The organism is Bacillus sp. MBGLi79 (assembly GCF_002953915.1).
In genome coordinates, this window is record NZ_CP026521.1 from 1,533,668 (window position 1) to 1,647,328 (window position 113,661).

Annotated in this window: 124 protein-coding genes, 3 pseudogenes and 8 riboswitches (2 of these 135 only partly in view); of the genes and pseudogenes, 91 read left to right on the forward strand and 36 right to left on the reverse strand. The window is 44.1% G+C overall.

The window, feature by feature from the left end; all coding sequences use genetic code 11:
- From C1T29_RS07755 to C1T29_RS07890, 29 genes and pseudogenes are all read left to right on the forward strand, one after another.
- Nucleotides 1-1,255, forward strand: partial view of a PBSX family phage terminase large subunit gene (locus C1T29_RS07755; RefSeq protein ID WP_040083375.1) — the 3' portion only. 47 nt of this gene lie to the left of the window's left edge; only the last 1,255 of its 1,302 coding nucleotides appear in the window; its start codon lies off the left edge, out of view; it ends in the stop codon at nt 1,253-1,255.
- Nucleotides 1,256-1,258: 3 nt separating this feature from the next.
- A complete protein-coding gene (locus C1T29_RS07760) occupies nt 1,259-2,746 on the forward strand; it encodes a phage portal protein (protein WP_069149437.1) in 1,488 nt (495 codons plus the stop codon).
- Between the two features lie 19 nt (nt 2,747-2,765).
- Nucleotides 2,766-3,593: an XkdF-like putative serine protease domain-containing protein gene (locus tag C1T29_RS07765; RefSeq protein ID WP_069838934.1), complete on the forward strand. Its 828-nt coding sequence runs from the start codon at nt 2,766-2,768 to the stop codon at nt 3,591-3,593.
- A 25-nt stretch (nt 3,594-3,618) separates the two neighbouring features.
- Nucleotides 3,619-4,554 carry a phage major capsid protein gene (locus tag C1T29_RS07770; RefSeq protein WP_003232690.1) on the forward strand — a complete coding sequence of 312 codons (936 nt, stop codon included), beginning with the start codon at nt 3,619-3,621 and terminating at the stop codon, nt 4,552-4,554.
- Between the two features lie 21 nt (nt 4,555-4,575).
- On the forward strand, nt 4,576-4,959 hold the full coding sequence (locus tag C1T29_RS07775) for a protein YqbG (protein WP_103748878.1): 384 nt from the start codon (nt 4,576-4,578) through the stop codon (nt 4,957-4,959).
- A complete protein-coding gene (locus tag C1T29_RS07780; protein ID WP_014663647.1) occupies nt 4,956-5,312 on the forward strand; it encodes a YqbH/XkdH family protein in 357 nt (118 codons plus the stop codon). Before C1T29_RS07775 ends, C1T29_RS07780 begins: the two co-directional genes overlap by 4 nt.
- Complete coding sequence (locus tag C1T29_RS07785; RefSeq protein ID WP_103748877.1) at nt 5,309-5,794, forward strand: HK97 gp10 family phage protein; 486 nt, start codon at nt 5,309-5,311, stop codon at nt 5,792-5,794. Before C1T29_RS07780 ends, C1T29_RS07785 begins: the two co-directional genes overlap by 4 nt.
- 12 nt (nt 5,795-5,806) lie before the next feature.
- Nucleotides 5,807-6,247 carry a phage tail terminator family protein gene (locus C1T29_RS07790; protein WP_040083370.1) on the forward strand — a complete coding sequence of 147 codons (441 nt, stop codon included), beginning with the start codon at nt 5,807-5,809 and terminating at the stop codon, nt 6,245-6,247.
- 3 nt (nt 6,248-6,250) lie between these two features.
- Nucleotides 6,251-6,469 (forward strand): YqzN/YkzM domain-containing protein, encoded by a 219-nt coding sequence (locus C1T29_RS07795; RefSeq protein ID WP_003220589.1) that lies wholly within the window; start codon nt 6,251-6,253, stop codon nt 6,467-6,469.
- On the forward strand, nt 6,466-7,866 hold the full coding sequence (locus C1T29_RS07800) for a phage tail sheath family protein (RefSeq protein WP_095432558.1): 1,401 nt from the start codon (nt 6,466-6,468) through the stop codon (nt 7,864-7,866). Before C1T29_RS07795 ends, C1T29_RS07800 begins: the two co-directional genes overlap by 4 nt.
- 1 nt (nt 7,867) lies before the next feature.
- Complete coding sequence (locus C1T29_RS07805) at nt 7,868-8,311, forward strand: phage tail tube protein (protein WP_003232677.1); 444 nt, start codon at nt 7,868-7,870, stop codon at nt 8,309-8,311.
- Between the two features lie 85 nt (nt 8,312-8,396).
- The gene (locus tag C1T29_RS07810; protein WP_003232676.1) at nt 8,397-8,843 is read left to right on the forward strand and encodes a phage tail assembly chaperone; all 447 of its coding nucleotides are present in this window, start codon (nt 8,397-8,399) and stop codon (nt 8,841-8,843) included.
- Between the two features lie 29 nt (nt 8,844-8,872).
- Nucleotides 8,873-9,022, forward strand: a complete 150-nt coding sequence (locus C1T29_RS07815; RefSeq protein ID WP_080478211.1) for a hypothetical protein — start codon at nt 8,873-8,875, stop codon at nt 9,020-9,022.
- Between the two features lies 1 nt (nt 9,023).
- A complete protein-coding gene (locus C1T29_RS07820; protein WP_103748876.1) occupies nt 9,024-12,902 on the forward strand; it encodes a transglycosylase SLT domain-containing protein in 3,879 nt (1,292 codons plus the stop codon).
- Nucleotides 12,895-13,554 (forward strand): LysM peptidoglycan-binding domain-containing protein, encoded by a 660-nt coding sequence (locus tag C1T29_RS07825; RefSeq protein ID WP_103748875.1) that lies wholly within the window; start codon nt 12,895-12,897, stop codon nt 13,552-13,554. Before C1T29_RS07820 ends, C1T29_RS07825 begins: the two co-directional genes overlap by 8 nt.
- A gap of 15 nt (nt 13,555-13,569) precedes the next feature.
- Nucleotides 13,570-14,547, forward strand: coding sequence for an XkdQ/YqbQ family protein (locus C1T29_RS07830; RefSeq protein WP_103748874.1), 978 nt, complete (start codon nt 13,570-13,572; stop codon nt 14,545-14,547).
- A complete protein-coding gene (locus C1T29_RS07835; RefSeq protein WP_103748873.1) occupies nt 14,547-14,813 on the forward strand; it encodes a DUF2577 family protein in 267 nt (88 codons plus the stop codon). Before C1T29_RS07830 ends, C1T29_RS07835 begins: the two co-directional genes overlap by 1 nt.
- Before the next feature lie 57 nt (nt 14,814-14,870).
- Nucleotides 14,871-15,296: a DUF2634 domain-containing protein gene (locus C1T29_RS07840; RefSeq protein WP_103748872.1), complete on the forward strand. Its 426-nt coding sequence runs from the start codon at nt 14,871-14,873 to the stop codon at nt 15,294-15,296.
- Nucleotides 15,289-16,335 (forward strand): baseplate J/gp47 family protein, encoded by a 1,047-nt coding sequence (locus tag C1T29_RS07845; RefSeq protein ID WP_069149448.1) that lies wholly within the window; start codon nt 15,289-15,291, stop codon nt 16,333-16,335. The genes C1T29_RS07840 and C1T29_RS07845 overlap by 8 nt, the downstream gene beginning before the upstream one ends.
- Complete coding sequence (locus C1T29_RS07850; RefSeq protein WP_069838922.1) at nt 16,319-16,897, forward strand: YmfQ family protein; 579 nt, start codon at nt 16,319-16,321, stop codon at nt 16,895-16,897. Before C1T29_RS07845 ends, C1T29_RS07850 begins: the two co-directional genes overlap by 17 nt.
- A complete protein-coding gene (locus C1T29_RS07855; RefSeq protein WP_103748871.1) occupies nt 16,894-17,166 on the forward strand; it encodes a hypothetical protein in 273 nt (90 codons plus the stop codon). The genes C1T29_RS07850 and C1T29_RS07855 overlap by 4 nt, the downstream gene beginning before the upstream one ends.
- 2 nt (nt 17,167-17,168) lie before the next feature.
- Nucleotides 17,169-17,441, forward strand: a pseudogene (locus tag C1T29_RS24740) (terminase); the annotation flags it as partial.
- Nucleotides 17,442-17,525: 84 nt separating this feature from the next.
- On the forward strand, nt 17,526-19,253 hold the full coding sequence (locus tag C1T29_RS07860; RefSeq protein ID WP_231516573.1) for a terminase: 1,728 nt from the start codon (nt 17,526-17,528) through the stop codon (nt 19,251-19,253).
- 12 nt (nt 19,254-19,265) lie between these two features.
- Nucleotides 19,266-19,595, forward strand: coding sequence for an XkdW family protein (locus tag C1T29_RS07865; protein ID WP_103748869.1), 330 nt, complete (start codon nt 19,266-19,268; stop codon nt 19,593-19,595).
- A complete protein-coding gene (locus tag C1T29_RS07870; RefSeq protein ID WP_103748868.1) occupies nt 19,592-19,756 on the forward strand; it encodes an XkdX family protein in 165 nt (54 codons plus the stop codon). The genes C1T29_RS07865 and C1T29_RS07870 overlap by 4 nt, the downstream gene beginning before the upstream one ends.
- Nucleotides 19,757-19,800: 44 nt before the next feature.
- Complete coding sequence (locus C1T29_RS07875) at nt 19,801-20,640, forward strand: phage-like element PBSX protein XepA (protein WP_103748867.1); 840 nt, start codon at nt 19,801-19,803, stop codon at nt 20,638-20,640.
- A 52-nt stretch (nt 20,641-20,692) separates the two neighbouring features.
- Entirely contained in the window at nt 20,693-20,962 is a 270-nt protein-coding gene (locus C1T29_RS07880) for a hemolysin XhlA family protein (RefSeq protein WP_003232655.1), read from the forward strand.
- Between the two features lie 12 nt (nt 20,963-20,974).
- A complete protein-coding gene (locus C1T29_RS07885) occupies nt 20,975-21,238 on the forward strand; it encodes a phage holin (protein WP_003232653.1) in 264 nt (87 codons plus the stop codon).
- A gap of 12 nt (nt 21,239-21,250) precedes the next feature.
- Nucleotides 21,251-22,144, forward strand: coding sequence for an N-acetylmuramoyl-L-alanine amidase (locus C1T29_RS07890; protein WP_095431470.1), 894 nt, complete (start codon nt 21,251-21,253; stop codon nt 22,142-22,144).
- Nucleotides 22,145-22,181: 37 nt separating this feature from the next.
- Here C1T29_RS07890 and spoIISC read toward each other — a convergent pair whose 3' ends face one another.
- The 6 genes from spoIISC to steT form a co-directional block, all read right to left on the reverse strand.
- Nucleotides 22,182-22,319 (reverse strand): three component toxin-antitoxin-antitoxin system antitoxin SpoIISC, encoded by a 138-nt coding sequence (gene spoIISC, locus C1T29_RS07895; RefSeq protein ID WP_136654612.1) that lies wholly within the window; start codon nt 22,317-22,319, stop codon nt 22,182-22,184.
- Nucleotides 22,320-22,404: 85 nt separating this feature from the next.
- Entirely contained in the window at nt 22,405-22,575 is a 171-nt protein-coding gene (gene spoIISB / locus C1T29_RS07900) for a three component toxin-antitoxin-antitoxin system antitoxin SpoIISB (protein WP_003239095.1), read from the reverse strand.
- Nucleotides 22,575-23,321 carry a toxin-antitoxin-antitoxin system toxin SpoIISA gene (gene spoIISA, locus C1T29_RS07905; protein ID WP_095431469.1) on the reverse strand — a complete coding sequence of 249 codons (747 nt, stop codon included), beginning with the start codon at nt 23,319-23,321 and terminating at the stop codon, nt 22,575-22,577. The genes spoIISB and spoIISA overlap by 1 nt, the downstream gene beginning before the upstream one ends.
- Nucleotides 23,322-23,430: 109 nt before the next feature.
- Nucleotides 23,431-24,432 carry an inorganic phosphate transporter gene (locus tag C1T29_RS07910; protein ID WP_014663667.1) on the reverse strand — a complete coding sequence of 334 codons (1,002 nt, stop codon included), beginning with the start codon at nt 24,430-24,432 and terminating at the stop codon, nt 23,431-23,433.
- 12 nt (nt 24,433-24,444) lie between these two features.
- On the reverse strand, nt 24,445-25,062 hold the full coding sequence (locus tag C1T29_RS07915; protein WP_003218470.1) for a DUF47 domain-containing protein: 618 nt from the start codon (nt 25,060-25,062) through the stop codon (nt 24,445-24,447).
- Nucleotides 25,063-25,338: 276 nt separating this feature from the next.
- Entirely contained in the window at nt 25,339-26,655 is a 1,317-nt protein-coding gene (gene steT / locus C1T29_RS07920; RefSeq protein ID WP_103748866.1) for a serine/threonine exchanger, read from the reverse strand.
- A gap of 387 nt (nt 26,656-27,042) precedes the next feature.
- On the opposite strand from steT, the gene C1T29_RS07925 reads away from it, so the two are divergent.
- The 4 genes from C1T29_RS07925 (at nt 27,043) to C1T29_RS07940 (ending at nt 31,390) form a co-directional block, all read left to right on the forward strand.
- Complete coding sequence (locus tag C1T29_RS07925; RefSeq protein ID WP_069149457.1) at nt 27,043-27,993, forward strand: ring-cleaving dioxygenase; 951 nt, start codon at nt 27,043-27,045, stop codon at nt 27,991-27,993.
- Between the two features lie 100 nt (nt 27,994-28,093).
- Complete coding sequence (locus tag C1T29_RS07930; protein WP_142393698.1) at nt 28,094-28,240, forward strand: hypothetical protein; 147 nt, start codon at nt 28,094-28,096, stop codon at nt 28,238-28,240.
- A gap of 7 nt (nt 28,241-28,247) precedes the next feature.
- Nucleotides 28,248-30,407 (forward strand): glycosyltransferase family 39 protein, encoded by a 2,160-nt coding sequence (locus tag C1T29_RS07935; RefSeq protein ID WP_103748865.1) that lies wholly within the window; start codon nt 28,248-28,250, stop codon nt 30,405-30,407.
- Nucleotides 30,408-30,418: 11 nt separating this feature from the next.
- Entirely contained in the window at nt 30,419-31,390 is a 972-nt protein-coding gene (locus C1T29_RS07940; RefSeq protein WP_014663672.1) for a glycosyltransferase family 2 protein, read from the forward strand.
- 184 nt (nt 31,391-31,574) lie between these two features.
- Here the strand turns inward: C1T29_RS07940 and C1T29_RS07945 are convergent, their stop codons facing one another.
- Entirely contained in the window at nt 31,575-31,751 is a 177-nt protein-coding gene (locus C1T29_RS07945) for a hypothetical protein (RefSeq protein ID WP_052438167.1), read from the reverse strand.
- A gap of 159 nt (nt 31,752-31,910) precedes the next feature.
- Nucleotides 31,911-33,281: a serine protease HtrA gene (gene htrA, locus C1T29_RS07950; RefSeq protein ID WP_103748864.1), complete on the reverse strand. Its 1,371-nt coding sequence runs from the start codon at nt 33,279-33,281 to the stop codon at nt 31,911-31,913.
- Between the two features lie 165 nt (nt 33,282-33,446).
- Here htrA and proG point away from each other — a divergent pair, with 165 nt between their 5' ends.
- The 10 genes from proG (at nt 33,447) to C1T29_RS08000 (ending at nt 43,825) form a co-directional block, all read left to right on the forward strand.
- A complete protein-coding gene (proG, locus tag C1T29_RS07955) occupies nt 33,447-34,265 on the forward strand; it encodes a pyrroline-5-carboxylate reductase ProG (RefSeq protein WP_071580575.1) in 819 nt (272 codons plus the stop codon).
- 127 nt (nt 34,266-34,392) lie between these two features.
- On the forward strand, nt 34,393-35,217 hold the full coding sequence (dppA, locus tag C1T29_RS07960) for a D-aminopeptidase DppA (RefSeq protein ID WP_040083350.1): 825 nt from the start codon (nt 34,393-34,395) through the stop codon (nt 35,215-35,217).
- Nucleotides 35,218-35,233: 16 nt separating this feature from the next.
- A complete protein-coding gene (gene dppB, locus C1T29_RS07965) occupies nt 35,234-36,160 on the forward strand; it encodes a dipeptide ABC transporter permease DppB (protein ID WP_014663677.1) in 927 nt (308 codons plus the stop codon).
- 5 nt (nt 36,161-36,165) lie between these two features.
- Nucleotides 36,166-37,128, forward strand: coding sequence for a dipeptide ABC transporter permease DppC (dppC, locus tag C1T29_RS07970; RefSeq protein WP_014663678.1), 963 nt, complete (start codon nt 36,166-36,168; stop codon nt 37,126-37,128).
- A 4-nt stretch (nt 37,129-37,132) separates the two neighbouring features.
- Nucleotides 37,133-38,140: a dipeptide ABC transporter ATP-binding subunit DppD gene (gene dppD, locus C1T29_RS07975; RefSeq protein WP_014663679.1), complete on the forward strand. Its 1,008-nt coding sequence runs from the start codon at nt 37,133-37,135 to the stop codon at nt 38,138-38,140.
- A gap of 2 nt (nt 38,141-38,142) precedes the next feature.
- Complete coding sequence (dppE, locus tag C1T29_RS07980) at nt 38,143-39,792, forward strand: dipeptide ABC transporter substrate-binding protein DppE (RefSeq protein ID WP_014663680.1); 1,650 nt, start codon at nt 38,143-38,145, stop codon at nt 39,790-39,792.
- 87 nt (nt 39,793-39,879) lie between these two features.
- The gene (locus C1T29_RS07985; protein ID WP_069838910.1) at nt 39,880-40,839 is read left to right on the forward strand and encodes a S66 peptidase family protein; all 960 of its coding nucleotides are present in this window, start codon (nt 39,880-39,882) and stop codon (nt 40,837-40,839) included.
- The gene (ykfB, locus tag C1T29_RS07990) at nt 40,836-41,936 is read left to right on the forward strand and encodes an L-Ala-D/L-Glu epimerase (RefSeq protein WP_103748863.1); all 1,101 of its coding nucleotides are present in this window, start codon (nt 40,836-40,838) and stop codon (nt 41,934-41,936) included. Before C1T29_RS07985 ends, ykfB begins: the two co-directional genes overlap by 4 nt.
- On the forward strand, nt 41,933-42,823 hold the full coding sequence (gene eepC, locus C1T29_RS07995) for a gamma-D-glutamyl-L-lysine dipeptidyl-peptidase (protein ID WP_103748862.1): 891 nt from the start codon (nt 41,933-41,935) through the stop codon (nt 42,821-42,823). The genes ykfB and eepC overlap by 4 nt, the downstream gene beginning before the upstream one ends.
- Nucleotides 42,824-42,835: 12 nt before the next feature.
- Entirely contained in the window at nt 42,836-43,825 is a 990-nt protein-coding gene (locus C1T29_RS08000) for an ABC transporter ATP-binding protein (protein WP_040083344.1), read from the forward strand.
- Nucleotides 43,826-43,860: 35 nt separating this feature from the next.
- Here C1T29_RS08000 and pgl read toward each other — a convergent pair whose 3' ends face one another.
- Both pgl and C1T29_RS08010 read right to left on the reverse strand, forming a co-directional pair.
- Nucleotides 43,861-44,910 carry a 6-phosphogluconolactonase gene (pgl, locus tag C1T29_RS08005; protein WP_103748861.1) on the reverse strand — a complete coding sequence of 350 codons (1,050 nt, stop codon included), beginning with the start codon at nt 44,908-44,910 and terminating at the stop codon, nt 43,861-43,863.
- An 89-nt stretch (nt 44,911-44,999) separates the two neighbouring features.
- Nucleotides 45,000-45,860, reverse strand: coding sequence for a dimethylarginine dimethylaminohydrolase family protein (locus tag C1T29_RS08010; RefSeq protein ID WP_103748860.1), 861 nt, complete (start codon nt 45,858-45,860; stop codon nt 45,000-45,002).
- Nucleotides 45,861-46,019: 159 nt separating this feature from the next.
- Here C1T29_RS08010 and C1T29_RS08015 point away from each other — a divergent pair, with 159 nt between their 5' ends.
- Nucleotides 46,020-46,538 carry an acyl-CoA thioesterase gene (locus C1T29_RS08015; protein ID WP_003232595.1) on the forward strand — a complete coding sequence of 173 codons (519 nt, stop codon included), beginning with the start codon at nt 46,020-46,022 and terminating at the stop codon, nt 46,536-46,538.
- Nucleotides 46,539-46,765: 227 nt separating this feature from the next.
- Nucleotides 46,766-47,977 (forward strand): NO-inducible flavohemoprotein, encoded by a 1,212-nt coding sequence (gene hmpA, locus C1T29_RS08020; RefSeq protein WP_331281204.1) that lies wholly within the window; start codon nt 46,766-46,768, stop codon nt 47,975-47,977.
- Between the two features lie 67 nt (nt 47,978-48,044).
- Here the strand turns inward: hmpA and C1T29_RS24745 are convergent.
- Nucleotides 48,045-48,267, reverse strand: a pseudogene (locus tag C1T29_RS24745) (hypothetical protein).
- Nucleotides 48,268-48,375: 108 nt separating this feature from the next.
- On the opposite strand from C1T29_RS24745, the gene C1T29_RS08025 reads away from it, so the two are divergent.
- The 9 genes from C1T29_RS08025 (at nt 48,376) to C1T29_RS08065 (ending at nt 55,340) form a co-directional block, all read left to right on the forward strand.
- A complete protein-coding gene (locus C1T29_RS08025; RefSeq protein WP_040083340.1) occupies nt 48,376-49,107 on the forward strand; it encodes a DUF421 domain-containing protein in 732 nt (243 codons plus the stop codon).
- Between the two features lie 91 nt (nt 49,108-49,198).
- Nucleotides 49,199-49,726, forward strand: a complete 528-nt coding sequence (locus tag C1T29_RS08030) for a DinB family protein (RefSeq protein ID WP_103748859.1) — start codon at nt 49,199-49,201, stop codon at nt 49,724-49,726.
- Nucleotides 49,716-50,231 carry a GNAT family N-acetyltransferase gene (locus C1T29_RS08035; protein ID WP_103748858.1) on the forward strand — a complete coding sequence of 172 codons (516 nt, stop codon included), beginning with the start codon at nt 49,716-49,718 and terminating at the stop codon, nt 50,229-50,231. The genes C1T29_RS08030 and C1T29_RS08035 overlap by 11 nt, the downstream gene beginning before the upstream one ends.
- Nucleotides 50,232-50,263: 32 nt before the next feature.
- A riboswitch (guanidine-I (ykkC/yxkD leader) is annotated at nt 50,264-50,375 on the forward strand.
- Between the two features lie 76 nt (nt 50,376-50,451).
- Nucleotides 50,452-50,790 (forward strand): multidrug efflux SMR transporter subunit YkkC, encoded by a 339-nt coding sequence (gene ykkC, locus C1T29_RS08040; protein ID WP_014663694.1) that lies wholly within the window; start codon nt 50,452-50,454, stop codon nt 50,788-50,790.
- On the forward strand, nt 50,790-51,107 hold the full coding sequence (gene ykkD, locus C1T29_RS08045; RefSeq protein ID WP_014476583.1) for a multidrug efflux SMR transporter subunit YkkD: 318 nt from the start codon (nt 50,790-50,792) through the stop codon (nt 51,105-51,107). Before ykkC ends, ykkD begins: the two co-directional genes overlap by 1 nt.
- A gap of 70 nt (nt 51,108-51,177) precedes the next feature.
- A complete protein-coding gene (purU, locus tag C1T29_RS08050; protein ID WP_014663695.1) occupies nt 51,178-52,080 on the forward strand; it encodes a formyltetrahydrofolate deformylase in 903 nt (300 codons plus the stop codon).
- 350 nt (nt 52,081-52,430) lie between these two features.
- Nucleotides 52,431-53,528 (forward strand): glutamate 5-kinase, encoded by a 1,098-nt coding sequence (gene proB / locus C1T29_RS08055; RefSeq protein ID WP_103748857.1) that lies wholly within the window; start codon nt 52,431-52,433, stop codon nt 53,526-53,528.
- Between the two features lie 11 nt (nt 53,529-53,539).
- Entirely contained in the window at nt 53,540-54,787 is a 1,248-nt protein-coding gene (proA, locus tag C1T29_RS08060; protein WP_103748856.1) for a glutamate-5-semialdehyde dehydrogenase, read from the forward strand.
- Between the two features lie 127 nt (nt 54,788-54,914).
- Entirely contained in the window at nt 54,915-55,340 is a 426-nt protein-coding gene (locus C1T29_RS08065) for an organic hydroperoxide resistance protein (protein ID WP_014663698.1), read from the forward strand.
- A gap of 40 nt (nt 55,341-55,380) precedes the next feature.
- Here the strand turns inward: C1T29_RS08065 and ohrR are convergent, their stop codons facing one another.
- Nucleotides 55,381-55,815, reverse strand: a complete 435-nt coding sequence (gene ohrR / locus C1T29_RS08070) for an organic hydroperoxide resistance transcriptional regulator OhrR (RefSeq protein ID WP_014663699.1) — start codon at nt 55,813-55,815, stop codon at nt 55,381-55,383.
- Between the two features lie 142 nt (nt 55,816-55,957).
- Here ohrR and C1T29_RS08075 point away from each other — a divergent pair, with 142 nt between their 5' ends.
- On the forward strand, nt 55,958-56,368 hold the full coding sequence (locus tag C1T29_RS08075; protein ID WP_003232570.1) for an organic hydroperoxide resistance protein OhrB: 411 nt from the start codon (nt 55,958-55,960) through the stop codon (nt 56,366-56,368).
- 150 nt (nt 56,369-56,518) lie between these two features.
- Nucleotides 56,519-56,665: a hypothetical protein gene (locus tag C1T29_RS08080; RefSeq protein WP_168780727.1), complete on the forward strand. Its 147-nt coding sequence runs from the start codon at nt 56,519-56,521 to the stop codon at nt 56,663-56,665.
- A 30-nt stretch (nt 56,666-56,695) separates the two neighbouring features.
- On the opposite strand, the gene guaD is transcribed toward C1T29_RS08080, so the two are convergent.
- From guaD to isp, 3 genes are all read right to left on the reverse strand, one after another.
- Nucleotides 56,696-57,166: a guanine deaminase gene (gene guaD / locus C1T29_RS08085; RefSeq protein WP_103748855.1), complete on the reverse strand. Its 471-nt coding sequence runs from the start codon at nt 57,164-57,166 to the stop codon at nt 56,696-56,698.
- 173 nt (nt 57,167-57,339) lie between these two features.
- Entirely contained in the window at nt 57,340-59,628 is a 2,289-nt protein-coding gene (gene metE / locus C1T29_RS08090; RefSeq protein WP_014663704.1) for a 5-methyltetrahydropteroyltriglutamate--homocysteine S-methyltransferase, read from the reverse strand.
- A 127-nt stretch (nt 59,629-59,755) separates the two neighbouring features.
- Nucleotides 59,756-59,911, reverse strand: a riboswitch (SAM riboswitch).
- 131 nt (nt 59,912-60,042) lie between these two features.
- Nucleotides 60,043-61,002, reverse strand: a complete 960-nt coding sequence (gene isp / locus C1T29_RS08095; RefSeq protein ID WP_014663706.1) for a serine protease Isp — start codon at nt 61,000-61,002, stop codon at nt 60,043-60,045.
- A 222-nt stretch (nt 61,003-61,224) separates the two neighbouring features.
- Here isp and rsbRB point away from each other — a divergent pair, with 222 nt between their 5' ends.
- Nucleotides 61,225-62,058 (forward strand): RsbT co-antagonist RsbRB, encoded by an 834-nt coding sequence (gene rsbRB, locus C1T29_RS08100; protein ID WP_014663708.1) that lies wholly within the window; start codon nt 61,225-61,227, stop codon nt 62,056-62,058.
- Between the two features lie 31 nt (nt 62,059-62,089).
- Here the strand turns inward: rsbRB and thiX are convergent, their stop codons facing one another.
- Genes thiX through thiU form a run of 4 tightly spaced genes read right to left on the reverse strand, consistent with a single transcriptional unit; the run spans nt 62,090 to nt 65,662 of the window.
- Nucleotides 62,090-62,854, reverse strand: a complete 765-nt coding sequence (thiX, locus tag C1T29_RS08105) for an HMP/thiamine ABC transporter permease ThiX (RefSeq protein WP_071580590.1) — start codon at nt 62,852-62,854, stop codon at nt 62,090-62,092.
- Entirely contained in the window at nt 62,829-64,472 is a 1,644-nt protein-coding gene (locus C1T29_RS08110; protein WP_071580591.1) for an ABC transporter ATP-binding protein, read from the reverse strand. The genes thiX and C1T29_RS08110 overlap by 26 nt, the downstream gene beginning before the upstream one ends.
- Nucleotides 64,459-65,058: an ECF transporter S component gene (locus C1T29_RS08115; protein ID WP_014663711.1), complete on the reverse strand. Its 600-nt coding sequence runs from the start codon at nt 65,056-65,058 to the stop codon at nt 64,459-64,461. The genes C1T29_RS08110 and C1T29_RS08115 overlap by 14 nt, the downstream gene beginning before the upstream one ends.
- 1 nt (nt 65,059) lies before the next feature.
- Complete coding sequence (gene thiU / locus C1T29_RS08120; RefSeq protein ID WP_071580592.1) at nt 65,060-65,662, reverse strand: HMP/thiamine ABC transporter substrate-binding protein ThiU; 603 nt, start codon at nt 65,660-65,662, stop codon at nt 65,060-65,062.
- Between the two features lie 97 nt (nt 65,663-65,759).
- A riboswitch (TPP riboswitch) is annotated at nt 65,760-65,872 on the reverse strand.
- 101 nt (nt 65,873-65,973) lie between these two features.
- Here thiU and ykoG point away from each other — a divergent pair.
- The 7 genes from ykoG (at nt 65,974) to mgtE (ending at nt 71,386) form a co-directional block, all read left to right on the forward strand.
- Nucleotides 65,974-66,660 (forward strand): two-component system response regulator YkoG, encoded by a 687-nt coding sequence (ykoG, locus tag C1T29_RS08125; protein WP_071580593.1) that lies wholly within the window; start codon nt 65,974-65,976, stop codon nt 66,658-66,660.
- A 3-nt stretch (nt 66,661-66,663) separates the two neighbouring features.
- Nucleotides 66,664-68,028 (forward strand): two-component system sensor histidine kinase YkoH, encoded by a 1,365-nt coding sequence (gene ykoH / locus C1T29_RS08130; RefSeq protein WP_103748854.1) that lies wholly within the window; start codon nt 66,664-66,666, stop codon nt 68,026-68,028.
- Nucleotides 68,025-68,705, forward strand: a complete 681-nt coding sequence (locus C1T29_RS08135) for a PepSY domain-containing protein (RefSeq protein WP_103748853.1) — start codon at nt 68,025-68,027, stop codon at nt 68,703-68,705. Before ykoH ends, C1T29_RS08135 begins: the two co-directional genes overlap by 4 nt.
- 91 nt (nt 68,706-68,796) lie before the next feature.
- Nucleotides 68,797-69,309: a PepSY domain-containing protein gene (locus tag C1T29_RS08140; protein WP_071580596.1), complete on the forward strand. Its 513-nt coding sequence runs from the start codon at nt 68,797-68,799 to the stop codon at nt 69,307-69,309.
- Nucleotides 69,310-69,389: 80 nt separating this feature from the next.
- Nucleotides 69,390-69,527 carry a transcriptional regulator SplA domain-containing protein gene (locus C1T29_RS08145; protein WP_071580597.1) on the forward strand — a complete coding sequence of 46 codons (138 nt, stop codon included), beginning with the start codon at nt 69,390-69,392 and terminating at the stop codon, nt 69,525-69,527.
- 107 nt (nt 69,528-69,634) lie between these two features.
- Nucleotides 69,635-69,800, forward strand: a riboswitch (M-box (ykoK) riboswitch).
- Between the two features lie 90 nt (nt 69,801-69,890).
- Entirely contained in the window at nt 69,891-70,013 is a 123-nt protein-coding gene (locus C1T29_RS24975) for a hypothetical protein (RefSeq protein WP_071580598.1), read from the forward strand.
- A gap of 17 nt (nt 70,014-70,030) precedes the next feature.
- The gene (gene mgtE / locus C1T29_RS08150; protein WP_014663717.1) at nt 70,031-71,386 is read left to right on the forward strand and encodes a magnesium transporter; all 1,356 of its coding nucleotides are present in this window, start codon (nt 70,031-70,033) and stop codon (nt 71,384-71,386) included.
- A 42-nt stretch (nt 71,387-71,428) separates the two neighbouring features.
- Here mgtE and tnrA read toward each other — a convergent pair whose 3' ends face one another.
- Nucleotides 71,429-71,761, reverse strand: coding sequence for a MerR family transcriptional regulator (gene tnrA, locus C1T29_RS08155; protein WP_003232541.1), 333 nt, complete (start codon nt 71,759-71,761; stop codon nt 71,429-71,431).
- A 193-nt stretch (nt 71,762-71,954) separates the two neighbouring features.
- Between tnrA and C1T29_RS08160 the strand changes: the two genes are divergently transcribed.
- The 3 genes from C1T29_RS08160 (at nt 71,955) to C1T29_RS08170 (ending at nt 72,977) form a co-directional block, all read left to right on the forward strand.
- On the forward strand, nt 71,955-72,110 hold the full coding sequence (locus C1T29_RS08160; protein WP_052438165.1) for a hypothetical protein: 156 nt from the start codon (nt 71,955-71,957) through the stop codon (nt 72,108-72,110).
- Between the two features lie 87 nt (nt 72,111-72,197).
- Nucleotides 72,198-72,380, forward strand: coding sequence for a stress response protein YkoL (gene ykoL, locus C1T29_RS08165; RefSeq protein ID WP_014663719.1), 183 nt, complete (start codon nt 72,198-72,200; stop codon nt 72,378-72,380).
- A 132-nt stretch (nt 72,381-72,512) separates the two neighbouring features.
- Nucleotides 72,513-72,977 carry a MarR family winged helix-turn-helix transcriptional regulator gene (locus C1T29_RS08170; protein WP_003232536.1) on the forward strand — a complete coding sequence of 155 codons (465 nt, stop codon included), beginning with the start codon at nt 72,513-72,515 and terminating at the stop codon, nt 72,975-72,977.
- A 5-nt stretch (nt 72,978-72,982) separates the two neighbouring features.
- On the opposite strand, the pseudogene C1T29_RS08175 reads toward C1T29_RS08170, so the two are convergent.
- Nucleotides 72,983-74,112 (reverse strand): annotated as a pseudogene (locus tag C1T29_RS08175) (glycosyltransferase).
- Between the two features lie 91 nt (nt 74,113-74,203).
- On the opposite strand from C1T29_RS08175, the gene C1T29_RS08180 reads away from it, so the two are divergent.
- Nucleotides 74,204-74,755: a YkoP family protein gene (locus tag C1T29_RS08180; protein ID WP_103748990.1), complete on the forward strand. Its 552-nt coding sequence runs from the start codon at nt 74,204-74,206 to the stop codon at nt 74,753-74,755.
- A gap of 27 nt (nt 74,756-74,782) precedes the next feature.
- Here C1T29_RS08180 and C1T29_RS08185 read toward each other — a convergent pair whose 3' ends face one another.
- Nucleotides 74,783-75,595 (reverse strand): metallophosphoesterase, encoded by an 813-nt coding sequence (locus C1T29_RS08185; RefSeq protein ID WP_095431444.1) that lies wholly within the window; start codon nt 75,593-75,595, stop codon nt 74,783-74,785.
- 192 nt (nt 75,596-75,787) lie between these two features.
- On the opposite strand from C1T29_RS08185, the gene C1T29_RS08190 reads away from it, so the two are divergent.
- Together C1T29_RS08190 and C1T29_RS08195 are read left to right on the forward strand one after the other, a co-directional pair.
- Nucleotides 75,788-77,482: a DUF6044 family protein gene (locus tag C1T29_RS08190; protein ID WP_071580601.1), complete on the forward strand. Its 1,695-nt coding sequence runs from the start codon at nt 75,788-75,790 to the stop codon at nt 77,480-77,482.
- Nucleotides 77,483-77,494: 12 nt separating this feature from the next.
- Nucleotides 77,495-78,508 carry a glycosyltransferase family 2 protein gene (locus C1T29_RS08195; protein ID WP_103748851.1) on the forward strand — a complete coding sequence of 338 codons (1,014 nt, stop codon included), beginning with the start codon at nt 77,495-77,497 and terminating at the stop codon, nt 78,506-78,508.
- Between the two features lie 19 nt (nt 78,509-78,527).
- Here C1T29_RS08195 and C1T29_RS08200 read toward each other — a convergent pair whose 3' ends face one another.
- The 3 genes from C1T29_RS08200 to C1T29_RS08210 are packed head-to-tail and all read right to left on the reverse strand — an operon-like array spanning nt 78,528 to nt 83,752.
- Nucleotides 78,528-80,366: a DNA ligase D gene (locus C1T29_RS08200; RefSeq protein ID WP_103748850.1), complete on the reverse strand. Its 1,839-nt coding sequence runs from the start codon at nt 80,364-80,366 to the stop codon at nt 78,528-78,530.
- Nucleotides 80,367-80,369: 3 nt separating this feature from the next.
- The gene (locus C1T29_RS08205; RefSeq protein ID WP_080478212.1) at nt 80,370-81,305 is read right to left on the reverse strand and encodes a non-homologous end joining protein Ku; all 936 of its coding nucleotides are present in this window, start codon (nt 81,303-81,305) and stop codon (nt 80,370-80,372) included.
- Between the two features lie 38 nt (nt 81,306-81,343).
- Complete coding sequence (locus C1T29_RS08210) at nt 81,344-83,752, reverse strand: EAL domain-containing protein (protein WP_142393697.1); 2,409 nt, start codon at nt 83,750-83,752, stop codon at nt 81,344-81,346.
- A 230-nt stretch (nt 83,753-83,982) separates the two neighbouring features.
- Here C1T29_RS08210 and C1T29_RS08215 point away from each other — a divergent pair, with 230 nt between their 5' ends.
- The 4 genes from C1T29_RS08215 (at nt 83,983) to rsgI (ending at nt 87,809) form a co-directional block, all read left to right on the forward strand.
- Complete coding sequence (locus C1T29_RS08215) at nt 83,983-84,597, forward strand: DedA family protein (protein ID WP_069150765.1); 615 nt, start codon at nt 83,983-83,985, stop codon at nt 84,595-84,597.
- A gap of 47 nt (nt 84,598-84,644) precedes the next feature.
- A riboswitch (yybP-ykoY riboswitch) is annotated at nt 84,645-84,747 on the forward strand.
- A gap of 106 nt (nt 84,748-84,853) precedes the next feature.
- Nucleotides 84,854-85,648, forward strand: coding sequence for a TerC family protein (locus C1T29_RS08220; protein WP_269321166.1), 795 nt, complete (start codon nt 84,854-84,856; stop codon nt 85,646-85,648).
- Nucleotides 85,649-85,911: 263 nt separating this feature from the next.
- A complete protein-coding gene (gene sigI / locus C1T29_RS08225; RefSeq protein ID WP_040083319.1) occupies nt 85,912-86,667 on the forward strand; it encodes an RNA polymerase sigma factor SigI in 756 nt (251 codons plus the stop codon).
- The gene (rsgI, locus tag C1T29_RS08230; RefSeq protein WP_103748849.1) at nt 86,664-87,809 is read left to right on the forward strand and encodes an anti-sigma-I factor RsgI; all 1,146 of its coding nucleotides are present in this window, start codon (nt 86,664-86,666) and stop codon (nt 87,807-87,809) included. The genes sigI and rsgI overlap by 4 nt, the downstream gene beginning before the upstream one ends.
- A 10-nt stretch (nt 87,810-87,819) precedes the next feature.
- Here rsgI and sspD read toward each other — a convergent pair whose 3' ends face one another.
- Both sspD and htpK read right to left on the reverse strand, forming a co-directional pair.
- Nucleotides 87,820-88,014, reverse strand: a complete 195-nt coding sequence (gene sspD, locus C1T29_RS08235) for an acid-soluble spore protein SspD (protein WP_003218568.1) — start codon at nt 88,012-88,014, stop codon at nt 87,820-87,822.
- Nucleotides 88,015-88,144: 130 nt separating this feature from the next.
- The gene (gene htpK, locus C1T29_RS08240; RefSeq protein WP_040083317.1) at nt 88,145-88,846 is read right to left on the reverse strand and encodes a transcriptional regulator HtpK; all 702 of its coding nucleotides are present in this window, start codon (nt 88,844-88,846) and stop codon (nt 88,145-88,147) included.
- Nucleotides 88,847-89,017: 171 nt separating this feature from the next.
- On the opposite strand from htpK, the gene htpX reads away from it, so the two are divergent.
- The 4 genes from htpX to C1T29_RS08260 all read left to right on the forward strand — a co-directional run bounded on the left by htpX (nt 89,018) and on the right by C1T29_RS08260 (nt 91,929).
- Nucleotides 89,018-89,914 carry a protease HtpX gene (gene htpX, locus C1T29_RS08245; RefSeq protein ID WP_014663732.1) on the forward strand — a complete coding sequence of 299 codons (897 nt, stop codon included), beginning with the start codon at nt 89,018-89,020 and terminating at the stop codon, nt 89,912-89,914.
- A 174-nt stretch (nt 89,915-90,088) separates the two neighbouring features.
- Nucleotides 90,089-91,438: a Ktr system potassium transporter KtrD gene (gene ktrD / locus C1T29_RS08250; RefSeq protein WP_103748848.1), complete on the forward strand. Its 1,350-nt coding sequence runs from the start codon at nt 90,089-90,091 to the stop codon at nt 91,436-91,438.
- Nucleotides 91,439-91,588: 150 nt separating this feature from the next.
- Entirely contained in the window at nt 91,589-91,744 is a 156-nt protein-coding gene (locus tag C1T29_RS08255) for a hypothetical protein (protein ID WP_014663734.1), read from the forward strand.
- 2 nt (nt 91,745-91,746) lie between these two features.
- Nucleotides 91,747-91,929 carry a hypothetical protein gene (locus C1T29_RS08260; RefSeq protein ID WP_103748847.1) on the forward strand — a complete coding sequence of 61 codons (183 nt, stop codon included), beginning with the start codon at nt 91,747-91,749 and terminating at the stop codon, nt 91,927-91,929.
- A 41-nt stretch (nt 91,930-91,970) separates the two neighbouring features.
- Here C1T29_RS08260 and C1T29_RS08265 read toward each other — a convergent pair whose 3' ends face one another.
- Nucleotides 91,971-92,993, reverse strand: a complete 1,023-nt coding sequence (locus tag C1T29_RS08265) for an acyltransferase family protein (RefSeq protein WP_103748846.1) — start codon at nt 92,991-92,993, stop codon at nt 91,971-91,973.
- A gap of 252 nt (nt 92,994-93,245) precedes the next feature.
- Here C1T29_RS08265 and kinE point away from each other — a divergent pair, with 252 nt between their 5' ends.
- The 3 genes from kinE (at nt 93,246) to C1T29_RS08280 (ending at nt 96,171) form a co-directional block, all read left to right on the forward strand.
- Nucleotides 93,246-95,462, forward strand: coding sequence for a sporulation two-component system sensor histidine kinase KinE (gene kinE / locus C1T29_RS08270; RefSeq protein ID WP_103748845.1), 2,217 nt, complete (start codon nt 93,246-93,248; stop codon nt 95,460-95,462).
- A complete protein-coding gene (locus tag C1T29_RS08275) occupies nt 95,459-95,956 on the forward strand; it encodes a methylated-DNA--[protein]-cysteine S-methyltransferase (protein ID WP_095431437.1) in 498 nt (165 codons plus the stop codon). The genes kinE and C1T29_RS08275 overlap by 4 nt, the downstream gene beginning before the upstream one ends.
- Before the next feature lie 89 nt (nt 95,957-96,045).
- Nucleotides 96,046-96,171 carry a hypothetical protein gene (locus tag C1T29_RS08280; RefSeq protein WP_071576678.1) on the forward strand — a complete coding sequence of 42 codons (126 nt, stop codon included), beginning with the start codon at nt 96,046-96,048 and terminating at the stop codon, nt 96,169-96,171.
- Nucleotides 96,172-96,204: 33 nt separating this feature from the next.
- Here the strand turns inward: C1T29_RS08280 and mtnA are convergent, their stop codons facing one another.
- The 3 genes from mtnA to C1T29_RS08295 form a co-directional block, all read right to left on the reverse strand.
- A complete protein-coding gene (gene mtnA / locus C1T29_RS08285) occupies nt 96,205-97,266 on the reverse strand; it encodes an S-methyl-5-thioribose-1-phosphate isomerase (protein ID WP_103748844.1) in 1,062 nt (353 codons plus the stop codon).
- A gap of 7 nt (nt 97,267-97,273) precedes the next feature.
- The gene (mtnK, locus tag C1T29_RS08290; protein ID WP_142393696.1) at nt 97,274-98,467 is read right to left on the reverse strand and encodes an S-methyl-5-thioribose kinase; all 1,194 of its coding nucleotides are present in this window, start codon (nt 98,465-98,467) and stop codon (nt 97,274-97,276) included.
- 92 nt (nt 98,468-98,559) lie between these two features.
- Nucleotides 98,560-98,716, reverse strand: a riboswitch (SAM riboswitch).
- An 83-nt stretch (nt 98,717-98,799) separates the two neighbouring features.
- Entirely contained in the window at nt 98,800-99,579 is a 780-nt protein-coding gene (locus C1T29_RS08295; RefSeq protein WP_103748843.1) for a carbon-nitrogen family hydrolase, read from the reverse strand.
- A gap of 94 nt (nt 99,580-99,673) precedes the next feature.
- On the opposite strand from C1T29_RS08295, the gene mtnE reads away from it, so the two are divergent.
- From mtnE to mtnD, 5 genes are all read left to right on the forward strand, one after another.
- Nucleotides 99,674-100,870, forward strand: a complete 1,197-nt coding sequence (gene mtnE, locus C1T29_RS08300) for a methionine-glutamine aminotransferase (RefSeq protein ID WP_040083309.1) — start codon at nt 99,674-99,676, stop codon at nt 100,868-100,870.
- Nucleotides 100,871-100,908: 38 nt separating this feature from the next.
- Nucleotides 100,909-101,009: riboswitch (SAM riboswitch) on the forward strand.
- Nucleotides 101,010-101,093: 84 nt separating this feature from the next.
- A complete protein-coding gene (gene mtnW, locus C1T29_RS08305) occupies nt 101,094-102,311 on the forward strand; it encodes a 2,3-diketo-5-methylthiopentyl-1-phosphate enolase (RefSeq protein ID WP_041521503.1) in 1,218 nt (405 codons plus the stop codon).
- A complete protein-coding gene (gene mtnX / locus C1T29_RS08310; RefSeq protein ID WP_103748842.1) occupies nt 102,308-103,015 on the forward strand; it encodes a 2-hydroxy-3-keto-5-methylthiopentenyl-1-phosphate phosphatase in 708 nt (235 codons plus the stop codon). The genes mtnW and mtnX overlap by 4 nt, the downstream gene beginning before the upstream one ends.
- Nucleotides 102,973-103,602 (forward strand): methylthioribulose 1-phosphate dehydratase, encoded by a 630-nt coding sequence (locus C1T29_RS08315; RefSeq protein WP_103748841.1) that lies wholly within the window; start codon nt 102,973-102,975, stop codon nt 103,600-103,602. The genes mtnX and C1T29_RS08315 overlap by 43 nt, the downstream gene beginning before the upstream one ends.
- A 14-nt stretch (nt 103,603-103,616) precedes the next feature.
- Entirely contained in the window at nt 103,617-104,153 is a 537-nt protein-coding gene (gene mtnD, locus C1T29_RS08320) for an acireductone dioxygenase (protein WP_069149500.1), read from the forward strand.
- Between the two features lie 41 nt (nt 104,154-104,194).
- Here mtnD and C1T29_RS08325 read toward each other — a convergent pair whose 3' ends face one another.
- Entirely contained in the window at nt 104,195-104,515 is a 321-nt protein-coding gene (locus tag C1T29_RS08325) for a YkvA family protein (protein WP_095431431.1), read from the reverse strand.
- Nucleotides 104,516-104,717: 202 nt separating this feature from the next.
- Between C1T29_RS08325 and spo0E the strand changes: the two genes are divergently transcribed.
- The gene (gene spo0E / locus C1T29_RS08330) at nt 104,718-104,975 is read left to right on the forward strand and encodes an aspartyl-phosphate phosphatase Spo0E (protein ID WP_103748840.1); all 258 of its coding nucleotides are present in this window, start codon (nt 104,718-104,720) and stop codon (nt 104,973-104,975) included.
- Nucleotides 104,976-105,061: 86 nt separating this feature from the next.
- Nucleotides 105,062-105,493: a hypothetical protein gene (locus tag C1T29_RS08335; protein WP_103748839.1), complete on the forward strand. Its 432-nt coding sequence runs from the start codon at nt 105,062-105,064 to the stop codon at nt 105,491-105,493.
- 27 nt (nt 105,494-105,520) lie between these two features.
- Here C1T29_RS08335 and kinD read toward each other — a convergent pair whose 3' ends face one another.
- Nucleotides 105,521-107,041: a sporulation kinase KinD gene (kinD, locus tag C1T29_RS08340; protein WP_103748838.1), complete on the reverse strand. Its 1,521-nt coding sequence runs from the start codon at nt 107,039-107,041 to the stop codon at nt 105,521-105,523.
- 192 nt (nt 107,042-107,233) lie between these two features.
- Between kinD and mhqR the strand changes: the two genes are divergently transcribed.
- On the forward strand, nt 107,234-107,671 hold the full coding sequence (gene mhqR / locus C1T29_RS08345; protein WP_003232475.1) for a MarR family transcriptional regulator MhqR: 438 nt from the start codon (nt 107,234-107,236) through the stop codon (nt 107,669-107,671).
- A 39-nt stretch (nt 107,672-107,710) separates the two neighbouring features.
- On the opposite strand, the gene motB is transcribed toward mhqR, so the two are convergent.
- From motB to clpE, 3 genes are all read right to left on the reverse strand, one after another.
- Nucleotides 107,711-108,496 (reverse strand): flagellar motor protein MotB, encoded by a 786-nt coding sequence (motB, locus tag C1T29_RS08350; protein WP_095431430.1) that lies wholly within the window; start codon nt 108,494-108,496, stop codon nt 107,711-107,713.
- Nucleotides 108,468-109,280, reverse strand: a complete 813-nt coding sequence (gene motA / locus C1T29_RS08355) for a flagellar motor stator protein MotA (protein ID WP_014663751.1) — start codon at nt 109,278-109,280, stop codon at nt 108,468-108,470. The genes motB and motA overlap by 29 nt, the downstream gene beginning before the upstream one ends.
- 380 nt (nt 109,281-109,660) lie before the next feature.
- Nucleotides 109,661-111,760 (reverse strand): ATP-dependent protease ATP-binding subunit ClpE, encoded by a 2,100-nt coding sequence (gene clpE, locus C1T29_RS08360; RefSeq protein ID WP_103748837.1) that lies wholly within the window; start codon nt 111,758-111,760, stop codon nt 109,661-109,663.
- A gap of 364 nt (nt 111,761-112,124) precedes the next feature.
- Here clpE and C1T29_RS08365 point away from each other — a divergent pair, with 364 nt between their 5' ends.
- Together C1T29_RS08365 and queC are read left to right on the forward strand one after the other, a co-directional pair.
- Entirely contained in the window at nt 112,125-113,168 is a 1,044-nt protein-coding gene (locus C1T29_RS08365; RefSeq protein ID WP_095431428.1) for a YkvI family membrane protein, read from the forward strand.
- Nucleotides 113,169-113,294: 126 nt separating this feature from the next.
- Nucleotides 113,295-113,339: riboswitch (PreQ1 riboswitch) on the forward strand.
- 127 nt (nt 113,340-113,466) lie between these two features.
- A protein-coding gene (gene queC, locus C1T29_RS08370; protein ID WP_071576690.1) for a 7-cyano-7-deazaguanine synthase QueC crosses the window boundary here: on the forward strand, nt 113,467-113,661 show its 5' portion. The gene runs 465 nt beyond the window's last position; 195 of the gene's 660 nt are visible here — the first part of the coding sequence; it begins with the start codon at nt 113,467-113,469; its stop codon lies beyond the right edge, outside the window.

Here is a 113,661-nt window from a genome sequence, read left to right on the forward strand (position 1 = left end):
TTGGGAGCAGACGTACCAGTTTCTCGTCGGCGGTTATGGATCATCCAAAAGCTATCATACCGCATTGAAAATTGTGTTAAAGCTGCTGAAGGAAAAACGGACGGCCCTTGTCATCCGCGAGGTGTTCGATACCCATCGGGATTCGACCTTTGCCTTGTTTCAAGAGGTGATTGAAGAGCTCGGTCTGACAAAAGCTGTGGCAGCCCTTTCTTCCCCGCTGCAGCTGCGATTTCAAAATGGCAGCCGGATCATGTTCAAAGGCATGGACAATCCGGCAAAATTAAAATCGGTTCATAACATTTCATTAATATGGATTGAAGAGTGCTCAGAGGTGAAGTATGAGGGATTCAAGGAATTAATCGGACGTCTTCGCCATCCTGAGCTGAAGCTTCATATGATCTGTACCACCAATCCCGTCGGCACCTCCAATTGGACGTACCGGCATTTTTTTCGAGATGAACGCAATAAACGGTTTGTGCTGGACGACAGCGAGCTTTACGAAAAGCGGACGATTGTGAAGGGTGATACGTATTACCACCATTCCACCGCTAACGACAATCTTTTTCTCCCGGAAAGCTATGTGAAACAGCTTGACGGACTCAAAGAGTATGATCCCGACCTGTACCGGGTTGCCCGCAAAGGACGATTCGGCGTCAATGGGATCAGGGTGCTGCCGCAGTTCGAGGTGCTCCCGCATGATCAAGTAAATGAATCTATCGCAGCCATCAGCAAGCCGATTTTTCGTACAGGCATGGATTTTGGATTCGAGGAATCCTATAATGCCGTCGTCCGGCTTGCTGTCGATCCTGAAAAAAAATATCTCTACATTTATTGGGAGTATTATCAAAACAAAATGACAGATGACAGGACGGCTGAGGAGCTTCGTGAGTTTATTGATACACAGGAATTGATCAAAGCCGACTCGGCTGAGCCGAAAAGCATCCAATATTTCCGCCAGCAGGGCTTTCGGATGGTTGGAGCCAGAAAATTTCCCGGCTCGAGGCTTCAATATACCAAAAAGGTAAAACGGTTCAAAAAAATCTTCTGTTCGGACCGCTGTGAAAATGTCATCTATGAGCTCAAAACGCTGACGTATGCTAAAGATAAAAATGGGGCTCTGATAGAGGATGAATTCACGATTGACCCGCATACGCTTTCTGCCATTTGGTATGCACTTGATGATTATGAGGTTGCTGATATGAAAGAGACAGCACACAAACGAATCCGGCCGAACCGAGAAAGGAGGAGGTCATAAATCATGCACAATCAAACAGTCAGAGCAACTGTATTTAAAGCCAATGCCGCCGCTCCTCAGACAAAGCAAATCTATGAAGATGACTTTTCTGAGCTGTACGGTGAGGACATTATCGCTCCTCCCTATAATATCCTCGAGCTCAAAACCATTGCCGAATACTCGACCATTCTGCAGCAATGCATTGATGCGTACAGAGTGAATATTACGGGTTTTGGCTTCGATGTTGAGTACACATTTGATGTCAACGCGAGTGATGTCGATCAGGCAAAAAAGAAAAGAGCGGAAAAAGACTGGGCCAGACTCGAAGCCTTTTATAAATGTCTTCACTTTGATGAATCAGCTGAAATGATTTTAGGCTATGCCATCGAAGACAGAGAAAAAACAGGCAACGGCTTTATGGAAGTGCTTCGCGACGGGGCGGGAAAACCGGCCGGCATCGAATATTTAGATGTGAAATATATGCGTGTATGCGGAGCCGGTGAGCCTGTTGAGGTCTCATTTATATATGAAGAAAACGGGAAAATGAAAAGGATCAAAAGGCAAAAACGCTTCCGAAAATATGTGCAGATGATCAATGGAAAGAAAGTATTTTTTAAAGAATACGGCGATCCGCGAAAAATGGATATGCGCACTGGTGAATATGTAAACACATTGGCAGAGAAGCATCAAGCGAATGAAGCCATTCATCTCAAAATCGGAAGCGGCGTATACGGTGTGCCCCGCTGGATCGGCAATATTGTCAATTTATACGGAGCCCGAAAAGCAGAAGAACTCAATTTTATGTATTTTAAGCAGGGGCGCCACGTCCCCGCTGCGATTACAGTGGAAAACGGGATGCTGTCAGAAGCTTCTTACCGGGAGCTGCAGGAATACATGAATGATCTTGAAGGCGTTGAAAACGCCCATAAATTTCTCCTGATCGAAGCCGAAGGAATCGCAAAAGAAAAGGATCTCCACGGAGGCGAGGATATTACGCCGGTTTCTGTGGAAATCAAATCCTTGGCGGAAATTCTGCAAAACGACGCCTTGTTTCTTGAATACGATGAAAAAAGCAGAAATAAGCTGCGTTCGGCGTTCCGCCTCCCGCCGCTGTATACAGGCGAGGCCCAGGAATACAACCGGGCGACAGCGGATACGGCGAGAAAAATTACGGAGGAGCAGGTCTTTCAGCCGGAGCGAAAAACGCTCGTGAATAAACTGAACACACTGCTTTTGCCGGAGCTGAATATCCATGACGTCAGGCTGACATTAAAAGGACCGGACTTTCGTGATCCGCTTGAGATTGCGAAGGTGCTCGGTCCTTTTATTACAGCCGGAGCAGTCTCGCCGAATGATTTACGCGACCTTGCCGGACGGGTGCTTGGCAAAACACTGGAGGAGTGGCCGGAGGACATTTATAAACGGCCTGCAGGACAGGATGCGGAAAAGACAAACCTGACTGCGCTCATGCAGGAGTTGAAAGAAAGCATCGAAGATATCAAAACGTCCTGAAGGGAGGTGAATCAAGCAGGTGGCGCGCGAATTAAGAAATGCCAAAATCAGCTTTGTCAGTTATGTGGACAAGGCGGCTAACCAGACTGAATTTTTCTTTACGAAGTCAGCCGGGCCTCCGTCATTTGAAAAAAAGGTTCGGCTGTTTACAAAAAGTGAGCAGGATGAACAAAAGCTTGTGTACGGAATCGTGTATGAGCCTAATGTTCCTGATGCCCACGGTGATTTTATGACCGCCGAGGAAATTGAAAAAGCAGCGCACGGTTTTCTCGCTGAAGCACGGGAGATTGATATCAATCACAGCTTTGAGGGCGGAACCGGCGTCGTGGTCGAATCCTATGTGGCGCCCGATGATTTTATGATCGGGTCAAAGCGGATTACAAAGGGCTCATGGGTGCTCGTGACAAGAGCGTCAGACGAGGTGTGGGAACAGATCAAGGCTGGAATCATCACCGGTTACAGCATGGCAGGCACTGCAGATGTGTATGAGGAAGAACCGGTTGAAAAAGCGGGATTCCTCAGTGTATTCAAGCAAATGCTTGCTGACAAAACAGGGAAGGAGACTGAAGAAATGAGAAAAGAAGACATGAAAGAATCATTTGAGCATGCGCTTTACCCTCTGCTCAAACGGCTTGAGCGGATTGAAAAAAACACAGACACGGAGGAAAAGCCGGAGCAGACGGGTGATGACGAGCGTCTGAAAAAGCTCGTTGAAGACATGCTTGCCCCGCTGATCGAGCGCATCGAGGCGTTGGAAAAAGCGCGAGGCGCGTCTAAGCAGACAGCGGACGATACGGGCGGCAATACAGAGCAAGTCAAAAAATCAATCTGGAGCGGACTGCTGTAAAACCAGTCAAGGAGGAGGAAATCAATTGAGAAATCAAGAGATCATTCGGAAAGCGGAAATGTCGCTTTCTGCTTTAAAAAGCGGCGGGCTTATGAACCCTGCGCAAGCATCGGCTTTTATCCGCATGGTTCAAAACACGCCGACCATCTTTAGTGAATCCCGTGTGATTCAAATGGAAAACGACTCGCAAAAATTTGAGAAAATCGGCTTCGGCCAGCGTATTCTGCGGGCTGCGCAAGAAGGAAAAGCATTGTCAAACGACGAGCTGACAGTTCCAACGACAAGCACTGTTCAGCTGAACACGAAGGAAGTCATTGCGGAAATCAACATTACGTATGATACACTCGAAAACAATATTGAAAAAGATGGCCTGCAGCAGACGATCATGCAAATTTTAGCCGAGCGCGCAGCCGTTGATATTGAAGAGCTGATTGTAAACGGTGATACTGCATCAGCTGATCCATATCTGGCGCAGCTGGACGGCATCCGCAAACAAGCGGTTTCCCATATCGTTGACATGAACGGTGAAGAATTGTCCAGAGCGACATTCAAAAAAGGCTTAAAAGCAGTTCCGCCGAAATATTTGCGCATCCCTCAGGAATTCAGATTCTATACGTCACATGGCTTAGAAGTTGAATGGAAGGACCGCGTGGCGGACCGCCAGACAAACCTTGGGGACCAGGCTGTTCAGGGCGGCTTGTCAACAGCATTCGGCGTGCCGGTCAAAGGGGTATCCAATATTCAGCCGTACACAGTCGGTGAAGGAGACGCGCAATATGACGCTTCTGATATCATTCTCACACATCCGAAAAATATCATTCTCGGCTTCTCCCGCAATATCCGAATTGAAGTCGACAAAGACATCCGTTCCCGTAAATTCATTATTGTCTTAACAGCCAAGCTCGACAGCAAGTTCGAGGAAGAGGATGCCTGCGCGAAATTAATTAACGTAAAAGAATAATAGAAACGGGGTGGCCAGCTCATGCTCATTGAACCGACTGACGTAGCCTCCTATTCGGTCTATGATCGGGTGAAGAACAGGCCGGAAGAACTGCTGGCGCAGGATATCATTGAGGCGGAAGCGGAAGCGGCTCTCATCACGGGCCACTGCTTTGAAGACAGCGTTTATGACCCGCTGCCCGGTAAGGTGAAGTTGGCTTTAGTAAAGCTTGCCCAGTATTTTGCGCTTGTCAACAGCGATGAATCTGCCTCATCAAGCTATCAGTCTGAGAAAATGGGGGATTATTCCTACACGGTTTCCGTAGAAGGCGGGATTCAGCGGCCAGAGGTATATCATTTGCTCGAAGAGTTTATCACGCCGGGCTACGTCCCTGAATCCTCCAGACTGAAGGTGAGGTCTTTATGAGCTATCAGCAGATGCTCATTCATCGCTGTGACATTTATCATGAAGCAGCGCAAGCGCCGTCTGCTGGCCGATTTGGGATTCCGGCAGACAGACTGCAGCCGGTGACTTCATATCCGGAGACACCCGATGAACAAGATGTCGCTTGTTATTTTACCGAAAAAACGCAGCAGCTGGTTCAGGAGGAGCCGGATCAAACTGTATATCACAGCTTTCTCGTCCATTTTCCGTTGTCAGCGGATATCCGCGTAAACGATAAAATCATTTGGGAGAATCATCAATATATACTAAAGCTGCCGAAAAGAATTAGACATCATCATTGGGAAGTCATCGCAGTCAGGGATGAAAGCCTATGAAAATAGCGGGATTGAAACAGCTAAACGCGGCATTAAAAGAAGCGGCTTCGGGCGGCTTTTCCCGACAGGCGACCTGGTGGCTTGAGGAGTGCGGGCAAGATTTTCTGGAGATCGTCCAATCTGAGCTCATCAGCACACAAACGGTTAATACAGAAAAACTGTTCCGCTCGTTCGAAAGAGGCACAAAGGACAATCTCTGGATTGCGCAAAGCGGCGGTCTTTCGCTTGAGGTGGGTACACAGCTTGATTACGCCTCATTTCTGAATGACGGCCATTGGACGTCAAAACAAGATGTGAGATGGGTGCCGGGACGTTTTCAAGGTTCGCGGTTTATTTATGATCCCGCGGCTTCAACGGGAATGGCGCTCAAGAGAAAATGGATCCCGGGCACGGGCTACTGGGATCATGCGCTGCTTTTATATGAACAGCTGTTTGAAAAATCGCTGGAAAGCAAACTGCGCCAGTGGCTGAAGAAGCTGTAAAGGAGGAGCAGGATGAACAGTGAAACAGGATCGATCATGGCATTTTTGTACAGCCAGTGGTCTGTTCCCATTTATGAACGCGAGCTTCCTGATCACTTTCAGGTGCCGTCGTTATACGTCCCATCGCCATCTGTTTTCGAAGAAACAGATACGGTCTCCACATTTAAAAAAACCTACAGTCTCAATGTGAAGCTGTTTCATCATGACTCCGTTCAGGCGCTGGATGAAGCGGACAGGCTCGCGGATGCCATCAGAGAAGCGAGAAACATGGTTCCGCTGCTCAGTGAATCCGGCGAGAAGACGGGGGATATGGTTCGCGTTACCCGAATTGAGACAAGGGTAGGAGACAGGGGCGAGGCGGTCATGGTGATCAGGTGGAGCAGCCGATATTATTATCACAAAACAGAACAGCCTGTCTTACAGGATATCGACATGAACAGCGGGGTGAAATAAGCGGTGGCAAAGAACAAACAACAGAAGAAGGCTGTACATACGGAGAGCCGGGAAGCTCTTTTTGATACAGCGGACTTGATTAAGCACGCGAAGGAACTGTTCGGCGTTAAGCCGGATATTCTTCAGGGGGCTTTATTTGGCGTGGATCAAACACGTATGACGAAATCAGAAGCCAATCAATTGATTCAAACATTTCTAACCAAGGAGGTCATGTCATCATGAATGGCGGAACATTTACAACAGGCAAAGAAAAAGAACGTGCAGGCATTTATTTTAACTTTAAAACAACGGCACAGGAGCGGGTATCACTCAGTGAACGGGGAACAGTCGCACTTCCGGTCGCATCAAGCTGGGGCGAAGCGAAAACGTTCGTCTCCATTTCAAGCGTTGAAGACCTAAACAAAAAAGTGGGTCTCAGCATTGATGACCCGTCTTTATTGCTGCTGCGTGAAGCGAAGAAAAACGCGAAAACGGTATTGATGTACCGTCTAACCGAAGGCGTCCGAGCGTCTGCTGATATTGCTGAAGGCGTTAAAGCGACTGCGGTATATGGCGGAACAAAAGGTAATGATATTATCATCCGCGTCAATCAAAATGTGCTGGATGCTGATTCTTTCGACGTGACAACATATATGGACGAATCAGAGGTTGACAAACAGACCGTCAAAAAGGCTGAAGAATTAAAAGCTAACGGCTATGTCACTTTTACCGGAACTGGCGATCTTTCTTCGACGATTCCTCTCACTGGGTCAGAAGGAGACACTGCCGGTGAAACGCTGAAAGCATCCGCGGGTATTCGTTTATCCGGAGGTACGGATAAAGCCCCTGTCAACTCCGACTATACAGATTTCTTAGCCGCGGCTGAAACAGAGAGCTTTGATGTGATTGCGCTGCCTGTTGCGGAGGGGGACCAGCTAAAGGCGACGTTTGCTGCTTTCATTAAACGCCTGCGCGACGGCCAAGGACATAAAGTGCAAGGCGTCACAGCCAATTATGCCGGTGACTACGAAGGCATCATCAACGTAACAGAAGGTGTCCTGCTGGAAGATGGCACGGAAGTTACACCGGACAAAGCAACAGCTTGGGTAGCTGGTGCGAGTGCAGGAGCAACCTTTAATCAATCACTTACATTTGTAGAGTACGAAGGCGCCGTTGATGTGTTACACCGCCTTGACCACGACACGATTGTTGAACGTCTGGGCAAAGGCGAATTTTTATTCACATTCGACGCCCGCGATAAATCCGTCAGTGTAGAAAAGGATATTAACTCACTCGTGACGTTCACAGCTGAGAAAAACAAGAAATTTGCGAAAAACAAAATCGTTCGTGTCCTGGATGCTGTGAATAATGATTTAACACGCGAGCTGAAAGCCTTAATTAAATCAAGAAAAGGCAGCGGGAGCGATATCCCGGCGTCTGAAGACGGCCTTCAGTATGTAAAAACGATGATCACGCAATACATGACAACGCTTCAGGATGCGGGCGGCATCACTGGCTTTGATTCCGATGAAGATATCACAATTTCAATGAATGAAGATCGTGACGGCTTCTTGATTGACCTGGCTGTACAGCCTGTCGACGCAGCAGAAAAATTCTACTTTAATGTGGAGGTAAACTAATATGGCATTAAAAGCACAAAACACAATTTCAGGAAAAGAAGGCCGCTTATTTCTCGATGGTGAGGAAATGGCGCACATCAAAACATTTGAAGCAAACGTTGAGAAAAACAAGTCTGAAGTCAACATTATGGGCCGCCGCATGACAGGCCATAAAACAACAGGGGCAAATGGAACAGGGACCGCGACGTTCTACAAAGTCACATCGAAATTCGTGCTATTGATGATGGACTATGTCAAAAAAGGCAGCGACCCTTATTTCACACTCCAAGCCGTGCTGGATGATCAATCCTCCGGCCGGGGCACAGAGCGAGTTACGCTGTACGACGTCAACTTTGACTCTGCCAAAATCGCAAGCCTTGATGTCGATTCAGAAGCGTTAGAGGAAGAAGTTCCATTTACCTTCGAAGACTTCGACGTGCCTGAAAAGCTTTCTGACACGTTTTAATCAAAACTGAAATAGCCAGCAGACCTTTCTCAGAAAGGTCTGTTTTTCATGATGAAATCAATCAAAAGACAAGGGAGTTTTTTACATGAGTGAGAAGAACGAAAACGTATATGATCTTTCCTTTTTTATGCCGGGAAAAACAATTGAAGCTGAAGAAATCAAAGTGCCGATCTCAAAGCGTTTTGTTGATAAAAAAGGGAATGTCATTCCGTTTATTTTAAAACCAATTACAACTGAACGGATTGATGAATTAGAGAAAGAAAACACCACATTCAAAAATGTGAAAGGCCGCGGCCGCGTCAAAGATTTAGACTCACAGCGCTTTTATGCGAGAATTGCCATCGAATCTACTATTTATCCTGATTTTCGTTCAAAAGATTTAAGGGAAGCATACAAAACAGCGGATCCAGTAGAAGTCGCAAAACGTGTACTATCTGTTGGGGGAGAGTATGCGAACTGGCTGAATAAAGCAATTGAAATCAATGGTTTTGAAGATGATCTTGAAGATCTAGAAGAAGAAGCAAAAAACTAGTAAAGGATGGCGATAAGGAAGCTGTGTATTTGTACTATGCAATGCATGAGCTTCATTATTCGCCATCCCAACTTCTTGAATTATATGAAGCACCAAAACATTTTAAAGCTCTTTTATTTGGGTTGATAGGTTATAAACTAGATCTATTAGAAAAAGAATCAAGGAGAGGAGGGAAATAGTATCGCAAAATTAACAGCCCGTTTCGATCTCGAAGACAAGGTATCTAAAAAACTAAAACGGATACATAAAGGATTCCAAGAGGTCGAAAAAAAAGTTAAAACCATTAATCGGCAAATTAAAATCAGTATCAGGGCAGAAGATCAAGCATTTTACCGGCTAAGAAAAATAAACGACTATATCATTTTAAAATTCGCGAAATCACTTGAAATCAAAGTTGTACTCGATGATCAAGTCACTCCAAAGCTCGAAGCAATTGAACGAAAACTTAAGCGGCTGCCGAAAGAGACGAAGCTGACTGTATCTTTAGTAGACCGGACAGCAGCTGCGTATAAAAAAATAAAGAAGATGCTATCTAATCAAAAGCTATCATTCCTTTTGATTCCAGATGACAAGGTTACTTCGACAGTTAAAAGGATTATCGGTTATATTAAGAAAAATTTGAAAAACGGATACACAGTCAAGCTAAAGGTCATCGATGAAATCACCAAAACAGTTAATCGATTAACAGCACTTCTAAGGAAATTTGAAAAAACCTATTATGTAAAAGTGGTTGTTAAGACAAAAATATCAGACAAAATCAATAAAAAAGAAAGCCCGATTAACAAAGAGAAATCTAAGAAAGAATCAGGCACATCCTCGGATAAAGGCTCTGATAAAAGCTCTGATCAAAAACCTGGATGGGTCGGAAAAATAAAAGGTTGGCTGAAGGATTGGTGGACAAAATCAGCTTGGCCTTGGATTAAGGATACACTCAATGAAATAGGCAAAGCTTTTTTAGATCGTTTCAAAGAGAGATTGATAGAAAAGCTGAAAAATGACGTGTTCGATAAGATCATTGATAAAATTCTAGGACCACAAAAAAAGGACGATTCTGGTGAAAATTCTGACACCGATAATAAAGTCCTTAACCGTAATACAGGAGGAAATTGTTGCTGTAGCTGCTGTGAAGTTGGCGGTATCAGTCCGGGCACTAAAAATAAAAAAACATATAGAAAAAAGAAAAGCCCGACAAAGGCTCCAAACAGAACACTCAAGGTTCCTGGAGAGGTGATCAGAAGACGCCAGAGCGGCACATCTGGTGAAAGTGCACGGGCTTCAGGTTCGAAGTTAAAGAACTGGTTCGGAGGCCTAAAATCGCTAGGGAAGGATTCATCCAAACTAGGTAAAGTGTTCAGAGGAATGGGAAAGGCTGTTCCATACGTAGGATCTGCTTTAGCCATGTTCGATCTAGCTGGAATCAATAAAGATAATGCTGGTGAAAAGGTTGGTTCAATCGGAGGACGCATTGCGGGAGCAGAAGCGGGTGCAACTGCCGGAGCAGAAGCAGGGGCAGCGATTGGATCCTTCGTAGGTCCGGAAGGTACAGTAATCGGAGGCGCAATCGGAGGAATTGGCGGCGGATTAGTAGGCGGAATCGGCGGCGAAGAAGCAGGTAAGAACATTGGTAAGATGTTTGATACTTCTCAAATCAAAGAGAACATTTCAAATACATTATTTAATGGTGATTGGTGGAATGAAAAATGGACAGGTGTTAAAACAACAACGAGTGATACTCTCGGAGGCCTTAGTGATACATGGACTAATATAAAAGATACAGCTTCTACTACTTTTTTTGACTCAAATTGGTGGGCAGAAAAAGCTGGTTATGCATACGGTACATTAGAGTCTACACTTTTCAATAGTGATTGGTGGGGCGGAAAATGGGAGTCCGTAAAAGGTTGGACACAGGAAAAATGGGATCAAGCTTCCTCTGTCTGGAACTCTGTTAAATCAAAAGTAAAAGAAACAGTCTTTAATAAAGATTGGTGGTCCGGTAAGTGGGAAGGCGTTAAGAGCTGGGCTCAGGAAAAATGGAACGGTGCCGTTTCTGTTTGGGAATCAATTAAGTCAAAAGTAAAAGAAACAGTCTTTAATAAAGATTGGTGGTCCGGTAAGTGGGAAGGTGTTAAAGGCTGGACAAAGGAAAAATGGGAAAATACAAAGTCACTTTGGAAAAAATTCAAATCTACACTTGAAGACAGCCTATTTAATAAAGACTGGTGGTCTGGAAAATGGGATTCAGTAAAAGAGTGGGGAAAAAATATATTAGGAGATTCTTGGGATGCAGTGCAGTCTGCAGGCGGGAAAGTAGTAAAAACTGCTCAAAAAGTGGGCGGCGGAATGAAGTCTTGGATTCAAGAAAAGGTAGAGCGTTTTCAAAATGGACGAGAGAAAGCTCACAGAGACTTTGGAATGAAAACTGATAAAAACGCCTCAGGTGGTTTTATTACGAAACCAACTATCTCCTGGATCGGTGAAGCGGGTAAAGAATTTGTCATTCCAGTCGACAACAATCGCGGCCGCGGCAAAATGCTGTTAGCGCAAGCCGCATCGAAATTGGGCATGCATGTGGTCGATGATATGGCATCAGCCTCTACACTTTCAAGTGGAACAGCTCTAAACACTGTTGGCAGCCATTCTGCTTCAATGTCACCTTCTATTAACACATCTAGCCTTAACGGACAAGCTTCAGACCTCGGACAGCAATTTTCAGAGGGCTTTGGTAAAGGCATCAGCAATCAGCCTGTCAAAATGGAAGACTGGAAAAAGAAAAACATCAATACGCCATTTACACAAATGATATCTGCTTCACCAAACTACGGAAAACAAATGGTGAGCGGCTATGCCAAGGGCCAAAACGGTACAGCAACCGGTACAGACGGCTTTTTGCAATCAAAAGTTAAAACGCCGTACCAAGCCACTGTGAGCAAATCGTCATCATGGGGGACAGGTACGGTCAAAGGCTTTGCGCAGGGACAGAACTCGACCCAAACAGGGACAGCGCAGTATGTAAGCTCACATGTTGACAAACCGTTCCTGCGTTCAAAAGACACATCCAACAGCTGGGGCTCCGGCTTGATCGGAAACTTTGTGGCAGGCATGAATGCTAAATCCAGTGAAGTGAAACAAGCTGCAAAGGATATGGCGAAGAGAGTGGAGCAGGCTTTCCGTGAGGAACTAGATATTCATTCGCCTTCTCGTGTCATGATGAGCTTGGGACGTTTTGCCTCTGTTGGGGTTGTAAAAGGTCTGGATTCTGTCGATGTGAAAAAATATGCTGAAAAACAAGCTGGATCACTGGCAGCCGCTTATTCCGGAATGGGTGCAGTAGGTGGAAATGTGAAACAGTGGCTTATGGCTGCAATGATGGCCACAAAAACACCATTAAGCTGGCTTCCAGGATTGATGACAATTGCAAAGTTTGAATCAGGAGGCAACCCTAACGCCATTAACCTGTGGGATAGTAACGCGAAGGCAGGCAATCCATCCCAAGGGCTCATGCAGACAGTACCAACCACTTTTAACGCACATAAAGCGCCAGGCATGGGTAACATTAGAAACCCGATTCATAACGCTGCTGCCGCTATCGGCTATATCAAAAGCAGATACGGCTCAATTGATAATGTACCTGGCATTAAAAGCCTGAAACGTGGCGGTCCTTATGTCGGTTATGCCAACGGCGGGCTGATCACGAAAGAACAAATTGCCCGTGTCGGTGAAGGAAACAAGCGGGAATGGATCATCCCAGAGGAACGTGGCATCCGCGGCCGCTACCTTCTTCAGAGAGCGGCACAGGCTCTTGGTATGGAAGTGACAGATCCGTCTCAATCCCAGCAGTCTGAGCTTTCTTCAGGACAAGTTTCAGCTGTTACCTCGGCTAGCCGGCCAACCGCAGCGGTTTCTGGATCAAAAGAGATTTATATTCAATTTAACGGTGACCAGCACTTCCATAATGGACAAGACGCCGAAAGCCTAGCAGCGAAGATCAAGCAGGCGCTTATAGATGAACTGCAAAAGGATATCAATATTGGAACGAAGGGAGTCGTTGCATTTGACTAAATCCGTATATGAATTTTGGATTTCACAAGGGAAGGACAAGCTGCGGCTCCCCGTTCTTCCCGACCAGATAAGTATTTCAAATACAGTTCAAAATGAAACGGTTAAGGTAGCCAAGTTCGGTGACCTTACATTTATTGACGAACAGGGAGCGAAAGAAATTTCGTTCTCTTCTTTTTTTCCGAAGAAATACAGTCCGATAGCAGAATATCAAAACTTCCCGTCGCCGGAAAATGCGATAACAAAAATTGAAAAATGGATGAAGGCCAAAAAACCGGTCCAGTTTTTGATTACGGGAACCAAAGTGAATCTGACTTGCAGCATTGAAGGTTTTTCCTATAGCGAAGGCCAGCAGGATATAGGTGATCGTTCCTTTGATATTCAATTAAAAGAATACAAAACCGCTTCCCCCCGAAAAATCAAGCGGAAGAAAAAAACAAAGACAAAACGCCCGTCGAAGGCTTCCCCGAAAACCTACACAGTGAAAAAGGGAGACACGCTGTGGGACATTGCCGGCAGATTTTACGGGAACAGCACGCAATGGCGCAAAATTTGGAACGCCAATAAAACAGCAATGATCAAACGAAGCAAACGGAACATCAGGCAGCCGGGCCACTGGATATTTCCCGGCCAAAAGTTAAAGATACCGCAATGAAACAGGTGATGTATGATGATAGAACTGTTCGTCATTAAAGACACAGAGTGGCTTGAACTGGTTGCAGAAAGTGTTTCGCTTGAAGGCCATCGTTATCAGGCGCCGCGTTCCATTGAAGCGACCATCGTCATCAAACAGGGCGACCAGACGTATTACAGTGTCACAGAAGGAGATACGGTATTGTTTAAATGGAAGGGAAAAGAGCTTTTTCGGGGCATTGTTTTTGCAAGAACCCCGGACGAGCATACGCTTGCCTTCATTGCATATGATATGCTTCAGTACCTGGTCAAAAACCAGGATATGTACGTGTTTTCCAATCAGCGGGCCGACCAGATCATCAGAAGGATTGCCAATGATTTTCAGATACCGACAGCCTCGATCGCAAACACAGGCCACACGATCAAAAGTCTTGTCATTAAAAATGATACGACATTGTATGACATCATATTAAAAGCGCTGAAACAGACGAAAAGCCAGACAGGGCGACATTACCAGCTGTATTCGGAAAAAGGAAAGCTCGGCCTGCGCGCGTGGCCAGATCCTTCAGAGGTATGGGTGCTTGAAACGGGTGTCAATATTACGGGTTACCAATACAGCACTTCTATAAACGACACTGCTACTCGGGTGGTGCTTCGCCGGCAGAAGGACAATAAAACATATAAAGCCTCTGCCAAGGACAGTTCAGGCTTAAATAAATACGGTGTGCTTCAATATACAGAAACGGTCACAGATGACATCAACCAGGCACAGCTTCAGCAGCGGGCAGATGTACGCCTAGCTGAAAAAAAGGGCGTGAAAAAAGAACTGAAAAATATTCAGGCAGTGGGCATCCCGGAAGTGCAGAGCGGCTTGCCCGTCTATATTTCTATTCCGGAGGCCGGCATCAAGAAAACCTATTGGGTAGATACGGACCGGCATGAATTTAAAGGAACGAAACATACGATGACGATCGATGTTGTCGAAAAGAATACGATGCCGGAAGGAGTATCCTGATGAGATTAAGTGAGGCTATAAAACATTTGGCTGTTGGTGCAGTTGACGCTGAGTCTCCGGTGGAACTGCTCCCGGCTGAGGTCGTTTCGGTTTCTCCTGTGGAAATCAAATTAAAAGAAAACAGCAAACTGATCATACCGGAAGACGCCATCATTATCCCAAAACGGATGAAATCCGGAGGAGACGATGCACTCGAGCCGGGGGATCGTGTCATGACCGCGGCTCTGACTGGCGGTCAATCGTTTTTTATTTTAGACAAACTATAGACAAATCGCTTCGATCGAAGCGTTTTTTTATTTAGCTTGTAAAAAGGAGTGGGCATCATGGCCCTGACACCAGAAGTAGAGTTTGAGGATTTTGAAGATGAGAGCGAAGTCATTGAAACCTCGCAAACGTACAAAATAGATTTTGAAAATGGAAGAATTACGAATGAGCTGATTACCGGGCTTGAAGCGATCAGGCAATTCGTCTATATCGCCTTACAGACGGAACGCTACGCGTATTCCGTATACAGCCATAATGTCGGAAATGAGCTTCAGGACGTGCTGACAGATCATGAGACGACTGATGCCTATAAAAAGATGGAGATCCCGAGACTGATAGAAGAGGCGCTGGTTTATGATGACCGGATATCGGATGTAACAGATTTTGAGATTGAAAAACAAGGCGACGCGTTTCATGTGTCCTTCGTGGTGGAGACGGATGAAGGAACGCTTGAGATTGAGGAGGTGATTGGCGAAGATGTTTGAAGATCAGACTTTTGAAGCGATTATGGAGCGTATGCTGAACAGCATTTCTGCAGATATTGACACAAGAGAAGGCAGCGTCATTTATAATGCGTTAGCCCCGGCGGCGGCCGAGCTTGCGAAGTCTTATATATGGCTGGATACTGTGCTTGAGCTAGTTTTTTCTGATACCGCGCAAGGCGAATTTTTAGACAGGCGTGCAGCGGAAGCGGGAATTGAACGGACAGCCGCGACAAAGGCGGTCAGAGCGGGAGAGTTTACGTCTGGAGTTACTATTCCTGTCGGGTCCCGCTTTTACGTGGATAATCTTTATTTTCAATATACGGCAGACGGGACGCTCATCTGTGAAACACCTGGTGAAGCGGGAAATGCCAATCTGACTGGACGCAATTTACTATCATTGGATACCATTCCCGGTTTAGAAACGGCCATTGTCAAAGAAATCCTAATTCCGGGACGCGAGGAAGAAGGAGATGACAGCCTGCGGGAACGGTATTTTACAAGGGTTCGTCGGGAGGCTGTCAGTGCCAATAAAATGCATTATAAGGAGTGGGCTGAAGAAGTGGACGGTGTGGGGAAGGCAAAGATCTTCCCGCTTTGGAACGGTGACGGCACGGTTAAAATTGTCGTCACGAATGCGAATCTTGAGCCCGCTTCTCCTATTTTAATTCAAAAAGTGAAAGATTATATCGACCCTGAACCAGGGCAGGGAGAGGGACAGGCGCCAATCGGAGCCGTAGTCACAGTGGAAAGCGCGGTCTGGAAGGAAGTTGAGATTTCTGCCGAGGTGCTGCCAGAGATCAATCACTCAATTGATGAAGTGAAGTCAGAAATTGAGGAAGGCGTTTTAAATCTCTTTAAGAAAATGGCGTTTGAAGACAACGTCATCCGTCTTTCTCAAATTAACAATATTGTCTATAATTCACCGTCAGTCAGTGACTACTCCAATATTCAAATCAACGGCACGTCTGAAAATCTGGTGCTGAGCGACGTGGAAATTCCTAAGCTTGGGCAGGTGAAGATTATTGAGCAAACAAGATGACATGAGAGCTTATCTGCCGCCGTTTCTCACTAGCCTTAAAGAAATGGCTGAGCTGCTGAAAGCGGAAGCGCCTGAGTTTGATAAACAGAATAACAGCATATTTGATCTGACGGATCAGCTATTCGTGCCGACGGCGACATGGGGGCTCAGTCGCTGGGAAAAGATTTTAAACGTCCCGCGTGAATCAGGCGACACAGATGAGATCAGACGATTGCGGCTCATTTCCAAAATGTCGAACATCCCGCCAATCACTTACAAGGCCATTGAGCAGGCGGTAAATCGTTTCTTGAAAAACCCGTCTGCACAGGTCCGTCTGCTCCCCGGTGAATACCGCTTTAACGTGGATATCAATGTTGATGACCTTCAGCACATGAATGAGCTGATCGAAGCAATAGAAAACATGAAGCCTGCTCATTTGGCGTATACGCTCAGAGGCGGATTAAACGAGACACTACAAATCAAAGACACAGTCATCCTGAATCACCGCAGATACCGAACAGCCAGTGAGCTGAAGGTCGGTTATTCTGTCACCCTTAACAACAATGAGGTGGTTTTAACTTGATTTCAACCATATACAGAGAACGTACAGCGGCAGATCTGAAAAGCAGAATTGATCACGTGCTGCTCAACGGCCAAAAAACAGAAATAGTAGAACTCACCATTGTCGGAGCAACAGTCACCGTCCTGACAAAACGTGAGGAAGACATTAAGCATATCGAAACGGTCCAAATTTTTGACGAGCAGGGCAATGTGATCACTGAAAGAAAGACTGACCTGGACGTCAGCGAAAACAGAACACTCGATTTCAGATTTACTTTTGAGGTGGTGTAAACATGGCATACGAAGAAAAAACAGACTGGCTTCCGGACGACCCCATCAACGAAGACGACGTCAACCGCTGGGAAAAAGGCATAAAAGACGCCCACACAGACCTGGCCGCCCACAAAAACGACATGAACAACCCCCACAACACAACAAAGGCGCAAATCGGGCTGGGGAACGTGGACAATGTGCAGCAGGCGGCTAAGAAGGATTTTGAGAAGCATGAGCAAGATCAGGTGCGGCATGTTACAGAGGAAGAGCGAGAGAAATGGAATAGTGCGCAGTTGTCAAAACTAACAAATGACGATGGTTCAGTCTTAATCAAAATTGAACAAGGTTATGATTTTCATAGTGTAGTAACAGCTCAAATGACAACTTTTACCTTCTATACATCAAAAGAAGGGATTAATACACCACCACAATCTACACGGGGAATTTATCTATATTCTTCTCCGACATATGGTGAAGCAATAGCTTTGTCCAACGATAGAGGCTTATGGAGGAAGTCTTTAGTTGGTGGTACCTGGTCCGATTGGGTAAAGTATGAAACTGAAGAAGACGCTCAAAAAAAGGTGAACAGCCATGAAGAAAAAGTTGAAATACACGTTACCCAGCAAGACAAAGACAAGTGGAATAAATCTCAATTAAGTAAGATATCAGGTGATGACGGTCAGCCTTTATTTAACTTAACAACTGATTTCCACACAGAGCTTCAAAATTATCCAACATTGACATATTTCTCATATGAAAAAACTGCAGCAAATGCCCCGCCTAGTGGAGGTCGAGGAATCTGGATGTGCAGTGCTGGAAGGACATATGGGCATGTAATAGTAATGACAAATGATAATAGAACTTTTCGAAAATCGTTGGCAAACAATGTGTGGACTGATTGGCTTGAATTAGAAACTACAGATGGAGCACAAAAGAAAGTTGATGAGCACGCAAAAAACTCTAAAGTGCATATCACTTCTGCTGAAAGATCGAAATGGGATGCTGCTCAATTAACTAAATTAACCAGAGATGATGGAAAAAGAACTCGTATATCGGATGGTACAGATATACTTTCATTAACTACAGGTTTTTATTATGGTGCGGGAACTACCATGATTAATAGTCCTGCTGATGGCGATGGTTCTTGGTTTAATTATGATGTTATTGAAGGAGATTCTGGAAGAAAATCAATTTTTGCGTCGAGAGGTTATGATAATACGCTTTGGTTTGGATCGGTTCATACAGATGGTGTATTTAAAGGGTGGAATAAACTGGAGACGGAAACGGGATCTCAGAATAAAGCGGACAAAGCTCTATCTGATGCAAAGTCTTTTGTGCAAGCTAACTACTCAAATGAAAAACTCACAGTTCTTACAGGAGTTAATGCTATTACAGATGCTAGGATAGGTGGAAACGACTATCCTAAAGGCATTACTATTATGGATATTGGTCAGGGAAATACTACTGGTTATCCACTTGGTTATGGAATCGTGAAAAATGAGAAATATCATGACTATAGATTTACTCAATTTTTTTACGGTACCGGAAATGAATCTAATAGTTATTTTGATAGTACTGGAACATGGATTCGTCATTGGTGGAATGGTTCTGGGTGGACCGCATGGCAAAAGGTATCAGGGTTTGCACATACGAATATAGGCACAACAGGGAAGCAACTTCTGATTAAAGGTGATAAACAGAAAATTCGTTTTAATAGAAAGATAAAGGACAGTCACAATGCCTTCGACATTGATAATTGCCGGTTTATCTGTCCAAACAGCGGAATGTTTCTAGTCAATGCCGGTGTATATATCGAAAACGTTCAGAGATATGCCAACTATGAATTAGAGATCTACTTAAACGGAACGATTTATAAAAACATAGCACATTATAGAAATAGCCCTGCAAGCCCGTCTGATACCACAGATTTCAACGTAGGAGTATATGGAGCTGCCACTGTTCCAGCTGATAAGGGGGATTATATAGAGATGTATCTATATGTGGGTTATGATGGCAATACCTCAAGGTATATAACTGATAGCTCAGGGTGGTATAACTATTTTGATATAACAGAAATCGGTGGCAGAAATTATCCGAGGACTTAGGAGGTAAGAGTAATGATCTTATACGACGCAATCATGTACAAATACCCTGACGCTGTGCCGAGAATGGATTTTGAGCTGAGGAATGACGGTAATGGTTCTTATATTGAAAAATGGAACCTGCGCGCCCCCATCCCAACGCAAAAAGAACTCGAATCCTGGTGGGAAGAACTGCAAAAAAACCCGCCGTACGATCCGCCCGATCAGGTGGAGCTTCTCGCTCAGGAGTTGTCGCAGGAGAAGCTGGCCCGCAAGCAGCTTGAAGAGTTGAACAAAACGTTGGGAAGCGAGCTGGCAGATATAAAGCTTTCCGTACTTTCTTTGAAAGGAGATCATGCTGAATGAATTATTGGGTGCTTGCCCTCTATTATGAGTGGGCGACAACGGATATGGTAAAACAAGCATTAGCATATAAAGACTGTTCAATTGAGGATCTGGCAGAAGGTGTGAACAAAAAGCTGATCACAGCTGATCAGTATGAAGAAATTACCGGTAAAGCCATGTAAAGGCTTTTTTATTTTGCCTTTTTTTAAATCAAAGGAGGATGAAAATGGTGAAGTATCAATATGAATTTCCTCTCGATAAGACTGGAAAAGCCGGAGCTGTAAAGCCCTATCGAGGAGGAAAAAATGATTTTGTGACACCTGTTTCGAATTTGTCGGGTGTAGCGGAGATTTTAACAAATGCTTCCTTAAAGGCAACTGAGGCATACAGTCAGCTCGGGCAGGACAGGCTTGGCGCAGTTCTGATTTCGAAAGTGAAGGGCTGGGCGTATGCAGATCGTGAAGGTACGCTCTTTATAGAAGAAAGTGACAACAACAATGTTTGGACGACGACAGCATCCGTTAATGTCGCAGCAGGTGTCCTGACAGCGACGGACTGGGTATACCTTTCTAAACGCTATTACCGCTTCCGCTATGTGAACGGGAATCTTCAACAATCAGAGTTTATCTTATACCAATCAGTCGGTGCGGGAGAAATGGATGTGCGTGTCAGTGGAAAAGCGCCTTTGCAGATTGACTTTCAGGAGAATCAAATACACGATGGACGGTTGAAAGTGGAGTCTCGCAAAACATTTGACTTTGTCTTTCATGAAAATGCAGAGTCCGCCGGCGAGGGTGCTGCTTTACCTGTTGACGGTGCCGGGCATTTACTCGTTGAAGTATACGGCACAGCGGAAATGAGCGAAGTCAAATTTTGGGGGAAATCGGTGTCAGGACAGAAACTACCGATCAGAGGCGTGAAAACTGATGATGCCAGCTCTGCATTGAGTACATTAGGAAAAGCTGAGGCGTGGGCCTTTGATATTAAAGGGTTTAAGGAGATCATCATGGAGATCGTCAGTGTCACCGGCGGTACTCTTTCGGTAAAAGGGACCGCTGTTTCATAACAGTTTTGGCCCTCGGAAGGGAGGTGATCTGCATGTGAAGGAGGAGTAAGTAATGCAGCAAGAGGCAGATGTGAATGTGTTTCAGCAGGATTTAGCAGACATGAAAGGCGAGCACAAAGCGCTTGAGCAGAGGGTTTCCGCATTAGAACGCGTGTCTGACCGTCAAGACCAGCAAATCATGACGCTGAACGAAAAATTAAACAAAATTGAAGAAAACACAACGTGGATCAAACGCACCATCACAGGTGCCATCATTACAGCAGTGTCTACAGGCATCATTGGCGGAGCCATCGCCATTATGTACAGCCTGCTGCAGCATTAAAGGGGGATTTTTATGAACACGTTTGACAAAGGCACGGTCATCAGGACGGTGCTTCTTTTAATTGCTTTAATCAACCAGACCATGTTGATGCTCGGCAAATCACCATTGGACATTCAGGAGGAGCAGGTCAATCAGCTTGCTGACGCTCTTTATTCAGCCGGTTCCATTGCCTTTACAATTGGAACGACACTTGCCGCTTGGTTTAAAAACAACTATGTAACAGAAAAAGGGAAAAAGCAGCGTGACTTGTTAAGAGACAATAATCTGACAAAATAAGGAGAGATGAAAATGGTTAACATTATCCAAGACTTTATTCCGGTTGGCGCAAATAACCGTCCAGGCTACGCAATGACGCCGCTTTACATTACGGTGCACAATACAGCGAATACTGCAGTAGGGGCGGATGCTGCGGCCCATGCCCGCTATTTGAAAAATCCTGATACGACGACAAGCTGGCATTTTACAGTTGATGATACAGAAATTTATCAGCATCTGCCTTTGAATGAAAACGGCTGGCATGCGGGAGACGGAAATGGCAGCGGCAACCGGGCTTCTATCGGTATTGAAATTTGCGAAAATGCTGATGGAGATTTTGCAAAAGCAACAGCAAATGCCCAATGGCTCATCAAAACATTAATGGCTGAACATAATATCAGTCTTGCCAATGTCGTCCCTCATAAGTATTGGTCAGGGAAGGAATGTCCGCGAAAATTGTTAGATACGTGGGATTCGTTCAAAGCAGGAATTGGGGGAGGCGGCAGCCAAACTTACGTCGTGAAACAAGGTGACACACTCACATCGATAGCGAGAGCATTCGGTGTTACGGTTGCTCAGCTGCAAGAGTGGAACAATATCGAAGACCCGAATCTTATTCGGGTTGGTCAAGTATTAATTGTAAGTGCGCCATCGTCCGCTGAAGAACCAGAGCTCTATCCGCTCCCTGATGGTATCATTCAATTGACAACACCTTATACCTCAGGAGAACACGTCTTTCAAGTGCAACGAGCACTTGCGGCTCTGTATTTTTACCCTGATAAAGGAGCTGTCAACAACGGAATTGACGGCATTTACGGCCCGAAAACAGCTGACGCAGTCGCACGTTTTCAGTCTGTTAACGGTCTGACTGCTGACGGTATTTACGGGCCTGCGACGAAAGCCAAGATCGCAGCGCAATTAAGCTGATCACAGACCATAAAAATCCCGGAGCTGGTTCCGGGATTTATTTTTTCTTCTTCAACTTTTTTAAAATTCCTGCACTGCGCTCCCTCACCCGAAGCGAGTACCCGGAAAGCCCAAACTTACCGTAATCAACAAACTTCACACGTCTCACCAATTTTTTCACTGTATCACCTGACATTATCCTCTGTTTGTATTTATTATATGTAACCCATTAAGAAAAGGAATAAGGACAAGAGCTGTTTTCTCTTGTCCTTTTAGTGTGATCATGCTTTTTTTCGTTTATACTCGTCAATCAGCCGTTCGTTTTCTTTGAAGATTCTCGCTGTGTGCGGACTGACTTGATAGCTTGCGACACTGGTGGTTGAACGTTTTTTCAGGATTTTAAACGGTTTGGCCGCTCTGGGCTCGCATCCGTTTTGAAACGCACGTTCCATTATCCTTCACCTTCCTCCTCAATTGGCAGCACCAAATCATATATGCTTGTTAATGACGTAAATAGCAAATAATCAAATTCCGTGACAATGCTGTCAGACGTCAGCTTGATGACATAGTTCTTTGTCTCGATGGTAAAAGGGATGAGAACCATTTTTCCGTATTGGTCGTAATAAACATCCTTTCGATCGAGCCGTGTTTGTACATCTGCCGGATCATCCATATGCTCGGTTAACCGGTCTTTATCAGCCTGTGTCGAATATTGGCAAAGAGAAGCCGTTAAGTTCATTTTATCAGCATAGGTTTTCAGCAGCTTATCAATGCCTTCAGCATAAGCATCTATACTTCCATAATAAACATGGATCGGTTCGTTTTTCAATAGGTATTGGTATGTTTTCAGCCGATTGAGATACATGTGGAGCATTTCGTTGTTTTCTTCAAGAATTTCTCTTGTGTCTGTTTCAAGCTCGCTGCCAGCCAGTTTTTTGACGTATGCACTTAAGAAGATGAAAGCATCAATCAAAGCAAAGCTGACTGCGACAATAAGATACCGATCCCAGTGGGTAAATAGGGAAGTGGGCTCATATGTCCAGTATACCATAGCGCCCAGAACAAACAGCAAATACCATGTTTTCCGGATGGCGGACATTTTTTCTTTGACCTTCGCTTCGAAACGCCACGTGGCATACACGTATAACCCCAGTCCAGCCACAATGCACCAGACCATGATCTGAAAGAATAAAACCATACTCGACTCCCTCACATCTGAAATAGGTTCTGCTTATTGTATTCGAGAGATCCGGATGGTTTTCCTCTTCCATCAAAAAAACCGCTCCTTTGACAGAAGCGGTGTGACATTAAAAAATCATATTTAAAATAAAGTAGGCGATGGCACCAAGTGTCGCAGAAATCGGAAGCGTAATGACCCATGTAATGAGCATTCGCTTGGCCGTACCCCAGTTTACGCCTTTTACCCGGTGTGACGCACCGACGCCAAGAATTGATGAAGAAATGACGTGGGTTGTACTGACCGGCAAATGAATAAATGTAGCGCCGAAAATAATGGCTGCCCCGGTTAAGTCAGCGGAAACCCCGTTTACCGGGCGAATTTTCATGATCTTTCCGCCAACGGTTTTGATGATTTTCCAGCCGCCGATTGATGTTCCTAGACCCATGGCTGTCGCGCAGGCGAATTGCACCCAGGTAGGAATATCGTTAGAAGAAGTATGTAAATTCGCTGTGATGAGAGCCATTGTGATAATTCCCATTGCTTTTTGCGCATCGTTTGTTCCGTGCGTATACGATTGCAGGGCAGCTGTTACAATCTGCACTCTGCGGAATTGCTTGTTTGTTTTCGCCAAATTGCTGTCTTTGAAAATCAGCTTGACGATACTGTATAAAATAAAACCAAGGACAAAAGCGATAATCGGTGAAAAGATCAATGCTTCAATAATTTTAATGAAGCCTTTATAATTTAACGCAGTAAATCCGGCTGCCGCAACGGCTGCTCCGGCAATAGCTCCAATGATGGCATGGGACGAGCTGCTTGGGATGCCGTAGTACCATGTGATAAGGTTCCAGGCAATCGCAGCGACTAGCGCGGCCAGAATTACGACAGAGCCATTTTCCAGTGTATAAGGATCTACAATGTCTTTCGTAATGGTTTTGGCAACACCTGTAAATGTCATTGCTCCGATAAAATTCATCACAGCCGCCATGATAATGGCATGGCGCGGTTTCAGCGCTTTTGTTGATACCGAAGTCGCAATAGCGTTCGCCGTATCATGAAACCCATTGATGAAATCAAACGCCAGAGCACAAATGACTATTAGTATTGTTAATATGAATAGAATATCCATTTTTACCCCTCGTTACGCGTTTTTCATAATGATGGTTTCAAGATTATTGGCAACACTTTGGCAAGAGTCGGCAATTTCTTCAAGCGTTTCATAAATTTCACGATATTGAATAACTTTAATCGGATCTGTTTCATTTCCGAAAAGATTCTTTAATGATTTTCTGTGCAGGTTGTCACAGCTGTGCTCATACTCTTTAATTTTGATAGCGTGAGGCTGAATATCCTTTAACCGGTTTTCTGCCAGCAGTTCAATTGTAATTAAAATTTCTTTCGCACATTCTCTGATGTATCCGCTGAATTTATCGATATGCTCGTCAGATGAGGTAATTGAGAAAATCTCCATCATGGCAGAGAAATGTTCGATTCCGTCAAGCACATCATCCAGGCTGTTTGTCAGCTGAAGGATATCTTCGCGTTCAATAGGAGTGATGAACGCTTTGTTAAGCTCTTTAATCATGACATGAACATGATTGTCACCTTTTGTTTCATATTCCTTTAACGTATCTGCGAATTCTTTAAGCGTCGTTTGGTTTGTGACCTTAAAATTCACAAAATATTCGGCAGTTTCGTCTATGTTCTTTGCAATTTCTGTTAAAAGGAGTGAGAACTTATCTTTTTTTCTTCTTATCATTAAAAACCCTCCATAGTTTGAATGAGACAATGCACACATCAAATTATTATATAGCCTTTTGTCGAAAAAAAACAGGTAAAGTCGAAAAAAACACGGCTTGACTTTTTCTGCAAATCATGTCCCCTTATTTTGACCTACTTCGATTCAAAAAACCGACCCAAGTTTGCAAAATCTTTCTGCTTAACGTAAAAAGTATATCAAAAGTTGTGTTTTTCCTGTCAACTTTTATCTTCTGTTTCACCAAAAAACGGTTCCCTAAACAAGGGAACCGTTTTATCAGCTTGCTTTTCGTTTTTTCATCCAGTAATAAACAGGCAGTCCGGCAAGGCCGATGAGGATGGATAATCCGCAGCTCATTGTATCTGTAATGAGTGTGCTGCCTAATACAAAGAAAGAGCCTGCGATGGCCAAAATCGGCATGAATGGATAAAGCGGAACACTGTAGGCGCGCTTTTCTCCCTTTGTTCGCTTGCGGAGAATAAACACCGCAAAAAAGGCCATCACATAAAAAATGTAGATCATAAAAATAGAGATTTCAGAGAGCTTATCCGGGTTGCTGATCAGCATCATAATCAAAGCCAAAGCAATCTGGAAGGAAATCGCGATCCATGGTGTGCGGAATGTCGGGTGTACATGTGAAAGCTTATCAGCAAATGGAAGCTGTTTGCGTTCCGCCATTGCAAATGAAACACGCGGGAAAGAAAGTACTTTTCCATTTAAACACCCAAAGATGCTGACGATAATTCCGACACTAATCAGCTTTCCGCCAATTGAACCGAACAGCATGGTGGCAGCAGTGCTTGTCGCATTTTCGCCAAGTGTGACAATTTCGTTCGCAGACAGGATGTGAAGCAATGCAAAGTTAATGAAAATATAGATGGCTGTTACGATTAATAATCCGCCCGTCATTGCGCGTGGCAGCAGCTTTTCGGGATTTTTCATTTCTCCGCCTAGAGCGGCCAGAAGAATCCATCCGTCGTACGCAAATAGTGTAGCCAAAATGGCCGCTCCGAAGTTCATATCGGAAATACTTTCGTTTACTGCTGTGAAGATGTGCTGATCACCTTTCCAAAGGCCGAAGATGATGATGCATGCAATCGGAATCAGTTTACCGATCGTTGTCAGCGTTTGGACAAAGCCGCCGTATTTTGTACCGATTATATTAATGACGCATAAAAAGAGAACTGCTATAATTCCGATTGCTTTTGACAATCCAGATCCCCAGCCGAAAAGATTCGCCATTAAAGAGCCAAAATATAAACCCAGCGCGCCAATAATCGCCGGACCGTAAATGATAATCTGCACCCAGCCGCACAAAAATCCCCAAAATTCGCCATACACTTCTTCAAGGTACGTATAAAGCCCGCCGGTTTTTGGAATCTGCGTTCCGATTTCCGCGATTGTCAAACCACCCGCCAGTGTTAAAATACCGCCTAACAGCCAGGCGAAAAGCGCGGTTTTTGAATCACCTGAATAAGCAAGCACAGCGCCAGGCTTCATAAAAACACCAGAGCCGATAATGGTTCCGATGACAAGAGTAAGGGCAAACAAGAGGCCTATCTCTTTTTTCAAACCGTTGTCTTCAGTATGCATGTCCGTAACCTCCTATGGTGTTGAAGCTTCATGATGAAGAATCTATTTTTTCATATTGTAAACCCTATTTTAGAAAAGTGAAATAAAATAAATTTTCTGATTTTCGATATTTGCTTTTCGTTCAGTTGAAAAAACGGTGAAAACGTCTCTTTCAACAATCTATAAACGAATGAATCGCATTATTTCTTTTTATAAAGTTCGTGTTTTCTGCCGCGGAATTTTAGACGGATCAGAGGAGAGGCAGAATTCAGAAAATGAACGAACCGTCGGTGAAGCTGATATGTTGACTTTCTCTTGCGAATAAAATACCTTGTTATTAGAACAATAAATAGATAACTATGATATGATATCTTGAAATCGAGATAAAATGACCTGGAGGGACAGCATATGAAAGTTAACGGCATTCACCATGTATCGGCATTAACGGCCGACGCACAAAAAAACTTGGATTTCTATAAGAAAGTATTAGGATTAAAGCTCGTCAAAAAATCCGTCAACCAAGATGAACCGACAATGTATCATCTGTTCTACGGAGATGAAGTGGCAAATCCGGGAACTGAGCTGACGTTTTTCGAGATTCCCCGCATTGCACCATTTCATGCGGGAACAAACAGTATTTCTTCTATTGGATTGCGCGTTCCAAGTACAGAAGCCCTGCATTACTGGAAAGAACGTTTTGAAGAGCACGAAGTGGCGCACAGCGGCATCTCAAAAAGAGCCGGACGTGACATATTGGCATTCCAAGATCATGAAGGGCAGCGGCTTGTGCTGACTGCTGATGAGAAAGGAAAAGGATATGGCCTGCCTGTTAAACAGAGCGGCATTCCGGAAGAATTTTCGTTTCGCGGATTAGGGCCGGTTGAACTGACTGTGCCATATGCCGAACCAACCTTGCACGTGCTGACGAATATTCTTGGATTTACAGAAATCAGCCGTGAACCAGTTGAAGGACAAGGAACCGCCGTTATTTTGGAATCAGGAGAAGGCGGTGCGGCAACGGAAATCCATTTAATAGAAAGAAACGATCTTCCGCGCGAGCGCCAAGGTAAAGGAAGTGTTCACCACGTCGCATTTCGGGTAAGAGATGAAGAAGAACTTGCCGGGTGGCATCAGATCATCAGCCGGGAAGGCTTTAGCAATTCTGGCATTGTTGAGCGCTACTATTTCAAGGCGCTGTATTTCAGAGAACCGAACGGCATTTTGTTCGAGTTATCAACAGACGGACCGGGCTTTATGGTAGATGAAAATCTTGATGAGCTTGGCCAAACGATCGCTCTTCCGCCATATCTTGAGCATCGAAGAGCTGAAATTGAAGCGAAATTGAAACCGATCCAATAAATTGTGATTCATTTGCCTTCCGGCGCCGCCGGAGGGCTTTTTTTATTACCATAATTAATTTTGACATAAACAGCATGCCTTATTAGGGAGGAAATATCAGATGATGATTGGGAGAAATGGCTTAAAACCCTTTGCAAATATGGGTGATTGGTATGGAATGGCCTCGGCAAAAATATTGTCTTTGTTTATTAATAGTTTATTCATATTTGCTTGTTACACTATTTCCAAGTTAGACAAAAAGGAGTGAAAAACACGTGGAAAAGAAAAAACGCGAGCTGGATATCGTCCTCATCCTCATTTTGCTCGCATCTGCATTCTTAAATATCTATAACATCTGGAATGATGATACGGTGAATCCTTATTACACCGCTGCAGTCACAAGTATGATGCAAAGCTTTCATAATTTTTTCTATGCCTCATTCGACGCGGCGGGGTTTATAACGGTTGATAAACCGCCTATTACGTTCCAGATACAAACCATCAGCGCACTTATATTCGGTATGCACGGGTGGAGCGTCATCCTGCCTCAGGCACTTGCTGGTGTAGGTTCTGTCCTTTTAATGTATCTGTTAATAAAACCGACATTCGGTAAGACGGCAGCAAGAATTGCCTCTTTCATCATGGCATGTACACCGATTGCTGTAGCTGTAGCACGTACAAACAATGTTGATGCATTACTGGTATTTTTCTTATTGCTTGCTACATGGCTTCTCTTTAAAGCGATCAGAAAAGGAAAGCTGATCTGGTTGTTAGCAGCGTTTTTCGTTGTTGGAGTAGGTTTCAATACAAAAATGCTGCAGGCTTACATGATTTTACCGGCTTTCTTATTATTCTATTTGATTGCGGCAAACGCTACGATGAAGAAAAAAATCATTTCGCTGGTAAGTGCGTTAGCCGTATTAGCAGCCGTTTCGTTATCGTGGCCGCTCATTGTTGACAATATCCCTGCAAGCAAGCGGCCTTATATCGGAAGCAGCCAAACCAACTCTGTGCTGGAATTGGCTTTTGGTTATAACGGAATCCAGCGGCTGACAGGCCAAAATTCCGGCAGCGGCCAGGGGGCGCCAAACAAAGACGCTTCAAAAGAAATGTCTTCTTCTGATAACACTCAAGCACCGCCTAATCAGTCATCAAGTGATGACAAATCCTCAAATGGAAATATGACGGCACCTCCATCCAATGGCCAAATGCCAAGCGGAGGAGAAATGCCAAGCGGCGGTCAAGGAGGCCCTCCAAGCGGCGGAGATGGCGGCCAAGGGGGACCTGGCGGAGACGGAGGGAAAGGCGGAACAGGAACCGGCTCAAAAATGCAATCAGGTTCAGGAATGTTTGGAACGGGAACACCTGGTCCACTGCGGCTTTTCCAAACAGAGTTATCTGATCAAATCAGCTGGCTTCTGCCATTTGCGATTTTTGGAATCGCAGGCTTACTGATCGCTGGCGCGAGAGAAAGAAGAAGATTATCTATAGAGCAGAAGGAAACGGTGTTCTGGGTAGCGTGGCTTGTACCGATTGCCGGATTCTTCAGTGTCGCAGAATTTTTCCATCATTATTATCTCATCATGCTGGCACCGCCGATTGCGGCTCTTGTCGGTGCGGGGTGGGTTGCCCTTGTTCATCTGTACCGCAATCAGACAGGCTGGAAATCATGGCTTCTGCCGGGAGCAATCATTGCGACAACTGGATTTGAATTGTTTATTCTCAGAAACTACAACGATCAAATCGGTGTTGGATGGAGTATTGGCGTAGGGGTTATCGGCGTGTTGTCAGCGATTGCTTTGCTGCTGTTCAAACAGCGCCAAAAACCGATCAGTTATTATACTTCGCTTGCAGCTCTTCTCGCATTGCTGGTGATGCCGATATATTGGGCAAGCACACCGCTATTGTACGGTGGCAACAGTTCACTGCCTGAAACAGGCCCTCAGCTCGCATCAATGAGCGGAAAAGGCATGGGAATGTCTGATGCGACTGTAAATGAAAAACTTATCAAATATCTAGAGGAGAATAACGCCGGAGCTGAATACCTATTCGCCACAACCGATTCGAACACAGCGGCGCCATATATCATTAAAACGAAAAAAGCTGTCATGGCTATTGGCGGATACAGCGGTTCTGACCCGGCGATCACGCTGACTCAATTTAAAAAGCTCGTAAAAGAAGGAAAAGTGAAATACTTCTTGGCTTCAGGAATGGGGAAAGGCGGAAACAATGACATTGTCGAATGGGTTGAGAAAAATGGAAAAGAAGTAGCATCAGAAAAATGGCAATCAAGTTCTGATCAAAAAACAGAAGATACTGATTCAGCTGATACATCAAGCAACAGCAAGGCTTCAGGTCAAACCGGCAAAATGGGCGGCGGGCCTGGCGGAATGAACCAGTCAGCAACGTTATATGAACTAAATGCTGATGAATAGGAGGAAAAAACATGAGCAGACATATTCAATATTCAATTGTTGTACCTGTGTATAACGAAGAGCTTGTCATTCATGAAACCTATCAGCGCTTAAAAGAGGTCATGGATCAAACGAAGGAAAACTACGAGCTGCTTTTCGTCAATGATGGCAGCAAAGATCGCAGTATTGAGATTTTAAGAGAGTACAGCCTGATCGATCCGAGAGTAAAGATTATAGACTTTTCAAGGAATTTTGGGCACCAGATCGCCATTACAGCGGGTATGGATTATGCACAGGGGAATGCCATCGCCGTCATTGACGCCGATTTGCAGGACCCTCCTGAGTTAATTTTAGACATGATTGAAAAGTGGAAGGAAGGCTATGAGGTCGTATACGCCGTACGTACAAAACGAAAAGGGGAAACCTTTTTCAAAAAACAGACAGCGGCCATGTTTTACCGGCTTCTCAGCAGCATGACAGATATTGATATCCCGATTGATACCGGGGATTTCCGCCTCATGGACAGAAAAGTCTGTGATGAAATGAAAAAATTAAAGGAAAAAAACCCTTTTGTCCGAGGACTCGTCAGCTGGGTAGGCTTCAAACAAACGGCAGTTGAGTATGTACGTGATGAAAGGCTTGCCGGAGAAACGAAATACCCGCTTAAGAAAATGCTGAAGCTTTCAATGGACGGCATTACGACGTTTTCACATAAACCGCTGAAGCTGGCAAGCTATGTCGGGGTCTTAATGTCAGGCGCAGGATTTCTGTATATGTTTATCGTGCTGTATCTGAAGCTGTTCACAGACAGCACGATTACCGGCTGGTCATCACTTATTGTGATCCAGCTCCTGTTCAGCGGCATTGTCCTTCTGATTCTCGGCATGATCGGCGAATATATCGGCAGAATCTATGATGAAGCCAAAGACCGGCCGCTTTACATCGTACAGAAATCGTACGGGATTGAAAATAAAAGACTCTATAGAGACCAGCACATGTCATAACCTTAAAACCTCTGTTCTTAACGGACAGGGGTTTTTTTTATGTTCTGTCGATCAAAGTGAAAAATGCGAATGGATATATGGAATAAGAGAAGGAAGAAGAGATTGCGGGCTTGCACTTCGGTTCACTCACGCTGAAAGAAAAACGGCAAAGCCTAACCGTTTTCGTCTTAGGCTTTGCCGTATGTCAGCTGTTATATTGGGGGGCTTTTAAGAAACGCATGATCACTGCTGTACCAGTGACGTTTAATAGAATACTGGCACCCAGTACAACTCCCCATGCCAACGTCGATTCAGAGAGAAGAAAGCTCAGCAAAAGAAAAGCTAATCCTGCGCAGATCATACTCAATCCCGCGGTTTTCATGTTTATACCTCCTAGCAAACGATGTTTCTAGCATCTTGGTGCGAATGATGTCAGTCTGTATGATATACGGATATCTCGCCAGAAAGTTTCATAGAGCAGTTAGGTCTTTGTCTATTAAAAAAGCCTCAGGCCGAATTTTGCGGCCCGAGGCTTTATCTCTTACGAAGTTTTCTCTTCTTTTTGATCGAGTTTAATTTTTTTCGTCATTTCTTTGCCGTTTCTGAGAATTTTCACTTCAACGGTATCACCGATTTTTGCGTCTTTATATAAGATATTGCGCAATTCACTGCCTGTATCGGTTTCTTTACCTTTTAGGCCGATGATAATATCCTCCGCTTTTAATCCAGCCTTTTCAGCAGGAGAGCCTGAAGCGACCTCACGGATGTAAACACCTTTATTCAGCTGGCTGCCGAACAGGCCGAGTGTGCCTTCTTGGTAGTTTTGCGGCACTTGTTCTAGATCAAGCATGCTGACACCGATATATGGACGTTCAATTTGCCCTTTCGACAGCAATTCTTCAGCAATCGGTTTTACGTCATTGCTTGGAATGGCAAATCCGATACCCTCAACATCATCCTCACTGATTTTCATACTGTTAATGCCGACAATTTTGCCGTCTGTATTTAACAAAGGGCCGCCGCTGTTACCTGGGTTAATTGCTGCGTCTGTCTGAATGACGTTAATGCTCGTTTCGCCGGCTGAAGTAGACATTGAAACTGTCCTGTCCACGCCGCTTACAATTCCTTGTGTTACCGTGCGGGACAGGTCTTTTCCAAGCGGATCCCCAATCGCAATAACGGTCTCGCCTGTTCTGAGATCAGATGAATTTCCGAAGTTTGCCACTTTTGTGACATGATCATCACTGATTTGGAGGACAGCTAAATCAGTTAACGAGTCACTGCCTACCAGCTTTGCTGTCACTTCAGTGCCGTCATATAAAGATACCTTCAGTGAAGATGCTCCTTCTACGACGTGGTTATTTGTAATGATATAAGCCTTGCCATTCTCTTTTTTGAAAATGACACCAGACCCTGAACCGCTTTCTGTGTCTTCGCTGGAATCAGAGCTGGAACTGGATGAGCCAGAGCCGAACAAAGAGCTGTTTGATTGTGCCTGAAGATTTGTAATGCCGACTATTGCTGGTGAAAGGTCTTCTACCATATCTGAGATTTTAGAAGAGTCCTCGCTCTTGAATGCAGATGAGCTGCTTGAGTTTGATGAGCTTTTTTTAGATTCAGAGGACGTGCTTTTAGCAGTAACAGATTGCGTTTGCTGCTGGCTGGATGATTGTTTTGCAGTGTCCTGAGAATCATGGTCGCCAAGCGGTGTAAACGTGTAAATGCCAAGGGCGAGACTGCCGCCGATCACTCCGCCAAGCAACGGCCTGAACCATCCGAACCCTCGTTTTTTCTTTTCCTGATCATGAATGACATTGCGTGCTGAGTAGGAGGTGCTCTGATCGTTCTTTTTTGTTAAAAAGACCTCATTCTCATTACCTTCCGTTCTGTTTTCATCACGATAGTTATCCATTATGTTCACTCCGTTTCTCTATTTTCACATTACTATTTATGATAGGTTTATGACTTGAGTTTATCATAAACAAAAACTGTGGGATAAAAATGAAAAGATTATGGGAAATTGTGAAAAAGTGCGGAAAACGGTACACTTCTTATTGTATATGAAAGGAATGAGTCGATGGAACAGATTGGATTGATTGGCTATGGCAGCATGGCGGATATGATCGCCAGACAGCTGTTAAAGCATGGACAAATAAAAGAGAATGAACTATTTATTGAAACGAGAACGAAGGGAGAGCGGCTGCAGGCACTCATGTCAGATTATCCAAACGTATCGGCTGATTCGCTGGAGAATTGGGCAAATACATGCCAATTGATTTTGATATGTGTCCCGCCGCTCCATGTCATCGAAACAATGCGCCGTCTGCACCCGTATGTGAACAGAAATACTCACATCGTATCCATAGCTGCCGGTGTGCCGCTGCGTCTTTTGGAGGCGGAAACAGAAGCGGGTATCTCACGTGTTATTCCTGCTATTACGTCCGAAGCAGAAGCCGGCATCTCACTTGTCGTTCACAGTGAAGCACTAGCTGCGGAGAAGAAAGAGCATCTAAATGAATTGTTATCGGTTTTCAGCCGTGTACGAGAAATCAAAGAATCAAATGTTGATGCGGCCAGCAATTTAACGAGCTCGGCACCGGGATTCATAGCTGCAATCTTTGAAGAATTGGCACTGTCTGCCGTCAGAAACAGCAGCCTGTCCAAAGAAGAAGCCTTTGATTTTCTGATTCATTCACTATACGGAACTGGCAAGCTGCTGACCGAAAAAAATATGTCTTTCGAGGAAACGCTGGAACGTGTTGCAACGAAAGGCGGAATAACGGGAGAGGGAGCTGAGGTGATACGCGCCTCTGTGCCGGACGTTTTTGATCAAGTGTTTGAAAGAACGCTAAAAAAATATGAACTGCTTACAGAACAGACAGAAAAACAGACATGAATCCTTGCAAGAGGATTCTTTTTTATCACTGAATGGTCGAGATTTTCCCCAGTTATATTGCATTTTTCCTCTTTTTTTAATATAATTTGTTAGAATATTCATAATTTAGTAAAAAAGGAGGAGCGTTATGAAATTGTACCTGTCAGTAGATATGGAAGGTATTTCGGGTCTTCCGGACGATACCTTTGTGGATTCCGGCAAGCGTAATTATGAACGCGGGCGGCTCATTATGACTGAAGAAGCAAACTACTGTATTGCCGAAGCATTTAACAGCGGGTGTACCGAGGTGCTGGTCAATGACAGTCATTCGAAGATGAATAATCTGATGGTTGAAAAGCTTCACCCTGAAGCAGATTTGATTTCCGGTGACGTCAAACCATTTTCAATGGTTGAGGGACTGGATGATACGTTTACAGGCGCTTTGTTCCTCGGTTATCATGCGAGAGCCTCGACTCCTGGTGTCATGTCACACAGCATGATTTTCGGTGTCCGTCATTTTTACATAAACGATCGGCCTGTCGGTGAGCTTGGGCTAAATGCATACGTTGCCGGTTATTATGATGTCCCTGTATTAATGGTAGCCGGGGATGACCGGGCGGCGAAGGAAGCGGAAGAGCTCATTCCGAACGTGACGACAGCCGCGGTCAAACAAACGATTTCAAGATCTGCAGTGAAGTGCTTGTCGCCTGCGAAAGCCGGACGGCTGTTGACAGAAAAAACCGCATTTGCCCTGCAAAACAAGGACAAGGTCAAACCGCTTACACCGCCTGACAGGCCGGTTCTGAGCATTGAATTCGCCAATTACGGCCAGGCAGAATGGGCGAATCTGATGCCGGGAACGGAAATCAAAACGGGAACCACAACCGTTCAATTTCAGGCGAAGGACATGCTTGAAGCCTATCAGGCGATGCTTGTCATGACTGAGCTTGCGATGCGGACATCATTCTGCTAAAGGGGTGTTTTAGGCTTTGGCACGATACATGATAAAGCGTTTTTGGGCAATGGCAGCTACGATTTTGGTGATTACCACCCTGACTTTTGTTCTCATGAAGGTCATTCCCGGATCTCCTTTTAACGAGGAGAGAGGCACAAATGAAGCCGTTCAAAAAAATCTCGAAGCCTACTATCACTTAGACGATCCTCTCATTTTCCAATACATCATCTACCTAAAATCCATCATTACATTCGATTTTGGACCTTCAATAAAAAAACCATCCGACAGCGTAAATGACATGCTGGAACGCGGATTTCCGGTTTCCTTTGAGCTTGGAATGACGGCGATTGTCATTGCTGTGATTTCTGGGCTGGTACTGGGCGTAATCGCTGCGCTCCGCCGTAATGGCTTTTTGGATTACGCTGCGATGAGTCTTGCGGTACTTGGCATCTCCATCCCGAATTTTATTCTCGCAACATTGCTCATCCAGCAATTTGCAGTCAATCTCAAACTATTTCCTGCTGCCACATGGACGAGCCCGATTCATATGGTGCTTCCGACCGCAGCGCTTGCTGTAGGGCCAATGGCGATCATTGCCAGGCTGACACGGTCAAGCATGGTCGAAGTTCTGACTCAGGATTATATCCGCACAGCAAAAGCAAAAGGGCTTTCCCCGTTCAAAATTATTGTGAAACACGCACTCAGAAATGCACTCATGCCCGTCATTACCGTCCTGGGCACACTCGTCGCCAGCATCTTAACAGGAAGCTTTGTCATTGAAAAAATCTTTGCCATTCCGGGAATGGGAAAATATTTTGTGGAAAGCATTAATCAGCGGGACTATCCCGTGATTATGGGAACGACCGTTTTTTACAGCGTCATTCTGATCATCATGCTGTTTTTGGTCGATTTGGCCTACGGTCTCTTAGACCCGCGCATTAAACTGCATAAGAAAGGGTGAAGCGTGTGAATCTCCCTGTACAAACGGATGAACGCCAGCCAGAACAGCACATTCAGGTGCCGGATGAGTGGTTTGTCTCAAATCAGGAAAAAAATCGGGAAGCCGATTCGGTCAAGCGGCCGAGTTTGTCATACACGCAGGATGCCTGGAGGAGGCTGAAGAAAAATAAATTAGCGATGGCCGGACTCTTTATTCTATTATTTCTTTTTGTCATGGCAGTTATCGGGCCCTTTATATCGCCTCATAGTGTCGTACGCCAATCGCTGACCGAACAAAATCTTCCGCCCTCAGCCGATCATTGGTTCGGCACCGATGAACTCGGCCGGGATGTGTTTACCCGAACATGGTATGGCGCGAGAATTTCGTTATTTGTCGGCGTGATGGCAGCGCTGATTGACTTTGTGATCGGTGTCATTTACGGAGGCGTTGCCGGCTATAAAGGCGGCAGGATTGACAGCATTATGATGCGGATTATCGAAGTGCTGTACGGGCTGCCGTACCTGCTTGTTGTCATTTTGCTGATGGTGCTCATGGGGCCGGGACTGGGCACGATTATTGTGGCGCTGACTGTGACCGGATGGGTCGGCATGGCGAGAATTGTAAGAGGCCAGGTGCTTCAGATTAAAAATTATGAATATGTGCTCGCCTCGAAAACCTTTGGCGCGAAAACGTTTCGCATCATACGGAAGAATTTGCTGCCGAATACAATGGGAGCGATCATCGTACAAATGACATTAACCGTACCTGCCGCTATATTCGCAGAATCATTTTTAAGCTTTCTCGGCCTCGGCATACAGGCCCCGTTTGCAAGCTGGGGTGTGATGGCAAATGACGGCCTGCCTACGATTTTATCTGGGCATTGGTGGCGCCTGTTTTTTCCGGCCTTCTTCATATCCCTGACGATGTATGCGTTTAATGTGCTGGGGGACGGATTGCAGGATGCGCTCGACCCTAAGCTGAGGAGGTAGCAGTATGGAAAAAGTTCTGTCAGTCAAAAATCTGCACGTGTCTTTTACGACTTACGGCGGGACGGTTCAGGCGGTCAGAGGGGTGAGCTTTGATTTGTATAAAGGAGAAACCTTTGCGATCGTCGGCGAATCCGGCTGCGGCAAAAGCGTGACCTCCCAAAGCATTATGGGCCTGCTTCCGCCTTATTCGGCGAAGGTGACAGACGGCAGCATTCTATTTAAAAACAAAGACCTTTGCCGTCTCTCTGACAAAGAAATGAGAAGCATAAGGGGAGCCGACATTTCTATGATTTTTCAAGACCCGATGACGGCGTTAAACCCGACGCTGACTGTCGGCGACCAGCTGGGGGAAGCGCTATTGCGCCACAAAAAAATGGGCAAAAAAGCGGCGCGGAAAGAGGTGCTTTCCATGCTGTCATTGGTCGGTATTCCAGATCCCGAAGAGCGTCTAAAGCAATATCCCCATCAATTCAGCGGCGGCATGAGACAGCGGATTGTCATTGCGATGGCGCTGATTTGCGAGCCTGACATCTTAATTGCGGATGAACCGACCACCGCCCTGGATGTAACCATTCAGGCCCAGATTTTAGAGCTGTTTAAAGAGATTCAGAGAAAAACGAATGTGTCTGTCATTCTGATTACGCACGATTTAGGGGTTGTTGCCCAGGTAGCTGACAGAGTCGCAGTCATGTATGCCGGGAAAATAGCGGAAATCGGCACAAGAAAAGATGTTTTTTATCAGCCGCAGCACCCATATACAAAAGGCCTGCTGGGCTCTGTCCCAAGGCTGGATTTAGAAGGCGCTGAGCTGATCCCGATTGACGGAACGCCGCCGGATTTATTTTCGCCTCCGCCGGGCTGCCCGTTTGCCGCCCGCTGTCCGAACAGGATGGTTGTGTGTGATAGGGTATACCCGGCCCAGACGATCAGATCTGACTCGCATACCGTCAACTGCTGGCTGCAGGATCAACGAGCAGAGCATGCGGTGCTGTCAGGAGATGCAAAGGGTTGAACATGAAAAGGGGGAAGAGGATGAAACGAGTGAAAAAGCTATGGGGGATGGGCCTTGCATTAGGACTTTCGTTTGCGCTGATGGGATGCACAGCAAATGAACAGGCCGGAAAAGAAGGCAGTCATGATAAGGCAAAAACCAGCGGAGAAAAGGTGCTTTATTTAAATAACGAAAATGAACCGACTTCATTTGATCCGCCGATCGGTTTCAATAATGTGTCATGGCAGCCGTTAAATAACATCATGGAGGGGCTGACGCGTCTTGGCAAAGAGAATGAGCCCGAGCCGGCAATGGCGGAGAAGTGGTCTGTATCAAAGGATAAAAAAACCTACACGTTTACGATTCGAGAAAATGCGAAATGGACAAACGGAGATCCGGTAACAGCCGGAGACTTCGAATACGCGTGGAAGCGGATGCTTGATCCGAAAAAAGGCGCTTCATCGGCATTCCTAGGCTATCTTATTGAAGGCGGCGAAGCGTATAACAGCGGGAAAGGGAAAAAAGACGATGTGAAGGTGACGGCAAAGGATGATCGAACCCTTGAAGTTACGCTGGAAGCACCGCAAAAATATTTTCTCAGCGTCGTCTCCAATCCAGCGTATTTTCCAGTAAACGAAAAGGTCGATAAAGACAATCCAAAGTGGTTCGCTGAGGCGGATACTTTTGTTGGGAACGGTCCGTTTAAGCTGACGGAATGGAAGCATGATGACAGCATCACTATGGAGAAAAGCGACACGTATTGGGATAAGGATACCGTAAAGCTTGATAAGGTGAAATGGGCAATGGTCAGTGACAGAAATACAGATTATCAGATGTTTCAATCAGGCGAACTTGATACTGCTTATGTCCCTGCAGAGTTAAGCGACCAGCTGATGGATCAGGATAACGTCAATATTGTTGACCAGGCGGGTCTCTATTTCTATCGGTTTAATGTGAACATGGAGCCATTCCAAAATGAAAACATCAGAAAAGCCTTTGCGATGGCTGTGGATCAAGACGAGATTGTAAAGTACGTCACGAAAAATAATGAAAAACCGGCGCGCGCCTTTGTATCGCCTGGATTTACGCAGCCCGACGGCAAAGATTTCCGTGAAGCGGGCGGAGACCTGATCACGCCTAACGAAAGCAAAGCGAAGCAACTGCTCGAAAAGGGCATGAAGGAAGAAAACTATAATAAGCTTCCTGCGATCACGCTTACTTACAGCACAAAGCCGGAGCATAAAAAGATTGCCGAGGCTGTCCAGCAAAAATTAAAAAATACCCTTGGAGTCGATGTAAAGCTGGCCAATATGGAATGGAACGTATTTTTAGAGGATCAAAAAGCATTGAAATTCCAATTCTCTCAAAGCTCATTTTTACCAGATTATGCGGACCCTATCAGTTTTCTGGAAGCCTTCCAAGCGGGAAATTCGATGAACCGCACAGGATGGGCCAATAAAGAATACGATCAGCTGATCCAAAAGGCGAAAAATGAAGCCGATGAAAAAACACGTTTCTCTCTTATGCATCAAGCTGAAAAGCTGCTCATCAATGAAGCGCCGATCATTCCAATTTATTTTTATAATCAGGTTCACCTGCAAAATGAACAAGTAAAGGGAATTGTCCGTCACCCTGTCGGCTATATCGATTTAAAATGGGCAGATAAAAACTGATGGCGGTGATTGAGGAAATACTGCTTCTTTATGCGAAGGAGCGGTATTTTTTCTCTTTCTTGCACGTATACGTAGGGTGCAGAGCAAATGAAAGGAGTGTTTCCGTTGAACCACAAGCCGAAAGCGCTGAAAAAGGGTGATACAGTCGGAGTGATCGCGCCCGCAAGCCCGCCGGATCCAAAAAAGCTTGACACCGCGCTTTTATTTTTAGAAGAGCTCGGTCTTCAGGTGAAGTTGGGCAAGGCACTGAAAAACCAGCACGGTTATTTAGCGGGACAGGATGATGAGCGGCTGGCGGATCTCCATGAGATGTTCAGAGACGAGGAGGTGAAAGCAGTGCTGTGCGCATGCGGGGGGTTTGGGACAGGACGTATTGCCGCGGGCATTGATTTCAACTTAATCCGCAAACACCCTAAAATCTTTTGGGGATACAGCGATATTACGTTTTTACATACTGCCATTCATCAAAACACAGGTCTTATCACCTTCCATGGCCCGATGCTTAGCTCGGATATTGGCCTTGACGACGTTCACCCGCTGACAAAAGCTTCGTATAAGCAGCTCTTCCAGGAGACGGAATTCACCTATACTGAAGAGCTTTCTCCGCTGACCGTGCTTGTTCCCGGCAAAGCGGAAGGTGAGCTTGTCGGGGGAAATCTGTCTTTGCTGACGTCTACACTGGGCACGCCATTTGAAATTGATACGAGAGGAAAGCTTCTGTTTATTGAAGATATTGACGAGGAGCCTTACCAAATCGACCGGATGCTAAATCAGCTGAAAATGGCGGGGAAGCTGACGGAAGCGGAGGGGATTTTAGTTTGTGATTTTCACAATTGTGTCCCGGTGAAGAGAGAGAAGTCTCTCTCTCTTGAGCAAGTGCTGGAAGACTATATTATAACAGCCGGAAAACCTGCTCTGAAAGGATTTAAAATTGGCCACTGCTCCCCAAGTATTGCCGTTCCGGTCGGTGCGAAAGCTGCTATGAATACAGCAGAAAAAACAGTTGTCATAGAGGCAGGTGTTTCAGAAGGGGCGCTGAAGACATGAAAATCATTCGAATCGAAACAAGCCGAATCGCCGTCCCGCTGACAAAGCCATTTAAAACCGCGCTTCGCACTGTGTATACGGCTGAATCAGTCATTGTCAGGATCACTTATGACAGCGGCGCAATCGGATGGGGAGAAGCGCCGCCGACGATCGTGATTACAGGTGACAGCATGGATAGCATTGAAAGTGCCATCCACCATGTGTTGAAGCCGGCATTGCTTGGAAAAAGTCTGTCGGGCTATGAGGCTATTCTGCACGACATCCAGCATCTTCTTACAGGAAATATGAGCGCGAAGGCTGCTGTGGAAATGGCGCTATACGACGGCTGGGCGCAGATGTGCGGGCTGCCGCTTTATCAAATGCTTGGCGGATACCGGGATGCGCTTGAAACAGATTATACCGTCAGTGTCAACTCACCTGAAGAGATGGCAGCGGATGCTGAGAATTATCTCAAACAAGGCTTTCAAACGCTGAAAATAAAGGTTGGAAAAGATGATATCGCAACAGATATCGCCCGCATCCAGGAAATCAGAAAACGTGTCGGATCAGCCGTGAAACTGCGTTTAGACGCTAATCAGGGGTGGACGCCGAAGGAGGCTGTAACTGCGATTCGGAAAATGGAGGATGCGGGTCTAGGCATTGAGCTTGTCGAGCAGCCTGTTCATAAAGATGATCTCACAGGGCTTAAAAGGGTGACAGATGCGACAGATACCCCGATTATGGCTGATGAAAGTGTTTTTACACCGCGGCAGGCATTCGAAGTTCTGCAAACCCGAAGCGCAGACTTGATCAATATTAAATTGATGAAAGCGGGCGGCATCAGCGGAGCAGAGAAAATCAATGCCATAGCGGAGGCCTGCGGGGTGGAGTGCATGGTCGGCAGCATGATCGAAACAAAGCTGGGCATTACGGCCGCGGCGCATTTTGCGGCAAGTAAAAGAAACATCACACGCTTTGATTTTGACGCGCCGCTGATGCTGAAAACAGATGTCATCAAAGGCGGTATAACATACAGCGGCAGCACGATTTCGATGCCTGGCAGACCGGGTCTCGGAATCACCGGGGCTGCGCTTTTGAAAGGGGAAACAGAGCAATGATGCACACCGTCATATCAGCAGTGGCCAACATCTGGACAGCGCCTGATTCACCGCGTCTGTCTGATCAATTCATGCTTCAACCGACTGTAAGGATCAGAGACTGGCTGGAGCGCATGACGTATGATGAACGGCTTGGATTATGTACAGACAATGTAATCCAAACTCAAGTTCTCTTTGGCGAAAAGGTACTTGTGACAGCAGAACAGGGGGAATGGGTTTCTGTGATCGTGCCTAGCCAGCCATCCCGAAAGGATCCGCGCGGATACCCGGGCTGGATGAAAAAGAACCAGCTGGAAAAATCTACGCCCATCCATTCACAACACGATGTGATGATCAGCAAACCTGCTGCCTTTTTGTACAAAAGCAATGGAGAAAAGGAGATCGAATTGAGCTTTTTGACAGTTCTCCCCCTCATTGCAGAAGAAAACGGATATTTTAAGGTTTCGACCGTTTTTGGGGAAAGGTTTGTGAAGCAAAGTGATGCAGTGCCTGTCAGCAAACAGAAAGGGACTGCTGAAGACATCATTCAAACGGGGGCGTTTTTTCTTGGCCTTCCCTACCTGTGGGGAGGGATCAGCGGGTTTGGGTTTGATTGCTCCGGGTTTATGTACAGTATATTTAAGGCCAATGGATACCGCATCCCCCGTGATGCGGGAGATCAGGCTAAGGCGGGGAAGGATGTCCCGCTTGATGATATGAAGGCTGGTGACCTGCTGTTTTTTGCTTATGAGGAAGGAAAAGGAGCGATTCATCACGTCGGTCTCTCCGTTGGCGGCGGGAAAATGCTTCATTCTCCAAAGACGGGAAAATCAATCGAAATCCTTACATTAAAAGAAACAATCTATGAAAAAGAACTTTGTGCGGTGCGCCGCTGTTTTTCAGAATAAGGAGGGAGACAAATGACGCCATTGCCTTTGTTAGAGGTCAGCAAGCTAAAAATGCATTTTGACGCAGGGAAAAAGCGGACAGTCAAAGCCGTCGACGGGGTCACCTTTCAGATTCGTGAAGGAGAAACGTTCGGGCTAGTCGGGGAATCAGGGTGCGGGAAATCAACCTTGGGGAGAGTGCTGATGCGCCTCTATCAGCCAACAGAAGGAAGTGTGGTATACCGCGGCACAAATCTTCATGCACTAAGTGAAAAAGAGCAGTTTGCCTTCAACCGCAAACTGCAGATGATTTTTCAGGACCCCTATGCTTCATTGAACCCGCGCATGACCGTTCGAGAAATTATTTTGGAGCCGATGGAGATTCACAATCTCTACAATACCCATAAAGCGCGGCTTCTCGTCGTGGACGAGCTGCTTGAGGCAGTTGGGCTTCACCCCGATTTTGGCAGCCGTTATCCGCATGAATTCAGCGGCGGGCAAAGACAGAGAATCGGGATTGCGAGAGCACTGTCGCTGAATCCTGAATTTATCGTGGCGGACGAACCGATTTCTGCTCTTGATGTCTCGGTTCAAGCGCAGGTGGTCAATCTGCTGAAGCGGCTTCAAAAAGAAAAAGGGCTCACATTTTTATTTATTGCCCACGATCTCTCGATGGTGAAGCATATCAGTGACAGGATCGGTGTCATGTACTTAGGGCACATGATGGAAATTACAGAGAGCGGCACTTTGTATCGTGAACCGCTTCATCCCTATACAAAGGCGCTTTTATCCTCGATTCCGATTCCGGATCCCGAATTGGAGGACAAGCGAGAGCGTATTCTCTTGAAAGGGGAGCTGCCGAGCCCGGTTAATCCGCCGAGCGGCTGCGTGTTTCGGACCCGTTGCCCGGAGGCGATGCCTGAATGCGGGGAATCCCGTCCCCAGCTTCAAGAAATCGAACCCGGCCGCTTTGTCGCTTGCCATTTGTATCGAACTGCTGAGACGAGAGAAAAGGTGAGATAGACAAAAAAGACTGGCTCCTGAGCCAGTCTTTGCTTTTATGCTTGATGTAAAAATTTCACACAAACCGGGTAAGGGACAGAAACTGTTGACGGAAGCAGTGTCAATCTGCCGGTTTCTTTGTCTCTTTCAAACAGGACAAGGCTGCCTGTTTCTTCATTTGAGGCAACGAGGAACCCTTCCGTTGGGTCAAATACAAAGTCACGAGGCCAGTTTCCTTCTGTCGAAACTCTTTCTATGAAAGCCAGCTCTCCTGAATATTGATTCACTTCAAATACGGCGATACTGTCATGGCCGCGGTTCGCGACGTAAACAAAGCGCCCGTCCTGTGTGACATGAATTGCACTTCCCTGGCTGTTATCCGTAAAATCATCAGGGATGGCAGAAACGACCTGGATTTCTCTAAATTCACCGGCTGTCGGATTGTATTCAAGCGCAATCACTTCATTGCTTAATTCTGTCATGACATAAGCGTATTTTTCTTTCGGATGAAAAGCGATATGGCGAGGCCCTGTACCGGGAGCGAAGGAATGGCTTCCGGATTCAGCCAATACGCCGTCTTTCAGCTTATAGGTGTACAGCTTATCTGTACCTAAATCAACCGCTACGACATAATTGTGTTCAGGTGTGAACCCTGCGTAGTGTGTATGCGGTTTTTCTTGTCTTTCGTGCGGCCCTTTTCCTGTGTGAGCGGCTTCAGAAGCAGGTGATTGCAAGCTGCCGTCTTCCTGAACCGGAAACGCGTGTACCTTCCCGCTGTGATAATTGGCAGTCAGTACGAATTGATTTTGATCATCAACGCTTACGTGGCATGGAGAAGGACCATCAATTAACTGATGATTCAGAAATGTCAACTCGCCGCTGTTTTTATTGATTTGATAGGCAGCAACTCCGCCTTGGCCGTCTGCTTTTTCGATGGAATAAAGGATGGTGTTGTTTTTATTCGGCGTCACATATGTCGGGTTGCCCAGCTTAGCGGCAAGCTTTGGCTCGCTGAGTGCTTTTTTCTCAGTATCAAGCTCAAATGAATAAATTCCTTCGCTTCCGCCTTTTGTATATGTTCCGACATGTCCTATGTATTTTGTCATGCGATTTCCCCCTTAAAAATGATGTCACCTCTATATTAACGTATCTTGATAAAATAAGCTGTTCAAAACATGAAAAAGGGGAAGATTCTTCATTCGCCGCGAATCAGCGGCAGTGTACAGCACCTGAAGGAGCCGCCTGATTTGATGATTTCTGACAGGTCAATTTCGATAATGTGATAGCCTCTTTTTGATAGCTCTTGATTGACATGTCGGTTGCCAGGGAGGCTGATGATCGTTTTTCTCCCGATTGAAAGGACGTTGGTGCCTAGCGTAAATTGTTCATCCTCGGGCACTTCAATAAGGTCATAACGTTTTGCCAGCATATCAGCTGCCTCTGGCTCAAGTGCTTGAGGATAAATTAACGCTTCGCTTTCAGATACAATGTTAAAAACACAGTCCAAATGCAAAAATTTTTCATGCAGCTTTACTGGAATGATCGTGTACTCAGGAAGTGCCTCTTCCAGCTGGCCGATGGCTGAAATGTCGGTGCGCTGGCTGATTCCGACGTATACGGTGTCACCATCGATAATGACATCCCCGCCTTCAATGCTTGTATCAAGCATACGGGTGTAAGAGATACCTTGGCTGTGAAATAAATCTTTTATAACGGCTTCTTCTCCTTGGCGAATCGGTTCAGTCATGCTCGACAGAAAGGCTTTTTCTCCGATGACAAACCCTATATCCCTAGTAAAAACCTGTTCTGGGAGTCCGTCGCGAACGGGCAACAGGATGACCTCAACGTTGTGTGACCTGAGTGCCTCCACTAAGCGGCTGTGCTGATCGTTGGCGGTTTTCACATGAATATTGTCATCTTCAAAATGTTTTTGTGTTTCGTTTATGACATCTTTTATGGTCATGTGCTCAGGTCTGCATAAAACCACTTTCTGAAGTGTGCCGTATTCCGTTCGGCATACCGTTTTGTGCTGAGATTTCGGGATGGATACGTCCATTTATTTTTCCTCCTAAAGTGTGAAGAATACATTTATTATTCCCTCATCATGAAAATCATTAAACCATTTTAAATTTTAGACAAATGGAAGAGAATATTGTTTAATAGGAGAATATAAGTGCATTTAGCTAAAAGATCAGACATCAAAGGGGAGAAAGGTATGGAAACACCGGAAACAAGATTTTGTAAAGAGTCAAAGGTTGTAAAAACCAGCAGGGTGTTCCCGCTCGATACGAACAACCATAATACGCTGTTTGGCGGAAAATTAATGAGCTACATCGATGACATTGCCTCTATTTCTGCGGCGCGCCATTGCAGACGTGAAACCGTAACAGCTTCAATGGATTCTGTAGATTTTTTAAAACCGATCGGGCAAAAGGATTCTGTCTGCCTAGAGTCGTATGTGACATGGGTCGGCACATCTTCCATGGAAGTATTTGTGAAAGTTATTAAGGAGCATTTGATGACTGGCGAACGGGAACTCGCTGCCACATCCTTTTTAACATTTGTCGCATTAGATTCAAATGGCAAGCCGGTGCCTGTACCGAGAGTTGTACCGGAAACAGAAGAAGAAATCATGCTGCATAATACAGCTGTACAGCGCGCTAATGAACGAAAGAACCGCAAGAAACACAGCCAGGCGCTTGCAAATGCGCTTGGGACTGATAAGCCTTGGTGAACGTTAAACCCAAAACATAAGTTGTTTTGGGTTTTTTTTGTACTTTTCAATGGTGATTATTACAATGGTTAGTCCGTTTTTGCTAGGGGATTCTATAAAAAAGCAACAAATGTCATGTTAAATTGATAATTTTGTGACAACTTTATTAAAGATTCATTTTAGATATATCTTTCATTCGTAAGATCATGTATTTTAAAGATATATTCTAAATACATCTTTTTGAAAGGATTGTTTATACAATGTTAGATAACAAAACAATCGAAATTATTAAAAGCACTGTACCCGTATTGCAACAGCATGGAGAAACAATCACTGGCCGTTTTTACGATCGGATGTTTCAAGACCATCCAGAGCTTTTGAACATTTTTAACCAAACAAACCAAAAGAAAAAAACACAGCGAACTGCATTGGCAAATGCCGTTATTGCAGCTGCGGCAAATATTGATCAGTTAGGAAATATTATTCCGGTTGTCAAACAAATCGGCCACAAGCACCGCAGTATTGGAATTAAGCCGGAACACTACCCGATCGTCGGTAAATATTTGCTGATTGCCATTAAAGATGTATTGGGAGATGCTGCAACCCCTGACATTATGCAGGCATGGGAGAAAGCGTACGGAGTAATTGCTGACGCGTTCATCGGAATTGAAAAAGAAATGTATGAACAGGCGGAAGAGCAAGCCGGCGGCTGGAAGGAGTATAAGCCGTTCGTCATCGCGAAAAAAGAGCGGGAAAGCAAAGAAATTACATCCTTCTATTTGAAATCAGAAGACGGCAAGCCGTTACCTGAATTCCAAGCGGGGCAGTACATCAGCCTAAAAGTTCGGATTCCTGATTCTGAATATACGCATATCCGCCAGTACAGCCTGTCTGATATGCCGGGAAAAGACTATTATCGAATTTCAGTAAAAAAAGATGGTGTCGTGTCTTCCTATCTACATGATGGGCTTCAGGAAGGAGATTCAATAGAGATCAGCGCACCGGCAGGGGACTTTGTTTTAAATCCTGCATCACAGAAAGATCTCGTTTTGATCAGTGCCGGAGTTGGCATTACACCAATGATCAGCATGTTGAAAACATCTGTTTCCAAACAGCCTGAACGGCAAATTCTGTTCATTCATGCAGCGAAAAACAGTGAATATCACGCATTGCGCCATGAGGTAGAAGAAGCCGCAAAACATTCTGCTGTTAAAACAGCATTTGTGTATCGCGAGCCGACAGAGGAAGACCGTGCAGGTGATCTTCAATTTCATGAAGGGCAGATTGATCAGCAATTCCTCAAAGAACTGATTGCCAACACAGATGCGGATTACTATATTTGCGGTTCACCGTCGTTTATTACGGGAATGCATAAGCTTGTATCAGAGCTTGGATCAGCGCCGGAGTCTATCCATTACGAGCTATTCGGCCCGCAATTAAGTTTGGCACAGTCCGTTTAAACACGAAACTCTTCTCCTTTCAGAGAAGAGTTTTTTATTGAGAGAGAAGAAGGCGGACAAGCGCCGTTTACATCCGGACAATCACTGACCCGCCACCGTATGTGCATACACGGTTTTGCTGTTCTAGCATTGTTCTCAGCTATTCATTGTTTACCTCAATCGCTCTGCTGCTCCATCCTTAGCTCTAAACCGACCAGCCTGTCAAGTGTTTGCTGTTGCTGATAGCTCGCGGGCTGGGGAGCCGATGGCAGATCGCAGGGCCAATGGGAATTCGTCTTCTGATATTTCATATTGCGCCTCCAATCGGTGTCACTTTCTATTGGACAAAAGGCATGCATAGAGGGTCTGCCACGGGGCACAATAGGCTCAATATGACCAGCGGATGGAGGTAAAGACCGGTGTTATGGATGGTATGGGTATTTTTACTGAAGCCAGTTATCGTATTTTCGATTGCATATATTTTGTTTCGGCTTGCCGGTAAAAAAGCTGTGTCACAAATGAACAATTTTGATCTGCTTTTGACCTTCGCAATCGGAACCATCATCAGTGAGCCGATCCTAACATCCAAGCTGCCGATGTCAATTTATTATGCGGGCGCTTTTTTGGTGCTTTATCTAATAATGAGCAAGCTCTCTTTATCTAATAAATGGCGATGGCTCCTGGTCGTGAGCCCAACTGTCTTAATCCGAAACGGGGATATTGATGAACGCGGCCTCCGTAAAGAAAGGCTGACTGTTAATGAACTGCTCGGAAAGCTGAGGGAAAAGGGCTATGCCGATCCGGCTGACATTGATCTTGCCATCATTGAAGAAACGGGAGAAGTAAGCGTTATTCCAAAAGAGGAAGCGAGAGCGGTGCAGGTGCGGGATTTGAATATGAAAGCTGAACGGAATTTTATCCCGATTCCGCTCATACTGGACGGCGAAATCCTTGATCATAATTTGAAATATCTCCAAAAAAACCGATCCTGGCTGTTTGAGAAGCTTGAGGAAAAAGGGTACAGCCCGAAATTGCTGTCTTCAATCACCCTTGGCACGATGAATGCGCGCGGCGATATATCCCTTGATTTAAATACCTCGAATGAACCCCAGCATGATCCTTATTTATATAAACCGGGAAATAACAATTAAGATGGCTCTCTATTGTAATGAGAGCTTTTTTCTTTTTTAAAGGGAATTTTTGTTTGGTGTCAAATGTACCTAGTTAGGAGGGGAGCTGAACATGAAGGACTTATTCATAAGAAACGATATGGCACCAACGGTCAGTCTGCTATATTCCGCAGTGGAAGAAAACAGTCTCCGTCTGGCTTCCATCGTAAGCCACATGACGCACAGTGAACTTTACTATAAGGGGCGCTGCCAAACAAAAAACAGCACGGCTCAGCTTTTGCACCATATCGCAAATGTTGATATCAGAAGGGTCTGGCGGATCAAGGGAAATCGGATACCGAATCATATTGAACAGGCATACGGCCCGATGACAGATCAAAACGTACAGCTGCCTGAACCGAAGAATCAACCCGGATTAGATGAACTCCTGAAAAGACATCAGCATGTGGTAAACGAGCTGAAATCGGTTTGTTACACCTTAACTGAAAATGATTTGCATCAGCCTCTTTCTTACGATGGTGACACCGCGACCATACGGTGGGGCATTTGGCATATGTCAGATCATAGCCGCTATCATCAAGCACATATTGAAGCCCTCAAAAAAGAATGGAAGCAGGATGTGGCGAAATATGAGCGCTAAAACGAAGCTTGTAACCGATCGAATTCGTTTGCGCTGTATGGAAGATCGGGATCAAGCCTATTTGTTTGAACTTTTTAACGATCCTGACGTCATGAAATATTACTCCGGTTTAAAAGATAAGAGGCAAACCCGCGAGTGGATCAATTGGAACAAACGACATGAAAAAGGGTACGGCGTCAGTCTGTGGGTCGCCGAAGATAAGCGGACAGGGGATTTTTTGGGACAATGCGGCATCGTACCACAGCAGATCGAAAATCAAACAGTAATGGAAATTGGCTATATGTTTGCCCGCCGCCACTGGGGGAACGGCTATGCGCAAGAAGCGGCTCAGGCCTGTCTGGACTATGGCTTTAACGAGCGGCAGTTCGGCAAAATGGCGGCTTTGATTGATCCGGGTAACAAAGCGTCCATACGGGTAGCGGAGAAAATCGGCATGCATTACAGCAAAACGATCAGAAAATGGAATAAACCGATCGCTGTTTATGAAAGAAAATCTTACAATTGAAAGATAGAGCTGAGTTTAGTATCATGATATCATGTAAAGTTTTCTAGGGTTCCGCATGTCAATGGACATGGACTGGTCCGAGAGAAAACACATACGCGTAAATAGAAGCGCGTATGCACACGGAGGGAAAAAAGCCCGGGAGAGTCAATCTCATGTGAGACGACTGTCCGGGGTTTTTTTGTTTTGGGAGAATCTTAATAGATAGAAAGGAATGACTCAAATGAAATGGGGATTGGTCGTGCTTGCCGCTGTTTTCGAGGTTGTTTGGGTGATAGGCTTAAAGCACGCTGACTCAGCCTTAACATGGAGCGGCACTGCCATCGGCATCATATTCAGCTTTTATCTTCTAATAAAAGCAACTCATAGTCTGCCTGTCGGTACCGTATACGCCGTCTTTACCGGACTCGGCACAGCGGGAACGGTACTTAGTGAAATTATTCTGTTTCATGAACCAATTGGATGGCCGAAGCTATTGTTAATTGGCGTGCTCTTAATCGGTGTCATTGGATTGAAGCTTGTGACACAGGATGAGACAGAGGAAAAAGGAGGCGGGGCATAATGCTGCACTGGATCAGTTTACTGTGCGCGGGCTGTTTAGAAATGGCCGGCGTGGCCCTTATGAATCAATATGCGAAGGAAAAAAGCGTGAAATGGGTGCTGTTGATCATTGTTGGTTTTGCCGCTTCATTTTCCTTGCTGTCTTACGCAATGGAAACCATTCCGATGGGAACGGCTTACGCGGTCTGGACAGGGATTGGCACCGCCGGCGGGGCGCTTGTCGGCATCCTCTTTTACAAGGAGCAGAAAGACGCCAAACGGATCTTCTTTATCGCGTTGATTTTATGCTCAGCGGTTGGTTTAAAAATTTTGTCATAAATTGATTTTTATCAAATCTTCAGTATAATGGATAAATAGTTTAGACTTACAAAGATAAGAGGGATTATTCATGAAATCATATATGACTCAGCGGATGGACGATTACCGTGACGGAAATGAGGATAAAGGGCGCCTTTTGGTCAGCTGTCCCGATCAGCCGGGGATCGTCTCCGCGGTTTCCGCGTTTTTATTTGAACACGGCGCTAATATTATCGAATCAAATCAATATACGACAGACCCTGAAGGCGGACGGTTCTTTCTGAGAATCGAATTCGACTGTGCGGGCATTCGTGAGAAAAAAGAATCCCTTCAAGCGGCGTTTGCCTCTGTTGCGGAAAAATTCGACATGACCTGGAGCTTAACATTGGCAAGCGAGCTTAAGCGCGTCGCCATCTTTGTTTCAAAGGAGCTTCACTGCCTGCATGAGCTGATTTGGGAATGGCAAACCGGCAACCTTATGGCTGAGATCGCTGTTGTCATCAGTAACCATGAGGAAGCGAGAGAGCTGGTTGAGCGCCTGAACATTCCATTCCACTATATGAAAGCGAACAAAGACATCAGAGCGGAAGTCGAAAAAAAGCAGCTTGAACTGCTGGAGCAGTACGATATTGATGTAATCGTGCTCGCACGCTATATGCAGATTCTAACTCCTGATTTTGTTTCGGCTCATCCGAATCGCATCATCAATATCCACCACTCATTCCTGCCTGCTTTTATCGGTGCGAATCCGTACAAACGGGCCTACGAGCGCGGCGTGAAACTGATCGGTGCGACATCTCACTATGTGACAAACGATCTTGATGAAGGGCCAATCATTGAACAGGATATTGAGCGCGTAGACCACCGCGATAATGCGGAAGCGTTGAAAAACATTGGAAGAACAATTGAGCGCAGCGTGCTTGCCCGTGCTGTGAAATGGCATTTGGAAGACCGCGTCATCGTTCATGAAAATAAAACAATCGTCTTTAACTAGACCGCAAAATGCCCGCGCAATGCGGGCTATTTTTGATCACAAAAAACCTTGACAAGTGTCTCTTTTCTTTGCATAATATAAAAAAATCATTGAGCGTTGAAGAGGATTAGTAAGCAGACCTTTCTGTGACAGAGAGCAAAATGACCCGCTGAAACATTTTGCCGCATGAAACCTGCCGAACCTGCCTTGGAGTCTTAGGGGGAAAACCTAGGCGCATAACCTGGCGTTACAGGAGAGCGGAGCGTGCACAAGCGCGTTCAATCAAGGTGGTACCACGGAAACCCATTTCGTCCTTATGAATCAGGATGAAATGGGTTTTTTTATTGTAGAAGAGCCGCGGAGGAGAATAAATGAAAAAACAAAGAATAGTAGTGAAAATAGGAAGCAGTTCGCTCACGAATAGCAAAGGGAGCATTGATGAGGCAAAAATCAGAGAGCATGTTCAGGCCATTTCCGTGTTGAAAAAAGCGGGGCATGAAATGATCCTGATTACCTCGGGAGCCGTAGCGGCGGGGTTTTCAAGCCTCGGTTATCCGTCCCGCCCCGTTACCATCAAAGGAAAACAGGCGGCAGCCGCGGTCGGACAAACACTGTTAATGCAGCAATATATGAATCAATTTAAACAATACTCATTGACTCCGGGACAAATCCTTTTAACGAGAAATGATTTTTCGAAAAGAGAACGGTATCGAAACGCATATGCTACGATAATGGAATTATTAGAACGGGGCGTCATTCCGATTATCAACGAGAACGATTCTACATCTGTTGAAGAATTGACTTTCGGAGATAATGATATGCTTTCTGCATTAGTCAGCGGATTAATTCACGCAGACCAGCTTATGATTCTCACCGACATCAACGGACTGTATGATGCCAATCCGAATGAAAATCCTGAGGCGAAACGATTTGATTATTTGCCGGAGATCACGCCTGAAATGCTTGGATATGCAGGATCAGCCGGATCAAAGGTCGGCACCGGCGGAATGAAATCAAAGCTGTTAGCCGCACAAACCGCGCTGTCTCTGGGAGTGAAAGTGTTCATTGGAACAGGCAACGGGGCGCAAAAACTTGCGGACATTTTGGACGGGAGGGGAGACGGCACTTATATCGGAGACAAAGAACTATCTTCGGTTAACAACACGAGGCAGTGGATTCAGTTCCATTCTCCGATATCTGGAGAAATCATCATTGATGCGGGTGCCGAAGAGGCGATGGTCCATAACGGAAGCAGTCTGCTGCCCGCTGGCGTTGTGGGCGTTAACGGAAGTTTTCCGAAAGGGGCGGTTGTGGAAGTCAGGGGACCGGGCGGCGTGATCGGCAAAGGCCAAACTCATTACTCCTCCGAGGAGATTATGGAGGCCAAAGGCAAACGAAGTGACGAACTTGATTTTGAGAAAACGTTTGAGGTTATTCATAGGAATGACTGGGTCAATGTAAAAGACTAGGAGGCGGAAAAATGAGTGAAGTTTCTGTAAAAGCGAAGCAGGCGAAAGAAGCAGCAGCTGAAATGATCATGAAAACAACAGTCGAGAAGGATGAGGCGCTCAGTCTCATTGCAAACGGACTCCGTAAAGAACTGGATTTTCTCTTGGCGGAGAATGCAAAAGACATTGAGAATGGAAAAGAGAATGGTTTAACACCGGACATCATTGACCGTCTCACGCTGGATGAGAAACGTATACGCGATATCGCGGACGCGGTGGAGCTCTTAATCGACTTAGCGGACCCGGTCGGCGACTCTCTTGAAACGATTGAAAAAGAAAACGGCCTGTTTATTGAAAAAATCCGTGTGCCGCTCGGTGTCGTAGGAATGATTTATGAGGCGAGGCCAAACGTCACAGTCGATGCGGCTACCCTTTGCCTAAAGACAGGGAACGCGGTTGTTCTGCGGGGGAGCTCCTCAGCCATCCACAGCAACATAGCGCTCGTCAGTGTCATTCACAGAGCACTTGAGCAATCAGCGCTTCCGATTCACGCTGTGCAGCTGATTGAGGATACGAGCAGAGAGACAGCAAAAGATCTCTTTACGTTAAATGATGGCTTAGACGTATTGATTCCGCGCGGAGGCAAGAAACTGATTGATCTCGTTGTGAGAGAATCAACAGTTCCTGTATTAGAAACGGGAGCAGGAAACTGCCACATATTCATTGACGAAACAGCCAAACCGCAAATGGCAAAAAAGGTTGTCGTAAATGCCAAAACGCAACGCCCTTCCGTATGCAACGCGATTGAATCATTGCTGATTCACAAGGCTTGGGCAAGACAGCACGGGAAAGAATTGCTGGACCAGCTGGAAAACGCGGGAGTTGAAATTCGGGGTGATGAATTGGTGTGTGAACTTCATCCTTCAAGCAAACAAGCATCAAAAGAAGATTGGGAAACCGAATTTTTAGCGCCTGTCCTCAGTGTAAAGACGGTTGAAAACGTCCAAGAAGCTGTGAAGCATATCCAACAATACGGCACCAATCATTCTGAAGCGATTTTAACTGAAAATGACAAAAACGCGGCATATTTTCAAACGGCTGTCGATGCTGCCGCTGTCTATCATAACGCGTCAACCCGCTTTACCGACGGCTTTGAATTCGGCTATGGAGCCGAAATCGGCATCAGCACGCAAAAGCTTCATGCAAGAGGACCGATGGGGCTTCCTGCACTGACTTCTACAAAATACATCATTAAAGGAACTGGGCAAATCCGCGAATAGCGGGGAAATATTTGATACAGAAGCTTATCTCGTTACGGGATAAGCTTTTTTGTGCGGCAAAAAATTGACATCGCAAAATAGATTGTGTACAATTTAGTTGTACAAAATATATTAGGGGGATAAAAAAATGAGTCAGCCATTATTTACAGCAACTGTTTCAGCGGTAGGAGGAAGAGAAGGAAAGGTCATTTCATCAGACCGCGTTCTTGAGCTTGATGTCGCAATGCCGGGAACACCAAGAGCAAAGAAATTAGAAAAAGCGACAAATCCAGAGCAGCTCTTTGCAGCGGGTTATGCAGCTTGCTTTGACAGTGCATTGCAGCTTGTCGCAAGAACAGAACGGGTAAAAGTAGAGACAGAGGTTACAGCGAATGTCAGCCTGTTAAAGGATGAAGCGGACCAGGGCTATAAGCTGGGTGTGACGCTGCAGGTAAAAGGAGAAGGAGTCAGTGCATCAGAATTGGAGGCGCTTGTGAAAAAAGCGCACGGCGTCTGCCCGTATTCAAAAGCAACCTCCGGAAATATTGAAGTGACGCTTGAAGTTGTTGAATAAATAAAAAGAGGATGCCCCGCACAGGGCATCCTCAATTTTTTTAATGAAGTGTTTCCAACAATGTATATAGAGCGGACTTTAACTGTTTGAGATCCTCTCCAGATAGCTTTGAGAGCCCTAGAATCGTCTCTGGAATGTCAACCGCTTTTTCTTTTAATAACGCCCCGTCCTCTGTCAGGCTGACCAACACGGATCGCTCATCCTCTTCAGATCTTTTTCTCGTAATCAAACCCTGTTGTTCCATTCGTTTAAGCATTGGAGTAAGTGTCCCTGAATCTAAATACAGCAGCTCGCCCATTTTTTTGACAGTAAGCGTTTCATGTTCCCATAACAAAAGCAAAGCCAAATATTGAGGGTATGTTACATTCAGCTTATCAAGCAGCGGCTTGTATTGCTTTGTCATTTCCCGCGAACTCGCATATAGCAAAAAACAAAGCTGATTCTCCAATTTCATATGATCAAATTTATTTTCCATTTTGTTCACCAACTCTTTTTGTCATTCGATTCTATTGTATCTGAAAAACTTCACTTTTCCTATTCTCGGCAAACATAGCATGTTTAAAAAGATCAGAAAGGGAAATATAACAACTAGATATAAATAAGGAGGCTGAATACAAATGGCATTATTTACAGCAAAAGTAACCGCGCGAGGCGGACGGGCAGGACATATTACATCAGATGACGGTGTTCTTGATTTTGATATTGTGATGCCAAACGCGAAAAAAGAAGGACAAACCGGCACCAATCCGGAACAGCTCTTTGCGGCAGGGTATGCTGCATGCTTTGGCGGCGCGCTCGAACATGTGGCCAAAGAGCAAAATATCGAAATTGATTCGGAGATTGAAGGGCAGGTCAGCCTCATGAAGGATGAGAGCGACGGCGGCTTTAAAATCGGTGTCACACTTGTTGTGAACACGAAAGATTTAGACCGGGAAAAGGCACAAGAGCTTGTCAACGCCGCTCATGAATTCTGCCCTTACTCCAAGGCAACCAGAGGAAATGTTGATGTGAAACTAGAATTAAAATAATAACCGGCATCCTGAGACTCTCAGGATGTTTTTTGTGTGGAAGCAAACAGAGTGGGCGTGATTTTTCTCGAGGTCTGAAACATGTCTTATAAATGGATTCAGACTTATGCATGATGAATTGACGCGGAACGGGATAGGGGTGGGGCACAGATGATTGATAAAATGTCAGAGAAGCGATCACAGCGTTTGAAGCCTGAAAAGTTACAGGTGAAGCGGGCGGCTGGTGCGATGTCTGCCGTGCTGAATTGCGCGAATTTGACTGCTGTTTTGGGGCATAGCGGCTACTTGGCGAAATAACAAGAATCAGGCCGTGCATGCCTGATCCTTTTAATATTCTTTCTTGTTGGCAAGATCTCGCCATGCTTGAAACGGGGCTAAATGCTCTGTCAGAGTCACTTGATAAAAGGGAATTGTTCTTTCTTCAGCGGGTTTATCAAATTCTTCATAAATGAATGAATCATCAAACCCAGCTTCGGCGGCGTCTGTATGCTCCGCTGCATAGAAAACGGCTTTCGGCCGGGCCCAGTAGATGGCGCCCAAGCACATTGGGCATGGTTCACAGCTCGTATACAAAATGCAGTCATCAAGCTGGTATGCCCCTAACACCTTACAGGCGTTCCGAATAGCTGTAACTTCCGCGTGGGCAGTCGGATCATTGTTTGTTGTGACGTTGTTCTGGCCCTCTGCAATAATGGCTCCGTCTTTCACGATAACAGCTCCAAAAGGCCCGCCGATACCTGCATTCACCCCTTCACATGCGAGAGTGACAGCCCGTTTTAAGAACGTTTCATGATTCATCCCAATCCCTCCTGTCAATAGAGTGTTATTAGTATAGCCGAAAAGAATGCAAAGAACATTCTTAAAAAAGTGCAAAATAAACAAAGTATTTGGGGGATTTGCTAAAATGAGAAACCGATTGTGGCTGTATTATAGAAAAAACCACCTGCTAAATGCAGATGGTTTTTGAAAAATTATACTAGCTGTGTCTGCTGTGCTCTCGCCTGTTTTGCGGCTTCAACCATGTTTTTCAATGCGGCAACCGTTTCTTCCTGCTGTCTTGTTTTCAATCCGCAGTCCGGATTTACCCAGAAGCGGTCAGTCGGACAGACGGCAAGCGCCTCAACAATAATGTTGTACATTTCTTCAGTTGACGGCACACGAGGGCTGTGAATGTCATATACACCAAGGCCAAGCCCTTTCAAATATGGGTGATCTTTTAAGTAATCTAAAAATCCTCCGTGGCTTCTGCTATGTTCGATTGTAATCACATCAGCATCAAGATCATTGATCGTATCAACGATATCTTCGAAGTTGCTGTAGCACATATGTGTATGAATCTGCGTCTCGTTTTTCACGGAAGAAGTGGTTAATCTGAATGCTTCTGCCGCCCAAGTCAAATACTCATCCCAATCGCGGGTTTTCAATGGAAGGCCTTCACGCAGCGCTGGTTCATCGACCTGAATGATTTGAATGCCTGCGTCTTCCAGCGCTTTAACTTCTTTACGAAGGGCAAGCCCGATTTGGAAGGCGATTTCTTTTCTCGAAATGTCGTTTCGAGGGAAAGACCAGTTTAAGATTGTAACAGGTCCCGTCAGCATCCCTTTCACATGCTTGGAAGTCAATGACTGTGCATAGACTGTGTCTTTCACTGTCATCGGTTCAATAAATTCAACATCTCCGTAAATGACTGGCGGGCGTACACAGCGTGATCCGTATGATTGAACCCAAGCGTATTTAGTGAAGGCGAAACCGGCCAGCTTTTCACCGAAGTATTCGACCATGTCTGTCCGTTCAAATTCGCCGTGAACAAGGACATCAAGCTCTAATTCTTCTTGAATATCAATCCATCTTTTTGTTTCCGCATTGATAAAGTTTTGATACTGTTCATCGGACCACTCAGCTTTCCGCCATTTTTGGCGCGCGCTCCGCACTTCAGCAGACTGCGGGAAGCTGCCGATCGTTGTCGTCGGCAAAAGCGGAAGGCCGAGAGATTCATTTTGCAGGGCTAAACGTTCTTCAAACGGAATAGGACGCTTGAAGTCTTTATCAGTTAATTGCTCAAGCTCTTTCTTTTGTTCAGAATTGGCGCCTGTTGCAAACTGTTTAAGCGCCTGGATATCAGCCTTAGCCTGCTGAATCTCTTCGCTGATCGCCGCTTTTCCTGATACTAATCCCTCTTTCAAAGCTGTCAGCTCGGCCAGCTTTTCTTTTGCGTAGGATAATCCGTTCAATAGATCTGTTTCCAAGTGCTCATCGGGGTGTTTCGCTACTGGAACATGCAGCAGGCTGCTTGAAGGCTGAATCCACAGTTCATCAACTTTTGCAACGCTGAGAATATCAAGAACGGCATCGAGACGCTCTTCAAGATCTGCTTTCCAAATATTGCGTCCGTCGATAACGCCGGCTGCCAGCACTTTGTCTGTCGGAAAGCCATGTGTTTTAAGCTGTTCCAGGTTTCTGCCTTTATCGTGAACGAAATCAAGGCCGATTCCCTGAACCGGGTAAGAGATCAGCTCTTCATAAGCATCAACAGAATCAAAATACGTCTGCAAAAGCACATTCAAGGATGAAAGCTCACTTGTAATGCTTTCAAATAATTCTTTTGCGCCGCGGACATCTTCGCTAGAAGCGGTAACGAGCGCCGGCTCATCAATTTGAACCCATTTTACGCCTTCTTCTTCAAGCTCCTTCAAAAGCTGTACATATAATGGCACAAGGCGTTTTTGGATCGCTTTTGCTTCAGACGGTTCATAGCCTTTAGCAAGCGTAACAAATGTATAAGGGCCGACAATCACAGGCTTTGTTTCAACACCGTATGCCTCTTTGATGCGGCGATAATCTTCGAGCTGTTTATTTCTTGTCAGACGGAACTCAATGCTCTCGTCATATTCCGGAACGATGTAATGGTAATTTGTATTAAACCATTTTGTCATTTCACTGGATACAGCGTCTTTGATTCCGCGGGCGATAGCGAAGTATGTATCGGTAGCGTCAGTCAAATGTCTGAACCGTTTCGGAATCCAGTTGAAGCTGACGGCTGTGTCGAGTACATGATCATACTGTGTGAAATCAGAAACAGGCACAACATCAATCTGCTGGTCAATTTGTGTTTTTACTGCGGATAAAAATAGTTCGTCAATTTGCTTCAAAAAAGTATCTTTATCAGTACTGCCTTTCCAATACGCTTCAAGTGCTTTTTTCCATTCTCGGTTTAGTCCGATTCTGGGAAATCCTAAATTCGATGTTTTGATGGTTGTCATTGTTTCTCCTCCTTTATATGTAAAACACTCTCGTTAACCCGCGGATACAGGCTGCTAAGAGGTTTTCTCACAACAAAAAGCCTCTTTCCCATGAGAGAAAGAGGCTTTTCTACGTAAAACACTGCCTCTCTCATCTCTCAGATTCAATCTGATGGAATTAGCACCGTGCCTTATGAGACATCAGTCTCGGCGCGAAAAGCAGTGCGCCCCATTTCACAATGGTATTACGGTCGGTTGCTGTTGGGGTCAAAAGGCCAATCCCTCGCCCAACTCTCGATAAGAGAAAATGTTATTAATTTTTCGAAAAGTTGAATCATTTGTTGGTAATCTTAACAGTAATTCAAATTCATTGTCAACATAGAATTTGAAATTTTATTTACATGATTTGGGGCTTATTATATAAGAAAAATAATTTTATAGGGTCAACAAATGTGATTGCTCTGCTTTTTCTGCGAGCTCATCAGGAGCTGTTAAATACAGGAATCCATTGCCTGCCAGCGTTTTTGCAATATCAAGAGGAAGTGTCCTGCGGATTAGCTGTGCGAAAACTTCAGATTCTGAAAGCTTTCTTTGAAATGATTCTTCTTCATAGCTTTTGATTAAAGCAAGCGCACCGCTGACATGAGGGGCAGCCATTGAAGTGCCGGTAAGCTTACCGTACTTCTTGTTGGGAAGGGTGGATAAGATGTTTTCTCCTGGTGCCACAAGGTCAATCTCTTTATTGGCGTTAGAAAATTCTGATAATTCTCGCGCTACAGAAACAGATCCAACTGCAATCACTTCATTATAAGCCGCAGGGTAGGAAAGCTCTTCTGTGCGTTCGTCGCCGTCACCCTCATTTCCCGCTGCACACACGACAAGCACTCCGTTTTTGACCGCGTTTTTCACGGCTTCTTCCAGCTCCGGCACATCACTTGGTCCGCCAAGGGACATTGAGATGATATCGACTTTCTGTTCCACCGCGTAGTTAATGCCGTTGATGATCCATTCGTATTGTCCGCTGCCGTTCTCGCCGCCAAGAACCTTCACAATCAATAGGCTTGCCTCAGGCGCGACTCCGGCAATGCCTCCGTTTGAATCATTAGCTGCAATCGTTCCGGCGACGTGTGTGCCGTGTCCGTTGTAGTCGGAAATCGCATCTTCCTTGCCGCCGTCATCATCCGTGAAGTTCTTTCCGCCAATGATTTGGCTTTTTAAATCTGGATGGCTCGTGTCGCATCCCGTGTCCAATACAGCAATTTTTACATTCTTGCCTTTTACCCCTTTCGCCCACATTTCTGGCGCCTTAATCACTTTAATGCCCTCAGGAAGCTCGTTTACATCCATGATCTGCTCATTCGTCACATACGGGATCAAGCGGATTTCACCATTCATAAAAAAGCCCTCCTTTTTTATGCTTTCAAGTGGATTCAAGGGTGTTGCCTCATATTATATGAAAAAAGCAACCGATCGGACAGAGCCATTTGAAGCATTTTGAAAAAATAGGATACACACCAAAGAATTAGTAATTTTCAAAATATTGGATGGCTTCAGCGTGTATGACTGGGATTTAGCTGGCAGTCAAGTTATAATAATGTTGGGGAAAGGAGCAGTGTGATGAAACTGAATGAAAAATTATATGCGTTTTTTTCAGAACATGTGGAGCAAATGGCCGAGGAATGGATAGAAACGATGGAGGAAAGTGATCCGAATTCGCTTTACGCCCTACATAATGCAACAGTAACGGAAGAATTGAAAGAGCAGGACAGAGAATTTTACCGGCATCTGAATTACATGTATGTTTTACCGGAAAAACAATTTCTCGAAGAATTTCAAGAATGGGTCATTGAGCTGACGAACGATCAAAAGCATCTCGACACACCGGTTCAGTATGTCATTCGGGAGTTTATGAGAAACCGGAGATTATATACGAAGTATTTTGAGAAGTTCGCAGAAGAAAATGAGTCAGCATTTGAACCGGGAGAGAAGCAAAAATGGGCTGATTTGATTGTAAAAGTATTTGATTTCACCATTTATACATTCGTTGATCACGCTGAAATGAATGCTAAGCAGCAATTAAACGCCCAGAGAGAAATGATATTGGAATTAAGCTCACCTATCATTACCCTGAGCAAATCAACAGCTCTGCTGCCGCTTGTCGGTGACATCGATACCGAACGGGCTAAGTTTATTCTGGAAAACACGCTTCAGGCTTGTGCAAAAAGACGCGTGGAGCATCTGTTAATCGATCTGTCAGGTGTTGTGGTAGTGGATACGATGGTTGCGCACCAGATTTTTAAATTGATTGAGGCGCTTAATCTGATCGGTGTCCGGTCAACCCTGTCAGGAATCAGGCCTGAGATTGCGCAAACCGCTGTACAGCTGGGAATTGATTTTTCGAATATCACCATTAAAACCAATCTTGCCCAAGCATTAAACTATCATCAATAAAAAAATCCGCTATCTCAGATAGCGGATTTTTTTATGATGCGAAACATAAAGATACGAGAAAAGATCCCGCGAATAATAAGAGAACGAGGCAAAAGAACACCCAGTCGCGCCGGTTCACGGACAGCATCCTGTAATATGTCCGGTTTCTGCTTCCTGTAAAACCTTTCGATTCCATCGCAAGCGCTGTCCGTTCTGCTTTTCTGATAGCGCTTGCCAATAGCGGTATGGTATATCGTTTTAACCCGCTGATTTTATTTATGAAGCCGCTCTCCGCCGCACCTCCTCTGATTTTATGAGCCTGCTGGATCAGCTGGACCTCATCCTTTAACAGCGGAAGAAAGCGAAAGCCTGCAATGACACCGTACGCGAGCTTTGGTGAGAGCTTGCACTGCTGGACAAGGCTCTGCATAAATAAAATCGGATCGGTCGTAAAAACAAACATCATCGATAAGGCGGAAAAGCACAAAATACGAAAGCCCAATGAGATGCCGACAGACATATTATCGCTGTTAATGGAGATAGGGCCTGCTTGAAACAAAAAATTATCCGGTGTTGTCGGCACCTTGCCGAAAACGGCGGCTGTCCATACGCATCCGAATGCTAAAATCAAAAACGGAATCGTAAACAACAACCATTTTTTCAATGGGATTCCGGCCGCCAATAGAACACCCGCAACGATGATGATATAAAAACACGCCGGAGTGTAAGGGTTGTAAATAAACGACAGCATGACGACACAACAAAAAACCGCCGCCGCTTTTACGGTTGGATTAATGAGATGTAACGGCTGTTTCATCGCGCACCTCCTCTTGATATGCCATCCATTCATATAGAAGGGGAAGGGTGAGCTTTGCTTTTTGGGCAAGCCCTGTTTCTTGAGAAAACAACTGCACTGGAGATCCATCAAAGGCCAAGCCTGTATTGTGAAGCACAAGCACGCTGTCAGCATACGAAGAGACTAGCTCCATATCGTGTGTAACCATGAGGACAGCGGTTCCCTCTGCCTTAATGCGCTGAATCATTTCCATACATTCAGCCGCCGTGCGGGCGTCCTGGCCAAAGGTTGGTTCGTCTAATAATAAAACCTTTACGTCATGCATGAGCATGGTAGCAACGCTCAGTCGCCGTTTTTGCCCTTGGCTGACCGCAAACGGATGATGATCAGCCAAATGGGCAAGATCGAAACGATTCAGCAGGTGTTGCGCTTTTTTCTCAGTTTCAGCATTTACCTTCTGGCCGAACAGCAGCTCATCATACACCGTATCGGTGACGAATTGGTGTTCAGGGTTTTGAAAAACAAATCCCATTCGTTTACGCAATTCTTTTTCTTTATATTGCTGCAGCTGCTGATCATAGAGAAGGATTTTGCCGCTTTGCGGTTTCATAAGACGGGCCAGAACAGATAAGAGCGTCGATTTTCCAGTGCCGTTCGGGCCGACAAGCGCCGTCAAAGAGCCTTCGCGCAATGAAAAGCTGATGTCTTCGAAAATCGTTTGTTGTCCTCTCGCGAACGAAAGGCTGCGGACTTCGAGCACACTCTTTCCAGAAGGAGTTGGCTTCTTTTCAGCACGCCCGGCAGGAAAGGGCTCTTTGAACAGCGTTTCTTTTGATAAAGTAAACGGCATACTCAGCTTTTCCTGCAGATGGCAGACCTTTGGAATTGCGATGCCCAATTTCTTTAGTGTCTCCGCTTCGTGCTGAAATAGATCTTTCGTCAGGCCATCCAGCGCTTTTTGGCCGGATTTATCGAGCACGATCGTCCTCTCAATCCAAGGCGCCCATTCATCAAGCTGATGCTCAATGACGAGGAGGCTGAAACCTTTTTCCCGCTGAAGATCTTTCATCAGATGAACGAATTCCCGCGCTGAGAAAGGGTCTAAAAGAGAAGTCGGCTCATCTAAAATAATAAGCTCAGGCTCCATCGCCAAAATACAGGCGAGAGCCACTTTCTGCTTTTGTCCTCCTGAAAGGATGGATATCGTTTTTTCTTTTAAATGGGTAATACGTAATTTTTCTAATACGGCATTGATTTTCTCTGTCATTTCTTCTTTTGGAATCTGCAGATTTTCCAGCCCGAAAGCGATTTCGTCCTCCACCGTCAGCATGCAGAACTGCTGATCAGGATCCTGAAAAACGACCCCGGCATGCTGAGCAATCGTTTCGGTGGTTTCAGCGTTTGTGACCGGCTTTTGAAATAGAAAGACATGTCCGGACTGAATGCCGTCGCAAGCTTGCGGATATAGACCGTTTAAACATAGGGCGAGCGAGCTTTTACCGCACCCGCTGGGGCCTAGCAATAAAACACATTCTCCTTTTTGAAGCTCAAACGAAATATTTTGAAAAACCGGTTTTTCGTCTTCTTCATAAGAGAAGCTGAGCTGGTCAACTGTCAGAAGCTCGTCAAAGGCTTGCATGTTCTGACGCCCGCTTCCGTTTCTTTTTCAGTTCCTTTCCGAGTGCCATTCCGTTTAACACACCTGTATAAGCGAGAGAGTCGCTGACGGCTTTTCCGAGAAGCCCCGCCAAGAGCGCGCCGGAAATGAGACGGATTACAAGCATAATGAGCAGATAACCTGATGAATAGGCTGCATAGCCAGAAACAAAGAGATCGTAGATAAAGCTGGCTACTGAAGATCCCATCCCGGCCAGCATAAGGACAGGGAGAGAGTATGCTTTCCAGCGTGTTGCAAGGAATACAGCTTCAGCCCCGAGTCCTTGAACAATGCCGATGACGATGACCATCGGGCCAGACGGATTTCCCAGCAGGCACTCAACGAGAGCGGCAATGATTTCAGAAACGAGCGCCGCACCCGGTTTTCGAATGATGTATGCGGCGATGACCGAAACGATAAACCAAATGCCGTAAATCGGTTCATAGGCAATTGGCCCAAACATACCTGCAAGCACGTTTCCGAAATGTGTAAATAATAAATAAACAACGGCAAATACGATACTGATAACGGACATGATGACAATTTCTTTTACTTTCCAGCTTTTCATGTTATCCCTGCTTTCTGTTTTTTCTTGATGGGCTGTTAGCCGAAAGATTCACAGTCATGGTGATGTGGTTTGTTTGCTGCTCTGCCATGCGGAAAACGGCTTCCAATGTTCTGAATACGTCATGGGCATCCCCGTCAAGCTCGCTCGCGTAATGGACACCCTGTACAAAAGTACCTTGGGCTTTTGCGATGTCGACAGCCTTCATAATCAATCCCATATAATCCGGCTCATTCATTGGATAAAGCGCAAATTGGCACGGCGCTTCCGCGTTCAAGCCTCGGACAGCATCTTCATTGACACGCTTATTGTCTTTGGAAAGATATGTATCTCCCTGAGTGTCGCCCGGGCACCCAATGGAAAACGTGCCACTCATGACGATGTGTGTCTCGCTGTTTGCTGCATAAAGGTAAATGGCTTTTGCGGCATCGAATACATGATCAATCGATCCGCGTAACACCGTGCTGATATGGTCGGTTTTCGTCCAAACCTTGGACGTATCTGTTTTTTTCAGCGCAGACTTGATCACACTGATAAAATCATCCGTCATCGGATATAAAGAGAAGCGAAAACCGGCGATTCTGCTTGTACCGCACATATGCTCCATTTCTAAAAGCCTCCTGTTTTTTGGATAAAATAAAAAACTGCATATCCTAAGGGAATATGCAGTCATAGATCGATTAAGCGCACAAAAAAATACACCATTCGGTCAACCTGCACTTCCCCACGCTGGTATTATCCAGATCGGGTCATAAGGGATCAAAACGCGATTCTCCCGCGTTTTATCTCAGCCAAAACAGCACCCCTAGTGCTTTCCGTATACAATTTTTTATTTTGACATCATAATAGATGATAAGAATCATTTTGTAAACAACGAAATCATTTTTTTCATATAGGGACAGGAGAGGATGATCACATTTGGACAAAGGACACATATTAATTGTGGAAGATGAAGAAAAAATCGCCAGGGTTCTGCAGCTTGAATTGGAATATGAAGGATACGGCGTGACCATTAAACACAATGGAACAGAAGGCCTGAATGCGGCCGCGGAAGGCGGGTATTCCTTGGTGCTTCTTGATGTCATGCTGCCGGGGCTCAGCGGACTGGAAGTGCTGCGCCGCTTGAGAAAAACGGATCAACAGACACCGGTCATTTTATTAACGGCGCGAGACAGCATTCCTGATAAGGTAACAGGTCTGGATATCGGTGCGAATGACTATGTCACCAAGCCATTTGAAATCGAGGAATTACTTGCGAGAATCAGGGCGGCGCTGCGCCAAAATGGAACAAAAACGGAAGAAATCGGCACCTTTCTTACATATGACGATTTGCGGGTGAACGAAAAAACCCGTGAAGTGAGACGCGGAGACAAAGAGGTGGAATTAACGCCGCGGGAATTTGATTTGCTCGTCTACATGCTAAAGCATCCGCAGCAAGTGCTGACACGGGAGCAAATTCTAAGCGCGGTATGGGGATTTGATTATATCGGTGATACAAATGTCGTAGACGTCTACATAAGATACATCAGAAAAAAACTGGACTATCCTTACGAAAAACAGCTGATCCATACGATTCGCGGGGTCGGCTATGCCATTAAGGGGTAAACGATGAAGCTGAAGACCAAGATTCATCTGTACACATCAATATCACTGTTAATTTTATTAATTTTGGTTCATACCGCAGTATATCTCATTTTTTCGTCTGCGCTGACATCAAAGGATGCGGCCCGGCTTGCTGATGAGACGGATAACATGGCAGAAGCGCTGCATGCTGCTGAAACAGAAGGAGTGGCTTTGCAGGACATGCTGCAGGCCTACCTGCCGGCAAATGGCATGGTGCGTGTAGTGAACGGTGATCAAAAAGCCGCCATGACGATCACAAAAGAAAAAGCGTATAAAGATTTTCCTCTCTCTTTTCACAGCGGGGAAACGGCAGATGTGAGGAAACATGACGGCAAGCTGTTTGCTGAGGCTGCTGTTCCGGTGATTTGGACCGATGGACAAGTGGTTTCTCTTCAGGTGGTGGAAAGGCTGGAGAACACAGAAGAGAGTCTGTTTCTGTTGAAAATCATTTTAATCGCTGCAAGTGCCGCTGTCTGCATTGCTTCTTTTTTTGCCGGCAGCTTGCTCGCCCGCCGTATTATCAATCCGATCAGACGATTAATGATGACCATGAAAGACATACAGCGAGAGAAAGCATTCAAAACGATTTCTTTAGAAGGACAGTCGCACGATGAATTGTATCAAATGGGGCTGACATTTAATGAAATGGCAATGATGCTGAAGGATCACTATGATAAACAGCAGCAATTCGTTCAAGATGCTTCACACGAATTGAAAACTCCGCTCACCATTATAGAAAGTTACAGCAGCCTGATGAAGCGATGGGGGGCAAAAAAGCCGGAGGTGCTTGAGGAGTCGATAGAAGCCATTCACTCAGAAGCGGTGCATATGAAGAAACTGACCAATCAGCTTTTGGCGCTGGCCAAAAGCCATCAAGGACTCGAGGTTGATCTGAAAACAATCGATTTGATTGAAGTGTCGCGCGCCGTCACGCAAACGCTCCAGCCTGTCTATCAGCGCGACATTTTACTCGAAACAGATAAAGAGAGCCTGCCTGTAACAGCTGATGAAGAACGCATCAAGCAGCTGCTGACCATTTTGCTCGATAATGCCATAAAGTATAGTGAAAAAGCCATTGTGATATCAGCCGGAACGAAGGATGGACGGCCGTTTCTGTCTGTGAGTGATGAAGGCATTGGAATCTCTGAGGAGCATATCCCGCATTTGTTCGAACGGTTCTACCGGGCAGATGAGGCAAGGAACAGAAAAACAGGCGGAACGGGTTTAGGCCTTTCCATTGCCAAGCAAATCGCCGATGAGCATGGCATTGAGCTATCTGTCAAAAGCAAGCCGGGACAAGGAACAGCTGTCACCATGCAATTCAGCGAACAGAATGGGGGAGGCCGATGAACAAACCAATAAAAGCAGTATCTTTTGCTGCAGCAGCAGTTTTAGCCGTTACCATCTGTACGTTTCTCATCATTCGGCAAACCCACGAGGACGTATTGTCAAAGGAGGCTGTCATAAAAAAAGTCGAAGCCTCTTATGAAGGAAAGGTCACGAAATCAACACAGTCAAAGGATAAAAAAACATATGAGATGACCCTTGAAAATCCCAAGGGAACTTATTTTCTAAAAGCTGACGCAACATCAGCTGACATTCTTTCAATGAATAGAGTAAAAGCGATGAATCCATCTGTTATGACAGAAAAAGAAGCCGAGCATCTCGCGCTTAAGCGGGTGCCGGGTACGGTCAAAAAACGAACACACAAGAATCGCGTTGCCACATATATCATTCAAAAAGAAGACGGAAAAACATACGAAGTGAAGGTAGATATGCAGACAAAAACAGTCTTGTCTGCCGATCAAATCAGCAATAAAGACCAACAAAAAACACCGATTACGAAAAAAGAAGCCAAAACAATTGCAGAGCGAGAAACGGGCGGGACAGCGGATGACGCAGATCTCGAAGAAAGTGAGGGCACTCTCATCTTTGAAGTGGATGTTGATCTTCCTGATGATAAAGAAGCGACAGTGAAGATCAATGCCTACACAGGAAAGGTAGCTAACATTGTCTATGAAGACTAAAGGTTTCTCATCAAATTCTCATCTTGCTCTCGTTTTCCTTTCATGTTGAGTGTGTAAACTGTACTCATACAAAACAAAGGAGGACTCACAAATGCTCAAGAAAAGATGGATGGTCGGGCTTTTAGCAGGGTGCCTAGCGGCTGGAGGATTCAGCTACAACGCGTTTGCCAAAGAAAACAATGGAAACAGTCAGCCTTCTTCTAAGACGGATGCACTCACTGAACAACAAGCAGAATCAATTGCCAAAACAGTTGTTGACGGCAACGTAGAAGACATTGACAGAGAGCTTTACAATGGCAAAGAAGTCTATGAAGTGGAGATTGAAAAAGCGGGTGAAGACTACGACGTTTATGTAGATATTCATACAAAACAAGCGCTTAATGACCCGTTAAAGGAGAAAGCAGAACAAGTTGCCATAACAAAAGAAGAAGCGGAAGAAATTGCTTTAAGGCGAACAGATGGAACCGTAACAGAAAGTAAGCTGGACGAAGATGACGGTGTTTACATCTATGAAATTGAAATCCAAACGAAACAAGGAACTGAGACAGAATTTGAAATTTCCGCAAAGGATGGACGCATGATCAAAACTGAGATAGACGACTAATCAAACCCCCGCTGCAGCGGGGGTTTTTCATGATAAGAAACCTTCTTTTGGACAATCTAAGTGAAAAGGAGGCGAAACACATGGAAAAGAAAGAGGAGCAATACATCAATCAGGCTGAATATGTCCCTCATCCAACGAAGGATGGAGAGTACGCTTTATTTCTTCATGAAACGTATCATTTGCTTTCTGAAGATGACGAGAAACAAACAACAGAATAAGGGCTTAGGCCCTTGTTTTGTTCCGTAATTGTGATGTAAGCGCATTTATTACTTTTTTGAGTTGACACAGCTTGTTTTTTTCTGTAATCTCAGTGTGTCAATTCAATTAGGAACTTCGTTAGGTGAGGCTCCTGTATGGAGATACGCTGCTGCCCAAAAATGTCCAAAGACGCCAATGGGTCAACAGAAATCATCGACATAAGGTGATTTTTAATGCAGCTGGATGATTGTCCTATGCCATACAGTGCTAAAGCTCAACGATTGAAGGCGCCCGCACGCTTTTTTGCCGTGCTTCTTTCACCTTCAATCCTGAAGGCTTTTTTTATGCCTTTAAAACGAACCCAATCAAAGGAGGTGCGGAGTATGGATTCTCCCCATTCGAGTCAATCTGAAGAAGTACCCATATACTATGACAGCAAGGCAATTGATTACACGATGAGGAGACGAACTGCCGCACCTTCTGGCGAGGCCGGCACGTCTCCGTAGAGGAGGTACGAGTCCCGATGGTTCAAAACATGACCTATGACGAACTCATTTTACGCATCATTATTTTATTGCGAGACGGGAAAATCAGGGATTTCAGAAGCGTTATTGATGAGCTTCAGCCCTATGACATGGCGTTTATTTTTAAAGAAATGCCGGAAAAACACCGCGCCCGCTATTTATCTTATTTAACTGTAGACGATATCACTGATATGATCGGGGAGCTGGAACGCGAATTTCAGCTTGCCGTCTTAAATAAAGTCGGAAAAACAAAAGCAACACTGGCGATGAACAAAATGGACAACGATGACCTCGCACAATTGCTTGAAGAAATGGATGAAGAACTGAAGGAGCAGCTTTTGTCCAGCATGGAAGCGTCAGAGTCAAAAGCTGTACAGCTCTTGATGAATTATCCGGCTGACTCAGCAGGACGCATGATGACAAACCGGTATGTGTGGATTCCTCAGCATTACACGGTGAAAGACGCGGTCGTCAAATTGAAAAGCTTCGCTGAAATCGCTGAATCGATCAACTACTTATATGTTATTAATGAAAGCAAACAGCTGGTTGGGGTTCTTTCCTACCGCGATTTGATCCTGGGTGAACCTGAAGAAAAGGTGCAGGATTTAATGTTTACCCGCGTCATATCAGCAGATGCTCTTCAGGACCAGGAAGAAGTTGCCCGCCTGATTGAACGTTACGATTTCTTGGCAATACCGGTTGTAGAAGAAAACAACGTGCTTGTCGGCATTGTAACGGTTGATGATATTATCGACGTCGTCATTCGGGAAGCTGATGAGGATTACGAAAAATTTGCCGCTTCCGGTAAAGACATCACCTTTGACACAAAAGCTTACGTTGCGGCATACCGGCGCCTGCCATGGTTGATTTTACTCTTGTTTATCGGGCTGATTTCAGGAAGCATTATCAGCTATTTTGAGGATGCGCTGAAGCAGGTTGTCGCGCTTGCGTTTTTCATGCCGATGGTGTCAGGGATGACAGGAAATACGGGAACACAATCTCTCGCGGTTGTCATCAGAGGTTTGTCTAAAGAAGAAATGAACAAAAAAACGATTGTGCGCCTGATCTTCCGGGAGTTCAGAACAAGTATTTTTATCGGAGCGGTTTGTTCTGTGCTAATCGCGATTGTCTCCATCATATGGCAGGGGAATGCGCTTTTGGGATTTGTTGTTGCTTCTTCACTGTTTTTAACCTTAATCATCGGCACGATGTCAGGAACGATTATCCCTATTATTTTGCACAAACTGAAAGTAGACCCGGCGATTGCTTCTGGACCGCTGATTACAACGTTAAACGATATTTTATCTTTATTAATCTACTTTGGCATTGCCACTGCATTCATACACTCATTATAAATATAAAAAGTCCGTCTCAACTGCGAGCCGGACTTTTATCATTTAACGGTTTTTGTACCGAAAGTGAGCATTAAGCTGCCCTTCCAGCATTTTTTTCCGCACTTGCGGATCGTTTTTTAACATCTGTTCTTTTTTGCGCATATCCTTTAAAATCTCTGCCGTCTGTACACCGTCTTCACGCTTATTGGCGATATCCATCAGCCGCTCCACATCGGCAAAGGAGTATTTTCTTGTCCCCCTTGAAGAACGCTGCGGGTAAATGAGTTTTCGTTCCTCATAATACCTGATCTGTCTTACGGACAATCCTGTCAATTCACTCACAATTCCGATTGAAATCACTTTTTTGTCTTTATAAGAATGATCTTCTGTGGTCATTTTTCCACCCCTGGATGTCTTTTGATAATAGTATATAAAAAACAAAGAGAAAAAACCTGACGCTTGTCATATTTTCTAACATCAAATAGAAGATTTTTGAAAAAATACGGAAGAAAAATTAACAAGAATAATGCGTAACATACAAGCGCGTTTTATCCTTTATGTAACGAACAAACGAGGAGGAAGGATAATCATGGAGGAAGAAAAAGCGGTCTCACTGGCAAAAGAAATTATCGAGTTGGATATCAAGCGTGATGAAATGCTGGAGACGTTTATGCAGCTTGCCGGAGAACAGGCTTTTCAATTATTAAGATCCGTTCAAAACGGACGGTACCGTAAATCTTCGTAAACATAAATTCTTTACATTAGATTCATACCACGTTCATTTAAATAGAGTATCTTTTGTATAGGATACCTCAAAATGAAGGAGGACGCTATGAGTAATTTATTGAAAACCGCTTTAGAAAAAGAACGAAGCCATTATTCTGAAAAACTCTATCAAATTGGGGTTTATAATAAAGAGGTCATGAACAAAATGACGATTTCTGAGCTTCGGAAAGAATATGCTTATTTCTTTCGAAGCATTACAAATCACAGAAATTATCCTTATACAAGATAATGTATAAGGATTTTTTTGCTTTTAGAAGGAATTTCTCGAATTATAGCGAATACGTATAGTAAGGGACTGAACTCTTATTATATGTAAGGGTTTTCATTATTTTTTTATAAAAATCCTATATACGAGGTAGATATGATGAGATTATCGTTTAACGAAGAAGAAGTTGAGCGTGCGATGAATTTGTACAGAGTTTTTGCAAGGGCTTTCAAAAGTGTGTCCGAACATAGTATCCGTGATAGCAAAGAGCACGGTTTTAATCCCACTGAATTTGCTGTACTGGAGCTCCTGTACACAAGAGGCCCGCAAAAATTGCAGCAAATTGGGTCGAGACTTCTGCTTGTAAGCGGAAACGTCACATATGTTATTGACAAACTAGAAAGAAACGGGTTTTTAGTAAGGGAGCAGGACCCGAAAGATAAACGCTCCGTTTACGCACATTTAACTGACAAGGGAAATGAGTATTTGGATAAAATTTATCCGATTCATGCTCTGCGTATTGCGAGAGCGTTTTCAGGCCTTTCGCCTGATGAACAGGACCAGTTGATCGTCCTGCTCAAGAAAGCGGGCATACACAGCCAGCATTTGCTGTTTCGTTAACGACTCTACACTCTCTGTTTCAGGAGAGTGTTTTTTTGTGTCATAGGATTCTCCTTAAAACATCTTCAATCTTCCTATCAGACATTTCGTCAAGATATCCATTGACGTGTGTTTGATATTTCTTCATCAGTTCACTTGATTGAAAAAATACCGCAAACCGTTCTTCTGCTTTTTGTACATCCCAGTTTCTCATATCTATGACAAGCTTCCTTTCTTTTAAAAGGTTCAAATTCATTTCCTCCTGTCCCGGCAGTGCATGATAAATAAATACGGGGAGCCGCTTCTGTAAGCATTCACTGATGGTCACGCCTCCGGGTTTTGTCATGATGCCTGCCGCCTGTTCGTACAAACGGTTCATCTCTGCTTTGCTGTGAAGGTAAGGAATCGCCTCAATTAAAGGGTGGTGTAAACTTTTGACATAGCAGTAGAGCTTTTCGTTTCTGCCGCATAATATTTTGTATAAGATCTTTCCGCCTGGCGACAGTTTCTGCACCCATTTTAACATTCCCCCGACTCCCATACTGCCTCCTGTGATGATGGTGGTATATGGCGGATGATGCTGACAGGCATCTGCTGATCCCATTTCAAACATTCGGTGAACGGGTATGCCGGTCAAGTATATGTTTTTCTGATCGATCCCCTCTGATATGAGCTGCTTCTTTACTTCGGTGCTCGGAACAAAATGGTAATCAATGTTCTTCCGTCCCCATAATTGATTCACGAAAAAATCAGTGTATACATTCACAACCGTCAGATTCGGATATTCAGGCTTTAGCCGGTTCAGCAGATAAGAAGGCAGCGCATGTGTGCAGAAGGCGAAATCAGGCTGTTTTTCTTGGAGGATGTGCCTCATTTGCTGTGTGAACAGCCATTCGTACATGGAATAGCGTTTGTCATGCTGATATTCTCCGCAGGCGAGCAGCCGGTAAATGCCGCTATACGTTTTCGGGAAGTATTGAATCCATTTTAAATAAGCCGCGGAGGACAGTTTTTCTAACCGCCTATACGCATGTGAAAAGATATCAATGTTCTCAGCTGCAAGCCCCTGAGACTCTAATTCAGCCTGCAATGCATCAGCGACATGATGATGGCCGGTGGAAATGCTTAAAAAAGGAAAAATGAGAATGTTTTTCATGACAGTCCTCCCAAAAAAATATGGCAACTATATTTTGGGGAGAACGCTCACAAAATATAAGGGTGTTTTTGATCATAAGGAAGGTGAAAAGATGAAAACCTGTTTCCTTTCCATTTGGAAAATGCTTGACCCGATTTATTTCTTTTTTTCTAGGCTAAGCTTGATTGACAAAGAGCAAAAAAGCGTTTTTCGAGTCAGGCTGACGAAGTATAAAGGACATCATGTCGTGCTGAGCGACGGAACGCATATTAGAAAAAATGATGTGCTCGTTAAAATCCATCTGCACAATATTAAGCTGATAAGAGAACTGCAAAGCATTGAGAGTACGGTCAGAAAAGGAATCATTATTTATCAGAAAGTATATCAATCGATGCCGCTTCTTCTAGACTATATCAACAATCATAAAAAAAGCGAGAAAATCAAAGGAATTATTGGGATTACGATGCTTGACAAAGGTGTAAAAAGGCTCGGCTTTGATGTGATCACTCCGGTGAACCCTTTTTACAGATGCTTTAAAAAAATGTCCCATGTGCCGATTTTATATTTGACTTCAAAGCCTGTGAGCTTGCGGCATTTACCGAATTCATCCTATTTGTTGATCTCAAAAGAAAAGCTACAGAAAACCTATCAAAAAAAAGACTGATGCCTCGGTCAGCACAGTCTTTTTTGCTTAAATCTGATGAAATGTCACTTCAGGGCGGCTTCCGACACGGATATTTACGCCGGTTTGTCCCAAGCCTTCGCTGATATAAAATGGCTTATCATGATGATAATGAAGACCTTTAATCATGTTCATGCGCACGAGCTTGCCCATTTTCACCAAATGATACGGTTTTGGCCAGTGGATTTGCCCGCCGTGAAAATGGCCTGACAGCAGGTAATCATAATGAACATCTTTCATATCCAGAATAATATTTGGGTCATGTGTTAGTACAAGCTGATAGCCGTTTTCTAAACTTTGATAAGAGCCGGTGATATTACTGCGATTCGTACTGTAATCATCAATGCCAATAATATTGATTGGTCCAGCAGCCGTCTCGATTCGAACATGTTCATTTTGAAGCGTGATACAGCCGTTTTCCTCTAAAACACGCTTCAGCCTCTGAAAGTCTCTTTCTTTCAATACATAATCGTGGTTACCGAACACCGCGTACATTCCATATGCAGGCTTCAGCTTTTGCAAGGCGTTCAAGTAACCTGCCAGCTTCGGAATATTACGTTTCCGATCAAGAAAATCCCCGGTAAGAGCAATGATGTCCACAGGCTGATCTTTTGTTAAAAGATACAGCTCCTCAGGTGAGACTGAAATGTTTTCCAAGTGAAGATCTGATAAATGAAGGATATTTAATTTTTTTCTGGCTGGAAGGCCGTCTTTTTGATCGATTGAAATGGTGTTGACCTTCACATCTTTTGTATTGCGGTTCGCTTTATATAGAAATGGCACAAATACGAGTATGGCCAATGAAAGTAAGATTGTAAACAAAATATATCCCCTCCCTGCTATCAGTATAGTAAGTGATCAAGCCCTATGGATAGCGGGAATTAATGGGTAGAGACAGGCAGAAAAACGGATTGTCATATGATGAATGATTTGGAAGGGAAAAGGGATAATAAATTTTGACACATGAGGCAGAACATGCCGACGGAGTCAGAATAACAAATGGATGTGTAAGCAATGTTAAGGTTGATGAGACAACAAAAAAAAGAAACATATTATCTCTGGATCGCATTATTTCTTCTTTTGCTGTATGTATCCCCGCTTTTTATTTTAAAGGAAGATGCCCATATCCGAGTCCACGATAATTTAGATTCCAACATCGCGTGGTACAAGGTTCTTGCCGATAGCGGAGAAATCGTCGGCAAGGTTGACGCTGCCATTCCGCAAATCATTAACGGGCTGCCACGGGATGCCTTTGGCACCGAGTGGAGCGGCATTGTTTGGCTTCATGCATTCTTTTCTTCCATGACCGCCTATGCAATAAGCCAAACGGTTACAAGAGTTGTCGCTTTTTATGGAATGTATGTGCTGCTGAAGAAACATGTGATCCCGGAGCCAAAAGCGGCTTTCATCCGAATTGGCGTATCGCTTGCATTTGCCTTAACACCTTTCTGGCCTTCGGGAATGCTAAGTACGCTTGGGTACCCTTTGGCACTGTGGGCTTTTTTAAATATCCGAAAAGGGGATATCTCATGGAGAGAATGGCTGACGCTCGGACTGCTTCCTTTATATTCAAGCTTTGTGTTAGGCTTCTTCTTTTTCCTGGCAGGAATGGCGTGTTTTTGGCTGTATGATGCCATTACAAAAAGAAGATGGAATCTGATTTTCTTAGGCAGTATTGCATTTATGACGAGTATCTATCTTTTCGTTGAATATCGGCTTGTCTATTCGATGTTGTTTGAGCATGCACCGATGCATCGGATTGAATTTATCTCATCCAGGCATGACGTTTGGCATTCTCTTCGACTATCCGTAAAAAACTTTGTCTATGGCCATAATCATGTGATGACCGTTCATACCGTTGTCATCCTCCCGATTCTGCTGCTCGTATTTGCTGCTCTGCTGTTCAAACGAAATCGGACAAAGCCAGAAAATGTTTATCTGTTTTTATGTGTGCTTAATTACGGACTGTCATTATGGTATGCGTTTTGGTTTAACAAAATTTGGGCAGTGCCTAAGCAGACATTTGCCTTTTTAGCAGAATTTAATTTTGCCCGATTTCATTTTCTGCGACCGCTTGTTATATACGTGAGCTTTGCGCTTGCTTTATATCTTATTTGGCGGATGGGGAAAGGGTGGAAATGGCTTGTGTACGCCGCGGTCGCTGCACAGCTGATGGTGCTGGCGCCTTTTAATGAAGAGTATACGTATGGTGTTCATTACAACGCGCCGACATTTAGGGAGTTTTATGCATCCGAGCAATTCAACGAGATTAAGGAATTTATCGGACGCCCGCAAGATTCGTACAGGGTGGCGAGCATCGGCCTGCATCCGTCTATCGCCCAATATAACGGGTTTTATACGTTAGATACGTATAACAATCTATATCCACTTTCTTATAAATATGAATTTAGGAAAATCATCGAAAAAGAGCTGGAAAAAAACACTCGGCTGAAACAATATTTTGATGAGTGGGGCAGCCGCTGCTACCTTTTTGTCGATGAGCTCGGTAAACGATACGATTTCAAAAAGAACTCGAAGAAAACGATCAACAATCTTCAATTAAATACAGATGTATTTAAAAAAATGGGCGGACGGTACATTTTTTCTTCAGTTCCGATCATGAATGCTGAACAAAACCATCTTGCGCTTGTCAAGACGTTTGACCATAAGGATTCTGCTTGGCGCATTTATTTATATGAAACAAGATAAGGAGGATATCGATTGAAACAGCCACAGCCAGTATTAACCATCGTCGTCCCGTGTTTCAATGAAGAGGAAGTGTTTCAAGAAACAAGCCGTCAGCTGACAGAGGTTGTAGACGATTTAATTGAAGAGAAATTAATTGCTGAAAACAGTAAAATTCTATTCGTCGATGATGGCAGCAAAGACCGCACTTGGTCTTTGATTGCCATGGAGAGCATAAAAAACAAGAAGGTTACCGGCTTAAAATTAGCCTGCAATGTCGGCCACCAAAAAGCGCTTTTAGCCGGACTCCATAAAGCGAGGAATAGGTCAGACTGTGTCATTTCGATTGATGCTGATCTTCAGGACGACATCTCTGTGATCCGGGATTTTATGCTGAAATATCATGAAGGCTGCGAGATCGTGTACGGTGTCCGCCGGAGCAGAAAAACCGATACCTTTTTCAAACGCACGACCGCATTAGGATTTTATCGCCTCATGAATAAGCTTGGAATTAAATTAATTTATAATCATGCTGATTTTCGTTTAATGAATAAAAGATCCCTTGAAGAGCTTGAGCGTTATCCAGAAGCGAATTTGTTTTTAAGAGGCATTGTTCCCATGATCGGTTTTAAGTCAGCCGAAGTGTTGTATGACCGCAAGGAACGCTTTGCCGGCAAAACGAAATATCCGCTGAAAAAAATGCTGTCATTCGCTTTTAACGGGATTACATCATTCAGTGTCGCACCAATTCGATTCTTTACGCTATTGGGATTTGTTTTATTTTTTCTCAGCGCTGTGGCAGGGATTGGCGCGTTTATTCAAAAGCTGCTCGGCCATACGAATGCAGGCTGGGCGTCTCTCATCATTTCCATTTGGTTTTTGGGCGGGCTGCAATTGATGGGAATTGGGATTATCGGAGAGTATATCGGGACTATTTTTTCCGAAGTGAAAAGACGCCCGAAATACGCGATTGATATCGATTTGTATAATGAGCCGCTGAGCCCGCTTCAGCGCCAGGAAAAAGAGCGATTAGAGAAAAAGTACAGTTAAACGGAAAGAGCTGACTTCATTAGTCAGCTCTTTTTTTCAACTGATGTAAAATAGCGCTAAGAGGTTCGTCCTGCGGGTTGCGGTAAAAATCAAAAAATGGGCAGCCCTTTTTCTTAATCCGATCAATGACGGTATCAATTGTAAACAGAGCGGGTGTTAAAGATGATTGTACTTCATTCCAGTAAAGCGGTGCCGCGACAGTCCCGAGCTCATTTCCTCTTGTTGAATAGGGACAGATAATCGTTTTTCCTTCTGCATGCTGCAAATAATCAAGATACAATTTGCCGTGCCTGTTTTTAATCAAGCGTTCAGTGGTAAATAGCTCGGGAAATGCATTGGTGCAGTACTCGGCAATCAGCTGTGTAAATTGGCGTGTTTCTTCATACGTGAAAGCCTCAAAAGACAAGGGAATATAAAGCTGAATGCCTTTGTTGCCGGACAGCTTCGGGTACGAAGTAATGCCAAAGGAGTCAAACAGCCGCTTCAGTTCATTTGCAGCCTGAACGGCCATAATAAAGTCATCTCGCGAAGGCGGGTCTAAATCAATGACAATCTCAGCCGGACGCCTGCTTTTAATGGTTTGAAAAGGGACGTGAAACTCCAAAGCAAGCTGGTTGCAAAGCCATAACAACGTAGACATATCATCGCAGACAATATGCTCATGGCTTCCGTCATAGAAAGATTGAACAAAATCCGGCGCGTAGTCCGGCTTGTTTTTTTGGAAAAATGATTCGCTCCTAGCTCCATGCGGATAGCGAATGACGGTGACAGCACGGTTTTTCAGAAATGGAAACAGGTAGTCACTGACTTCAATCATATACTGAATAAAATCTTCTTTTGTTTTTTTATTCTTTTCAAATATGATTTTATCCAGGCTTGTGAACTGAAGCTTTGGGTGAACCGGTTTGGAGTGGCGTATGACTTGCGCATACGTGCATTCGGTCCAGTCCATTTGGAATTCGAAACCGACAAACGATACCTCTCTTAGTGTGCCTTGAAGAATCGTTAAGTATTGAACAGTTGCACAAATAGAAGGTACAAGCGTAAATTCGCCAGAAGGTGCTTGATGTCCGTGCTGTTCCATAATCTCTCGTATCGCGCTTTTTTCCTCATCACGCATTCCGTGCGAGACAGAGGCTATCGGTGTCATGATCCCGTTTTTTAATACGGACACCGTCAGAAACCCATTGTTAGGGTTGAAGCCTGTTATGCAAACATGTGCTTGTTTAAAGTTTTTATATTTGAGCCAATCGGACGACCGCTTCTTTCCGAGCCATTTGCTGTTTTTTTTTTTCGCTACAATTCCTTCTCCGTCATATTTCATTACCATTTCCCAGAGTTGATCAAAATGATCGTAACAGGGGATATATTGGATGGTTTCCTTTGCGTAAGGGTCTGGAGACGCAGGAAGCTTTGCTGCGGACAGGAGGTCATACAGCGATTTTTTACGGTCCAAATACGAAAGAAGCGTTACATCTTCTCCGTTTCGCTCTAATAAGTCAAAAGCGAGAAAGCAGCACGGCCTCGCGTTTGCCGATTCCTGAATCTTGTCTGGCCTTTTTAAACGTCCCCGTACTTGAAGATGTTCAAAATCTGCTCGACAAGGATTCACCAAACATACGATTTCTCCATCAAGTGTCAGCGGAAGTTCTTTTTCCATAGGTTGAAAGACACTTTTGGCGAATTGTGTGATTTCAGGGAAGGTGCTGTTGAGCTCCACACCATTTCTGCTGGTTAAGGTCACACCTGAAGAATGGATGCGAAGAATACATCGGTACCCGTCATATTTAACTTCGTAACGCCATTCTTCTCCAATTGGCGGTGACGAAGTAAGGACCGGCTGCATGGTTAACGCCATGGACTATGACGTGCCGGAGGCTTTTTTTCTAGTCGTTTTCCGTTTTTTATCTCCGGCTCCTTTCGGTTCAGCGGCTTGTGCAGGTGCGGCAGCCGGTGTCTCGGGGTTCGGTCTTCTGGTTCTGTCGATGCTCGCTTGCAGTGCGCTTACCAGGTCAATGACATCTTCACGCGGTGGCGCTTTATCAGGAGTGACGGCTGTCTCTTTATTTTCAAGCTTGTCATTGACTCTTTGCAGCAGAGCCTGACGATACGTGTCCTCATATTTTTCAGGTTTAAACTCAGCAGTCAGTTCATCTATTAATGTGATAGCGGTTTGCAGTTCCTTATCATTTACATTCGATTGATCAGGTACACCTGGGACATGAGCGGCGCTTCTGACCTCATCCGGATAATGGATGGACTCCATGACGATACAATTTTCATAAACGCGGAGAATCGCCAGCTGCTGCTTTGACCTGATTGTCATATTGGCGATACCGATCTTTCCGGTTGAACGCAGCGCCTCACGCAGCAGGGTATAGGCTTTCGTTCCGTTATCCCCGGGGCCGACGAAGTAGGAGCGGTTAAAATAAATCGGATCAATTTCCTGAAGCTGAACAAAGTCAACAATCTCAACCGCTTTCTCCTCATGCTCCTGCTTTAAGCTTTTTAAATCTTCGTCCGTCAGCACTACATATTTTCCTTTTACATATTCATATCCTTTGACAATTTCATCAGGACTAAGTGTTTTTTCGCAATTCGTGCAAACTTTCTCGTATTTAATTGGTGCGTGATCCTCTTTATGGAGGCTGCGCAGCTTAATATCTTTATCTTCTGTGGCCGCATATAGCTTGATGGGGATGTTTACTAATCCGAAACTGATCGATCCCTTCCACATTGTATGCATATCGATAAACCCCTTTTTTTCTTTAGTGTGAAGAGGAGGGGGGCGATTCATGTGTAGTAACTTATGGGTGAAAAAAACAGCCGGCGCTATTATTGCGGCGGCTGTTCAATAATGAATTGTTCGATTTGTTCCGGCGGTATTGGCCTGCTGAAAAAGAATCCCTGCAAATGGTCGCAGCCTTTTTCATAAAGAAGCTGCTTTTGTGCTGAATTTTCAACACCTTCGGCAATCACCTGCAAAGACAGCTGATGGCCCATGGCAATAATAGCCCCTGTAATTTGCTCTGATTTACGATGGGTTTGAATATCGTCAATAAATGATTTGTCAATTTTCAGCCTGTGAATCGGAAAGTGCTTCAAATAGCTAAGCGAGCTGTGGCCTGTACCAAAATCGTCAATACTGATTCTGATTCCTAATTCCGTTAGCGATGACAAAACCTTTTTGGAGTGATCAAGATTGTCCATTGTCATGCTTTCTGTCACTTCCACTTCAAGAAGGTGCGGAGGAAGCTTGTATTTATTGAGCGTATCCTTGATGAGGGGAATCAGATCTTCGGATTGAAACTGTTTGGCGGAAATATTGATGGCGACAGAAAGATCATAGCCTTTGTCATGCCAAACCCTTGCCTGTTTGCATGCTTCATCTATAATCCACTTTCCGATATCAATAATAAGGCCCGTTTCTTCTGCGACACCGATGAATTCTCCAGGTGGGCACAGCTGCCCGTCGGGTGTGACAAGACGTATTAATGCTTCTACCCCTGTCATTTTTTGGTTTTTTGCGCTGAATTGCGGCTGATAATGTAAAACAAACCTATCGTTTTCAATTGCTTCTCTAAGTACGATCTCTTGATTCAGCTTGACGGTTTCTTTGTTCCCGATTGAAAAAGAAAAGTACCTGTATTTGCTTTTGTTTGGTTCTTTAGCGGCATACATCGCCATATCAGCCTTTTTCATCAATTCAAGGCCATCCGTCCCGTCTTTTGGAGATATTGCAATCCCGATACTGACAGATGTGACTAGAGTGTGCTCTTGGATTTTAAAAGGTTTTTCGAATTTTTGGATAATTTTTCTTGCTAAAACATCTGCTTCGCCAGTTCCTGTATTGGCGTCTGTCAATATAATAATAAATTCATCGCCGCCAAGACGGGCAATAAATCCGTTATCAGGAACTACAGATGACAGGCGCTTAGCTGCAAGCTGAAGCAGTTGATCACCGACATTATGCCCTAATGCATCGTTAATCACTTTAAACCGGTTTAAGTCCAGAAAGAATACAACGGTGTTATAATGTAAGGTATGCTCGCGATTCAGCACTTCTGTTAGGTGAGAGATGGCATGCCTTCTGTTAGGTAAGTCTGTAAGCGAATCATAATGAGCCATTCTATGGATTTCTTTCTCTGCTCTGTACTGCTTTGTCATGTCTTTGCAAATAACATAAATGCTGTCAAGCTCTTGATTGACCTCAACAGGTATGAGCGTAATATTTAAGTGAAACTGGCCTTTTTCAGTAATCAGATCGCTATCACTGTTCATCGCTTGTTTATCTTTTTTAACTTGCTCAAAAAGGCGCTTAATTTTCTGGGATGTATAATTTCTCCAATCGTGCATGCTGAATCCAAATTTGCTGATCATTTCCTCGCCGGCATGATTTGATGATATAATGTCGCCTTCTAATGACAAAATAAAGATGGCATCAATATTGTGGTTGATTAAAGATTGAAATCTCTGTTCGTTATCCTTTATGCGTTCGCTTTGTTTCATAAACTTTCGGTCTGCATGGGAACTGAATAATAATAATGTTTGTATACAAAAAATAATTAAAGTAACAAAAATTGACCAATGAAACGTATGTACTTCCATATGGCTTCCGGAAGGAGCCGTGTCCTCATGGAAAGTTGCGGCAAGCATTCCTGTATAATGCATGCCCGAAATCCCTAAACCCATTACAAGTGAACTGATGACTTTATAGTACATAAGATGATCAGAATGTTTTTTTACGGCCAAGTCAAAGAATATCTTTAACGAGACGAAAGATGCTGCAATCGCAATGATAATTGAAACTGTAAATAGAATCGGTTCATATATAATCATTACCCGGGAAATGGCAGACATTCCGATATAGTGCATAGAAGCAATAGATGCGCCAAGCACAACTGATCCGGTAAGCAGTCTGTAAAATGTAAGAATGTTCCGGCTGACAAAATATAATGACACAAATGATCCAGAAACAGATGCACCAATGGATGCCATTAAAGGCATGAATTCATATTCCAACTGCATTTCCATCTCCATATGGACGGCCATCATCCCTACAAAATGCATTGACCAAATCCCGAATCCCATTATAAGTGAGCCGCCAATCAGCCAAACTTTACTTTTTAAACCCGTATGGATCGTGACTTTCCTTGACAGTTCAAGGGAAATGTATGAGGCGGCACAGGCAATAAGAATAGATAAATATATGAGCGTCGTATTATACGTAACGTGTATTTCCAAATGGAGATTCCTCCCGTATCTGATGTTCCAGTCTTGTTGACTCTCTTTATTATCGGCTGCTTAACTCCAGACTTTCAGCCTTCAAGATGATAGAAATACGAGTGAGAGCTATTTTTAGTTCAGCTGACCGTGAAAAATGTGTTAAAATCATGTTGACGTTTTCCAAAAAAATAAAATGTACAATACATAAATAGGGAAAAGGGGAGTTGAAGGCTATCGAAGAGCTGGTTATGTCATGGATAGAAGCATTTAAAAGCTTATCTTATTTTGGAATATTTCTAGCGCTCAGTATTGAGTTTATCCCCGCTGAAATCGTCCTGCCTCTTGCGGGCTACTGGGTATCGAAAGGCGATATGACGCTTGCCGGCGTTGTTTTGGCAGGAACGCTTGGAGGAGTGGCCGGTCCGCTTACGCTGTATTGGATAGGAAGGTACGGAGGAAGGCCGTTTCTTGAACGTTTTGGGAAGTACCTTTTTATTAAGCCTGAAGCGCTTGATAAGTCGGATCAATTTTTTAAAAAACATGGGGGCTTTGTCGCCTTCAGCGGCCGTTTTTTGCCTGGCATCAGGACATTGATCTCCATACCGTGCGGCATTGCAAAAATGAATGTTTGGGTGTTTTCGCTTTATACATTCATCGCTATGCTTCCGATTACATTTGTATATGTTTATCTCGGTGTGAAGCTCGGTGAAAATTGGAAGGAAGTCGGCTCTATTCTTGATCAATATATGCTTCCGATCGGGATAGCGATTTTGGTGCTGTTTCTGCTCTACTTATTGATGAAAAAGAGGAAGAAACGCACGCACTCCGAACATTTATCAGTATTTTTAAAAAATAAACGTTGACAAATCACCGCACTGCGCATATTATTGACGTATAAAATGATATTTCTTGAAATCCCAAAGGGGAGTAGCGTCCGGAATATATTCCGGAAACAAAGTCGTCATTTCATGGATGGTATCCATCGGCTTTGTTGGCATGCTTGAATTCATGTCTAGCAAGACCTTTGCCTTATGTCGGCAAAGGTCTTTTTTGCATGGTCCGGCCGGCATAAGATCGGATGAAGAGAAAGAAAACAACTTTTTTGGGAGGGTATCATTTATGGATGCAGCATTATTATTAGAGTATGGTTGGGTTCTTCTCGTCTTGATCGGGCTGGAAGGGATTTTAGCCGCCGATAACGCACTGGTTATGGCGGTCATGGTAAAACATTTGCCGGAGGAAAAAAGAAAAAAAGCGTTGTTTTATGGATTGGCAGGGGCTTTTGTGCTGCGATTTGGCTCTTTATTTGCAATTTCTTTCTTGGTCAACGTATGGCAGGTTCAAGCGATTGGCGCGATCTATTTGCTGTATATCTCAGCAAGCCACTTATTGAAAAGATATGTATTTAAGAAAGAAGACACGCATAAAGAGACGAAGAAAAGCGGTTTTTGGCCGACTGTTTTAAAAGTGGAACTGGCAGATATCGCGTTTGCTGTTGATTCTATTTTAGCAGCAGTAGCACTGGCGGTTACGCTCCCTGGGACATCACTCCCGCAGATCGGCGGACTTGACGGAGGGCAATTTATCGTCATTTTGGCCGGTGGTATAATCGGACTGGTGATCATGCGATTTGCGGCTTCAATGTTTGTAAAGTTATTAAAGGAACGTCCAAGCCTAGAAACAGCAGCCTTTGTGATTGTCGGCTGGGTCGGAGTGAAGCTTGCTTTATATACGCTTGCCCATCGTGACATAGCGGTTGTTTCTGAACACTTTATCCATTCTGGAGCATGGAAGCTGATATTCTGGGGTGTCTTAGCGGCAATTGCAGTTAGCGGCTGGTTTATGTCAGGTGGGAAAAAACAGCTGGAGGGCACACAAAACGAACAAAAAAACAGCACTCGGGAACGGGCGTAATCTGAAAGACTCTGCTTAAAAGCAGAGTCTTTTCGTGTTTGAAGCGTTTTCATCCCCGAAATAAAATAACATTTTTATAACAGGTTTGTTACAAAAAACACGCATAAAACCCCCTTAATTCTTTAGAAAGGCACGAAATCATGTATAGGACGTCAGAATGGTTTGTCATAATTGAGACATTGGAAATCAATATTTCTTTTTCTCCTTTGCGAATCCCTATCAAATTAGCTATCATTAATGAGTAGTTATAGGGAGGAACTGAGGTGAAACCAGTGCTTAGCCTTTTGTTTAAATTGGGAAAAAAGAAGCAAACGCTTGAAAAAGCTGTTGAGAGTATACAAAAAGGCAATAAAGATCTGCAAAATGAATTAATACAGCAATATAAGCCATTTATCGCAAAGACGGTTTCATCCGTTTGTAAACGATATATAGATGAAAAAGACGATGAGTTCAGTATTGGACTGATCGCGTTTAATGAAGCCATTGAAAAATATTCACCTGAAAAAGGAAATTCTCTGCTCGCATTTGCTGAGCTTATTATAAAAAGAAAAGTCATTGATTACATTAGAAAAGAAGCCAGAAGCGCACAAAATATAAATATCGATTTACAGGAAGGAGACGATCAGGAATCATCACAAAGCCTGATTGAAGCCGAGCTTTCCATTGATGAATACCGCCGTCAGATTGAACAGGAGCAGAGGCGTGAGGAAATCCTCTATTTTCAAAGGCAGCTCAAGGATTATGGTTTGTCGTTTAAAGAACTGCTTGAAAATTCTCCAAAGCACACGGATGCAAGGCAAAACGCCATAAAGGTGGCAATGACGCTTGTTGAACACGAAGAATTGGCCGCTATTCTGTATACAAAGAAGCAGCTTCCAGTGAAACAGCTGGAGCAGCTTGTCTCTGTAAGCCGAAAAACGATTGAGAGAAACAGAAAATATATTATTGCGATGTGTATTATTATTACGGGTGATTATATTTATTTAAAAGATTATCTTAAAGGGGTGCTGCACTCATGAGAAGAGGGATTATAGTAGAGAAAAATAAAAAATTCGTCACGTTGCTGACCCCTGACGGACAATTTTTAAAAGCCAAAAATGATCGCCACAGCTATGAAATCGGAGAGGAAATCATGCTTCCGAGTGAAACACGCATGGGCAGAAGGGCCAGCTTTTTTGATTTTTTTAAACTGCGCCCTTTCAAAATGGGGATTTTTACGATGACTGCTATTATGCTTTTTATTTTTATAGTTCTCCCCGTTTTTTCTAACAATAAGGCCTATGCGTATATGACAATCGATATCAATCCAAGCGTCGAAATGGCGTTAAACAGCGATTATGAAGTGATTGAACTGACGCCTCTAAACGATGAGGGAAAGCAGGTCGTAAATGATATTGATGATTGGGAGAAGACTGATTTTAAAAAGGTGATTGACGATATTATAACCGACTGCAATGAGCACGGGTATGTAAAGAAATCGAAAGAAATATTGATTTCCACTGTTTATGAAAATACGGAAGACAATACATATAAAAAAGCTGTGAAAAAACAGCTCAACGATGTGACTGAAAAATATAAAACGACATACCGCATGGAATCTCTCGAGTCTGATATGCAAACGAGGGAAAAAGCGAAGAAAGAAGGCGTTTCAACAGGCAGCTACATCAAATCAAATGAAAAGAATAACAATAAAGATTTAAAAGATGACTCCAGCAAACCATCCGGGGAAGAGGATCAAAAGAGTGAAGAAAATGAGGGTGAAAACACCGATCAAACCGACTCCCAGGACAGCAAGCAAGGAGATAATGAACAGTTGAATGATATGGATTCCGGTGACCAGAAAGAAGATAAAGCGGATGACCAGACTGATAAAAGTGATAAAGATAAAAATGTAAAGGAATCAGATGAAAACACAAATACCGAAAAAGATGGGGACGATGAGCAAACCCCAATACAAGATCCTCAAGATAAAGGAAATGAAAATAACAGCGCTGACAAAGGTCAAAGCCAATACCACAGGGACTGGAACAATGGTGAACAGGGCAAGAATCGTTCTTCATCCAGAAGGGATAACGCTTCAGACCGCCGTAATCCAAACGGCTACAGCAGTGATAATAATTCAGCTCAAAATGAAGATTCGCCGAGTGCCCCCGGCGAATAAAGACCTGAATTTATTTAGTTGTGCCGTTTAACTGAGATTGTGCTTGCTGCACCAGCCGCTTTGTCATTTCTCCGCCTACAGAGCCGTTAGCGCGTGCGACTGTATCAGAACCAAGGTTCACACCGAATTCTTGAGCCACTTCGAGTTTAAATTGGTCTAGTGCCTGCTCCACCCCTGGAACAACGAGTTTATTTCTGCTCGCCATCTTTTTCATCTCCTTTTTCTATAAAGAAATTCTTAACGCGTATTTAGTTTGAAATATACGGGGATTATTTATGCTGGCAATTGTTGTGGAGAAAAATAAACCCCCGGCCTCTGAGCCGGGGGTGCGCAGACTATAAAATGTCTGCTGTCATTTTATGAGCGGTTGCCTGAATATGGAACGTTAAAATGGAGAGGACTGTAATGGCGATAATCTGTCTGATTTTAAGCCATTGGCCGTCATTCAGTTCTTCAAAACGGTAGCGGAGACGTTCTGTCTCCTGTTCGACGATCACCTGCAGATTTGATTCTTTCATAGAAGGAGTATCTTGGTGATGAACGGCATCAAGCACATATGCACAGCTTTCATAATAAGCAATCGGGCTAATGACATCATCGGATCTGTCTGAGATTGTGTTAAAGGCCACTTTTAAAATAGCCCGTATGTGTTCAAAGTCATAAATGGATTTTAAATCACGTACAATTAAAAGAATAACTGCTTGTTCAACTGAGTATTTTTTGCCCAGCTCAGGGTGCCCGATCAGATCCTTGATATCACGCTTTACCCAGTTTTGAATCGCGGTTGACTTTAATGAAGTCAGTTCGCATAAGTTGCCGAGCTCTACGATTTCATTTGTAGAGAGGCCGTATTCTTTTTTCTGTTTTTTTCGTTCGTATCTTGTAAGAAATTCAGGAATTTCAAGATGATTGGCTGCTTTTTCTGCTGACATGTTCGCTGATTGGACGAGAATGTCGAGCGGGCTATGTTCTCCTTGTCCTTTTAAGGAATAGAGCAGCCGCACCATATCGGTTCGAGAAAGTTTAAAAATGTTCATTGTTCACCTCTTTAAACAATTTGACGCGGATAAGCGGTTTATGTATAAGTTCAAAATTGAAGCGTCAGCAAATTACATTAACATCATACGTCGAATTCCTTGCATTTTCAAATGGATGTTTTATAATTTAAATATACAGGTTCTTTTGAACTTAAAATAACGGAGGTTGTTATGGCGAAAAGAATTTTTCTGTTTATTTTAACGAATATTTTGGTGCTTACAACAATCGGGATTGTTTTGTCTATTTTGAGCTCTGTTACCGGAGTAGGGACATACTTTACAGCTGATGGCGGAATCGATCCAATGGCGCTTCTTGTGTTCAGTTTAGTCGTTGGCTTTGTCGGTTCCTTTACGTCTCTTGCGATGTCCAGATGGATGGCAAAGACGATGATGGGCGTCAGAGTGCTGAATCCGAAAAAACACTCGCTCAGCTACGAGGAACAGCAATTGGTTGATCGTGTCCATAGATTAAGCCGTTCTGCAGGGTTAACGAAAATGCCGGAAGTCGGGATTTACCGTTCACCTGAAGTAAACGCGTTTGCGACTGGACCGTCTAAACGCCGTTCTCTTGTCGCAGTATCGTCTGGGCTGCTGGAGCAGATGGATGATGCGGCGGTTGAAGGAGTGCTTGCCCACGAGGTCGCGCATATCGCTAATGGTGATATGGTAACAATGACGCTTTTACAAGGTATCGTCAATACCTTTGTCGTCTTTCTATCACGCATCGCAGCTTGGATTGCAAGCCGCTTTGTCAAAGAAGATCTAGCGCCGATCGTACATTTTATTGCAATGATTGTCTTTCAGATTATCTTTTCGATACTTGGCAGCCTGGTTGTGTTTGCGTATTCACGCCATCGTGAATTCCATGCTGACAGGGGAGGAGCGGATCTTGCCGGCAAGGATAAGATGATTCATGCGCTTCGGACGCTTAAAGGCTACTCTTCCCGAATGATGGAAGACGATCAGACAGCTGTCCAAACGTTAAAGATCAATGGCAAGAAGCGCTCTTCACTTTTCTCTACTCACCCTGATTTAGATGAGCGTATCAGACGGCTGGAAGCTAAGTAATACAAACACATTGTTCCTCTGAGGAAATTCTCAGAGGTTTTTTTATTTTATCCATTGATTAAAAACATAAAAAAATAAGCAAGTTAAGAAAATGTTCCGTAAAAGCCTTTAAAAATGGACCTAATATCTTTAGAATAATTACCGTACTTAAAAAGAGAGGCAGAAGGATTTTACATGAAATTAAAGTTTGGAAAATTGATACAGGCCCTGTCACCGGCCCAGCTGATCGCATTATATTATTTTCTTGCAGTTACTGTGGCCGTTATATTGCTGAGTTTGCCGGCGGGCCATAAACCGGGGGCGGACTGGACGTTCATTGATGCGCTGTTTACCGCCGTCAGTTCAGTCAGCGTAACAGGGCTGACGGTCGTTGATACAGCTGATACATTCAGTACAACAGGCATTTTTATATTGGCATTTGTTCTGCAATTTGGCGGAATCGGGATTATGACGCTCGGAACGTTCATTTGGCTGATCATGGGAAAACGAATCGGGCTGAAAGAACGGAAATTGATTATGGTTGACCAAAACCAATCCCAGTTTTCCGGGGTTGTCAATCTGATGAAGCAGGTTCTTTTTCTGATCTTGTGGATTGAATTTTTTGGCGGGCTTATACTCGGCACTTATTTCTTAACCTACTATGATTCCTTTCAGGAAGCTTATTTACACGGGTTTTTTGCCAGTATCAGCGCAACGACAAATGGCGGATTTGATATTACCGGTAATTCGATGATTCCATTTCGTCACGATTACTTTGTGCAGTTTATTACAATGCTTTTAATTATATTTGGAGCGATTGGATTTCCTGTGCTGGTTGAAGTAAAGGATTTCCTGTTTTCAAAGCATCGCCGTTATCCATTTACGCTTTTTACGAAGATCACAACGATTACGTTCGGCTCGCTTGTCTTGTTTGGAGCCATAGGCATCTTTGCCCTGGAAGCAAACCATGCGTTCGCAGGAAAATCATGGCATGATATTTTGTTTCTGTCCCTGTTTCAATCAACGGCAACCCGAAGCGGGGGTCTTGCCACAATCGATATCAGCCAATTATCAGATCCCACACTCTTTTTTATTTGTGCGATGATGTTTATCGGAGCGTCGCCAAGTTCAGTCGGGGGAGGCATACGGACAACGACTTTTGCCTTGAACCTTCTTGCGCTGTTTCATTTCGCCCGCGGTAATAAGTCCGTAAAGGTATTCAAACGGGAGCTGCACCCTGCTGACCTGATGAAGTCGCTTGTTGTCACAATGATGGCGATCTTGCTCGTTTTTGGCTCGACACTCATTCTGACCATTACAGAAAAGCATTCCCTGCTGGAGCTTTTGTTTGAAGTGTGCTCGGCATTCGGTACAACCGGTCTGTCACTTGGAATTACGGCTGATTTGAGCAGTGTTGGAAAATGCGTCATTATGATTGTTATGTTTATCGGACGAATCGGCATCCTGACATTCCTGTATCTGATAGGTAGAAAGGAAATTGAAGCGAATTATCATTATCCGAAGGAAAGAGTGATTATCGGATAGACAAAACACCGCCAATTCAGCGGTGTTTTTTGATTGCCAAAAAAAAGATGTGTGCCTCCTGTTCAGTTGGAGAACCTAACTTCGACAGGTGCAGTTTAATGCCCCTGCATCTATAGCCGAAATGTGTGAAAACTGGCGAGGAGGATTCGAATGAAGCGTAAAGCTGAAGTAAATGAAGCCATTAAAAATAACAATACACCTACCGAGAGCATGGACCCAAATTCATATAAGACACAATATCATGACGACCCCAATTTTAGAGGGGCAAACCGCAATTCCAAACAGGGTAAGCAGGGAGGCATGTGATTGTGAAGAAACACCGTCATAGCAGAGATATGCAAAATCATAAAAAGCCTTTGAATAAGAAGGTGCTGGAGGAAGAATTCTCAAGTGAATTTGGGGATTACAATGCCGGAAAGATCATCGAAACGCTAGAAGTCACAAAGCCTGAAAAGAAAAATAAAAAAAACAAAAACAATAAACAGAAATAAAAAAGACCTCTTAGGCGGTGTCCCGCTTAAGAGGTGCTTTTCTATTTTAAATAAGCATTTTTGCCCGTTCCTCTGACAAATTGCAATAAGCTGGTCATCCTCAGCTCAATGAAAGGCTGAGCGACTGTCTTAACAAAGTTGCTGGAGAGTACTGATGTCAGTGCTGCTGTTAAAAGCAAGAGGATCACTAAGCTTTGATAGTCAGTAAGCCAATCCTCAAGACCGACCTGCCGCAGCGTTTTAATAATAAACCCGTGAAGCAAATACACGTAAAATGTCCGGGTCCCCCATTTGGTAAAGAAATACCGTTTTTGCGGAACGAGCGCTAAAAAGCTAAAGGTTGCCGCAAAGGCGAGTACATACCAGCCGATTCGGGATAGTCCGCTTACAAGGGTAACGTCTCCAAATGACGAATACGGTTTTGAACCAAACAGAAATGAATAGTCAAAATCGATGCCCCAGCAGATGACGAATACGGCGGCAAGCACCCCGAGCGCAATTTGTTTGCCTCGTTTTGATCTCAATAAATCAAAATGATGTTTATTTAAATAAAAACCGACAAGGAACATCGGTAAGAATACGAATGTCCGTGACAAACTCAGCGTGCTGCTGACAAAGTCCAGATAACCGATCAGCACGGCGATTCCGCAGCTGACAAACAGCGCTCCCAGCTTTGAAAGCTTTGAAAAAGGATATAGAAGCAGGTTCCAAAAGAATAAGCTTACAAGAAACCATAACGACCATTGCGGATCAATTGGGTTCACATTTGCCATGCTTTCATCTTGCATAATGTAATAAAAAACGGAATAAATGATTTGGAAAATCAAATACGGAATAATCAGCTTGGCCGCCAGCTTTTTTACATATCCCGCCCGTTTAAAGCCTTTTGCGAAATAACCGGATACAAGAATAAATGCAGGCATATGGAATGTGTAAATGAACTTGTAGAGGTAGAGCATAAAGTGATTATCATTAATAAAGGAACGAAGAATATGACCGAATACAACAAGGAATATCAATAAAAATTTTGCGTTATCGAAATAACTGTCCCGCGATTTACTCATAGCATCACCTTCTCTTTCATCAGTCACTAAGAGATTATTCCCTGCTGGTACATATTTTAAAATAAAAGATGAAAAAGGAATCTAAAAAAATGCTGATTGTTAGGACGATGTAAAGTGGCGGTAAGGATCGTAGAAAATGTCTTCGGAATGTAATGGCGCTGAAATTTTCTGAAATTTATAGGGCAAATGAAGGAAGTTCCCGCATTTTGTAGAAATATTGAGGGATAGGTTTTGAAGAAGGAGTGTACATGCATGGAAACTCTTGATGTCCAGACAAACTCGGAGCTGCGAGAGGAACTGAATCGCCTCAAAGAAGAAAACGCGCGACTGAAAAAGGAATTGAATCAGCATCAAGTGATTGTCAACAATACGCTCGATGCTATTTTTATTTGTGATAACGAAATGCGAATCGTTAAGGCGAATGAAGCAACAGAAAGGATGCTTCAAGTTGATTCGGAAGATTTAAAAGAGCGTTCTGTTTTGGATTTTTTGTTTTCAATCCCAAAGGATGAACTGAATCTTGCCGTAAAGAAGTTTTTTAAAAAAGGCTTTCTGTGGAAGGAGGTCCCGATCAGGCTTGATTGCGGGGCGACAAAATACATAGAGTTTCTGGCCAAAAGAGGCATTGGCGAGGATTTCTTTTTTGTTGTCATGAGGGACATATCTTCTAAGAAGATTTTGGAGCGAGAATTCTCTATGAATGAACAGCTTTTTAAGGACTTGTTTGACAGAGCGGTTGATGGAATCGTCCTGTTTGATAAAGATGGCGGTTTTATTGATGCCAATTTGTCCTTTTGTAAAAGCTTTGAAATCAATCATAATGAGCTGTCTCATTTATCGTTGTATGAGTTCATAGACAGCGGCTCAAGAAAAGATTTCGACAATATCTGGAAGACGCTCAACCGCAAGGGAAAAGCGAAGGGGGAGCTGCCTGTCAAGCTTCGTTCAGGAGTCCAAAAGCTATTTGAATTCACGATTACATCAAACATCATCAGCGGTTTTTATATGTCTATTATGAGGGATATCACAGAGAAGCGGTCTATGGAGCTTCAGCTCTTTAAAAGTGAGGAGCGGTTCAGAGAAATCTTTGAAAATGCGATGGACGCCATCATCATTTGGTCGAATGACGGAAGAATCGTTAAGGCGAATCAATCAGCCTGCAAAATTTTTGAGCTGCCGATGAACTTGCTGTTGAAAAGAAAGCTGTGTGATTTTCTCGTCGACTCGCAGCAGAAATACAGCATAACGAAAAGGAAATATGCAAAATACGGAGAGATCAGAGAAGAGCTGCTGTTTCAAATGGGGAATGGGCAGTTCAAAGAGCTCGAATTCACTTCAAAGCGGACCATACTTGAAAACCAGCATTTAACGATCTTAAGAAATGTCAGCGACAGAAAGCGGATGGAAAAGGAGCTTCGGGAAAGCGAGCTGAAATTCAGAAAAGTGTTCAACGGCTCAATGGACGGCAATGTATTGTTCGACAATCAATACAGGATTATCGACGCCAACCCGTTAGCAAGCCATATTTTGGGGCTGTCACATGAAAAGATCAAACAGCACAGCCTGCTAGATATTATTTCTGCTTATGAAATAGAAAATCTGGCATCACCGGCAAGGCAGATTAATTTTGATGAAATGGACAACGAAATTCCATTTTTGCTAAGCAGCAGTGACAATCGAAAACTCGAATTCTCATTTAAACGGAATATTATTCAAAATATGAACTTGGCTATCTTTAAAGACGTTACAGAGCGAAAAGAATTGGAGGAACGCCTGCGCAAATCAGATACCCTTCATGTTGTCGGCGAACTCGCAGCCGGCATTGCCCATGAAATCAGAAATCCGATGACCGCTCTTAAAGGCTTCATTCAGCTCCTGAAAGGAAGTGTCGAGGGAGACTACGCCCTTTACTTCAACGTGATCACCTCAGAACTAAAGCGCATCGAATCCATCATCACCGAATTCTTGATTTTAGCCAAGCCCCAGGCCATTATGTATGAGGAAAAACATGTTACCCAAATTATGAGAGACACGATAGACCTTCTAAACGCGCAAGCCAATCTCAGCAATGTACAAATGCAGCTTGATTTAATGGACGACATTCCCCCGATCTACTGTGAACCGAATCAGCTGAAACAGGTTTTTATCAACATATTAAAAAACGCCATCGAAGTGATGCCTGACGGCGGAAACATTTTTGTGACGATAAGGGTACTGGATCAAGATCATGTCCTCATCTCCTTAAAAGACGAGGGGATTGGAATGACAGAAGATAAATTAAAGCGCCTTGGTGAACCATTTTATACGACAAAGGAACGGGGAACTGGACTTGGGCTTATGGTAAGCTATAAAATTATTGAAGAACATCAAGGCGAGATTATGGTCGAAAGTGAAGAAGGAAAGGGCACCGTTTTTCATATTACGCTTCCCGTCAGACAGAATGCTGAAGAAAGAAGGAATGATGAGTGAATTACTATATGACAGCTGAAACGCCGCTCGGTGAATTTATCATTGCCGAAGAGGAGGGCAGGATCACCCGTCTATTTCTCAGTCAGGAAGATTGGATGGATTGGAAAGAAACCGTTCAGAAGACAGAACACAAGGAAACACCTCTTCTTGCAGAAGCGAAAAAACAGCTTCATGAATATTTCGCCGGAGAAAGAAAGACATTCTCCCTGCCCCTCAGCCAAAAGGGCACACCTTTTCAGAAAAAAGTGTGGGAGGCGCTGGAGAGGATCCCATATGGTGAATCCCGAAGCTATGCTGATATTGCCGCTGCAGTCGGGAGTCCGAAGGCGGTGCGCGCTGTCGGACAGGCTAATAAACGTAACGACCTGCCGATTTTTGTTCCGTGTCACAGAGTGATTGGCAAAAACAGCGCGTTAACAGGCTACGCCGGAAGCAAAACTGATCTCAAAGCATTTTTGCTGAACATCGAGCAAATCTCCTATAAAGAAAAATAAAACATATGGCACGTTCCCTTTTTTCACAGCCGACATATCATTTTATTAAGTTAAAAAAGTTGGTCTGATGAAAAAGGAGGACAAAGCAATTGAAGCCGAGCCGCTCTGAGAAAATTGCCGTTTTTGCCAAACTGTTTGTGAAACTGCATATCTTATCAAGCGCTCAAAAAGATGAAATCATCAATGTTAACAAAAAGAAACAAAAAAACCGCTGACTCAGCTCCAAATGAGCAAAGTCCAGCGGTTTTTTAATGCACCTTTTCACCTTTAAACAACTGTTCAATCTCTTCTGCATAGTTACCGGTCATAATCCCTTTTTCTGTGATGATTCCTGAAATGAGATCATGAGGTGTAATGTCAAAAGCGGGATTAAAGACAGGCACATCTGATGGAGCGGTCCGTACTCCGGAAATCTGCCTGACTTCGTCGGGATCCCGCTCCTCTATCGGGATATCAGCGCCGCATTTGACCTTCGTATCAAATGTAGATAAAGGTGCGGCGACAAAAAACGGAATATCAAAGGCGTTTGCTAAAATAGCAAGGCCGTATGTGCCGATTTTATTTGCCGTATCACCGTTCTTTGCAATTCGGTCAGCTCCGACGATAACAGCGGAAATTTGTTTTTCCTTCATCGTATGGGCGGCCATGCTGTCTGTAATTAGCGTGACATCAATGCCTCCCTGCATCAGCTCCCAAGCAGTAAGGCGTGATCCTTGCAGGACAGGCCTTGTTTCGCAGGCATAAATGTGCAATCCCAAATCTTTTTGTTTGGCCAAGTAAAACGGAGCTAGCGCCGTTCCATAGCGGCTTGTCGCGATTGAGCCGGCATTGCAGATCGTCATGATCCTGTCGCCTTTTTTGAAAAGCTGCAGGGCGTTTTGGCCGATCAACCGGCACGTTTCCTCATCCTCGACCTGAATCTGAATTGCTTCATGGACAAGGTTTGTTTTTGCTTCATTTACGGAAATCGCGTTTTCGACCGAATGACTCAGTCTCTCAAGCGCCCATGACAAATTAATGGCTGTAGGCCGTGAGCTGTTTAAATATTGTTTGATGTCTTCAAGTCTGCGCCGGAATTCCGTGACATTATCTGTTTCAATGTTTTTGGCAGCAAGCGCTAGTCCGAAGGCAGCCGTAATGCCGATCGCCGGAGCACCCCTTACTTTGAGCGTGACAATCGCATCAAATACATCCTCTTTCGTCGTCAGCTCCAAATATTCCGTCTCATCAGGAAGCTTTTGCTGATTTAAAATGGTAATAGCTGTTTCTTTCCATTCAACAGAACGTGGAACAGCAAATGAATGGGTCATGAATGGATCATTCCTTTACAAGTAACTTAAATAATTCAATCACATCTGTTATCGTTTTGAATTCCGAACGTTTTTCGATAAAGGCTGTGCCGGTTTCGAGCGCCAGCCGTTTTCTGCCGATTCGTTTATCAAACGGCACGATCGTATCCAGGTCAGCTACATGGGCAAGGCCGATCGTGCGTCGTATCAGCTCACAGCCCGCAAATCCGATTGCTTCTTCAAAAATATGGCTGAGCGTATCAGTGAGGTAACCGTCGATGTTGGCGTAAACATCCAGACTGTCCTTCTGCCAGGCTTCACTAAACGTCTCTTCAAACGTTTCCCAGAGCTGGTTGACATGTTCATATAACGGCTCTCTGTCAGCCCCGTCACGGCTGAGTGCGTTCAAAAATAAGTTGGCGATAAATTGCCCTACATCAAAGCCGATCGGTCCGTAAAAAGCAAACTCAGGATCAATCACCTTTGTTTCGTGCTCACTTGCGAAAATGCTTCCTGTATGCAAATCACCATGAATCAACGTTTCCGCAGACGTTAAAAATGACTTTTTCAGCTTAGCGGCTTCGATTTTAACGTTGTCATTATTCCAAAGCTTCTCGACAAAAGGACGAAGCTCTTCTTCAAAATCATTTGTGTCATGGTCGAAGAAAGGATCTGTAAAAACAAGTCTTTCCGTAATGTCGCATAGCTCAGGGTTTGTAAACTGTTTAACAAGCTGTTTTTTCACCTTAGGTTCAAGCGCGTAATCTGATGAGTAGAAAAGTGTTTTTCCTAAAAATTCACCGATGTGCCGTGACAGGTGCGGATAATTTTCACCCGCAATGAGTCCTTTTCTTGCGATTTTTAGGTGAGAGAGATCCTCCATGACGGTAACCGCCATTTCCGTATCAGAGTAAAACACTCTTGGAACCAAGTGAGGCACATGCTCGCCCTGACGGATGAGAGCGCTGCTTTCGATTCTTGCACGATCGATTGTGAGCGGCCAGCTTTCTCCCACCACTTTTGCATAAGGAACCGCCTGTTTAATGATCAATGCTTTGTTATGTTCTTGATCATAAATATGAAAAACGTAATTTAAGTTGCCATCGCCGATCTCCTGACATGTCAGGGTGCTTTTGCTTGGAAATAAGCCGAGCTTCACAGCCAACGCCACAGCGGAACTTTCATTTAACGTTTCGTATAAAGGTGTTTTTGTGACTGCCATCATCATAACCTCCAATTATGTAATCACTTAATATGTGGCCGTAAAAAAGCCTCCTTCTCAGAGAGAAGGAGGCTTAACATCTATGTCCGCCTCTCTTATCTCTCAGATCAGATCTGAATGGAATTAGCACCGTGCCTTAAGAGACAAGCGTCTCGGCGCGAAAAAGATGCGCCCCATTTCACAATGGAATTACGGTCGGTTGCTGTTGGGGTCAAAAGGCCAAATCCCTCGCCCAACTCTCGATAAGAGAATATATTCATTTGTTAAACAATTCTAATTTATCAGTTGATGAACATACTAACAGGTGTTTTAATAAGTTGTCAATATATTTTTTAATATAAATCTTTTCTGATATCATCGAAAACAGGGATGCTCTCCCGCACCTCGACACTTTTATGAAGGTCGATTTCCGCACGGACTATGCCTTCCTCACGGCCGCCTTCAGCAAGTACACGCCCCCATGGATCAATAATCAGGCTATGGCCTGCAAATTCATTATCCGGATTTGAACCAGTGCAATTGCAGGCTGCGACAAAGCATTGATTTTCAATGGCACGGGCAATAAGCAGGCTTCTCCAATGATCAAGGCGGGGGAGAGGCCATTCCGCGGAAATAAACAGCACGTTGGCACCTTTTGTCGTATGTTTTCTGATCCACTCCGGAAAACGGATATCATAGCAGATCAATCCTGTGCTTTTGACGCCGTCAAGCTCAAAGCATCCATCTTCGGAACCGGCTGATAAATACAAATGCTCATCCATCAGCTGAAAAAGATGGGCTTTTCTGTACTCTTTAATGATTTGCCCTTCCTTATCCGCGATGTACATTGTATTATAAACATCAGAATCCTTTCTGACAGCGACCGATCCGGCGACAAGATGAACTCCATGTTTTTTTGCCGTTTTCTTCAGCCAGCTCTGAACAAAATGGCCGTCTTCATCAGCGAGTTCATCAAGATTGGCCAGATCATATCCGGTCGTCCATAATTCAGGCAGAACAAGAACATCAGCATGTTTGCTTTCTTTTTCGATCAAAAATTCAGCCTTTTTTATATTTTCCGAAGGTTTACCATATGAAATATCAAATTGAAGACAAGATATCGTCCATTTCATCTTTTTAACACCCCAAATTTTTCTTTACTTTTTTCATTTAACCATATATGATGATGGACTATCATTTCAAGATTTTTTTAGAAGGTGAGAATAGATGAAATTTGAACAGTCTCATGTATTAAAGGAATTGCCTAAACAATTCTTCGCTTCCCTGGTGCAGAAAGTGAACCGAAAGCTCGCAGAGGGACACGACGTTATCAATCTAGGACAGGGAAATCCAGATCAGCCGACACCGGAACATATCGTCGAGGAAATGAAACGAGCTGTTGCTGATCCTGAGAATCATAAATATTCATCTTTTCGCGGCTCATACAGCCTAAAGTCAGCGGCTGCTGCATTTTACAAAAGAGAGTACGGCATTGATCTGGATCCGGAAACCGAAGTCGCTGTTTTATTCGGCGGAAAAGCCGGTCTTGTCGAGCTCCCGCAATGCTTGTTGAATCCCGGTGATACGATCTTAGTTCCCGATCCGGGCTACCCTGATTACTGGTCTGGTGTCACACTCGCGAAAGCGAAGATGGAAATGATGCCGCTCGTAAAGGACAGGGCGTTTCTTCCCGATTACAGCAGCATCCCCGCTCAGGTGAGAGAACAAGCGAAATTGATGTATTTAAATTATCCGAATAATCCGACTGGAGCTGTTGCTACCTCTAAATTCTTTGAAGAAACCGTGAGCTTTGCAAAAGAAAACGGAATCTGCGTCGTTCATGATTTTGCTTACGGCGCTGTAGGGTTTGACGGCTGTAAGCCTTTAAGCTTTTTGCAGACTGAAGGTGCAAAGGATATTGGAATTGAAATTTACACGCTGTCAAAAACGTATAACATGGCAGGATGGCGGGTTGGCTTTGCCGTCGGAAACGCTTCGGTCATTGAAGCGATCAATCTATATCAAGACCATATGTTTGTCAGTCTTTTCAGAGCCACTCAGGAGGCTGCAGCAGAGGCACTGTTAGCTGATCAGAGGTGTGTGGCAGAGCAAAATGCCCGATATGAGAGCAGGCGAAACGCTTGGATTGCTGCATGCCGTGAAATTGGCTGGGATGTGACAGCTCCAGCAGGGTCATTTTTTGCATGGCTGCCTGTACCTGAAGGCTATACTTCTGAGAAGTTCTCAGACCTTTTGCTGGAAAAAGCGAATGTGGCGGTTGCAGCTGGAAACGGCTTCGGTGAATACGGAGAGGGCTACGTCAGAGTCGGACTTTTAACAAGTGAAGAAAGGCTCAAGGAAGCCGCTTATCGAATTGGCAAACTAAACCTGTTTACCCAAAAAACCATTGACAAGACCCTATAACGATGGGATAATTCAAAATAATTTATAAAATCTATATTTTCTTATCAAGAGCAGGCAGAGGGACGAGCCCGATGAAGCCCGGCAACCGACTTATAAAGCACGGTGCTAATTCTTGCAGCTAGCGGCTGAGAGATAAGATTCGGACGAGAAACGAAACCTCTTCAGACGCGATTGCAGTTTGAAGAGGTTTTTTGATATGGATGAAAATGAAAGGAGCTCTGGGATGAGTGAGTTATTAGCAACATATCTTCTAACAGAACCGGGAGCTGATACAGAGAAGAAAGCAGAACAAATTGCAACAGGATTGACAGTAGGCTCCTGGACTGATCTCCCTCTTGTAAAGCAGGAGCAAATGCAAAAGCACAAGGGGCGGGTGATAAATGTTGAGGAGAGAGAGGGATCTTCTGTATCAGAAAAACAAGCCGTCATCACAATTGCCTATCCTGAAATCAATTTCTCTCAGGATATTCCGGCTTTGCTGACAACAGTGTTTGGCAAGCTGTCCTTGGACGGAAAAATCAAATTAATCGATCTTCACTTCTCTGAAGCATTTAAGCGTGTACTTCCGGGACCAAAGTTTGGCGTATACGGCATCCGGAAGCTGCTGGGAGAGTTTGAAAGACCGCTGTTAATGAGCATATTTAAAGGTGTAATCGGAAGGGACCTGAGTGATATTAAAGAACAGCTTCGACAGCAGGCGCTTGGCGGAGTTGACTTGATTAAAGACGATGAAATTTTCTTTGAGACAGGTCTAGCGCCTTTTGAAACAAGAATTACAGAAGGAAAGCAAATATTAAAAGAAACGTATGAGCAAACCGGACATAAAACGCTGTATGCGGTGAATTTGACTGGACGCACGGCTGATCTGAAAGACAAAGCGAGACGTGCTGCCGAATTGGGGGCTGATGCGCTTTTGTTTAATGTCTTCGCTTACGGCTTGGACGTTATGCAAAGCCTTGCGGAAGATCCTGAAATCGCAATTCCGATTATGGCGCATCCAGCGGTCAGCGGGGCCTTTACATCTTCTCCGTTTTACGGATTTTCTCATGCACTTTTACTCGGGAAATTAAACCGATATTGCGGTGCTGACTTCAGCCTCTTTCCGTCTCCATATGGTTCGGTTGCGCTGCCAAGAGCTGATGCGCTGGCCATTCATGAAGAATGTGTGAGAGAGGATGCTTTTAACCAAACATTTGCCGTTCCGTCAGCAGGCATTCACCCCGGCATGGTTCCGCTATTAATGCGTGATTTCGGCATAGATCATATCATTAACGCCGGAGGAGGCGTACATGGACATCCGAACGGTGCCCAAGGCGGGGGGCGTGCGTTCAGAGCCATAATTGATGCGGTCTTAGAAGCCCAGCCGATTGATGAAAAAGCCGAACAATGCAAGGATCTTAAGCTTGCGCTAGACAAATGGGGAAAGGCTGAAGCCGTATGACGACTCGAAAACCTTTGATTATATGTGATTTTGACGGAACCATCACGATGAACGACAACATTATAAATATCATGAAAACATTCGCTCCGCCGGAGTGGGTGGAATTAAAAGACGGCGTACTTTCCAAAAAGCTGTCGATCAAGGAAGGTGTCGGGCGGATGTTCAGCCTGCTGCCCAGCCGTTTAAAAGAAGAGATTACAAGTTTTGTATTGGAAGATGCAAAAATCAGGGAAGGCTTTCGGGAATTTGTAGCGTTTATCAATGAGAATGAGATTCCGTTTTATGTCATAAGCGGAGGAATGGACTTTTTTGTATATCCTTTGCTTGAAGGCATTGTGGAGAAAGACCGCGTTTATTGCAATCATGCGTCATTTGACAACGACTATATTCATATTGACTGGCCTCATTCTTGCAAGGGAACATGCAGCAATCAATGCGGGTGCTGTAAGCCGTCGGTTATCCATGAACTTTCTGAACCAAACCAATATATCATCATGATCGGTGATTCGGTTACAGATGTGGAGGCAGCAAAGCTGTCTGACTTATGCTTTGCAAGAGATTATTTATTAAACGAATGCCAGGAGCAAAACCTCAATCATCTCCCGTATCAAGATTTTTATGAGATAAGAAAAGAAATTGAGAATGTAACGGAGGTACAGGAATGGCTGCAAAACAAGAACGATGGCGAGAGCTCGCTGAAGTAAAACGGGAATTGGCAGAGAGAGATTGGTTTCCGGCGACTAGCGGCAATCTGTCCATTAAGGTTACTGATGAGCCTTTAACATTTCTCGTCACTGCAAGCGGAAAAGATAAACGCAAAGAGACGGATGAGGATTTTCTTTTGGTCGACCAAAACGGAGAGCCCGCTGAAAGCGGGCATTCTCTGAAACCGTCAGCGGAAACACTGCTTCATACACATTTGTACAATAAAACCAATGCCGGATGCTGCCTGCATGTCCATACGGTAAACAATAATGTGATTTCAGAGATATACGGAGACCAAAAGAAAATCACATTCAGAGGCCAGGAAATTATAAAAGCACTCGGCTTATGGGACGAGAATGCAGAAGTGACCATTCCGATCATTGAAAATCCGGCTCATATTCCGACGCTCGCGGCACTGTTTGAGAAAGAAGTTTCAGAAGATTCAGGAGCTGTTCTGATCCGCAATCACGGTATTACCGCATGGGGGAGAACAGCATTTGAAGCAAAAAGAGTGCTTGAAGCGTTTGAATTTTTGTTCAGCTACCATTTAAAATTGAAAACCCTTCAGCATCAGCTGGTTAAATAAAAGGAGGAATTGAAATGGCTACAATTCGAATTCATGATGAGGCAAATACAACGATTGAACATCAAGAGGAAGTAGCAAGCTTTCTGGACAGTCAAGAGGTTATTTATGAGCAATGGGATATCGCGAAGCTTCCGGAACATCTCTCAGAGAAATATGATTTGACAGAAGAAGAAAAACAGCAAATTCTTGATACCTTTGAAACTGAAATTAAAGACATCTCAACCCGCCGGGGCTACAAAGCACAGGATGTTATTTCATTGTCAGACAGCAACCCGAAACTTGATGAACTGCTTGAAAATTTTAAAAGAGAGCATCACCATACAGACGATGAGGTTCGTTTTATCGTAAGCGGACACGGTATTTTTGTCATTCAAGGCAAGGACGGCACGTTTTTTGATGTCCGTTTGAACCCTGGAGATTTAATCTCCGTGCCTGAGAATATCCGCCATTACTTCACGCTTCAGGAGGACCGCAAAGTTGTCGCGGTGAGAATTTTTGTCACAACTGAAGGCTGGGTTCCGATTTATGAAAAAAACAGCGTGAGTCAATAAGCATGAGAAAGCCCCGTTCACCGAACGGGGCTTTTTTTTATTTATTGCAAACGCCACTTTTCATACTGTGACAGTTCTTTTTTAATTAGCATCCAAATGAAACCTAAGACAGCTGCATCGTCAATAAACCCAAGACCTAGTATAACGTCTGGAATGATATCGAGCGGCATGACGATATACAAGATGGCAGCAGTTAGCAGCAAAAGTGTTTTAACCTGTGAACGAGGGTAATTGCCATTTCGCCAATCGCGAATCATCTGAAAAAAAGTAGTGATGTGCTGGATACATTTTTTTCGGTTTTTCCTCTTTAAAATCGCTTTTCCGCCTGCCGCTCCGAGCATTATTGCTTTCTTTTTCTTCATTGGGCATACCTCCTGCCTGGCGGCGTGTTTAAGATATTCTTCACCTGGGTATTGTTTTTCTAATCCTATCAATATATCTATTATACCTGAAAAATTAACTTATTTAATGAAAATATGTTTACAAATAAAGTATAATCTGTAATAATGCACAATAACCCAATCAAACTTGTTTCCTATTTCTTAGCGGCGAGGGGTGAAGTGAATGGGCGGTTCTTCTGAACAAGAAAGATTGTTGGTGTCTATTGATGAAAAAAGAAAGTTAATGATAGATGCCGCTAGAAAGCAGGGATTTACAGGGCATGACACGATCAGGCACAGTCAGGAGCTGGATTGTTTAATAAATGAATATCACCAGCTTATGCAAGAAAACCAACATTCCCAAGGGATTCAAGGTCTTGTAAAGAAATTAGGCTTGTGGCCCCGCAGAGATGTTATGCCAGCATATGATGCAAATAAATAGCGGCCTATCAGATGCATATATAAAGAGAGAGAGCTTTTCAGAAGCGCTCTTTTTTTCTGGAAAATTTCATATGAAAGAGGGAACTAATGAAAGAACTGGCGATTCTTATTACTGAAATGATCAATCAATTTCATGATGCTTTTATTTCTATATGCGGAATATTCGGCATTCACTTAACTGACAAAGAAATGCATTTTTGGGTGATCGGCATTTTTGGCATTCTTTTTTTCGGTTTCACTCATGTTGTGTTTACGTGGCTTTCTAAATGGAGTATAACAGCCTTGTCCTTTATCTATACTGTTACAGTTATCATTGTGATCGTATTTGCGATTGAGATTCAGCAAAAAGTGACGGGGAGAGGGAATATGGAGTTTTTAGATGCCACAGAAGGCATAAAGGGTTTTTTAGTATTTTTTATGGTTTTTTGGCTTCTGAAAATGCTGCTGCGTTTCATCAAAATCCTTTTTTCCGGCAGTCCAGCAGGCAAGTCGAATGGAAATGCCCGGTCACGAAGATAAAAAAACCCTCCTGACAAGGTCAGGGGGTTATGAAGCGGACACGGGGAGGGTAATTGTCACCTCTGTGCCTCTTCGCACTTCACTTTCAATATGAATAGAGCCTCCGTACATCAGCACGATCCGTTTACAAACGACAAGACCGAGACCGGTTCCTTTTTCTTTAGAAGTAACAAAGGGAAGGAAGATGTGATCCAGCATTTCCTGAGAAATCCCTTCACCGTTATCCACAACTTTGATTATGGCTTTTTTATCTAAAGCTCCCAGGGAGATCGTCAGTTTGCCTCCTTCAGGCATTGACTCAAGTCCATTTTTTGCCACATTTAAAATCACTTGTTTAATATGATCTTTTGTACATTTTACGAGTAAGGGCTGCTCGGTTAAATACTGTAATTCGACTTCAACATTGTATAGGTTCCCCTCAGAATAGATGATCGGCATAATTTCTCCGATAATGTCCTGAAGCGAGTTCAGTTCCCATTTTTCAGCTGTCGGCTTGCCGAGAACGAGAAACTCACTCACAATTTGATTGATGCGCTTGATCTCCTGTTCGATAATGGAGAAGTAAAGCTGATCTTCCTCACCTTTATATTTCTTCTGCAACAGCTGAATAAAGCCGCTTATCCCTGTGAGAGGGTTACGGATTTCATGGGCTGTGCTGGCCGCAAGCGTCCCGATCAGCTCTAATTTTTGCGCCTCATTTTCTGAGCGCTCCAGCTGGGTCTGGCGCTTCAGCAAATAATACAGCACGAGAATAAAAAGGATATTCAGCAGCACAATACTGCATGAAAGCGGAAGTACAAGGCTTTTTGTCAATTCTTCTATGGTGACAGGGTTCGGATATACTTTCATATTCCAGCTTATATCATCCAAATATCCGCTGACAGGTTTCTGATCTTTTACATGGGAGGCCTGTCCGCTCTCAAAAATCATTTTCCCGTCTTGGTTCACGACTTCAATATAAACATCAGGGCTCAGCAAGTTAATGAGATTTTTCAAATAATCAATTTGAATAGCTGCGACAAGATAATCTGTCACATTTTGTTTTGAGTCCAAAACAGGGACACAAATTGTAAAAATGGGCTGTCCTGTAATTCTGCTCGAATAACTATCTGAAATGACTGTCTTTTTTGTTTCCTTTGCTTTTGTAAAAAAAGATCTGTCGGCCAGGTTTACTTTCGTTTTTAATTCGGTTGTGCTTGCGGTGACGTCTCCTTTGGCATTTAGAAAATAGAGGCCGGAAAATCTCGGCTCTGAATCAAAGGTCTTTTCCAAAATCGACTGCATTTTCTTTATATCAACCGGTCTGTCAATGGCGATGGACAAGGAGGTCATTCGCGCCATTGTTTCTCCGATTAAATAATTGATTTTATTGCGGTGAAGGTTTAGCAGGACACTTGCTTCTTGCTTATGTTCTGCAGCTATTGTATCTTTTTCTTTTTCGTATACGAAAAAGCTGATGACGATTGCCGGAATCACGACCAGTATGATATAAAGTTTGACTCTCCCGCAGGCGCCTTTTAGTATTTTCAATTTGCATCGCTCCAACATACACCTGATTAGAGGTATTATATCATTGTTTCTTCTTCTTTAATAAGAAAAAATAACCAAAAAAATTAGAAAAAGATGTTGAGCAGCTAACATTTTAAAAAAGAAGAGAAATATTGGAAAGATTTTTATTGACATTTTGGTCTTTGTTTATTAATGTTTCTCTGTAACGGTTTCTAAAAGGATGATTGAGACATGACAGAAAAATCACTGAAGTTATTTATCGTGCTGTCGCGCGCGTATCGGTCTATTAATGATCATATGAATAAGCATATTCATAAGCACGGGCTGAATCCGACTGAATTTGCTGTACTAGAGCTTTTATATCATAAAGGCGATCAGCCGCTGCAGCAGATAGGGGATAAAATTCTATTGGCTAGCGGGAGCATCACATACGTTGTAGATAAGCTGGAGCAAAAAGAACTTCTCATTCGGAAAGCTTCTCCTACAGACAGACGGGTGACATTTGCACAAATTACTGAAAAAGGCATCGGTCTTTTGAACGATATTTTCCCTGATCACGCTGCTGAAATTGATGAAATGATCAGCGTATTAAGCGAAGAAGAGGTAGAGATGTGCACTGAAATGTTAAAAAGAGTAGGGTTAAACGCAAAACAGTTTCACAATAAGTAAAAAAAGGAAGCCTGATATGTCACAGGGCTTCCTTTTTTTCTATTTTTCATTTGTTTCCGCTGCGCCTCTTGGCAGGATGAGAACTTCAACCCGCCGGTTTTTGCTTCGGCCTTCCGCAGTTTTGTTGGAAGCCACCGGTTTGTACTCGCCATAACCCTTGGCACTGAACACTTTTGCATCGAGCTTGGGGTTTTCAATCAAAAGCCCCATAAAGTTTACCGCTCTCATGACGCTTAAATGCCAGTTTGATTGGAATTCAGAATTTTTAATTGGCATATTATCAGTATGTCCGCTGATAATGATATTTCTTGGCGGGTTAATCACAAGAAGATTTGAAATCTCCTTTGCAAGCGGTACATCTTCCTTACGAATGATCGCTTTTCCAGAGTCAAAGAAGATACTGTCTTTAATCGTAATCAGGAGGCCTTCACTAGTCATCTTCGTCTCAAGCTGATGTTCCAGCTTTTTATCTTTGATGAATTTTTCCACCTGGCTCTTCACATTTTTAAGTTCTTCTTGATCAGCTGCTTTTTCTTTTTCTTTCTTGTTTTTCTCTTTCTCTTCTTTTTCCTTTTTCACTTCATCGATGCCGTCTGACTCGTTTTCAGGAGGAGTGACACTGGAGTAGTCCAGTACGCCAGTGCCGCCTGTAAAGACTTCATTAAATGATTTTGAAAGCATTTGAAACTTAGCTGCGTCAATTGAGCTGCTCGCGTACAGCACAATAAACAATGCCAGGAGAAGAGTAAGGATGTCGGCGTAAGGCACGAGCCATGATTCATCAACGTGCTCGTCCTCATGCTTCTTCTTCTTTTTTCTCGCCATTTTGCGCCTCTCCTTGTTCTGCAAATTTCAAGCGGTCCTTCGCAGGAAGATACATTAAAAGCTTTTGTTCGATGACTTTCGGTGCCTGTCCTTCTAAAACGGATAACACACCTTCAATCATGACTTCACGCAGTTTTACTTCTTGTTTTGATTTTCGCTTTAATTTATTTGCGAAGGGATGCCATAACACATACCCTGTGAAGATACCGAGAAGTGTGGCAACAAAGGCAGCACTGATTGCGTGCCCAAGCTCATCTGTGTTATCCATATGAGAGAGGGCGGCAATTAGCCCGATTACAGCGCCGAGTACTCCAAGTGTCGGCGCGTACGTTCCCGCTTGTGTAAAGATAGCGGCTCCGGCTTGGTGCCTGTCCTCCATTGCTTCGACTTCCTCTGTCATGATATCTCTGATAAATTCCGCGCTTTGTCCGTCAACAGCCATGCTGAGCCCGTTTTTCAAGAAAGCATCATCTACATCCTCAATGCTTGCTTCTAAAGCAAGCAGACCTTCACGGCGTGCAAGCTGGGCCCATTCAGAGAACATAGGAATGAGTTCCTCTATTGTCAGCTGTTTATTTTCCTTAAATAGCACTCGGAACAGCGCAGGCACTTTTTTAATTTCTTTTGTTGGGAACGCAATAACGACTGCTGAGATTGTCCCGGCGATAATAATTAAAATGGCGGCGGGGTTTGCAAGCGCGTTGAAGCTGACGCCTTTCAGAACCATTCCCACACTCAATGCCACAAAAGCAAGAATAATACCGATTAACGAAGTTTTATCCATAGTTTTCACCAAATCCTTTTTTACTAGCTTGTCTATGGTTAATATCGGTTTTGGTGCCCGGAACTTTAGGGACATTGTGAATTTGTTCATGAAATATTCAAGGAAGAGGCATAGAAGGGAGAAATAAACAAAAACGGGCTCTCCAAAATTGAAAAGCCCGGGGGTTTAATGAAATTGGCAGTTTGTTTGCAAGCTGTCCTTCAGATGGTATTCATATAATAGTAGAAATACATATTCACTATATATAAACATGTTCCATCCCTCCTTAAAAAAGTCTAAAAGATGAAAGGAATCAGCGTTTCAGGGGAAGGGACTGTATTTTCTCAGTCAAGAGTATGAATGCATAAAAAAGCGGCTTCCTAAAAGGAAACCGCTAATTGTTAATTCGCTTGCACTTTGATTTTATCATCTTCTAAAAAGACGTGAAAACTTGTGATCTCGCTGTTATCAAGCAGCAGATCAGTCATTTCATCCTCAACCCATTCTTGGATGGTTCTTCTAAGCGGACGTGCACCGAATGAAGGGTGGTAGCCAAGCTCAGCGATTTTTTCTTTCGCTTCAGATGTCACATGCAAGCTGATGCCCCGTTCAGCCAATGTTTCTTCAAGTTCTCCAAGAAGAAGGCTGACGATTTTGACCAGATGTTCTTTTTCCAATGAGCGGAACTCAATAATGCTGTCAAAACGGTTGAGGAACTCAGGTTTAAAGTACATGCTCAGTGAATCAATCAGTGTTTGTTCTTCGATGACACTGTCATCTGATTGGAAACCGACTTTCGTTTGTTTCTCGCCAGCACCCGCATTGCTTGTCATAATGATCACAGTGTCTTTAAAGCTTACGGTTCTGCCTTGGCTGTCTGTCAGACGGCCATCTTCCATAATTTGCAGGAACATATGCTGAACGTCTGGGTGTGCTTTTTCAATCTCATCCAGCAACACAATGCTGTAAGGATTGCGGCGCACTTTTTCAGTTAATTGTCCAGCTTCCTCATGGCCGACATATCCAGGAGGTGAACCAATAATCTTAGATACGGCGTGTTTTTCCATGTATTCGCTCATATCGAGACGGATAATAGCGTCTTTTGTGCCGAACAATTCATCTGCCAGTGTTTTAGAGAGCTCTGTTTTCCCTACGCCGGTAGGACCGACAAAGAGGAAGGAGCCGACTGGTCTGTTTTTGGATTTTAATCCGGCGCGGCTTCGTCTTACCGCTTTTGCCACTTTTTGAACAGCGGATTCTTGTCCGATCACGCGTTCATGAAGTTTTGCTTCAAGCTCTTTCATTTTCGTTTGTTCGTCTGCCTGCAGTTTGCCGACAGGAATGCCTGTTTTTTGTTCAACAATTTCCTGAATGTGCTCAGCTTCCACAGTGACAGCGGTTTGAGCGGAGGAGCTGTTCAGTTTTTTCTCCAATGCGATTTCTTCATCACGGAGTTTTGCCGCCAGTTCGTAATTTTCTTCTTCAAGGGCTTTGGTTTTTTCGGCTTCAATTGCAGTTAAGCGTTCAGCCGCATCCTCATCATTCAGTTCATCGATTAACAGGTTGGCTTTTGAACCTGCTTCATCTAATAAATCAATTGCTTTATCCGGCAGGTGTCTGTCCTGAATGTAGCGGGATGATAACGTGACACATGCTTTGATTGCTTCATCACTGAAGGTCACGCCATGGTACGCCTCGTATTTGTGTTTAATCCCTTGCAGAATGAGGATAGCTTGTTCAATTGAAGGCTCCTGCACCATGACAGGCTGAAAACGTCTTTCCAGCGCAGCATCTTTTTCGATTTGACGGTATTCTTTCAGTGTTGTCGCCCCAATGACTTGCAGTTCGCCTCTGGCTAGGGCCGGTTTGAGAATATTGCCGGCGTCCATTGATCCTTCTGCAGAGCCTGCGCCGACGAGAAGATGAATTTCATCAATGAAGAGAATGACATTTTTTCGTTCCTTCAGCTCAGTAATCAGCTGTTTCATTCTCTCCTCAAATTGGCCTCTGATCCCTGTATTTGCAACAAGGGATGCAACATCAAGCAAGTATAGCTCTTTGTTTTTCAGTTTGTTTGGAACATCGCCTTCAGCAATTTTTAAAGCGAGTCCTTCAGCGATGGCAGTTTTCCCTACACCCGGCTCCCCAATAAGAACCGGATTGTTTTTGTTGCGGCGGTTTAGAATTTCGATCACTCGCGCCACCTCGTCATCACGGCCGATGACGGGATCAATGAGACCGGCTTTAGCACCGTTTGTAATATTTTGAGCCAGCTCATCAAGCAGCCCTTTTTTTCCGCTTTGTTTTGCTGCGCTCTGTTCTTTCGGCTGGAATGCCTGTTCAAAAGGAAATCCGAAAGATTGAGGACCCATACTCATTGAAGGTTTACGGGTCAGTTCGTTATAACAAGTTTCACATAGAACCATCTGTTTATGAATGGAATTTATTTGCATGTTAAGGCGAATCGTCGCCTCGTTTTGATGACAATGTTGACAACGCATTTGCCAAAACCTCCTTAATAATTTGATCTTCTTTGACCAATAAAAGTGAATAAAAAGGTCTATTGAATTTGACCTTCTTTGACTATTAGTATATGGCAAACGTAACGGCATTCAAAACAATATGCTCAAAGCAACCTTACTTTTTGACTATCTTTGACCAAATGTTTTTTAAAAAAGGCCGGTTTGTTTGACCAACTTTGATTAATAGTATACTCTGACCATCTTTGACTTTCAAGTCTTTTGCACAATATTTTTTAATTTGTTACAAAGTAAAACATGTTTTCTTCGTCTTTTCAAGGAACTTGTCTCATAGGTTATAAAAAGGCATCTATGGACAAAACTGCGGTTCGTTCGGAGGGGAGAAATGGAACAATCAAAAGGGTCTGCAGGTCAGCTTGCTTTTGTGTATGTCGGCACAGTAGTCGGAGCTGGATTTGCGACTGGCAGAGAAATTGTTGAGTTTTTTCTGAAGTTCGGCTGGTTCGGTTTATTCGGCATTCTCGTCAGCGGCGGAATGTTTACGTTACTGGGCGCCAAGCTGATGATCATTTCAAAGCGAATCAATGCCAAGTCATATCAAGAAATGAACATCTTTTTGTTCGGGACGACGGCTGGGCGGATTATCAATGTATTTATGCTGTTTGTTCTCCTCGGAGTTACATCTGTTATGCTCTCAGGAGCAGGGGCGCTTTTTGAGGAACAATTGGGGATGTCCGCTCAGATTGGGATGCTTATTACAATCGGTCTGAGCTTAATTGTGATGACCAGAGGAGTAAAAGGCATTTTCGGTGTCAATGTATTTGTTGTTCCCCTTTTAATCATCTTTTCAATGATTGTAGTGGCCGACTCTTTTATATTCAGTGAATCACGAAACGCAGCTCAGTGGGTCTGGCCGCATCGCTGGGATTGGCTGTTATCAGCCTTTTCTTACGGGGCTTTGAATTTATCGCTGGCCCAAGCGGTTTTGGTTCCGCTGGCGAATGAAATGTCCTCGGAGAAAGTGATCAAAAAAGGCGCTTTAATCGGAGGCACGATGCTGACGATTGTGCTGTCCGCGAGTTTTCTGTCTTTGTCGACTCTTCCGGATGTATTTTTGTATGATATACCGATGGCGCAAGTGGTTTATCTTTTTGCAAGATCTGTCCATTTGATTTATTTACTCATTATTTTCGGAGAAGTGTTCACATCAGTTATCGGTAATTTATATGGATTAGAAAAACAAGTGCAGAGTTTTCTTCCAATAAAAAGCAAATATATCTTTGCAGCCATTATGATCACGGCTTATATCACGAGCCAAATAGGGTACGGAAAGCTCATTTCAACGATTTATCCCATGTTTGGCTATGTAAGTCTGGCCTTCATAGGCGCCTTAATTTGTAAAAAGGCTCCTCGGCGGCGCAGTTTATAACTATATATAATGAAGCGAACCGTCACAATAGATCTTGAAGCGGGGACTGACTTTTTTATTGTCAAGAAAAACAACATTATGGTAAGATAGCAGAAGTGAAAAAAATGAAGAAAATCCGTGCGGTATGCGGGAGAGGTTCTAGCTACACCCTCTATAAAAAACTAAGGACGAGCTGTATCCTTGGATACGGCCTTTTTTATGTTTTTCTAGAGCACCTTCCGAAAAGGTGTTTTTTTGCGTAAATCAGCTGTAGCGATGTCTCTCGCCGATGTGTTTATTGCGGAGAAGGAGAGGAATCATGAAAAAAGAAAAAGCAATTGTCGTATTTAGCGGCGGTCAAGACAGCACCACATGCTTACTGTGGGCTTTAAAAGAATTCGAAGAAGTCGAAACGGTGACTTTTCATTATAATCAGCGGCATTCGCAGGAAATTGAAGTGGCAAAATCCATTGCGGAAAAGCTTGGTGTGAAAAATCATTTGCTTGATATGTCA

Bases quoted from the DNA above. Each gene is read 5' to 3' on its own strand.
- C1T29_RS08170 (WP_003232536.1), top strand. From the start codon at position 72,513: ATGATGAGATTATCGTTTAACGAAGAAGAAGTTGAGCGTGCGATGAAT.
- spoIISA (WP_095431469.1), bottom strand. From the start codon at position 23,321: ATGGTTTTATTCTTTCAGATCATGGTCTGGTGCATTGTGGCTGGACTG.
- C1T29_RS07790 (WP_040083370.1), top strand. From the start codon at position 5,807: ATGAACAGTGAAACAGGATCGATCATGGCATTTTTGTACAGCCAGTGG.
- dppA (WP_040083350.1), top strand. From the start codon at position 34,393: ATGAAATTGTACCTGTCAGTAGATATGGAAGGTATTTCGGGTCTTCCG.
- pgl (WP_103748861.1), bottom strand. From the start codon at position 44,910: ATGACAAAATACATAGGACATGTCGGAACATATACAAAAGGCGGAAGC.
- C1T29_RS07890 (WP_095431470.1), top strand. From the start codon at position 21,251: ATGGTTAACATTATCCAAGACTTTATTCCGGTTGGCGCAAATAACCGT.
- C1T29_RS08160 (WP_052438165.1), top strand. From the start codon at position 71,955: ATGGAGGAAGAAAAAGCGGTCTCACTGGCAAAAGAAATTATCGAGTTG.
- clpE (WP_103748837.1), bottom strand. From the start codon at position 111,760: ATGCGTTGTCAACATTGTCATCAAAACGAGGCGACGATTCGCCTTAAC.
- C1T29_RS07835 (WP_103748873.1), top strand. From the start codon at position 14,547: ATGAGATTAAGTGAGGCTATAAAACATTTGGCTGTTGGTGCAGTTGAC.
- mtnW (WP_041521503.1), top strand. From the start codon at position 101,094: ATGAGTGAGTTATTAGCAACATATCTTCTAACAGAACCGGGAGCTGAT.
- ykoL (WP_014663719.1), top strand. From the start codon at position 72,198: ATGAGTAATTTATTGAAAACCGCTTTAGAAAAAGAACGAAGCCATTAT.
- C1T29_RS08135 (WP_103748853.1), top strand. From the start codon at position 68,025: ATGAACAAACCAATAAAAGCAGTATCTTTTGCTGCAGCAGCAGTTTTA.
- C1T29_RS07780 (WP_014663647.1), top strand. From the start codon at position 4,956: ATGAGCTATCAGCAGATGCTCATTCATCGCTGTGACATTTATCATGAA.
- C1T29_RS08220 (WP_269321166.1), top strand. From the start codon at position 84,854: ATGGATGCAGCATTATTATTAGAGTATGGTTGGGTTCTTCTCGTCTTG.
- C1T29_RS08215 (WP_069150765.1), top strand. From the start codon at position 83,983: ATGTCATGGATAGAAGCATTTAAAAGCTTATCTTATTTTGGAATATTT.
- C1T29_RS08205 (WP_080478212.1), bottom strand. From the start codon at position 81,305: ATGAATCGCCCCCCTCCTCTTCACACTAAAGAAAAAAAGGGGTTTATC.
- mtnK (WP_142393696.1), bottom strand. From the start codon at position 98,467: ATGGCAGTCACAAAAACACCTTTATACGAAACGTTAAATGAAAGTTCC.
- spoIISC (WP_136654612.1), bottom strand. From the start codon at position 22,319: ATGTCAGGTGATACAGTGAAAAAATTGGTGAGACGTGTGAAGTTTGTT.
- steT (WP_103748866.1), bottom strand. From the start codon at position 26,655: ATGCATACTGAAGACAACGGTTTGAAAAAAGAGATAGGCCTCTTGTTT.
- rsgI (WP_103748849.1), top strand. From the start codon at position 86,664: ATGAGAAGAGGGATTATAGTAGAGAAAAATAAAAAATTCGTCACGTTG.
- C1T29_RS08015 (WP_003232595.1), top strand. From the start codon at position 46,020: ATGGAAACACCGGAAACAAGATTTTGTAAAGAGTCAAAGGTTGTAAAA.
- C1T29_RS08265 (WP_103748846.1), bottom strand. From the start codon at position 92,993: ATGAGTAAATCGCGGGACAGTTATTTCGATAACGCAAAATTTTTATTG.
- C1T29_RS08255 (WP_014663734.1), top strand. From the start codon at position 91,589: ATGAAGCGTAAAGCTGAAGTAAATGAAGCCATTAAAAATAACAATACA.
- ohrR (WP_014663699.1), bottom strand. From the start codon at position 55,815: ATGGAAAATAAATTTGATCATATGAAATTGGAGAATCAGCTTTGTTTT.
- thiU (WP_071580592.1), bottom strand. From the start codon at position 65,662: ATGGAGCATATGTGCGGTACAAGCAGAATCGCCGGTTTTCGCTTCTCT.
- ykfB (WP_103748863.1), top strand. From the start codon at position 40,836: ATGAAAATCATTCGAATCGAAACAAGCCGAATCGCCGTCCCGCTGACA.
- C1T29_RS08030 (WP_103748859.1), top strand. From the start codon at position 49,199: ATGAAGGACTTATTCATAAGAAACGATATGGCACCAACGGTCAGTCTG.
- C1T29_RS07985 (WP_069838910.1), top strand. From the start codon at position 39,880: ATGAAAGGAGTGTTTCCGTTGAACCACAAGCCGAAAGCGCTGAAAAAG.
- mtnA (WP_103748844.1), bottom strand. From the start codon at position 97,266: ATGACCCATTCATTTGCTGTTCCACGTTCTGTTGAATGGAAAGAAACA.
- C1T29_RS08325 (WP_095431431.1), bottom strand. From the start codon at position 104,515: ATGAAGAAAAAGAAAGCAATAATGCTCGGAGCGGCAGGCGGAAAAGCG.
- dppE (WP_014663680.1), top strand. From the start codon at position 38,143: ATGAAAAGGGGGAAGAGGATGAAACGAGTGAAAAAGCTATGGGGGATG.
- ykoH (WP_103748854.1), top strand. From the start codon at position 66,664: ATGAAGCTGAAGACCAAGATTCATCTGTACACATCAATATCACTGTTA.
- htrA (WP_103748864.1), bottom strand. From the start codon at position 33,281: ATGGATAACTATCGTGATGAAAACAGAACGGAAGGTAATGAGAATGAG.
- C1T29_RS07930 (WP_142393698.1), top strand. From the start codon at position 28,094: ATGATGATTGGGAGAAATGGCTTAAAACCCTTTGCAAATATGGGTGAT.
- C1T29_RS08180 (WP_103748990.1), top strand. From the start codon at position 74,204: ATGAAAACCTGTTTCCTTTCCATTTGGAAAATGCTTGACCCGATTTAT.
- spoIISB (WP_003239095.1), bottom strand. From the start codon at position 22,575: ATGGAACGTGCGTTTCAAAACGGATGCGAGCCCAGAGCGGCCAAACCG.
- C1T29_RS08000 (WP_040083344.1), top strand. From the start codon at position 42,836: ATGACGCCATTGCCTTTGTTAGAGGTCAGCAAGCTAAAAATGCATTTT.
- isp (WP_014663706.1), bottom strand. From the start codon at position 61,002: ATGAATGGTGAAATCCGCTTGATCCCGTATGTGACGAATGAGCAGATC.
- C1T29_RS08080 (WP_168780727.1), top strand. From the start codon at position 56,519: ATGATTGATAAAATGTCAGAGAAGCGATCACAGCGTTTGAAGCCTGAA.
- C1T29_RS07785 (WP_103748877.1), top strand. From the start codon at position 5,309: ATGAAAATAGCGGGATTGAAACAGCTAAACGCGGCATTAAAAGAAGCG.
- ykkC (WP_014663694.1), top strand. From the start codon at position 50,452: ATGAAATGGGGATTGGTCGTGCTTGCCGCTGTTTTCGAGGTTGTTTGG.
- C1T29_RS07810 (WP_003232676.1), top strand. From the start codon at position 8,397: ATGAGTGAGAAGAACGAAAACGTATATGATCTTTCCTTTTTTATGCCG.
- mtnD (WP_069149500.1), top strand. From the start codon at position 103,617: ATGGCTACAATTCGAATTCATGATGAGGCAAATACAACGATTGAACAT.
- C1T29_RS08115 (WP_014663711.1), bottom strand. From the start codon at position 65,058: ATGAAAAGCTGGAAAGTAAAAGAAATTGTCATCATGTCCGTTATCAGT.
- htpX (WP_014663732.1), top strand. From the start codon at position 89,018: ATGGCGAAAAGAATTTTTCTGTTTATTTTAACGAATATTTTGGTGCTT.
- C1T29_RS07865 (WP_103748869.1), top strand. From the start codon at position 19,266: ATGATCTTATACGACGCAATCATGTACAAATACCCTGACGCTGTGCCG.
- C1T29_RS08075 (WP_003232570.1), top strand. From the start codon at position 55,958: ATGGCATTATTTACAGCAAAAGTAACCGCGCGAGGCGGACGGGCAGGA.
- C1T29_RS07870 (WP_103748868.1), top strand. From the start codon at position 19,592: ATGAATTATTGGGTGCTTGCCCTCTATTATGAGTGGGCGACAACGGAT.
- proA (WP_103748856.1), top strand. From the start codon at position 53,540: ATGAGTGAAGTTTCTGTAAAAGCGAAGCAGGCGAAAGAAGCAGCAGCT.
- mtnX (WP_103748842.1), top strand. From the start codon at position 102,308: ATGACGACTCGAAAACCTTTGATTATATGTGATTTTGACGGAACCATC.
- mhqR (WP_003232475.1), top strand. From the start codon at position 107,234: ATGACAGAAAAATCACTGAAGTTATTTATCGTGCTGTCGCGCGCGTAT.
- C1T29_RS08365 (WP_095431428.1), top strand. From the start codon at position 112,125: ATGGAACAATCAAAAGGGTCTGCAGGTCAGCTTGCTTTTGTGTATGTC.
- htpK (WP_040083317.1), bottom strand. From the start codon at position 88,846: ATGAACATTTTTAAACTTTCTCGAACCGATATGGTGCGGCTGCTCTAT.
- C1T29_RS08110 (WP_071580591.1), bottom strand. From the start codon at position 64,472: ATGCAAGCCTTTGACGAGCTTCTGACAGTTGACCAGCTCAGCTTCTCT.
- mgtE (WP_014663717.1), top strand. From the start codon at position 70,031: ATGGTTCAAAACATGACCTATGACGAACTCATTTTACGCATCATTATT.
- ktrD (WP_103748848.1), top strand. From the start codon at position 90,089: ATGAAATTAAAGTTTGGAAAATTGATACAGGCCCTGTCACCGGCCCAG.
- metE (WP_014663704.1), bottom strand. From the start codon at position 59,628: ATGACAACCATCAAAACATCGAATTTAGGATTTCCCAGAATCGGACTA.
- C1T29_RS07805 (WP_003232677.1), top strand. From the start codon at position 7,868: ATGGCATTAAAAGCACAAAACACAATTTCAGGAAAAGAAGGCCGCTTA.
- dppD (WP_014663679.1), top strand. From the start codon at position 37,133: ATGGAAAAAGTTCTGTCAGTCAAAAATCTGCACGTGTCTTTTACGACT.
- kinE (WP_103748845.1), top strand. From the start codon at position 93,246: ATGGAAACTCTTGATGTCCAGACAAACTCGGAGCTGCGAGAGGAACTG.
- rsbRB (WP_014663708.1), top strand. From the start codon at position 61,225: ATGAAACTGAATGAAAAATTATATGCGTTTTTTTCAGAACATGTGGAG.
- C1T29_RS07830 (WP_103748874.1), top strand. From the start codon at position 13,570: ATGATAGAACTGTTCGTCATTAAAGACACAGAGTGGCTTGAACTGGTT.
- C1T29_RS08200 (WP_103748850.1), bottom strand. From the start codon at position 80,366: ATGGCGTTAACCATGCAGCCGGTCCTTACTTCGTCACCGCCAATTGGA.
- proB (WP_103748857.1), top strand. From the start codon at position 52,431: ATGAAAAAACAAAGAATAGTAGTGAAAATAGGAAGCAGTTCGCTCACG.
- C1T29_RS07760 (WP_069149437.1), top strand. From the start codon at position 1,259: ATGCACAATCAAACAGTCAGAGCAACTGTATTTAAAGCCAATGCCGCC.
- ykkD (WP_014476583.1), top strand. From the start codon at position 50,790: ATGCTGCACTGGATCAGTTTACTGTGCGCGGGCTGTTTAGAAATGGCC.
- sspD (WP_003218568.1), bottom strand. From the start codon at position 88,014: ATGGCGAGCAGAAATAAACTCGTTGTTCCAGGGGTGGAGCAGGCACTA.
- C1T29_RS07860 (WP_231516573.1), top strand. From the start codon at position 17,526: ATGACAACTTTTACCTTCTATACATCAAAAGAAGGGATTAATACACCA.
- C1T29_RS07840 (WP_103748872.1), top strand. From the start codon at position 14,871: ATGGCCCTGACACCAGAAGTAGAGTTTGAGGATTTTGAAGATGAGAGC.
- C1T29_RS07945 (WP_052438167.1), bottom strand. From the start codon at position 31,751: ATGAAAACCGCGGGATTGAGTATGATCTGCGCAGGATTAGCTTTTCTT.
- proG (WP_071580575.1), top strand. From the start codon at position 33,447: ATGGAACAGATTGGATTGATTGGCTATGGCAGCATGGCGGATATGATC.
- C1T29_RS08190 (WP_071580601.1), top strand. From the start codon at position 75,788: ATGTTAAGGTTGATGAGACAACAAAAAAAAGAAACATATTATCTCTGG.
- C1T29_RS08140 (WP_071580596.1), top strand. From the start codon at position 68,797: ATGCTCAAGAAAAGATGGATGGTCGGGCTTTTAGCAGGGTGCCTAGCG.
- C1T29_RS07940 (WP_014663672.1), top strand. From the start codon at position 30,419: ATGAGCAGACATATTCAATATTCAATTGTTGTACCTGTGTATAACGAA.
- spo0E (WP_103748840.1), top strand. From the start codon at position 104,718: ATGGGCGGTTCTTCTGAACAAGAAAGATTGTTGGTGTCTATTGATGAA.
- C1T29_RS07885 (WP_003232653.1), top strand. From the start codon at position 20,975: ATGAACACGTTTGACAAAGGCACGGTCATCAGGACGGTGCTTCTTTTA.
- C1T29_RS08145 (WP_071580597.1), top strand. From the start codon at position 69,390: ATGGAAAAGAAAGAGGAGCAATACATCAATCAGGCTGAATATGTCCCT.
- motA (WP_014663751.1), bottom strand. From the start codon at position 109,280: ATGGATAAAACTTCGTTAATCGGTATTATTCTTGCTTTTGTGGCATTG.
- C1T29_RS07800 (WP_095432558.1), top strand. From the start codon at position 6,466: ATGAATGGCGGAACATTTACAACAGGCAAAGAAAAAGAACGTGCAGGC.
- C1T29_RS08065 (WP_014663698.1), top strand. From the start codon at position 54,915: ATGAGTCAGCCATTATTTACAGCAACTGTTTCAGCGGTAGGAGGAAGA.
- C1T29_RS24975 (WP_071580598.1), top strand. From the start codon at position 69,891: ATGGATTCTCCCCATTCGAGTCAATCTGAAGAAGTACCCATATACTAT.
- motB (WP_095431430.1), bottom strand. From the start codon at position 108,496: ATGGCGAGAAAAAAGAAGAAGAAGCATGAGGACGAGCACGTTGATGAA.
- C1T29_RS08295 (WP_103748843.1), bottom strand. From the start codon at position 99,579: ATGAAATGGACGATATCTTGTCTTCAATTTGATATTTCATATGGTAAA.
- C1T29_RS07915 (WP_003218470.1), bottom strand. From the start codon at position 25,062: ATGATAAGAAGAAAAAAAGATAAGTTCTCACTCCTTTTAACAGAAATT.
- thiX (WP_071580590.1), bottom strand. From the start codon at position 62,854: ATGAAACAGCCGTTACATCTCATTAATCCAACCGTAAAAGCGGCGGCG.
- C1T29_RS07845 (WP_069149448.1), top strand. From the start codon at position 15,289: ATGTTTGAAGATCAGACTTTTGAAGCGATTATGGAGCGTATGCTGAAC.
- kinD (WP_103748838.1), bottom strand. From the start codon at position 107,041: ATGTTGGAGCGATGCAAATTGAAAATACTAAAAGGCGCCTGCGGGAGA.
- C1T29_RS07875 (WP_103748867.1), top strand. From the start codon at position 19,801: ATGGTGAAGTATCAATATGAATTTCCTCTCGATAAGACTGGAAAAGCC.
- C1T29_RS08315 (WP_103748841.1), top strand. From the start codon at position 102,973: ATGGCTGCAAAACAAGAACGATGGCGAGAGCTCGCTGAAGTAAAACGG.
- C1T29_RS08035 (WP_103748858.1), top strand. From the start codon at position 49,716: ATGAGCGCTAAAACGAAGCTTGTAACCGATCGAATTCGTTTGCGCTGT.
- C1T29_RS07775 (WP_103748878.1), top strand. From the start codon at position 4,576: ATGCTCATTGAACCGACTGACGTAGCCTCCTATTCGGTCTATGATCGG.
- tnrA (WP_003232541.1), bottom strand. From the start codon at position 71,761: ATGACCACAGAAGATCATTCTTATAAAGACAAAAAAGTGATTTCAATC.
- C1T29_RS07910 (WP_014663667.1), bottom strand. From the start codon at position 24,432: ATGGATATTCTATTCATATTAACAATACTAATAGTCATTTGTGCTCTG.
- C1T29_RS08010 (WP_103748860.1), bottom strand. From the start codon at position 45,860: ATGGACGTATCCATCCCGAAATCTCAGCACAAAACGGTATGCCGAACG.
- C1T29_RS08335 (WP_103748839.1), top strand. From the start codon at position 105,062: ATGAAAGAACTGGCGATTCTTATTACTGAAATGATCAATCAATTTCAT.
- guaD (WP_103748855.1), bottom strand. From the start codon at position 57,166: ATGAATCATGAAACGTTCTTAAAACGGGCTGTCACTCTCGCATGTGAA.
- mtnE (WP_040083309.1), top strand. From the start codon at position 99,674: ATGAAATTTGAACAGTCTCATGTATTAAAGGAATTGCCTAAACAATTC.
- C1T29_RS07925 (WP_069149457.1), top strand. From the start codon at position 27,043: ATGAAAGTTAACGGCATTCACCATGTATCGGCATTAACGGCCGACGCA.
- purU (WP_014663695.1), top strand. From the start codon at position 51,178: ATGAAATCATATATGACTCAGCGGATGGACGATTACCGTGACGGAAAT.
- eepC (WP_103748862.1), top strand. From the start codon at position 41,933: ATGATGCACACCGTCATATCAGCAGTGGCCAACATCTGGACAGCGCCT.
- C1T29_RS07880 (WP_003232655.1), top strand. From the start codon at position 20,693: ATGCAGCAAGAGGCAGATGTGAATGTGTTTCAGCAGGATTTAGCAGAC.